Origin of the sequence: Urechidicola vernalis, from assembly GCF_031846385.1 — a bacterium.
Classification (GTDB): Bacteria; Bacteroidota; Bacteroidia; order Flavobacteriales; family Flavobacteriaceae; genus Urechidicola; species Urechidicola vernalis.
The window spans coordinates 1-82,488 of sequence record NZ_JAVRHV010000009.1 but is presented as its reverse complement, the minus strand read 5'-3'; the positions used below and the strand labels follow the sequence as shown (position 1 = coordinate 82,488).

Below are 82,488 nucleotides of genomic sequence, written 5' to 3'. Positions count from 1 at the left end.
CAGATAATGACATAGATGGAGATGGTGTTTGTGGAGATATAGATAATTGTCCAACGACATATAACCTAGGTCAGGAAGATGCTGATAACGATGGAATTGGGGATGTATGTGATGTTGAAGAAGGAGTTAATTCATTTAAATCTGCTGAGGCATCTGCTTTTCCAGTTCCTTCTGATACTTTAGTTAAGATTGAATATAGTTTCTCTTATGATACAACTGTTTCAATTTTAATTGTTGATTATCAAGGTAAAACGGTACATCATGTTTCGGGTCTAAATTATTTGAAAGATACCTCAGGGGTCTATCAGTATGATGTAACTTACTTGTCATCAGGAGTTTATTTTGCAATAATAACCACTTCTAATAGTGATGATAAATTGGAAGTTAAAATATTAAGAGGTACGAACTAATATTAGTTTAATTATTCGCAAATTTTATAGAAGCAATAGGCGACCTTTGGTCGCTTATTGCTTTAAAATATCTCCATAGGAAGTTTTTGATTTGAATTTAATCAATCTTTTATGATTACTTGTTAATTTAAAATTAACAGATCTTATGTTCAAATTCAGGTAAAAATAAGCCCGAAATCTTATAGTTTTCGGGTTTTCTGTTAAAACAATAAATGGGGTTATTTTATTTTAACTAAAATTATTAATTCATGTCAGTATTAATGTAGAAGGATATAACATTAGTCAACATGAGTCTCGACTTTCTAAGTGGTGATAAGTTGTTCTATAATCTTATTTTCTTTACTTGTAAGTTCTGAACCCTTGATGTATCTAAAGAGTTGATGCATTTTGTTTAAATCATCATGAGGAATCATTTCTGATTCAAAATCAATTTCATTTAACATTTTCTCTAACGAATTGATACTTGTTAGGTATTCTGAATTCGGGGGCAAGTTTTCTTTTAAGTCAACTATTCTATTTGTAATCATATTCATGTTGAAGATGTTTTAGATATAAATACAGTCGTAATAGGACAATCAAAGTAGTTTTAGGAAACAATTTAATTTTTTACTAATTACGACCGATTTATAGTGGGGTTTCTAGCTATTACTGTGGAAACTCTATTTATATTATGGTTGTATTTATTCTATTAATGAGATTAAACTCCTAACTTTTTTCGAGAAATTCCCTAAATAGGGTTTTCTTTACTATAACCTTAAAACTTACTAACCTTTATAAAGTTAGGAGGCAAATTTTAAATTGCATTTGTGTAAAAAGTCGGACAAACTAAAATTATACAAATTGCTTTATTAAATTCTGTGTCTTAATCTCGATGCAAAGTTATGCCGCTTCCTTAGACTAAGAAACGACATAGTATGTCGTGAAAATTGATATCCTCAAAGCAACTATTTTTGCCTATATTTACCTTGAAAAATTTACGTATGAAGAAGTTTAATTCGCTTGGAGAGTTATTAGTTGATTATAGAGAATACAATGGTATTTCTCAAAATGAATTTGCCGACAATGTTAATGTAGATGTTAGAACGGTGCAACGTTGGGAAAGAGATGTAACTCTGGTAAAACCTGATAAGGAAGAAGAAATTGTGTTGGCAACATTATTGCCATATCAATTAATTAGAAATTTAAATGCTTCAGTTCCAATTCCAACATTTTATGATTTTTTAATTAGAAAATATTCTTTAACTCCATTAACAAATGAACTGCCTGATGCCGGTTGGTTTAAGGCCCAAATCAATATTAAAACCAATAGGCTTAGAAAAATTGATTTTGATTTTGATATAAAACATATAGTTCATTTTATAGAATCACAACATAACGACAACCATAATGTAAACAAGGAATTAATTAGAGCAGCTATTAAATTGTTGCCTGATTTAAATGTAGTGCTTACAGATGACTCGGGTTATTACGTTGGGCATTCTATTATTTTGCCATTAAAAGAAGAGACTTATTTAAAGTTGAGAAATAGAAAATTGAGAAAGGATGAAATTAGAGTTTCAGATTTAGTGAATCCAAATGATCAAAAAAGACCAATATTCTTCAATTATGATGTTACGGCAGATTGTAATGATAATATCTTTTATATAGTTTGTGATTTTTTAAGATATTTTAGAGATTTTGAGAAGGACTATTTGTTTTGCTCCTATACAGAAAGACCAGATAGTTTAAAATTGACTGAGCAAGTAGGTATTAAAGTGATTTGGGAAGATAAATTACGAATGGAAGAATTAGGAATTGATGTTGCTCCGAGGTTTACTGAGGGTAATTACAAAGAGTTTTTATCAGATTTGATCAGTTAACTTAAATAACAAAACTTAAAAAAAGCATCGCAATTGAAATAATGACTAATAAAATTTTAGATATTTTTATTCTCTTTTCAATGGAATATACTTCCATACGATCCGCTTCACTTAAATGTATTTTTCTCCCCATAGTATTTTTCTTTACCATTTGTAAAAATGGCTCTAAATAAAAGTTAGTCTTTGGGGGAGTGAACTTTTAAATCGTAATTTATAGTATTATTTCTATTCTCCTTTTTTTACAAATGCTTTATTCATTTGTTCATCCATTTCTTTTTTTATGTCTTTCGCTTTTATATAAATTCCTATTTTGCTTCTAATAAAATATAAAATAGCTAATATTATAATTGTGATTGGTAATGAATAAACAAATTCATATTCGTCATAATATTTTGTATCGTCATTAATTACACTGATAAATTGGAAAATATAAACCGAAATTGGTATTGCAATGGCGTGAAACCACCAATGTTTACAAGTTGTAAACCAAATTAATAAAAGAGAAAGAGGAATAAGTTTGGAAAATATGTTATACATAAAATACCTTACACTTTCAAAATAATTACTTGTAAAGGTCAAATTAAAAAACTCGTAAGTTTTTTCATCTGGAAAATTCTTATATAAGTAGAAAGCGTAAGGTATAAATAGCATAAAAGCTATGATCAAACTACCCGTTAGAAGGTGGCTTGAATCTTGCTTTTTCAATTGCTTGCTCTGATTCATTGTCGATGTTTGTGTTATTATTCACCACGAAAGATAGTGAAAAAACAGCTAACATGAGCAATCCGAAAATTAATTTTACTTTTTTCATTTTAGTAAGATTTAAGATTAAAGTAAGTATCAAATATAAGTTTATGGTACTTATTAGCCAAATAAAATCCTATCTAATTTAAAGGGGTTCTTTAATCAGAGTAACTAAAATGCTGTAAAAAGTCAGATTCGTCAACGCCTAAGCGCTAGCTCATGTCTTTTAAATTATTTTTATAATTTTTAATAATCGGAGGCCTTAAAAGCTGAAAATTAACAATTCTAGTCCTAAAAATGTAATGTTTTCAGAATCTAAATTAGAACTGTAAATTACAAATTCTCTCCGTTAAAAGTTGTAATTATAGGGACGCTCTTATGAGTCAAATGTACAAAAGTTTTTATAACTTGCAAATAGTTGTAGTAAATTCTTCTATTTAGTTTATCGAGAATGGAATTAACTGTATATGGTTGATTTTCCATCTCTTGCGAAACCTATAAGTTTAATTCCGAATTCTTTAGCAAAATCTATCGCTAAGGAAGAGCAGCCAGAAACGGCAATAATGGTGTTAATTTTAGCAATAAAGGCCTTGGTAACAATTTCATAAGAAACTCTTCCGCTAACCAATAAAAATTTAGCCTGTTTTAGTTGCTTCTTGTTTTTAAGTTCACCGATCACCTTGTCTACAGCATTGTGTCGACCAATATCTTCTTGGATAGACAATAATTCTAATTCATTATTAAATAAAGAAGCGGCGTGAGAAGCACCGGTCGATGTAAAGGTTTTTTGTTGTTCTTGCATTTTGGTAAGCATTATTGAAATTGAATTCCAGTTAATGTCTTTACCTTTTGCAAGAATAGCACCTGTTGTTTCTAAAGAATCTAAGGTTTGTTTACCACAAACTCCACAAGATGATACAGAAAGTAAGGTTCTTTTATTCAAGTAGCCATTCCCTAAATGATCTTCATTAATAGTTAAATTAATAATAGTAAAGAAATTTGGAGTGTCTTCAACTATTTCCAAGGGAAAGTTCTTATCATCTTTATAAATGTCTTCGGCATAGAGCAGACCACGAATAAGGAATTCATCCTTGCCTGGAGTTCGCATAACAACAGTGTAGGGCTTATTATTGATGTTGATCTGAAGAGGTGCTTCTAAAACAATAGTGTCAAAGATATATCTTGTATTAGCCCCATCAGATTTAACAGCTTCATATTTTTTAGTGGATTTTGACATTTATTCGATTTTTTCAAAATCAACTGCAACGACTTTATATTCTGGAGTCAATGTTTCTTTATCCCCAACACTTCCTGTAATTAGATTGATAAATACCTCAGGTTGATGAAAAGTAGTTCTTAAAACGCCTTTCTTCACATTTTTAGAGAACTTTATCGGAATATTTACGCTTCCACGATCTGAATAGATACGCACTGTTTCAGAATCTTTTATTCCCTTTTTAAGAGCGTCTTTAGGATTTACTTCTAAATAATCTTTATTTAAAATATGTTGATTATCAGTTCTTCTCGTCATTGTTCCTGAATTGTAATGCTCTAATTCTCTACCTGTTGTTAGTATAAACGGAAATTTTTGACCATGACTGACAATCTCTGGAGATTCTTCAAAATCAAAATTATGGAAAGTTCCAATTCCTTTTTTAAATTGACCATTTACATGCAGCATTTGCGTATCGGTTCCATCTTCTTTTATTGGCCATTGAAGTCCGTTTTTTCCAAGTCTATCCCAAGAAAGGCCTTTCATAAACGGAATAACATCTGCAATTTCTTCAATTACCAAAGCGGCATTATATGTAGCGCCAGTTGGTTGTTTATAACCAAGCTTATCCATTATGTCAATAATAATTTGCCCGTCTGGTTTTGAATTTCCAATAGGTTCTACAACCTTGTTTACGCGTTGTACTCTTCGTTCACCGTTGGTAAAGGTTCCATTTTTTTCAAAGTAGGAGGCTGCTGGTAATACGACATCGGCCAGTTCTGTTGTGGCAGTCATAAATAATTCTTGAACTACAATTAGCTCTAACTTTTCGAAAGCTTTAATACTATGATTTGTATTCGGATCTGTCATAATGGTATCTTCTCCCATTATATACAATGCCTTAATTTTGCCATCAATCGCAGCATCTAGCATTTGTGGAATTTTCAATCCTTCCTTTACAGGCATTTTGTCAATTCCATATTTTTCTGCATAATATGTTTGAATTTCAGGCTTGTTTACATCCATGTAACCAGCACCTTGATGTGGTTGCACCCCCATATCTGCTGCACCTTGAACATTATTTTGCCCTCTTAAAGGATTTAAGCCTACACCATTTTTTCCAATATTACCGGTCATCATGGCTATATTAGAAAGTAGCATTACTGTTTTACTTCCTTGAAAATGCTCAGTTACCCCAAGCCCATGAAATTCCATTGCTCTTTCTGCACTTGCATAAGCAATAGCCGCTTGTTTCACATCTTCATTAGAAACTCCGGTCAATTTTTCAAGTTCAGGAATATTTAAATTTGAGACATGCGTTTTAAACTCTTCATATTTCTCCGTATACGACGTAATAAAGTGTTCGTTAACTAGGTTTTCATTTATGATATGATATGCTATCATATTCAACACAGCAACGTTGGTTCCAGGTCTAATTTGCAGGAAATGTGTTGCTAAATTTGCTAATTTTGTTTTTACAGGATCAACAACAATTGAAGTTACTCCCTTCATAAATGCTTGCTTAATTTTGGCACCGGTAACTGGGTGTCCCTTTATCGGGTTTGCCCCAAAAAGAAAAATAGCATCAGTTTGTTTTAAGTCTTCAATAGAATTTGTGGCTGCTCCAGTTCCAAATGCTTGCTGCATTCCGTAAGCTGTAGGGGCATGACAAACACGCGCACAACCATCAATATTATTGGTTCCAACACCTACACGAATCATTTTCTGCATTAAGTAATTTTCCTCATTAGTAGCACGAGAAGACGAGATACCTCCGATACTATCCGGTCCATATTTATTTTTTATATGCAGCATTTTTGAAGCGATAAAATCATAGGCTTCCTCCCAAGTTACTTCTTCAAATTTTCCATTTTTTTTGATTAATGGTTCACGAAGTCTATCTGGATGGTCGTAGAATTGAAAAGCAAAACGCCCTTTTAAACAGGTGTGTCCTTCGTTTACTTCTGCAGTTTCTGGAGCTTGGATTCCTTTTATTTCTCCATCTATTACAGATACGTCTAATTGACAACCTACGCCGCAATACGTACATGTTGTTCTTACGGTTTTATCTGCAAGTAATGTTTTAGTTTCAAACTTATCCGTTAATGCCTCTGTTGGACAAGTCTGGACACATGCGCCACATGATACGCAGGCAGATTCATCAAAAGAGGTATCAAAACCTTTAATAATATTTGTGGCAAACCCACGTCCAGACATTCCAAGAATCATTTCACCTTGAATTTCTTCGCAGGCTCTTACACATCTATAGCAGTTAATACATTGTGCTAAATCAGATTTAATATATGGATGTGCTTTGTCTGTTTCTATATCTAAATGGTTTTCACCTTTTGGGTAGCGCACATCCGGAATTCCGATTTGTGCGATCGTTTCTTGAAACGGTGTTGCCTTTTTGTTTTCTTCAGGAAAAACCTTGTCCGATGGGTAATCCGTTAAAACCAATTCTACAATATTTTTCCGAAGTTTTTTAATTCGGTCCGTATTGTGGTAAATAAAGATACCGTCAGTTACTGGTGTATGGCAAGAAGCCACAGTTCTTGTTGGTCCGTCTTGTTCTCTTGCAATTTCTACAGAGCATACTCTGCAAGAACCAAAATTCTCTAATCTATCATCCTGACACATGGTCGGGATAGCGTTTTTATTCGTTTCAATACGTCTTACAAACTCTAAAATAGTTTCATTTTCGAGAACGGTATAAGCGGTATTATTGATAAAAGCTTTCATTCTAATAAAATATTAAGTTGTAAAATATTGATTTAATTCATCCGAGAAATATTGTAGGGCGTTTTTGATTGGAAGTGGAACTCCACCACCTAGAGCACATAAAGACCCAATTTCTAAGGTTTCTATTAAGTCGTCAAAAAGTTGACGATCTATCTTGTAGTTGTCATTTTGCGCTTTTTGAAGCATTTCCATTCCGCGATGCGATCCAATTCTACATGGGTAGCATTTACCGCAAGATTCATCTGCTGTAAATTCCATTAAATGTTCTAAAAATTGAATCATAGGGAAATCAGTAGGAATAGAAACGACGCTTGCATGTCCTAATAGAAATCCACTAGAACTAAACGATTCAAAATCTAAGGTCAAATCTTTAATTTTTTCTATAGGTAAAATTCCACCGAGTGGTCCACCAATTTGAAACCCTTTCAGAGAGGATTTGTAACCTTGTCCTAATTCTTCAAATACAGTTTGAAGTGATGTTCCCATTTCGACTTCATACATTCCTGGTCTATTAAAGAAACTATCTAACGATACTAATTTTGTTCCCGTAGATTTGTCCGTCCCCAGATTTGAATAGGCATTTCCACCATTTTCCAATATCCAATGTAGGTTTGCAAATGTTTCTACATTACTTAAAACAGTAGGTTTGCCATATAACCCATATTGAGCAGGGTAGGGAGGGCGAACTCTTACCTCCGGTCTTAAGCCTTCAATTGAGTTTAATAAGGCCGTTTCTTCTCCACAAACATACGAGCCTTGTCCTCTAATAATTTTAAACTTGAACGCATAAGGAATATCAAGCATTTTAAATTCTTCAATTGCATCTGCAATGATTCTGATCGAATCTGGGTATTCTCCCCTTATGTATAAAACACCTGTATCTGCACCTGCAATCAATCCAGCCATATACATGCCAAAAAGGACTTTATGCGGTTGGTGTTCCATCAAATACATATCCGAATAGGCTCCTGGATCTCCTTCATCAGCGTTGCATACTATATATTTTTGGATGTTCTCTTCCTTGTAGACAGCATCTAATTTAAACCAAAAAGGAAATCCTGCACCGCCTCTACCTCTAAGATTTGATTTTATTAATTCTTCAATTGCTTCTCTCTTTTTAGGTAGGAAATCAACTGATAAATTATAGAATTCTTGAAGATTTTTAATTTTAGAAGTTAATATGGGCGTGCAATTACTTTCTATATGATACTCGTTTTCTTGATTAATTTCAGAATTTAAAATTTTATTTAAATCAGTGCCTGATCCAATACTGAACGTCTTATCATTGTACATTAAGGCATTATTGCTATGACACCTTCCAACACATGCCGCATGACCGATATGCTCATCTTTAAAATGACTCTTTAATTTTGAAGAAACTTCTGATTGTTTCCCAGCGACCATGCAAGCGGTTCCCGAGCATACATGAATTTTTTTTGCCCTATTTTGTTCTCTTGTAAAGTCGTAAAATGAGGCTGTTCCAAAGATAACGGAGTCGTCTACCATAAATCGTTTGGCTAATTCTTTGAACTCTGATTCTGAAGTCTGTTTGCTAGATAGTTCAGCAATATTTTCGAATAGATTGTCATCTAAGCCTTTTCTTGAGGATAAAGATCTGATATTTTTATTTGCCATAGCGCGGTGATTAACTGCACTAAGTTATAAAATAAAAGAGTATTTAATTCTTAAACGATTAAAGTTTTTCACAAACTAGCACAATGTGTTTTCCATCTAAATTGGTTGTAAAAAACAAATAGTCCTTTCCTCCATCTTTTAATTTCGTTTTTTTTCTAATATCCATTACAGATTGAGGGAAGTTTCTAGTAGTAATATTTGCCTTTCCGGTAGGAATTAATTTTCGTAGTTGCTTTTTATCATATTGGATATTTGCTTTTATTTTAAACCTTCTTCCTGGAAAAGTAATCAAATTCTCTGAAGTGTATAAATGAGAATGTTGATGGAGTTTTGCAATTTGAAACTGATTTGAAACGTTTTGGAAACCACCAGATTTTAGTATGGCAGAATTTGGCTCGAATAAATACGTCAATGGCTGGCTGTAAACTGAATTTGACTCAATACTTAATTCAAAATTAAATGTTTGATTCGATTGTTTCAAAATATTCACAGTTTTTATATTTATTGATTCTGTGTAATCTTTTTCTAATAGAAATAATAATTCTTTTACTTCGTTTTTAACGGCTACAATATGAATCTCCTTAACAAATTCCAATTCATTAATTGCACTTTTTAAATCGAGAATAGGTGAAGTTTTAATTAAAATATTTGATGATTTTTTAAATAATGAAGATAAATTTTCAGGTACATCAGGTAAGCAGTCTTTAAGTAAAAACACCTTGCCCTTGACATCATTTCGTCTAGAAGGATCTATATAAATCCAATCAAATTTATTCGTTGAATTTATAACATATTCGATTCCATTTGTTGAAAAAGTTTCAATGTTTGAAACATCTAGTTGAGCATAATTATGTTTTACAATTTTAGACAAATTTTCGTTTAAGTCACAATGAATAACCGATTCGAATTTTTTAGAAAAGTAATAACAGTCTACACCAAATCCGCCTGTAACATCAACGATTGATTTTCCATTTATCAACTCCGACTTGTATTTGGCAGTCAGTTCTGAAGATGTTTGTTCAATATTTAATTTATTTGGAAAATATATCCCTGAAGCGTTAAACCAAGTAGGTAGTTTAGAACTACATTTTTTTTTCGATTCAATTTGCTCTACAATTTCTTTCGAGCTCACTTTTTCAAAATTTGTTCCTTTAAAGAGTATTTTGGATAAATCTTCGTTTAGGTTTTTTGAAATGTATTCTTGAACAGTCTTATGTAGTATTTGAAGATTCAAAAAGTTAAAATAGGTTTATTCTCTAATTTTTAAATATTTTTTGTCAAAGATTGAACAATCTTATTGTCAGCTAAGAATTCTTTTAGAATCACTTTTAAAACAGTATATGCAGGAACTGCTAAAACCATTCCTACTACTCCAAATAACAACCCACCAATGATAATAATTAAAAATATTTCGAGAGGATGTGATTTTACACTTTTTGAAAAAATTAATGGCTGACTAAAGAAATTGTCTATTAGTTGGGCAAACACATACCATATTAAAACCCAAATAGTGGTTGGTAATATTTCTGTCCTAAAGTCTTGCCCTAAATTACTGGTCATAGTTAGAAATACCATTAGCGCACAAGCAATAAGCGGACCTATATATGGAATTAGGTTAAGCAATGCGCATAAAAACGCAATTACAATGGCATTTTCAATTCCTAATACAGACAAAGAAATAGAATAAATTATAAATAGAATTGAAATTTGAAATACAAGTCCTAAAAAGTATCTCGAAAGTAAATCTTTTATAGTATTTAAAGATTTCTCAACTCGTTTTTCGTTTTTATCCGGAACAATAATTAAAATACTATTATGCATAATCTGGCTGTCCTTTAGAAAAAAGAAAGTAATAAATAACACTGAAAACAATCCGATGCTTAAGGAGCCAGCTGTGCTAATTATGGAATTCAGTAAAACAGGTAACTCTTTAAACTTTGAAACTAAATCAAGGTTCTTAAATTCCTCAATGATATTAATATTGTAGGCTAAGAAATACTCATTTAAATGATATGTTATTTTTTCGGTATCATTCATTAATTCATTGAAATTGAGTAAAGATAAATTGGCTCCTTGTTGAGAAATAAGCGGAATGAACATTCTTATTAATCCACTTAATAAACCAATAAAGAAAATCATTGTTACAACGACAGCCACTGTATTAGGAAACTTTAATTTAGTTCGTAAAAAAATAGTCATTGGTCGGGCAATAAGTGATAGTACTGCTGCAATTATGATATACACAATAACAGATTGAATAGCCCAAAGAAAATAAAGCAGTCCTGAAATACCAACCAAGACAGCAATGGCCTGTAGGATACCTTGTGAGATTGTTTTTGAATTCATACCGTAAATATAAGTTTTTTAAAGTTCGGTAATTCGATGTTGTGTAAATTCTATCAATTCTTTAAAGAAACTATCGAAATCATTTTTAAAATCTTGATAATGTTCTTTTAAATCGTTTATAGCAAGATTCATTTGTGATACACCTTTGGTGCGTCTGTTCATTCCATTTAAAACTTGCTCCATTCCCTCAAAATATTGATAATTATACAACCAATTATATCGTTCTAAATAGGGTAGCATTTCTTTTGTCTTTTCCGGAAGAATCTCATAATTGGTATGCAGTAATTTATAAAAGTTTGAAGAAAAGATGTCTAAAGGGATTGAAGAGAAGTCTAACCAGTTTTTAGCTAAAAAATGGTCATAAAACATATCTATAATTACACCATCATAATGTCTATATCGTTCATGCAATCTACGCTTGCTAATTCTTACAATTTTATGTTGATCGGTAAACGTGTCTATATTCCGGTGAAGAATGATTCCTTTTTGAATTTCTAAAGAGAAGTTTTTATACTTATTTCCTCTAATTGCATCTGCAAAAAAATTACCTAACATAAGGTCATTATTGTTATTTGATAGGTACAAGTGTGCTAGGAAGTTCATTAAGTGAAATTACAAAAAAACCACAACTATTTAGTTGTGGCTCTATTATTTTAAAGTGAATTTTACTTCACAAAACTATTAATTTAACATAACTGGCATTACCAACATCGTAATTTCTTCGCCTTCATCTGCGCCATCTATTGGAGTCAAAATTCCCGCTCTGTTCGGTAAAGACATTTCAATTAAAATCTCATCCGATGTTAAGTTGCTTAACATTTCTGTTAAAAAACGAGAATTAAATCCAATTTGCATATCATCACCTTGATAATCGCAATTTAAGCGTTCATCTGCTTTGTTAGAGTAATCAATATCTTCAGCAGAAATGTTTAATTCCGTTCCTGCCATTTTTAAACGAATCTGATGTGTCGTTTTACTAGAGAAAATAGAAACACGACGGGCAGAATTTAAAAATGAAGCTCTTTCAACAGTTAATTTATTTGGATTTTCTTTTGGAATTACCGCTTCATAGTTCGGGTATTTTCCATCGATTAATCTACATTCCAAAACAACGTTGTCAAAAACAAATTTTGCATTAGAATTATTATATTCAATAGATACATCGCTATCAGTATTGTTTAAAATACCTTTTAATATCGTTAATGGTTTTTTTGGCATTATAAATTCTGCAACTTCATCAGCAACAACATCTGTTCTAGAATATTTCACCAATTTATGTGCATCCGTTGCGACAAAAGTTAAACTTTGCGGACTAAATTGAAAAAAGACACCACTCATTACAGGTCTCAAATCATCGTTTCCTGCAGCAAAAATAGTTTTAGAAATAGCAGTCGCTAAGATACCTCCATTAATTACAGTTTTGCTTGGTGATTCTAAAGCTACGGCTTTCGGAAATTCTTCTCCACTAAAATAAGCCATGTCATACTTTCCTTGACTAGAACTAATTTCAATAGTACTATTGTCTTCAGTTTTAAAAGTTAAAGGTTGATCAGGAAAAGTTTTTAAAGTATCTAATAATAACCTAGATGATACAGCTATAGAACCTTTTGAATCAGATTCAACCTCTATAGAAGCACTCATGGTAGATTCTAAATCCGATGCTGTAATTTTTAATTGGTTCGTGTCTAATTCAAACAAAAAGTTATCTAAAATTGGAAGCGTATTATTACTATTTATAACCCCTCCAAGCACTTGCAGTTGCTTTAATAATTGCGAACTTGATACTATAAATTTCATGTATGTGTTTTTTTAGTAAGAATACAAATATATTCTAAAAATACGTGATATCGAAAAGAACTTATAAACATATTAACAATTTGTATTTAATCATTTTTTGTTGTGAAAATGCGGGTTTCAAAACTATTTTTAGTGATAAATTTAAGTGGTATTGGAGGTGGATTTTAAAAACAATTCAGTCATGCTTTTAATTCGAATCACAAATATATGTTAAGTTTATTTATGCTTTTTGATGAAGTCGATATTATACTTTAGATTTGTTTTTTACTAACACTACTTTTTTATGAATAGAATATTGCTCACTCTTTTCTTATGCATTCCATTTTTTTTATCGGCACAACAACCTCCAAAACCATCTTCTTCAGAGATTTATGAAGATATTAAAAAGTTGAATTTTTTGGGTACTGCATTATATATAGCAGCACATCCAGATGATGAAAATACAACCCTAATTTCGTATTTGGCAAACGATGTAAAGGCAAGAACAGGATACTTATCGTTAACACGAGGAGACGGTGGTCAAAATCTAATTGGTCCAGAAATAAGAGAACTTTTAGGAGTTATTAGAACACAAGAATTATTGCAAGCTAGAAAGACAGATGGTGGAGAGCAATTATTCACACGAGCAAACGACTTCGGTTATTCTAGGCATCCAGATGAGACCTTAGAAATTTGGAATAAAGAAGAAGTTTTAGGTGATGTTGTTTTGGCAATTCGCAAGTTTAGACCCGATGTTATAATAAACAGATTTAGCCATAAACCAGAATCATTTGGAAACACGCACGGGCATCATACGTCTTCTGCAGTTTTAAGTGAATTAGCGTTTGATTTGGCTGGCGATCCTAATAAGTATTCTGAGCAGTTAGTACAAGTAGATGTTTGGCAGCCACGAAGAGAATTCTTTAATACTTCAACTTGGTTTTATGGTGGGCAAGAAGCATTTGACAAAGCGGATAAATCTAATATGGTTGTTTTAGATGTTGGGACCTTTTACCCTTCCAATGGATTGTCAAATACTGAGATTTCTAGTTTAAGCAGAAGTATGCATAAGAGTCAAGGATTTGGAAGTACAGGTTCAAGAGGGGTTAGAAATGAATATTTAGAATTGGTAAAAGGAGATATGCCATTGGACGTAGATAATGTTTTTGATGGAATTGATACTTCTTGGAATCGTGTTGAAGGCGGAGAGGCTATTGGAAATATACTGAAGGAAGTAGAGGATAATTTCGAATTTCGAAACCCTAGTGAAAGTATTAGCAAACTTATAGAAGCATATCGCCTAATTTTGGATTTGGAAGATGATTATTGGAGGACTCAGAAGTCTAAAGAAATTAAGAAAATAATTCAGGCATGTGCGGGGTTATTTTTAGAAATTACAAGTTCTGAGCCTTATGCCACTAGAGGAAGTGAAGTAGATTTTAAAATAGAAGCAATAAATAGGAGTGAAGCGAAAATTACCTTAGGAACAGTTAATATTTTACCACTGTATGTTACCAATTACGATGGGGCCGAATTAATGGAAAATAAGCGTGTTAATATGGAACTTGATGGAGTGTTACTTAATGATATGGAATATACGAGTCCATATTGGTTGCAAGAGCCTGGAACATTGGGGATGTATAAAGTTGTAAATGAAGAATTAATCGGTTTACCAGAAACTCCAAGAACTCTGAAAGCTAATTTTAGTGTAAAGATTGAAGGATTCACATTCGATTTTTTAAAAGAAGTAGTCTATAAATATAACGATCCTGTAAAAGGAGAAGTGTATAGGCCTTTTGAAGTTATCCCTGAATTGTCGGCAAGTTTATCTGAAAAGGTGATGATTTTTCCAAACGAACATGAAAAAGAAATAAACGTAATTGTTAGAGCAAATGAGCCAGGAGTGAAGGGGAAAATTGAGCTCAATATACCAGAGGGATGGAATGTAAGTCCTCAATATTATGCATTGGATATAGCAACTAAAGGTGCGGAACAAAGCGTAACATTCCATATAACACCGTCTAAAGAACAATCTAATGGATTTATCTCTCCATTGATTAGTTATAAAGGTAAAAAGTTTAGTAATGAGTTGGTCGAGATTGATTATGATCATATTCCATTTCAATCGGTTTTAATGCCGTCTAAAAGCAAAGTGGTACGTCTTTCTATCGAGAAAAAAGGACAACTTATAGGCTATATTCAGGGGGCTGGAGATGATATTCCTGCTAGTTTACGACAAGTAGGTTATACGGTAATAGAATTGAATGACAACGAAATTAAAGCCGATAAATTAAAAGATTTTGATGCCATTGTGTTAGGAGTTCGAACTTATAATACAAGTGATAATGCAAAGTTTTATCAGGAAATATTGCATGAATATGTAAACAATGGTGGTACAATGTTGGTGCAATACAACACAAGCCATAGATTGAAAGTGGATAAAGTAGCTCCATTGCCAATTACCTTAAGTAGAGGTAGGGTTACAAATGAAAATTCTGAAGTGCAGATGCTAGCACCAGAGCATGAAGTGATGCAATATCCAAATGTGATTTCAGAGAAAGATTTTGATGGTTGGGTGCAAGAAAGAGGTCTTTATTTTCCTAAAGAATGGAGTGCAGATTATACGGCTATTCTAGGGATGAATGATCTTGGGAAATCTCAAGAAAAAGGAAGTTTATTAGTGGCAAAATACGGAGAGGGACATTTTATATACACAGGGTTAAGTTTCTTTAGAGAGTTGCCAGCAGGAGTTTCCGGAGCCTTTAGATTGTATACAAATTTGCTCTCCATTGGGAAAAATGAAACCGAATTAAATAAAAATAATTAAATTATGTCTGAAGAGAAACCACCAATTTTTAAATCTTGGAATCAGTTATATCTGTTTGTGTTATTATTTCAGATAATACTTGTTATTTTATTCACATTATTTACTAAAAAATACGCCTAATGCATATAGTAGACTGGACTGTTTTAATTGGAATTTTAGTGCTTATTGTTTGGTACGGAATATGGAAAACAAGAAATGTAAGAACAACTGAATCATTTCTTAGAGGAGAGCAAACGTTACCATGGTACACTATTGGTTTATCAGTTATGGCAACTCAAGCCAGTGCCATAACCTTTTTATCAACTCCAGGACAAGCATATGACGATGGAATGCGTTTTGCACAATTCTATTTTGGTTTGCCAATAGCCATGATAATTCTGTGTGTATTTGTATTGCCTAAATTTTACAATCTCAAAGTTTATACGGCTTACGAATATTTAGAAGGGAGATTCGATTTAAAAACGAGATCTCTTACTGCCATGTTATTCTTAATGCAAAGAGGATTAGCAGCGGGTTTAACCATTTTTGCACCATCCATTATATTATCATCAATATTAGGTTGGAATTTAAATGTAACCAATCTTTTGATAGGAGCATTGGTTATTATTTATACCGTATCTGGAGGAACGAATGCTGTAAGTCAAACCCAGAAACAACAAATGATTGTTATATTAAGTGGAATGTTTGTGGCATTTCTTATAATCGTTGCAAAATTTCCGCCGGACATTTCTTTTTCAGATGCCGTTGATATCGCGGGTAATATGGGGAAACTAAATGTGGTAGATTTCGAATTTGATTTATCTAATAGATACAATTTATGGTCGGCTTTATTAGGAGGAACTTTTTTGTTTTTATCTTATTTTGGTACAGATCAATCACAGGTTCAACGTTATTTATCTGGAAAATCATTAACACAAAGCAGATTAGGTTTGTTGTTTAATGGGTTGTTTAAGGTGCCAATGCAATTTGCAATTTTGTTTGTTGGTATCATGATGTTTGTTTTTTATCAATTTAATGATGCTCCACTGCATTTTAACAAAGCAAATGTGGAGGTTGTAAAGAGTTCAGAATACGCAAATGAGTATGCCGAATTAGAGACGGAATTGAATAATTTATCTGATCAGAAAAGAGATGCTATTTATACAGTTGTAGAGAATAAGAAAACAGGAAAAGATAATGTAGAGGCGGTTGCTACAATGAATGAAGCACTGAGTAAAGAGATAGATTTAAGAGATCAGGCTAAAGAATTGGTGAAAAAAGTTTCTGATAATGGAACGATAAAACTCGAAACTGAAGATTCTGATTATGTGTTCATAACATTTGTAACTACACATCTTCCAATTGGCTTAATAGGACTGTTGCTAGCCGTAATTTTCTCAGCAGCGATGTCTTCAACGGCATCAGAATTAAACGCATTAGCTACTACTTCTGTAATTGATATTTATAAAAGATCTTTTGTAAAAGATGGTAGTGATGAACACTATTTAAAAATGTCTAAGTGGTTCACTTTTGGCTGGGGAATTATGGCACTTATTTTTGCAACATTCGCCTCTTTGTTTGACAATTTAATTGAAGCCGTTAATATAATTGGTTCATTGTTTTATGGAACTATTTTAGGGGTGTTTGCCATTGCTTTTTTCTTTAAGAAAATTAGAGGTAACGCTACATTTATAGGAGCGATTTTGGGAGAAGTATGTGTGCTGTTATTGTTTTATTTAAATGAAATCGAAGTGATACAATTAGCATATTTATGGTTGAATTTAATTGGTTGTGCATTAGTTGTTTTAATGGCATTTATGATCCAATCATTATCTAAAAAACCGACTAAGTAAAATTAGAATGTTTAAATGAATGGATTGATTATAAGAAAAGCTGTAATTGATGATTTAGAAACCTTGTTGACTTTTGAGCAAGGTGTTATTTCTTTTGAACGTTCTTTTGATGAAACATTAGATAATGATCCTATTTCTTATTATGACATTGGAAAGATGATTCAATCACCAGAAGTAGAAGTTATGGTTGCAGAAATAAATAATGAATTGGTTGGATCAGGTTATGCAAGAATTGAAGAACCAAAGCCATATTTAAAACATTCTAAATTTGCCTATTTAGGTTTTATGTATGTAAAGCCAGAATTTAGAGGGGAAGGCATTAATAAAATTCTTATAGATAAGTTATTAGAATGGATTTCTTCAATGGGTATTGAAGAAGTACGATTGGATGTTTATTCAGAAAATAGTGGGGCTATAAAGGCATATGAAAAAGCTGGATTTACACCCCTTTTATTAAATATGAGAATGAGTATTTGAGTTGTTTTTTGAAAAGAAATTGTAAAGTAAATTTATTGACACATTTAATATTAATGTAAAAATTAAGATTTTTACCTTATTTTTGGATTAACGATAAAATTTTAGAATTAAAAAAAAAGAGTATGAAGAATTTATTTGTAAAAGGATTAATGTTAGGATGTATGTTTTTGACTTTAGTTTCTTGTAATTCAAACGGTGCTAATTCAAATGTAACAATTGATAAGGAGCAAATAAAAAAAGAAATTCAGGAAAGAGAGAATGAGTTTGCTGAAATTTATAACAGTGGTGAATTGAAGAATATTGGATATTATGCTGAAGATGCAGTAACATTTTATCCAAACATGAAACCAATTAGAAGTATAAAAGAAAGATTAGAGTTTTTAAAGTTAGATGAAGGAAGTATAAATAATACAAGAATCTTATTTACAACTTATGAAGTTTTTCCTTCTAATGATGGTAATCAAGTATTAGAAATTGGTTATTATACTGTTGTAGATTCTACAAACACTGCTATAAATACAGGTAATTACATGAGTCTCTTTGAAAAAAGGGATGGTAAATATGTTTGCCTTAGAGATATGAGTGCATCAGACATGCCATTGGATTAAATAATCTTAAAGAAAAATAAAAAAGAGATGCTGTTTTATTAAAACAGCATCTCTTTTTTATTTTTGATATGAAGATTAACGTCTTCTTCCACCCCCACCTGCTCTAGCTCCAGTTGGTCTAGATACACTAGGGCGAGTCCCCATAGTTCTTCCGGAAGATCTATTATAGTTACTAGGTGAAGTACTTCTATTACTATTCGTAGATCTATTTGTTGTTGATGCTCTGTTTGTCGTAGACGCTCTATTCGAAGTTGTCGCCCTGTTTGAAGTTGTTGCTCTGTTAGATGGACGAGAACCGGACTGTCCAGCGGTTTTGAAATTTCCGTTTTTTATATTGTTATTTACAGTATTTGAAGTGTTTCTTGTCTGTTTATTATAGATATTATAGGTATTTCGATTGTTAATATTGATATTAACGTTATTATGGCCGCCATGATAGCCATGGTGGTGGTGGTAATGATTATGTCTGTAAATTCCAATACTAATTACAGCAATAGGTCTCCAATATGGAGGGTAGTACCCGTAATAATAGGGTGGATAATATGGAACATACGCAGGAGAATATACATATTGTACTATAGGTGCAGATTGGACTACAATAACCTCAGTAGAGGCTTCGACATTAACAGTAACAGGATCTTCACCTACGTATGCAGGATTTGCAGTAATCGATTCTGTCGGTTCGGAACGAGGTTCAATTATGTAATCTTTGCCATAAATTTCCTCATCTCCAATAATCTGTAAGGAAACTTTACCCTCTGAATCTTTTGTTACCGATATTACAGCCACATCTTGCGTTTCTTTTTCACTAATTGGGTCTTGAAGAATAAATAGAAAGTTATCACCGTCTTTTTCGGTTGCAACTTTAATAAAGTCAACTTTACCATCATTATTTAAATCCAAATTAACAATTCCTGCTTTATCATCATTTAAAGCCTTTTCGAAATCTTCTATGGTTTTAGATTTTTGAAATAAATCTAAAACAGCATAGAGGTCAAGGTCATCTCCTGGAAGGCCTAGTAAAGGTTGGTCATTTTCAGTTTGAGAAAATGAAGAAAAACTAAGCAGACTAAACGCTAGTATTATAATTGCTAAAAATTTTGTTCTCATGGTATCTTATTTTATTTCTTGATGATTTGTAATCAAGAATTATTCCATTTTAATATTTAAAATTCTCGTTGTGAGGATGCTTATTATTTTTTACTAATATTAACTTGATGAGGATAAGGAATTTCGATTCCAGCTTTGTCAAGGGCAATTTTACAGTTTTCAATGGCCGCCGCCTTTACCGAATAAAAGGTCTCAGGCGTTACCCATAAAAACACTTTAAAATTAATAGAACTATCGGCTAATTCAGTTATAACCACGGAAGGCGCTGGAGTTGGTAAAAGGCCTTCTATGCCTTCAACAGCAGCAACAAGAACTTCTTTTGTTTGTTTAATATCTGATGCGTAATCAACACCTATTTCTACGTCTAAACGTAAATTCCCTTTTTCACTAATGTTTATAATGTTTCCATTAGATAAAGCGCCATTAGGTATATAAATTGTCTTGTTTCTAAACGTTCTTATTATGGTTGAGAAAATTTGAATATCCTCAACAAATCCTTCTTCCCCTTGTACATCAATATAATCTCCAATTTTAAATGGTCTAAAGAGCATTATAATTACTCCCCCTGCAAGATTACCTAACGCCCCTTGTAAGGCAAATCCAACACCTAAACCAGCAGCTGCTATTAATGCAGCAAATGAAGTTGTTTCTACTCCTAATTTAGAAGCTACAGCAATGAACAACATGATTTTTAGCACCCATCCAGATAAATTATGTGCAAACCTTCTTAAGGTTTCATCTACGCTTCTAGAAACTAAAATCTTATTCATTATTTTTAATATGATTCTAATGGCGTATAAACCAATTATAAGAATTGCGAGCGCTGCAAAAATGTTTACTGCAAAATCAACAATTTTGTCACTGTGTTTTTCAAAAAATCCAACAATTTCAGAATCGGCTATTTGTTCTCCTATTATTTCAGCTGTTTGTTCTAATTTATCTTGCATTATTTTGTTTATTTATTGATTATCTTCTTCTAGTACCCATGCTTCTAGATGGCATCGATCTGTTATATGATGGCCTTGATGTAGGTCTGGTGCTTGGTCTAGTATTTGTGCTTGGCCTTGTATTCGGTCTAGTACTTGGTCTAGAGCTAGGCCTAGAACTAGGATTGTATGATGGTCGAGTAGAAGGTGAAGTTGGCCTAGTTGAAGGCCTTGTTGATGGTCTTGACCCTGGCATTGTACTTGGTCTTGTAGATGGTCTTGTGCTTTTATGAACCCGCTCTCTAGATGACGGTTTCCAACTTGGTGAAACTTTATTTCCTGTGGTGGCCTTGCCGTCTCTTTTATTTTTGGTGTTTGCTCTATTATTAGTATTTGCTCTATTGTTAGTTGTAGCGGCTCTATTGGATAAACCCTGTTTATTGGTTACACCTTTGTTTCTTTTTTGAAATGAATTATCTGGTCTTGTTACAGCCAAATCATTTCTACGGTTATTCACGTTAATATTTACATTGTTATTAATTCTAACATTTGCTCTATTGTACGAATGGCGATGGTGTGCGTAAGTACGCGCATGATATCTGTAGTTATGAATAGCAATGGCCCGCCAAGGTCTGTAATATGGTGGATAGTAACCCCAATAGAAAGGAGAATACCATGGTCTAAAAATTGGACCCCAAAACCAAGTAAAAATAACAGGAGCCGTAACATAAACTGGTTGAACAATATAATTTGTTCCGTACATATATACATCTCCAACTACCTGTACTTGCGTATCTCCCTTAGAATCTTTTTGAACATCGATGGTACAAACATCTTGAAATTGGTCTTTACCAATTACTGCTTGAACCGTAACAACATGGGTGTTTTTATCGGAATTACTAACAACCCTTAAGTAATCTACCTCGCCATCATCATTTAAATCTAAGTTGGATAATTTTTCTTTTGGATCATTTAATTTATTCTCGAAATCTTCCAAATCCTTTGAATCTCCAAAGGCCGCTGCTACTGCTTCTAAGTCCAGATTTTCACTAATATCTTCGCTTGCAGCGGTAACCGTAGTGGTATCTTGAGCGTATATTGTCACTCCTAGAAATAGGAGCAGCAGAAGACTGAGTTTTTTCATAATTTTTTGTTTTATAAAAACAATATTTTTCAATATTTGTTCTTGTTAAAGCAAATATACGTAATTCAGTTATTATTTTTATTTTTCAATAATGAACTATCTACTAGTGAACTTACTATTTAAAAGACCAATTAAGATACTTGTGAAAAGGTAATAATAGCCCCAAGCTGAGGTAAAAATACTACCAATAAGAAAACTTTGAATGACATAAAATGACGGAAAAAGTGTTATTCCGAAAGCGAATCTGAACGTACTTGTGAATTCCAACTCTTTAATAATGGGTTGTACTTTTTTCCATAATAACCAAGGAATAAGACTATTTGCAATGAATAAAATACGAATTATTGAGCTTGATTTATTTTTATATGTAGTTGTATTTGGGTTTAGGCTAAGTGTTTCGATTTTTATATTCGTAGCAATTGGGTCCAGAAAGTCAGCATTATCATTATTTAAAGCATTTACAATTTTATCATAATTATTTAAATCTTCAATATGCGTGGTAAGCACTTTCATTTCATTTCTTACAACTTCTTTGAGTTCATTGGTAGAAGTAAAAATATCATTAGGATTCCAAAATTTCTTAGCATCAATTGGTTTTCCATAATATACCGAGCAAGAAGCAGGATGGTCTAGAATATGATCATAGTTAAGACCTACTGGGACAATTTGAATTTCCATTTCTGGATATATCTCAAAAGTACCAAACAAAATTCGTGTAAATCCTTTACTAAGCACACGAATTCTTCTTGCCAAATTATGTCCTCCTTCTGGAAAAATTAAAATGACATTATTTTTATGTAAAAGATTGATACATTTATTAATAATGGCAATGTTTTTTGGAATTGTATTCCAACCATCTCTTACACGGTAGATTGGAATCATTTGAACGCTGTTAAAAAATCTAATGATTAATTTTCGTTTAAAAACACCTGCACGAGTTAAGAAATGGGTATTTCTACCATTGGTTGTACCAATTATTAAAGGGTCAATCAGTGCATTTTGATGGTTAGAAACAAACATTACAGCACCTTTTTTTGGAATGTTTTCCTTACCTACAACATTGATTTTTTTATAATAAAAGAACAGCCCAATTCGGATATAGTTCTTAACAATTGTTATCCAAAGTTGCTTCATTTAGTTACTTGTTTTTTTACGCCCCCAAAAGGCAGCGAGTACTAGTCCGGAAACGATATCCCAAATTCCCCAAAAGGCAACTAACAGGGCCATGCCACCCAAATCTTCAAAAAAAGCGAATACTAAAACAAGGCCTAAACCTGAATTTTGAATTCCAGTTTCTATAGATAGTGTTTTTTTATTCTTAAAACTGAGACTCATAATTTGCCCAGCATAATAACCTTGAAGTAAACCAATGATATTATGAATTAAAACAATAAATAAAACATAGTGAATATGATTTAAGAAAATATCGATATTTTGAGAAAAGGCGATAACTATTAAAGCAATAAAAACCATTACCGATATTGGTTTTAGAACTTTCATTACTTTTAAGGCTAAGTCCTCTTTCCAGCGTCTAAAAGATATTCCTAAAACAAGCGGTATCCCCAAGATTAGCAATACCAGTTTTACAAGTTTCCAAGAATCTAATTGTACCGATTGTAAAATTTGAGCCGTGGGCTCATGAAGATTACTCCAAAACTGAAAATTTAAAGGTGTCATTACTAGGCAAATGAGTGTAGCAAATGCAGTTAAACTTACCGAAAGGGCCGCGTTTCCTTTCGCCATTTGTGTCATAAAATTAGAAATGTTACCTCCTGGGCAGGCCGCAACTAAAAGCATTCCTAAAGCAATACTTGGTGCTGGGTCAATTATTTTAATAAGTAAAAAAGTGACTGCAGGAAATAATATGAATTGTGATATAACACCGGTTAATACAATTTTAGGACTATGTATAAGTCGTTTAAAGTCATCAATAGTGATTCCTATGGCAACCCCAAACATTATAACAGCTAATGCAATATTAAGTACCCAAAGACCGTCTTCATTAAAGTTTATCCGAATTGCATCGAGGTTTTCATTCATGTAGTGGTTCTTAATTTTGAGTAATATACACCAATTTTAAGAAACGAAGTTGTTTAATTAGAAAAAGCATATTGCACAATATTGGCACCCATTTGTAAGGCTTTTTCTCTAGTGCTCTCGGGATTATTATGTACAGATGCATCTTCCCAACCATCGCTTAAATCAGTTTCAAAGTCATAGAAGCATACTAACCTTCCATCAATAAAAATTCCAAAACCTTGCGCAGGTTTGTTATCATGTTCATGAATTTTAGGTATTCCTTTATCAAAACTATACGATTGATGATAAATAGGGTGGTTGTTGGGTATTTCTTCAAATTCTGCATTTGGAAATACCTTTTTCATTTCTTTTCTGATGTATGGATCCAACCCATAATTATCTGATATATGCAAAAAACCTCCTGATGTTAAATAATTTCGTAGATTTTCTATAGCAAAATCTGAAAAATAAACATTCCCATGCCCAGTCATAAATACCAATGGATAATTAAATAAATCTATGCTTTCTACTTCTACTGAAGTTTGATTGCTGGATATTTTTGTTTGTATATTATTATTACAATATTGAATCAGATTAGGCAGTGCTGTAGGGTTAGAGTACCAATCACCACCGCCGTCATATTTTAAGGTTGCCAATTCTTGCCCAACGGTTGATGAACTAAAAAGTATTGAAAAAATAAGTATAAATCTTTTCATTATTTTTCGTTTAATATCGAAACGCTATGCGCAGCAACTATACCTGCAGTTTCAGTTCTTAATCTACTTGCTCCAAAAGTAACAGGTTCGAAATTTTTGCCTAGTGCTTTTTCAATTTCAGCAATTGAAAAATCACCTTCAGGACCAATTAAAATTGTAATTTTATTTGAGCCTTGTATAACCTGTTTTAGAGTTTTTTTATTCGTTTCTTCACAATGAGCAATGAGCTTATCACCTTCTATTTCCTTAGAAATAAATTCTGAAAATGAAACTACATCATTTAATTTTGGTAATCGAAATTTTAATGATTGTTTCATAGCAGAAATGATTACTTTATCAAATCGCTCTTTTTTAATCACCTTTCTTTCGGAATGTTTACAAATAATTGGTGTGATTTCATCAATGCCAATTTCCGTAGCTTTTTCTAAAAACCACTCGTAGCGATCGTTGTTTTTAGTTGGAGCAATTGCAATATGTAAATAGTAATTCCAAGGTTTTACTCGCTTTTCTGAATTTACAATATCTACAAGACATTTTTTTTCATTGGGAAGTACAATTTCTACAGTAAATAGATCACCTTTTCCATTGGTAATATTTAATTGGTCTCCTGTATTTTTTCTGAGAACCTTCACAATGTGTCTGCTTTCAATTTTATCAAAAGTAAATTGAGCATAATTATTTGAGATATGTTCGCTGTAAAAAAGTTGCATTAACTAATATCTTGTCTATAAGTTCTTCTTCTTTTATGAATTAATGGATTGAAATCTTTCCATAATAAATGGATCGCTTCATTCTCGTCTAACTCAGGTGTTCTTATCAATCGTTTAATTCCTCTTGCTTTACAAGATTTATAAAATTCATCAAAAATTATCGCTGTAACTCCTTTGTTTTGATATTTTTCATTCACCCCTATAAGATAAAAAATAATTTCATCAGATTTTTTTCTAGCCTGTAAAAGATGAAATATTCCAAAGGGATATAACTTTCCTTTTGCTTTTTGCAATGCTCTAGAAAATGAAGGAAGCGTAATAGCGAAAGCAATCATTTTATCATCTTTATCCATCACAAATTTTATAAAATTGGGATCTATTAAATGAATGTATTTCTTCTTGAAATAACTTTTTTCATCTTCAGAAATTGGAACAAATGAGGACAATGTTTTGTAGGTATCATTAAATAAATCAAACATCTCATCTACATAGGGCATTAATTCATCGGTGCTTGTAAATCTTTTTGCAGTTAATTCAAATCGTTGAGAAATTAATTTAGAAAAGCGCGTAAATTTAGTTGGGTCGATATCTTTAAATTCGATGATGCTTTCTAGCCATTGTTTCTCCTTTTTAAAACCTAAAGTTTCTAAATGCGTAACATAATAAGGGTGATTGTACCATGTAATCATAGTGCCCAAATAATCGTATCCTTCTATTAAAACTCCAACTTTGTCAAGATTCGAGAATCCAACAGGGCCTTCAACGAACTCTAAATTATTATTCTTGCCGATTTCATGAACTCTATTTAATAACGCTTTTGAAACTTCTATGTCATCAATAATATCATACCATCCAAAACGCATTTTTGAAATTTTTTGGGTATTTACCTCAGTCCAATTAATTATGGCAGCAACACGACCCACAATCTTACCACTTTTATAAGCGAGTAAAAACTTGACTTCTGCATGTTTAAATACAGGGTTTATGTTTTTATCTAGACTTGCCAGTTCATCATTTATAATCGGCGGCACCCAGTAAGGATGGTTTTTATATAATGAAAAAGGAAATTTAACGAATGCTTTCATTTCCTTTTTAGAACTAACTTCTTTTATCAAAATCATTTATTTTTTCTTTTTAAACAGGCCAAAGAGCCCTCCGTTTTTTTTAGGTTTTCCACCTTGGTTCGATTCAACTAATTCATCTTGATGCATATCTAACCTCCAAGAGGCACCGATACTCGCAATAAACCCAGCCTCATCTGGATTTAAATTTGCTCTAACTGCTGCATCAAATTGTAAATTTCTAGAGTACAAATAAGCAGCTCCAGTTCCAAGTTGAAAATCGTTTCTATATTCGGTAAAATCACCCTGATTTTCGACAAAAATAGACCATAAATCATTCATGGCATAGGTCATCGTTAGAATATATGAGTATACTGAATAATCGGTGGTTATTTTGTCTGCTATTAAGTTTGTTATAAGGTTTAGTCTAGGAGTAAAATCGTTCTGCAAAAGGATGGCTGCTTTAGGACTTATACCACTTTCTTTATAGTCTTCGCTTGATAAATTGGTATTTAGCCCTAGGTAAACCCCAACAGAGGGTATCCACCTGCTTTTGTCGAATTCAGTTCTTTTTTTCCAACTTCTTATTTCTTTAGACTTATCTGCAAATTCCTTTTGGTAAATCATGTATTTAGCACCAACAGTGAACTGGCTTATTCCACTAATTTGAGACGTAGAACTTAAAACATTATTGAATTGAAGGTCGTTTTGCTGATAGGTAAAATTTAAATTAAATTCCAATTGTTCCATAAATTTACCATAACGCAAAAACAAATTCGTTCCCATAGGATTTATTCTTGCAAAGGTTCTATCGGAATCACCTTGTCCATAAAAGAATCCAGTTTCAGCCTGAAATACATCTGTGCCTACTCCATATGGGCTTTCAGAATTACCGGGTCTTTTAGAGTTAATAATATCTGTGTATTGCGCCGAAATTTGTTGCACGGATAGAACAAAGAAAATGACGAAAAAAAAGTTTTTCATAACGAAGGGTTAATTAAAGTCAAATATAAGATTTTATCATTGTAAACGTTTTAAGTTCTATTCAAATTGTTATTTTTGAAATAAATTTTTAGACAATGATGCAGGAGGCAGAAATCACTAGTTTTTTACGAACAATTTTCATTATTGTTATTGTATACTATGGCCTTAAAATGATAGGTAAATATATGGCACCCATTATTTTAAATAGGGCTGCTAAGAAATTTGAAGAGCGCGTAAAAAATCAACAGCAACAGAAGCAACAGCCAAAACAAAATGTTGGTGAAACTGTTATAGATAAGAATCCTAACCAATCCAAATCTTCGAATAATACGGTTGGAGAATATGTTGACTACGAAGAAGTCGATTAATATTAATTAAGCAATTAATTTAAATGAATTTTAAAAAGCTTATTCCCTATGCAGTAGCAATTGTAATTTTTGTTATTGCATCTTTGGCGTATTTCTCTCCGGTTTTGCAAGGAAAGAAAATCCAACAAAGTGATATCACACAATTTATTGGATCTTCTAAAGAAATTGTTGATTATAGAAAACAACATGATGAGGAGCCTTATTGGACAAATACTTCTTTTGGAGGAATGCCGTCATACGTTGTAAGTACGTATTACCCATACGATTTTATTAAAAAACTAGATAGTGTAATTCGGTTTTTACCAAGACCGGCGGACTATTTGTTTCTGTGTTTTGTAGGTTTTTTTGTTTTATTATTGGTGTTAAAAGTAGATTGGAAGTTGGCTATAATCGGAGCGCTCGGATTCGGATTCTCTACTTATTTTATCAGTTTATATGCCGCTGGGCATAACGCAAAAGCACATGCAATTGGTTATATGCCTTTAGTGCTTTCGGGTATTTTATTAGTGTTTCAACGTAAATATTTATGGGGGTTTGTTGTGACCGCCTTAGCCATGTCACTTGAATTAATGGCGAGTCATATTCAGATGACCTATTACTTAATGTTTGCTGTTATTATATTGGGTATAATTCAATTTATAGAAGCATTTAAAAAGAAGGAATTACCTGAGTTTTTTAAAGCAATTGGAATTTTGGTTGTAGCCGTAATTATTGCGGTGGGGACTAACGCTACAAGTTTAATGGCGACCCAAGAATATGCGAAAGAAAGTACACGAAGTCAAAGTGAATTAACTATTAATCCTGATGGATCTGAAAAAGAGAAAACATCGGGCTTATCTACAGAATATATTACTGAATATAGTTACGGACAATGGGAAACATTTAGTTTGTTTATTCCAAGATTTGTTGGTGGTACAAATGGTGAACGCGTTGATGAGAGTCAGTTACGTGAATTTTTACAAGATGCAGTTAATAAAGGATTAAATCCTGGAGATGCAAACTATTTAATGCAGGTGTCTTCAATGTATTGGGGTAAAATGCCATTTGTTGCTGCGCCGTATTACATAGGAGCAATATTCATTTTTCTGTTTGTACTTGGACTATTTTTGGTAAAAGGGAAATATAAGTATTGGTTACTTGCAGCAACTATTTTCTCGATTCTTTTGAGTTGGGGGAAACATTTTGCCTTCTTAACCGATTTCTTTATCAATTATGTGCCACTTTATAACAAATTTAGAGCGGTGGCGTCGATACAAGTTATTGCAGAATTGTGTATTCCATTGCTTGGTATACTTGGAGTAAAAGAATTACTAGCAGATAACTTATCTAAGGAGGAGAAATTAAAAGGATTAAAATTAACGACTTTTATTGTGGTTGGTTTGGCTCTTCTATTTGTGGTTCTAGGAACAAGTTTATTCTCTTTTGTAACTCCAATAGATGAACAGATTGATGCTCAGGTTGCAGGGTTTTTAGATGCCATTGTTGCCGATAGGCAGTCGCTTTTCAACGGCGATGCGATAAGAACGTTAGGTTTTGTTGCCGTGTTGGCTGGGTTAATCTGGATGTTTGTTCAGAATAAAATTAAAGAACTTGTTTTTGTAGCAATATTAGGTGTTCTTATTGTATCGGATTTAGTAAAAGTGGATAAGAGGTATGTAAACGATGCGCATTTTACTTCGGCAAGAAAAGTTAATAAACCATTTAATGCTTCGGCAATTGACAAGGAAATTTTAAAAGATAAGGGAACATATAGGGTTGCTAATTTAAATAGAAACCCGATGGCCGATGGTGTAACACCATATTTTCACAAATCCATTGGAGGCTATCATGCTGCAAAACCTAGACGTTATCAAGAATTGTATGATTTTCATATGGCTAAGGGAAATCAGGAAGTATTTAATATGCTTAATGTAAAGTATTTTATTAGTTCTGATGATTCAGGTAAAGAGATTTTGGAGCAAAGTGATGCTGCAAACGGTAATGCTTGGTTTGTGAATAAAATAGGGTTTGTTGATAATGCCAATGAAGAAATAAAGGCATTAGATAGTCTAAATTCTAGAGAGATTGCAATTGTAAATAGCGCTCAGTTTTCTAATGTCGTAGATGGTAGAGATTTACGTTTTAGTAAAGATTCTTTGGCAACAATTCAATTGACAGACTATAAACCAAACTATTTGAAATACAATTCAAAAAGTAACATGGAAGCCTTCGCGGTATTTTCTGAGATGTATTACAAGAATGGGTGGAATGCATACATTGATGGTAAATTAGTTGAGCATATTAGAACGAATTACATATTGCGTGGTTTGTTTGTTCCTTCAGGAGAACATACTATCGAATTTAAATTTGAACCGACTGTAATTAGAAAAGGGAATACGATTACGTTAATATCATATACACTTTTATTAATAATTCCATTTGGTTGGTTTATGATTGAAAAAAGAAAAAAAAATGTACAAGAAACTACCAAAGAAACGGTATAAGCATACCATAGAATTTCTACAAGAGGTATTGCCAGCACCGGCCACTATTTTAGATTTGGGTGTGAGAAACCCATTTAGTGAAATAATGGAATCTTATGGTTATACCGTGATCAATACAGAAGGAGAAGATCTAGATTTATTGCCTGAAATTGTTAGGAAACATAAAGTAGATGCTGTTACAGCTTTTGAGATTTTTGAACATTTAATTGCCCCGTTTAATGTATTAAGAGAGATAGAAAGTACTAAGATAGTCGCTTCTATTCCTTTGAACTTATGGTTCGCAAAAGCCTATAGATCTAAAACGGATAAATGGGATAGACATTACCATGAATTTGAAGATTGGCAATTCGATTGGTTGTTAGAAAAATCGGGTTGGGAAATTAAGAAAACATTAAAATGGACTAGCCCAATTAATAAAATTGGTATTCGACCAATTTTAAGAAAGTTTACTCCAAGATATTACGCCGTTTATGCTGAAAAAAAATCTGATTGATGAGAATCGGGATGATTTTAGACAAACAGTTTCCACCGGATCCTCGTGTGGAAAATGAGGCGATTTCTTTAATAGAAGCAGGGCATCAAGTATTTTTATTCTGTTTGTCTTATGATAAATATCCGTTGCAAGAAAAAGTTAACGGGATTAATGTTTGTCGGTTTTCCTCTTCTAAATTAGAGTATAAGTTGTCTGCTTTGGCTTATTCTTTTCCATTTTACTCCAAGATAATGGAAAAGAAAATAGGGTATTTCCTAAGCGAGAATAATATCGAAGTTATTCATATTCATGATATTCAAATTGCCCAAGCAGTTTTTAATGCTAATAAGCAATTTCAGTTGCCTACTGTCTTAGATTTACATGAGAACAGACCAGAAATTATGAAGTTTTATCCACATTTAAAGACCTTTCCAGGGAAATATTTGATAAGCCCAAAAGTGTGGAAAAATAAAGAAGAGGTGTTTGTAAATAAAGCGAAAAAGGTGGTTGTCGTAACCAATGAGGCCAGAGAAGAAATCTTAAGTAGAACACATATTGTTTCAAATGATATATGTGTTGTTCCAAATACAGTCCGAAAGGGATTTTTTAAAGCCCCTAAAATTGATGCTAATTTGGTAAAAGAATTTGATAACAAGTTTGTATTGCTTTACATTGGAGATACAGGGGATAGGAGAGGACTTTCTACAGCCATTGCCACTTTGCATAGTTTAAAGAATGATATTCCCGAAATTCTATTGGTAATTGTTGGAGCAAGTACAAACGATTCTAATTTACTGCAACAAGTTAAAGACCTTAGTCTTGAGAATTATGTTGATTTTAGAGGATGGCAGGATGCATCTACCTTTGCTAGTTATATAAGTTCGAGTGCTATTTGCATATCACCTTTGCATCAGAATCGCCATCATGATACAACATATGCAAATAAAATATTTCAGTACATGAGTTTTGGAAAACCTGTTTTAGTGAGCGATGTTAAAGCACAAAAGAATGTTATAGAACATGCAAATGCGGGTTTAATTCATAAAGAAAGAGATAGTGAAGATTTTGCATTGAAAGTAAATGAACTTTATGCAAATGATGGATATAGAATAAAGCTAGGTGAAAACGGCAAATACTTTGTTCAAAACGAATTTTATTGGGAAAAAACTTCGAAAGAATTGATTAAATTGTACTCAGATATAAAATCTTGAAAGTTTTAATTCTTACATATTATTGGCCACCTGCTGGTGGTAGTGGCGTTCAACGTTGGTTGAAGTTTGTTAAGTATCTGAGAGAATTTAACATTGAGCCAGTTGTGTATACGGTTAAAGATCCTAATTATCCGTTATTGGATTTTAGTTTACAAAGCGATATTCCAGAAGGAGTTGAAGTTATTCAGCAACCGATTTGGGAGCCTAATAACTTACTTGGTAAGAAGAAGCAGACAAGTGCAGGTTTTTTAGATAAGAACCCGAGTGTCATTGGTAAAATCATGCAATATATCCGTGCTAATTATTTTATTCCTGATGCGCGTAAATTTTGGATACAACCTTCTGTAAAATATTTATCAACGTATTTAAAAGAAGATCCTGTTGATGTCATCATTTCTACAGGTCCACCACATAGTTTGCATTTAATCGGCATGCAATTAAAAGAAAAATTAGGTGTGAAATGGGTTTCTGATTTTAGAGATCCTTGGACAGATATAGATTACTTTCATCAATTACCGTTAACTCATAAATCGATTCAAAAACACGAAAAACTGGAGCAGAAAGTTTTAGAAAATTCAGATGCTGTTTTGGTTGTTGGAGAAACGATGAAATTAAATTATGATAAATTTAATGACAATATTTATGTTGTAAGCAATGGATATGATTCAGCCGAAATAAAGGGCGAAAACAAACTTGATAAAGAGTTTTCGATCACTCATATTGGTTTAATGAATAACGATAGAAATCCGGAAATACTTTGGGAAGTTTTAAATGAATTAAAGACTGAAGTGAATGGGTTTTCTGAAAATTTAAATATTAAATTGGTAGGAAAGGTTGCGCAAAGTTGTAAGGTAAGTATTTCTGCTAATGCATTAGATGAAAATGTTGAGTTTGCTTCTTACATTCCACATTCTGAAGTGCAAGAAATACAACAATCTTCACAAGTATTGCTTTTGGCAGTAAACAAAGTGCCAAGTGCCAAAGGAATTATAACAGGAAAGATATTTGAATATCTATTGGCAAAACGGCCTATTTTAGCAATTGGTCCAACCGATGGTGATTTGGCGCAAATTCTTGAAAAAACAAAAGCCGGAACTATTATTAATTTTGAAGAAAAGAGATTGTTGAAATCGACTATATTAGATTTGTATACTGCATATAAATCAAATACGTTAACTTGTAATTCAATTGGAGTGGAACAATATCATAGACGAAATTTAACGCAACAATTGAGTACAATACTAAAAGAACTTTGATGAAGAAAATTGTTACTATTTTAGGAGCAAGACCACAATTTGTAAAAGCAGCCGTTTTAAGTAGAGTTATTGCTTCTCATAAGAAAATAGAAGAGGTCATTGTGCATACTGGTCAGCATTACGATAATAATATGAGCGAAGTGTTTTTTACTGAAATGGAAATTCCTAAGCCAAAATATAATTTACAGATTAATGGATTAGGGCATGGTGCAATGACTGGGCAAATGATGGAGAATTTAGAGGAGATTCTATTCTGTGAAAAACCAGATGCAGTTGTGGTTTATGGAGATACCAATTCTACAATTGCTGGGGCACTAACTGCAAAAAAGATGCATATTAAAGTTGTTCATATAGAAGCCGGTTTGCGCTCATTTAACATGGAAATGCCCGAAGAAGTAAATAGAATTCTAACAGATCGAATTTCGGATTTATTGCTTTGCCCAACGGATACAGCAATTGAAAATTTAGATTCTGAAGGCTTTGAAAATCTTCCAATAAATGTTGTGAAATCTGGCGATATTATGAAAGATGCGGTGGATTTTTATAGTAAGACATCTGGAGAAAAATCTAGTATTATATCGGATTTAGAATTGGTTAAGGATAATTTTGTTTTGGCCACAATTCACCGTCAAGAAAACACGGATGACCTTGAAAAATTGAAAGGTATATTCATTGGGCTAGAGGAAATTTCGAAAAAAAAGCAAGTTGTATTACCATTACACCCAAGAACAAGAAAAATATTGAAACAAAACAATTTGAATTTTGATATTAAATTTATTGAACCAGTTGGGTATTTCGATATGTTGGAATTATTGAAGAATTGTAACTTGGTTGTTACCGATAGCGGTGGACTTCAAAAAGAAGCATTTTTTAATAAGAAACATTGCTTAATTGCAAGGGAAGAAACTGAATGGGTAGAACTTGTTTCAAATGGATTTGCTATAATTGTAGGAAGTAATCCTAAAGAGATGAATGTATCTTTTGAGTTGTTCCAGAATGTAAAATCAGATTTTAGTTTAGAACTTTATGGAGATAAAGTTGGCGATAAAATTCATTCAGAAATAATTCAACTTTTAAGCAATTAAGATTTGGGAATTGTATTAAGTCAGTCAATTAGAAATACCTTAATCCTAATTCTAGGATTTACTATTGGTGGCATTAATACCATTTTATTATATACCAAATTTTTGTCCGATGAATACTACGGACTCATTATATTTTTACTTTCTACTTCGGTTTTGCTACTTCCATTATTGGTTTTTGGAATGCAACACTCTGTGGTAAAGTACTTTTCATCGTACAAAACAAAACAAGATCAAGATTCCTTATTAACCTGGTCATTGATTATTCCGTTACTTGTAATTATTCCTCTTGGAATATTTGGTGGATTAGCATATGAAACTATAGCAAAATTTTTATCGGTAAAAAATGAATTGATTAAAGATTATACATACCTCATATTTTTTACAGCCATTTTTATGGGCTATTTCGAAGTCTTTTATTCTTGGGCTAAAGTTCAAATGAATTCTGTTTTTGGAAGTTTTATAAAGGAGATCTTTGTCAGAATTGGTGTTACAGTTTTACTTTTTTGCGTTTATTTTAAGTGGTTGAATCCAGAAGAATTTATCTATGGCGTTGTATCGCTATATTTTGCGCGTATGTTAGTAATGTTGGTTTATGCGCTGTCAATTTATAGGCCAACATTGACATTTACGAAACCAAAAAATTTTGTGGAGATTTTGCGATATTCAATGTACCTGATTTTGGCAGGTTCAGCGGGTTCTATTTTATTAGAGATTGATAAGTTTATGATTCCGCAAGTAGAAGAATTAGCAAATTTGGCATTTTACGGAGTGGCAGTATTTATTGCATCTACAGTTGCGATTCCCAATAGAGCCATGCAGCAAATTACAAATCCTATTACGGCAAAGGATTTGAATGAGAATGAATTGAGAAAAGTAAAAACGTTATACAAACAGAGTTCTATAAATTTACTTGTAGTTGGTGGATTGTTGTTTTTACTAATCAACTTGAACATTAACGATATTTATAAAATTATTGGAGAGGGGCAATATGCAATTGCTATTTCTGTTGTTTTGATAATATCGTGTTCAGAATTATATAAGTTGGCTTTAGGAACAAACGGTGCAATTCTTACGAATTCAAAATACTATAGAATGTTCTTTTATTTTTCATTAGGAATGGCAGGAACGGTAATTGTCTTGAATCATTTTCTAATTCGGCTTTTAGGCATAAATGGAGCTGCTTGGGCAACCTTAATGACAGTTGTTGTTTTTAGTACGATTAAGGTTTTATATTTAAAGCGTAAATTAAAGATGCAGCCTTTTGCTAAAGAAACGATTTATATTATTGCCGTCATAACCGCAATATTTGGAATTTTTTATTTTGTAGACTTTCCGTTTATATCTATTGTAAATATTGGGTTAAAAAGCGCAGTTGTAATTCTATTGTATGTAATTATAGTATATAAGTTGAGAATTTCTAAAGATGTTAATGAATTGATTAATCAGGTGATTAAAAAATAATTTAACGTCTAATAAGACTAAAATGACCTTTACGACTTCTTACTTCACCATTTTTATCAATTAACTGAGCGGAGAACCAATAATCATCTGCAGGTAATTTCACTCCATTATAATAACCATCCCAGCCTTGTTGATTGCTATTCAACTTTGTGATGATTTTTCCGAAACGATCATAAATATAGATGATAGAAGCACTATAAAAATTTTGATCTATTCCTAAAACTTGCCATGTATCATTATGTCCGTCATCATTAGGAGTGAAAAACTTTGGGTATCCAATTACTGATACTTCAATTTCTGAAATACCACACCCATTTTTATCATTAATATAAATAGTGTGTATACCTGGCATAACAAAATCAAAGAATGGTTCGTCTTGGTAAGGACCGTAACTATCGTCTAGCGAATATTCATAATCACCTTTGCCTAAATTTTCGTTCTCAGTGCTAATGGTAATTGTGTTGTTGTCCGAGTCGTCTACAATGGTAATATCGTCGTAATCAATTTTTGCTTGTTCTGAATATACTGCATAAATTTCTTTTGATCTTGAGCAACCAGATCCATTTGTTTTTGTCAATGTAACAGTGTAGGTTCCAGAAGTCGAAATATCGATGCTAGTAGCATTTGAAACAAATGCTCCATTTTCATCAGTCCATTCGTACTCTAAAACTTCAGAAGGGTCATCCTGGTAAACATCTAATGTTATGGTTGAGTTTGGTCCAGATTCACAAATTATTCTTGTTGAATCAACAGAGAATTCAGGTAATTCATCAATAATGAAATCGATGCTGTTTGTTACTGGGCATGTTCTGTTTGCTGGATTTGTAACCACAACATTAATAGTTTGAGGTTCAGTTGTAAAATTACTAGGGAAGGGGCTTGTAATGGCGTTTCCATTAAGGTCAAATAAAGGGTTCATGGCAGCATCGAAATAATTTATTTCCATACCAGATTGGGCGCCAATAGTTGTTTCTAGATTTGAAGTATCAAATTGTGCAAGTAATAAACCGTCGTCTGGATTCGGGTCGCAAATAGGAGAGATTATTACAGTATTATTTATTGGTAATAAATCAACTGTAAATTGAACTGTATTACTATCGGTACATGCACCATTGGGATCGTTAGTACTGTTGTTGGTTAAAGTATAATGGACGGTTTGAGAAACAGTTAAAAAACTATTTGGAAATGGACTGTTGATGCCGGTTCCGATATTGTCGGTTAGAGGATTACCGCTTGCATCGAAATAATTAATTGTAATAGTTGATGGGTCTTGACCGTTTAAGATATCATTTTCTAAAGTAGATGTGTTAAAAAGGAAAACTCCATCTTGGTCATTATCACATTCTTTATATTCATTTATTAGCGTTGCAAACGGCAAAGCTTCTACATTTATTAGATTTGTAAACTCTTGCAAGCCTAAACAGTTATTTCCTAAATCACTTTTAACTCTAACCCATATACTTTGTGCTGTTGGAGCGTTCGTATTTTGATGAGTACTAATGTTTGTAATTTCATTCGTTTCAAGTTCAGCATCAAGTAAACTCTCGAAGAAATGTACAGAAACATTAAATGTGGAAAAAATAGTATTTGAAATGTGATTTTGAATTGGACTTAAATCGAAAGTTGAAATACCGTCTCTAATGTTCGTTCCATCATCACATTTATACATTGGTGCTGGATTGTAGTTTGAAAGTGCGGCACTTGATGGATTAACTTCTAACGAAATGGTTTCTGTTCTATAGCATCCATTTGGATTTTCTATTCGTATCCATACCACCTCAGTTACAAAAGGATTTGTGTTGATGTAACTTGCTGAATTTGTTATTTGATTGATTCCGTTTTTTGCATCAACTAACGAATTGTAAAAGGTAAACGTTAAGTTTTCAGAAATATAATTGGGGTTAATTTCTTCTTTTATACTTGGTAATTCTAAATTAAAGGATGCAATTCCGTCATTGGAAGCATCATCGCATTGCGCGTATAAATTTGGTGTGCTTACATTGGGCAATTCAAAAACTTCTACTTGAAATGATGTATCTGTATAACAACTTGGTTCTAAATTATTTGAAACTATAACATATATTGTTTGTAAGTTTCTAACCGAGTTTTGGAATGAGGTAGGTGTCAATATTTCACTTGCCACAGTAAGGTTTGAATCTGTAAAATAACGAAGGTTAAAATTTGTCGAAGATTGACCGTTTAAAATTTCAGTTTCTTTTTGTGTTAAATCGAAAATGATAATTCCATCCGTATCGTTTCCAACTGAATTGTTATCACATTTTCCTAGATTAGAAATTGAGGAACTGTCGAGTGGAAAAGGGCTCTCAAATACCTGAAGATTGAAAGATGTTGTATCAAAACAAGTGGTGTTTAGTGTGTTCTCAACTCGAGCATAAATAATAGCATTACCACTTTCGTAAGGGCCTGAAATTGGATTTAAATTAAGATCTGCGTCGTTTTGTGAACTATGATAAGTAATAGACATTGTCGGATCAGCATTTATTACTCCATTTTGATTGCTTAAAATAAAAGGCATGGTGCCATTATTATCGTCATCACATAGGATCATATCTGACGGTGTTGCGGCAATAGGAAGTTTAATAACGGATAATTCAATTTCATCGGAATATAAATTACAACTATTGCCAGCTCGGACAAGAAGTACCCGATATTTAGAAGTGTTTAACATTAAAGGACTTGCTCCAATAGTTAGGGTATTCGATTGTACCCCTGAATACAAAGCGTCATTAATTAGAGGTGTCCAATTTATTCCGTCAGTAGTTGTTTCCCATTGATATGAATCCGCTGTTGAAGAATTTATCGTAATAATAGCATTTGACAATTCACAAACTTCAGTATTTATTGGTTGTAATTCAATTAAAATAGGTGCAAAAATTAGATAATCTGCATTTGGTATAGTGTAACCATTGGAAGCACTTGTTACAATACCTTTTGTATTGACTGTTATCGTAACATCTCCTAATAGACCATCGTTATTTACGTCAGAAAAACCTGCTTCAAAAGTGTCAAAACAATTATCACCATCACTATCTAGATCTAGGTAATTGAGTATTGTGTCGGTGTCCGTATCAAGAACTGTATAATTAATAATACCACTATCTGGAGACGTTTCTAAAGAGTCTTCTAAACCGTTAGATCCTACCGTTGTTGCGTTGGAGCCATCAATGACACCGTCAAAATCGGAATCTAAAGCGTTGCCTACAGACTCTTCTATATCATAGATTCCGTCATTGTCACTATCTAAATCCAAATAATCCAAAACTCCATCTGTATCAGAATCAATTGGAATTCCATTTATATCGAATACATCATCTAAACCATTATTATCAATGTCTGTATTGCTTAAATTAAGTAATAAACCTTGGTTTTCAATTAAATCTGTTATGCCATCATTATCGCTATCATAATCTAAACTATCTTCAATTCCATCTGAGTCAGAATCTAGTTTTACACAAGTAGCAGTAATTTTAAAGGCCGCTTGGTTTGTTGAGGTTTCTGAATTATTTATATGTGTATAATTAAATCTATCAATGCTATCTGCTAAAAAAGAAAACGTCCCAGAGCCTATTGGCAACGAAGCGTCTTTTAATTTAAAGCGTATTTCAAAGGATGAGACTTGCGTTACTCCAGTTTCAAAAACACCATCATAATTAGTGTCTACTAATAGTTGATCATCAGGATCTAATAAAGTCACAGTTCTTGTATTTGGCACCTGAATCACAAATTCTTCATCATTAGTTAAAAGTCCTGAACCAAGTGAAGTTGAAGTTGCTTGTTCAAACCTAAGATTTAAATTTTGATTAAAGACTAGGTCATAGTTTAGGCTCGATGTGGGAGTGCCATTTTTACTGGGTATTTCACTTAGAAAACCGCCATCTGTTGCTCCTTTAAACGGAGTAGAAGATGCGTTACCTATAGTTGTAACAGTTCCGGTATAAGTATAGCCACCAATGGGAATGGAACCACCATTAATATTGGATAAGTTGATGTTTTGGTCTCCATTAGATTCCTGACAATTTAATATTCCATCATTGTCATTGTCCATATCAATATTATCTATGATTCCGTCGTTATCTATATCGTCAGGGCAAATACTTACAGGCACTGCTAAAGACTCAAGCGTTAAATTTGAGCAAGTGAGTATGCCTATGAGTTTGTACGTTCCTGATTGAGTTGGGGTGTAATCTACGGTGTTAATTCCGGTTGCTACATACCCAGTTCCATCATCATAATACCATTCAAAACTGTCAAAATTAGCGGCATTTGCTACTGAAAGTGTAATGTTAGGTATGCAAATTCCTAAAGAAACAAAAGCCGCATCAAAATTTATTTCAGGTGGCGTTGGGAATCCAGAATAAAAACTACCTGACGTAGCAAACCCGTTATAGTTGTAATATGCACAATACAATTCATCATCGCTCTGAACAGAAATATTGCCAGACAAACCAGAGACTTTATATGTGATGTAATCTGAATTACCAGTAACACTGCTTGGCCCTACAGAAGCATAACTACTAATGGGGTTATTGTTTATTGTTACTGTTGCTCCTGTTTTTGTAACAATTGATAATCCTCCAGAATAAATCGTATTTCCAATACTTTCTATTTGAGCAATATTGTCTAGGTTTCCTCTAGTTTCGCAACTTAGCGGAGGCACAAAAAACATTCCTTGGTTTGCTTCTCCACTTCCTCCAAGTCCTTGATATGCAAATACAGGTTCTGAAGTTTCTACATACATATTTCCTAAGGAATTGTACTCATTTCCTTCAATAAGATGATAGTCACCCGCATTTAGAGTTATACCGGTAGAAACTCCGTTAATATTTATAGTTGTATTATCGCTATGGGCAACGATTAATACATTTTCCCAATTGTCTGAACCATCTCCGCGCACAAAGATGTATTCGTTCCCAACTTTAGATAAATCAACTATTTGGTCAATCCCATAATCTCTACCTCCGCCATTATGAAAGCTTCCATTCGCAGAGCCGCAATTAACAACAATATTTTTGTCAGAAGTTACAAGGGTTCCAATAAGCCCATCCCGGTTAACAGAATTTTCAGAACTATTTGTTGCTAGAATATAACTTTCACCTTCATTTAGAGTTATCGAAATTGGTGTTGTTCCGGTATAGTTTTTTATTGAAATTCCAGTTGGTAAATCGCTAAAAGATACAACGGTATTATCTTCAGTTGCCATTACCGAAACGAAATTTAAGTAATTAGTTCCAGCATTTTCATTTGTAAAGCTTCCTACTCTAAATGTTGTGCCTAGGGCTGTTAAACCTTTACTGACTAATGCGCCAGCTTGAGCACCTCCGCCGGCTTCCATTCGTACAGAAACGTAGATTACGTCTTCGGCTTCTACTATGTATCCTTTGTTATTGGTAACCGTACTCGTGGTACTTGAGGGCATAAAAAGTTGTGAACTACCATTTCCAATATAAATTTCTTGAGGAGAGGTGTTTGATACAATTCCTGTAATGTGGTTTGTAGCTGGTTCACCAATAGGAATTATAGTATACGTAATGTTAGCTGCACTGGGAGTTGATAAATAAATGTATTGATCTTCTGGATTGGCATTGCCAAATTCAGCACTTGTTAAGGGGGGGATATAATGTGTTTTACTCAATTGTCCATTTACCTGAATAAATGCGACTAAAAAAAAGACAATTGAAAATAGAACTGTAAACCTTGTGCTGGTCATTAAATATTTTTTTCTACAACTATTAAAATGTAATTTAAAACTACAGTTTATAGTTTAATTCTTAAATGTTCTTTTTGTTTCAATTTTTTTGAATTCACTTTGTTGGAAAAAACTAAAAATGAAGTCTAAATAAAATTTAGACAAGTTAACGGAACAAACGTTTAAATATCGAAAAAAAATTAACGCCTTATCATACTGAAATTACCTTTTCGCTCTCTGGTATTACCGTCTTTATCAATAAGTAAAACACCGAACCAATAATCGTCTGAAGGTAATAATTTACCATTATATAAACCATCCCATCCTTCACTTTTAGGATCAATTTTGTCCAAAATTTTACCAAAACGATCGTAAATGTAAATAAGCGATGTTGGGTAAAAATTTTCATTTATTCCTAGTATTTGCCAAGTGTCATTTACACCATCATAGTTTGGTGTGAAGAACTTAGGGAAACCAACAACCGATATTTCTAAACTTGCAATACCGCAATTATTCTTATCTCTAACATATATTGTATGAATACCAGGCGCAACCATTTCAAAGGTAGACTCATCTTGATACGGACCAAATTCGTCATCTAATGAAAATTCATAATCACCTATTCCTAGATTTTCATTTTCGTTATTAATATGAACTGTGTTATTGTCTGAATCGTCAGTAATTGTTACATCTTCATAGGATATTGAGGCAATATTAGATTCTGAAACAGTTACCGTTCTTGCGTCAGAAATACAAGTATTGCCAGACGAAGTTGTATAACTTGCAATAACAGTATACACGCCACTTGAATTCACAATTGCAGTCGGTTCAGTACTAATTAAATCTCCATTGGCATCCGTCCATTCGTAGTTAAATGCTCCGGAAGGATTTAAGGTTTCTAATGTTATCGGAGGTAAATTAAGGCAAACTGTGGCTTCAGTTATAACTTCGAATTGAGGCAAAGGTTCAACGATTAATGTTACATGATGTCCGTTTCCTAAACAATCATTTCCTAATGAACTATCAGCTCTTACCCAAATTTCTTGCATACCTGGACTGTCGATATTTTGATAAGAAGAAGGATCTGTTATTTCATTAATTTCACTCGTTGCATCTGCTTCATTTTGATAGTAGTGAACATCAATATTTACAGGGAAAATAGCTTCAATTTGAGCCGTTACACTGCTAAAATCAAATGTTGCTATGCCATCGTTAGTATCCTGCCCATCATCGCAATTGTAAAATGTTTCTAAAAAAGAAGCAGGAATTGCTGATGGTTTTACTACTAATTCAAATTGAGAAACTCTAAAACACCCGTTTTCATTTTCAACTCGAACCCAAATAGAATTGTCAATGTTTGCAATTTCATTCGTGTAATTTATTGGGTCTATAATTGCATTTGAATTATTTAAAGCGTCAATGTTTGATTCGAAATAACTAAAAACTTCGGTAGTAATGTTTGTAATGATTTCAGTATTAATCTCAGTTAAATTAAAAGTGTTAAATCCATCAAAATCGTCATCACATTGCTCTAGAACAAATGGAGATGGGTTTATAGATGGTAATAAATTTACTTTTAACTTAAATAAATTCTCAGAAAAGCAATTTGAGTCAATTATGTTGGTAACTTTCACATAGATGGTTTGCTCACCATCAGAATCGTTTAAACTTGGATCGTTAAAGTAACTGGTAATATCATCTCCATTAATTGGTGTGGAGTTTTCTGGAATTTGGTTTGAATAAGTATTGTCGGTAAAATAACTTATAGAAAAATCACTTGGATTTTTTCCGTTCAATAGTTCAATTGCTTTCTCAGTTAAATTAAAACGGATTATCCCATCGGAATCTGTTCCGAATGAGGTGTTGTCACATTCAATTATAGGGGCAATGTTAGTTGGGGTTACCATGTCAAATAGCGTAACCGAAACTTCCAATCGATCAAAACTTTCGCAGACACCATCATTTTGAGATGCGTAATAATACTGGCCATCCAAGAGCAAGTCAGAGGCTAATAATAAATTACCACCTGTAGCGGCATCGTACCATAAAATATTGCTTCCTGTAGCTGTTAAGGACGCAATAGTTGGGTTGTCAAATTCACAAAATGTTTGATTTTGATTACCAGTAGGAGCTATTGGTGAGTTTACAGTAACTTCAACAGTTTCTCTTATAGGGTTGGTACAATTATTTGTCGATACCTCTGCGTAAAAATAAGTTGTAGATATAAGTGGTCCTGTCGTAAATGCATTTCCAGTACCTAAACTAACACCGCCAGTAGGAGAGTCAAACCAGTTTATTATACCACCAGATGATGGGGTTGCGTAAATGTCTCCGGTGCCATTATGACAAATAATAGACCCGGATGTTTGTATAATAGTCGGTATTTCATAGATGGTAGCGTAAACGGGAGTTCTTTCTCCAGTCGTACATCCAACAATTGAAGTAGACACATAATAAGTAGTTGTATTTACAATATCAGGTGTGGTAAATATTGTGCCAGTTCCAACCAAATTTCCCCCAGTCGATGCATCATGCCAATGAATTGTTCCGAAATCTGCGGTTGCCTCTAGGTTAAGTATACCATTTCCGCATCTTTCATTAGAAGTTGTAGATGTTATTGTTGGAATTCTTATAGTAGTACTTGCTGAAATATTTAATATAGGGTCGCCTGTTGACCCACCATATTCAACTATATATCCTTTGGGTTGATAATCTCCTGTTGATGCACCTGTATTACTTAAATCGTTCCAGGCTCCTCGTTTACCTATATTAGGGGCAGTGATATGCGCATAATCTTCGTCTCCGGCCTGATTAGGTTCGTTGTAATTCCAATTGGCATAATTTGGAGTAGAGCCATTGGATAGACCGTTCCAAAAAACAGTTCCCGCTTCCGGGCCGGTAACCCATTTCCAAACGCCTTCAGTTTGCGCATCACTTCCGCCAATCCATCCTGCGCCAGAGGCTTGTTCTCCAGATAATTGTGCTTCTTCCGCAGATGTAATGGTTGCTAAATATCCTTTTAAACCAAAGTATGTTCTAGAAGCCGCTTCTGTACGTGCATTAGTCCATGTAATGCCTTGCGAAGGAACAAATTCATAGAAATGATCTGTTAAAGGTAAATAGTTTGCATCTCCTATAGTAATTGAAAAATCACGATCGTTTACAGATTCCGTATTAGTTGTAGAAAACTGAACACCTAAAATGGCAGCAATTAACTCAGGGTATGGAACATCTGCTCCTGAAACTCCGTATAATTTTAACTTTCCAGTTGTATTATTCCATTGTGTGATTATTGTTGGGTGTGTGCCAGTTAAAGTTAAGATGTCATTGTTTTGCTCATAGCCACTAGATATTTGAACATATAAGGCTTCAATTCCTGCATCATCGGGATCGTTGATAATAAATTCAGTTGCAATATTTATAGTCTGACCAGGACAGTACTCTTGATCTCCAGTAGCATATAAATTAGGTGGTATGTTAAGTTGAGCCTTAATAGGAATGCTAAAAAGCCAAATTATTACAAATAGAAAAAAGAAATTAATTTTAGATCCCACACATTAAAATATCTGTGTAAATGTAAAGAATTTTAATCGCAATTTTTTCAATAGAGTGGCATTGACTGTTTATTTTAGAGTTTGATAATTTATCAAGGAAGAAATTAAATAAAATGAATAATTTTAAGAGATAGATTTAACTGTAAATAATTATTATATTTACATCTAACATTGAACCAGCCAAAAAATATTTTATGATTTCAGCGATTGAAATGAATTTGCACAGAGGTGTGAAATTATTAAACTCAATTTCTAACGAACAATACTCCAATACATCAATCGCTCCATATTATTCTAGTATAGGCCGACATATGCGTCACATTTTGGATGTATTTGATTGTGTTTGTGAGGGTTTGCCAAACTTAAAAGTTGATTTAACCGCGCGTAAGAGAAATGAAATTGTAGAATTGGATACTGCAGAAGGAATCATCTATTTTAATCAAATTTTGGAAAAATTAGCAGAATTGAAATCTGCAGATCTTGACCAATTTATAACTGTTATTGATGATCTTGGGCTTGGAAAAGTAGAGCAAACGTATACATTAGGGGGTTTGTTAATTCAGACGCATAGTCATGCCATTCATCATTTTGCTAGTTTAGGGTATATTATTTCACAACTTGGCATTCAGATTCCCGATGAAGATTTTGGTTTTAATCCAACAACTCCAAAAGAAAAGTCTTTAGCGAGTCAATGAATGTAATCTTTTTGTATATCGTTTAAGATTTACTAAGTCTTTTAGAAATGAACTTGTTTTGGTATAAGGGAAATGTAAGATGAAATGATTTGTCTTTGCAATTTTATAAATGGTTTTCCAATGTGTAGCAATGGATTTTACCGCTTTAAAATAGGAGTGAGTCGATGCGTCATAAATATGAGTTGGTTCTGAAATAATACCGTTGATTTCTAAAATTTTATAGTTCTCTCCATTTAATAAATCATCAAATTGGTTGTATTTAATATCAATGCGACCGTAATACCAGCCATCAATTTTTTTATTTAAACTATCAAATGACTCCTCGAGTTCTTTGGATATAAAATCATTTCCATTTATAAATCGAGTCCCTTTACAATGGTTTCCGATGGTGTTTAATATAAATTTTTCTCCATTTTTTAAAATCGAATGTAAAGTATTTCCATGTAATTCTTGTAAAAGATTTAAATACAATCGGGCTCTTTTGTCTTCTGTAATTAACTCTTCAATACTTTTTTTTCCGGTACCTGTAACGGTTAAAAACTCCTTAAAAGTAATGGAAGTTATATGTCCTTTTTGTTCGTCCGGTATTCTATAATAAAAAATGCCACACTCATTTGGAAGATCTATGAATTCTTGAATAATTACTTTTATCGGATATTTAAGAAGATACTGCTCTAATTCTTCTCTTGAATTTATTTTTTTTACGAGAAGACCTCTAAAACCAATATCTGGTTTTGCAATAAGAGGAAAATTTAGGTGCTCTTGTTTTATTTTTTCTAAAACCGTTTCTATTGGTTCTCCTTCGCATATTAGGACAGTTTTTGGTCTTAGACGTTCAGGAATCATTTTAATTGTATCAAATTTAGATTCCATTCCGTTACCTGAATTATAAATCCCAGGGTTTACGGCACTATAAAAAACAGGGCTTTTAGCTTTTACAGCCAAATAGCATGCATAAGGAATATTAGGTAGGTAGAACATGTATGATGGCCAATACTCCCAATGTTTAAGTTTGTATAAAAACGTTTTTCCACTCATTATTTGGCGAACAGGCCTTTTAATATTGTCCTAACTCCAATAAAACCAAGAACGATTGCTACCAAACAAATAATAATACCAATTCCGGTGAAAAGATAATTGCCTTCATTTGCAGCTCTAAAACCAATAGTTAAGACAAATGGTCCAAAAAACATCAGCGGTAAAGTAATTGCTAAATATTTGATTCCAGTTACTATTATTTCTTTTTTATTTGACATTGTAGTTGTTTATTGCGTTACGAACACTTCCGTATTTTAATAGTAATTCATTAGCAATCGAGGCTTCGATTTTTAATTCATCCATTATCATTTCCGTCCCTCTGTTCACTAGTTTTTCATTTGATAGTTGCATATCTACCATTTTATTTCCAACTACTTTTCCTAATTTGATCATTGTTGCAGTAGAAATCATATTTAGAATTAATTTCTGAGCAGTTCCCGCTTTCATGCGAGAACTTCCAGTTACAAATTCAGGACCAACAACACAAACAATCGGAAATTTTGGAACAATTGCTAAAGGACTTCCTTCATTCATTGTTATACTTCCTGTAATAATACCTTCTTTGTTACATTTTTTTAATGTTGATATTACATATGGAGTTGTTCCAGAAGCGGCAATTCCAATAACGACATCATTTTTATTAATGTTTTTTTCATTTAGATCTATCCATCCCTGGGTAGTAGAGTCCTCGGCGTTTTCAACGGCTTTTCTAATCGCTGTATCTCCTCCAGCAATGAGTCCTTGAACGAGTTCATGTGATACGCCAAAAGTAGGTGGACATTCAGAAGCATCTAATATTCCTAAGCGGCCACTAGTACCTGCTCCAATATAAAATAGTCGCCCTCCAATTTTAAGTTTTGAAACAATGATTTCAACTATTTGTTCAATTTGTGGAATTATTTTAGAAACTGCTTGTGGAACGGTAATGTCTTCTTGGTTTATATTGGTTAATAGTTCATTAACCGACATTTTTTCAAGATGATTATAATGTGATGATTGCTCTGTTGTTTTTGTAAAACTCATATTTTCAAAGATAAAAAAAAGCCTCAATTTGCATTGAGGCTTTTTAGTTTATTTAAGTAACGATTAAAAATTATCAATCGTATTATTTAATGTTGCACTAGGTCTCATTGCTGCACTTGCTTTTGAATCACTTGGGAAATAGTACCCTTCTAGTTCAACTTCATTTCCTTGAGTGGCTAACAATTCTTGAGCAATAGTTGCCTCATTCGCTTTTAGGGTTTCAGCTAAAGGTGTAAATATTGCTTTTAATTCCTCATTTTCATTTTGATTTGCTAATGCTTCGGCCCAATACAATGCCATATAAAAATGACTCCCTCTGTTGTCTATCTCATTTACTTTTCTAGACGGAGACTTATCAGTATCTAATAATTTAATAGTGGCTTCATCTAAAGTGTCCGCTAAAATTTGCGCTTTGTCATTTCCGTTCTTTTCAGCAAAATGCTCTAATGAAACGGCCAATGCTAAAAATTCACCTAAAGAATCCCAACGCAAATGATTTTCTTCAACAAATTGTTGAACGTGCTTTGGAGCAGATCCACCCGCACCTGTTTCAAACAAACCACCTCCATTCATTAATGGTACTATTGATAACATTTTTGCACTTGTCCCAACTTCTAAAATAGGGAAGAGGTCAGTGTTGTAATCACGTAATACATTACCTGTAACAGAAATAGTATCTAGACCATCTTTAATTCGATCTAAAGAGAATTCAGTTGCGTCAACAGGAGATAAAATTCTAATATCTAAACCAGTTGTATCATGATTTGGTAAATAGGTGTTTACTTTTTTAATCAATTCAGCATCATGTGCTCTATTTTTATCTAACCAGAAAATAGCTGGAGTATTTGTTGCTCTCGCTCGGTTTACTGCTAGTTTTACCCAATCTTGAATTGGTAAATCTTTAGTTTGACATGCTCTCCAGATATCACCAGCCTCAACATTGTGTTCTAATAAAGTATTTCCTTCTTCATTTACAACTTTAACAACTCCTTCCGTAGCAATTTCAAAAGTTTTATCATGACTTCCGTATTCTTCTGCTTTTTGAGCCATCAAACCTACGTTAGAAACAGATCCCATCGTTGTTGGGTCAAAAGCGCCATGTTTCTTACAAAAATCAATAGTGGATTGATAAACGCCAGCATAAGAACTATCAGGAATGACTGCTTTTGTATCTTGAGATTCTCCATTAGCATTCCACATTTGTCCTGAATTACGAATCATTGCTGGCATAGAGGCATCAATAATTACATCACTTGGTACATGTAAGTTGGTAATTCCCTTGTCAGAATTCACCATTGCTAATGCAGGTCCATTATCAATACACGCTTGTATGTCTGCTTTAATTTCAGCTTCTTTATCTGCAGGTAAATCTCCTAATTGTTTCAAGATATTTCCTAAACCATTGTTTGGATTGGCACCAATTGATGCTAAAGTGTCTCCGTGTTTTTCAAAAACATCTTTGAAAAAAGTTTTTACCACATGACCAAAAATAATAGGGTCTGATACTTTCATCATAGTTGCTTTCATGTGCAATGAAAACAAGATTCCATTTGCTTTTGCATCTGCAATTTCCTTTTCGATAAAAGATACTAAGGCCTTTTTACTCAACGCCGTAGAATCAATAATTTCACCATTTAGTAAAGTAACTTCTGATTTTAAAGTTGTAGTATTTCCTTGGGTGTCTGTATGTAATATACTAACGGTCGTAGTATTTGTAACAGTTGTAGATTTTTCGTTTGAAGCAAAATCGTTTTCACCCATTGTAGCCACATGAGATTGTGAGTCTGAACTCCAAACTCCCATACTATGAGGATTTTTTCTTGCGAACTCCTTAACAGGTTTCGGAGCTCTACGATCCGAGTTTCCTTCACGTAAAACAGGGTTTACTGCACTTCCTAAAACTTTTGCATAACGTCCTTTAATTTCTTTGTCACTATCAGAGTTACCTTCTGGATAAGATGGGATATCGAACCCTTTTGCTTGTAATTCTGCAATTGTAGCATTTAATTGAGGCAATGAAGCACTGATATTTGGCAGTTTAATAATGTTAGCTTCAGCGCTTTTAGCCAATGCACCAAGTTCAGTCAAGGCATCTTCTTGCTTTTGATCTTTACTCAAATTTTCAGGAAAATTTGCTAATATTCTAGAAGCAAGAGAAATATTTTTAGTTTGTACTTCTATGTTTGCAGTTTTTGTAAAACCTTGAACAATTGGCAACCAAGAATGTGTTGCTAATGCAGGAGCTTCATCTGTAATGGTGTAGTTTATGATTGATTTATTGCTCGTCATGTTATGATAAATTTTTGTGGCGAGCAAATTTACGGATTAATCATTAAATTTTTAGTTTGAATTAAGGATTAATTGATTGTTTTATTGATGATGTTTAAAAATTTCAATGTTTTTTTTGTGAGAAGAGCAAAAAACAAAAGCCATAATAAAGGACTGCTCGTTTACTATGGCTTTTTGCTGGAGTCATTCTACAACATATGTGCTACTTTCGTATCACACCTAGAAATTTTTTCATCGTAAACTTTCACCGCTCAAATCCCCAACGATTGTTTATTTCTAAACCCCTCTATAGTGATATACATGAACTTGCTACTTCAATGTCAACCAATCCAAAATAACCTTTTGTTACTTCGTTTCTCCGATTGCTGAATCCCATGCTAAAACTTTGTTGTAACCCTTTAATAAGCATTACTCGTTTTAAGCACTTTTATCCAACAGCCTTCTAAATTCATATATTCTCTAATGGTATGCTAAATACTTTATAGACTATACTTTTACTAAATTTAAAAGACGATGTTCAAGAACATTTAAGAATAACTTTGAATACACTTCTCCGTTATTTCTTGTTACAAATATATAAGATGCGTTAAATAATTTCCAAAAATTCATGTGTTTAGTTCTCAACAAGATATAAACGGGGTTTATTAACAAATGTTTACAAACTAAAAATCCCGATTTGCATTGCAAATCGGGATCTAAACTTTTTGATGTTAGTTTATTATCTTCTAACTTCTTTGATTCTTGCTTTCTTACCTGTAAGTTCTCTAAAGTAATAGATACGTGCTCTTCTTACTTTACCTTGCTTATTCACTTCAATCTTTTGGATCGCTGGTAAGTTAATTGGGAAAATACGCTCAACTCCAACTGTTCCAGACATTTTTCTGATTGTAAAAGTTTCTGAAGAACCAGAACCTTTACGTTGAATTACAGTACCTCTAAAGAACTGTGTACGTTTTTTATCTCCCTCTCTAATTTCGTAATACACTGTTATAGTGTCACCTGCTGAAAACTCAGGAAATTCGTTTTTTGTTACAAACTCGTCTTGTACGAACTTTACTAAATCTGCCATTTTTATTTTTTTATAATGGTTGTAAGAAAACCAACATTCACGATTTTCGTCAGCGGTTGATTTTGCGTGTGCAAATGTAGGGAATTTGTTTTGTTACGCAAAAATAAGTTTTAGTTTTTTTAATCCTTGATTTTAGGCCAATTAACCTATTTTTAGGTTGTTATTAATCCTCTAATAAATCTGGGCGGATATTCTTTGTGTGCTCGTAGGCTTTTTCCGCGCGCCATTCATCTATTTTAGGAAAATTTCCAGACAATAATATTTTGGGAACTTCCATGCCATCGTACACAGCCGGACGTGTATATACAGGTGGACTTAATAAATTATCTTGAAAAGAATCGGTTAAGGCAGAAGTTTCATCTCCAATAACACCAGGGATAAGTCTAATGACCGCATCGCAAACAACAGCTGCCGCTAATTCACCTCCACTTAAAACGTAATCTCCTATAGAAATTTCTTTTGTTACAAACTTATCTCGAACTCGTTGATCCACTCCTTTATAATGGCCGGTAAGAATGATAATGTTCTGTTTTAGAGATAAATTGTTTGCAATGGCCTGATTTAATACTGGTGCATCAGGAGTCATATACAATATCTCGTCATAGGTTCGCTCACTCTGTAACTCTGAAATGCATTTGTCAATTGGTTCAATCATTAGTACCATACCAGCCCCACCACCAAATTGATAGTCGTCTATTTTGCCATATTTATTGATGGCGTATTTGCGTAAATCATGAAAATGAACCTCTACAAGTCCTTTATTAATGGCGCGTTTTAAAATGGAATGTTCAAATGGGCTTTGCAATAGGCCAGGAGAAACGGTAATGATGTCAATTCGCATAGGTGCAAAGATAACTTGTTTAATGCAGTTTGCAAATAAAGAATAGAATTAGAAATTTTAGTTAGATCTATTAAATAAGATTCCAACACTAAAAAACACACGGACTTTATTAATATCATTAACATAGGAAACGTCAAAGTTAACGGGTCCTAAAAGTGAATGATACGCAAAATTGATTCCTGTTGAAAAAATTCCACTTGGATCAGTGGATTCAGACCAATTTCCTTTTGGAGATAATGCATTATCTATATATTCATCAAAATCATTGAATCCAACGGTTGCTAAATTTACATGCGGTGTAAAGTAAAATTTAGAAAAAGGGTTGACTTGAAGCCCTAGATTTAAGCGCATCATTTGACTAAAAAAGAGTTCATCTTCATGGAATCCAGGGAAAGTGTAAGAACTTTTTCTTGGGCTTACTACTGTTCCTCCTATTGAATATGCGCCAGAATAGCCATAAACGGAAAATTCTAAATCATCTTGCTTTAACTCGTCTTGAATAATAAATGCTGCATTGGCTCCAATAATACCTGTGGCCTTTTCAGAAATAAATAGTCGTTTCTCGAAATCAAAATTTATTTTAGTAAAATCGTTTGTAGAGCCTTTAACAATCAAGTCGTCTCCTGGAAAAGGTTCGTCAATATCTACAAATTCCGCATCCACTTCATTAATAACGGAACGATGCAGACCTGCTTTAAAATATGAGCCCGAAGTTGGAAAGAACACAGTATTCATTTTATTGAAGACATAATTAAATCCAAATTCAAAATTATTGAAATTATAATGTCTTAAATTTAAAGTGTTATTATTTATATCTGGATTAATTTTAGGGTCTAAATGACTACTTTCAAAACTTAACTCTAATCCAATATAACTATGATGAGAATTTAAGTTCTTATTTATTTGATTGTTATATTGAAAAAATCTCGAATTCATATCATCCGCAAATTCGCCTTCCAAATAGAATTTTTGATCTAAAAATTCGCCTAAAAATTCAGACCTCCACCACCAGGACTTCTTTTTGCCAAATTGTTTCTGATATTGTAATCTAAATCTGGGTTGTTCGGCAATGTCTACAGTTGCCAATATGCGAGAAGATTTTCCAATTATATTTCTTCCAGTGTAATTGACTAAAAGACCGACCCCTCTATACGTGTCATAATGCAAAGAGCCTTTTATTATATTTTGTGAACGTTCATCACCCGTAAGTTTTAATTCTTTTTTACCGTTATTATTCCCTCCGTCAAAAGTAATTTGGTTAAAGAGGTTTGTTCCCATCCCTTTGTCTATTCCATTTATGATATCTTGTGTAGTATATTTTTCTCCTTCTTTAAGGTCGGTTCTTGCTTTTACAAGATCAAGATTTGCGTCACTTATATTTTGGTAAATAATACTGTCCAAGATTATTTCTTTTTCCGTTTCTGGAAGTTTATGTTTTCTTTGGGGATATGTTTTAAGAGTATTTGCTAATGCCGTTAGTTTATCTAATTGAAGGTTTGTTCCAATTTTTCCTTGAATAAAAATTTCAGGAGCATTCACAAAGTCTCCAGTAGAATAAGTTAGATTGGGCATATGATCGATCAGAATATCACAGTTCGCTCGGTTGTCGTCATTTTTTAAATTACTAGTTAGCATCGCAGCTTGAAATAATTGTGCGGAAATACTTTGAAGTTTTTCTTTTGATTGAAGGCCGCCACCAACATCACTTCCAATAATAAAGTCATATCCCATTTGTTTTGCTACATCCACCGGAAAATTATTCATAACACCTCCATCTACTAATAAGGTGTTTTCGTATGGTACAGGTTGAAATACTGCAGGTATAGACATTGTCGCTCTAATCGCTAAACTAAGAGAGCCTTTGTCTAAAAGAATTTCTTTACCGTTTACAATATCTGTTGTCATTGCTCTATATGGAATCGGGAAATTGTCAAAATCTCTAATGTTATAAACAGGGAATGTATGTAATGAAATAAATTCTCTTAATTTTTGATCTTTTAATAATCCTGAATTCAATTTTGGTTTACCCTTTACTATGTCGAAGTCAATTAAGTGTCTCTTAAATTCACTTTTTTCTTCCATACTAACATCGTTAAGAGAAATGTCTCCACCTAGCAATTCTGTCCAATTTGCATTTTGAGCAATATTAGCTATGCTGTCACCGGAATAACCAGCAGCATAAAAACCTCCAACAACACCTCCCATGCTTGTTCCGATTATAATATCTGGTACTATTCCAAGAGAATCTAATGTTTGTAATAATGGAATGTGTGCAACACCCTTGGCACCACCACCACTTAATACAAGGGCTACTTTTGGTTTTTCATCTTGAGCATGTAGTTGAATGATTGAAAGACAGAAGAGAATAGAAGGAATAAGTAGTAAATATTTTTTCATAATGAACGGGGTTCAATGGGTAGTTTACGAATTGAAATTAAATTTAAATGCTTCTTTACAACAGGCCATTCACTTTTCAAAATAGAAAAGACTACGGTGTCTCTTAATGCTCCGTCTTTGTCCATTCTGTGATTTCGAAGAATTCCATCTTGCTTAGCGCCCAAACGCGCAATAGCATTTCTAGAGTTAGTGTTAAAATAATGAGTTCTAAATTCCACAGCATTGCAATTTAAAACTTCAAAGGCGTGGGTAAGCAACAGGAGTTTGCATTCAGTGTTAACTCCCGTACGCTGGGTAGATTTAGCATACCAAGTGTGTCCTATTTCTAGTCGTAAATGATTTGGTTCTGAATTGCAGAAGCGCGTACTACCAATAATTTTACCATTCGCATCTTTAACAGTAAAAGGAAGCATATGACCGTTGTTTAGGGCAGTTTCTAAATAACTGTCAATATTTTTTTCAGAAGGAACTGAAGTAAACCAAAGATTCCATAGTTCGCCATCTGACGCTGCATTTAGCAACCCGGCTCTATGTGAGAGAGTTAAAGGAACTAATGAAACATTACTTCCTTTTAATGTTATTTGCTCTAGCCAGGAATGCTGCATCTTGCTAATCGTTTTTATGTACATGCACATCCATTTGAGGAAATGGGATGTTTAAGCCTTCATTTTCAAATGTTTTATATACGTTTTCATTCAAAGCAAAGAATACGCCCCAATAATCTTCGGATTTAACCCAGGCTCTTACTGCAAAATTCACAGAACTATCTGCTAAGGCAGATACGCCCACAAAAACCTCGGGATCTTTAAGAACTCGTTTATCATCGTTGCACATTTTAATAAGCACGCTTCTAGCTTTATCCGCATCGTCTCCATATCCAATTCCAACTGTCCAATCAACTCTTCGTAATGCTTCGGTAGAATAATTAACCATAGCTCCAGTAGATAATCCACCGTTAGGAATTATAATTGTTTTGTTATCAGGCGTTTTTAAAATGGTATTGAATATCTGAATTTCGCTAACGGTTCCTTGGTAGCCTTGTGCGTCTATATAATCGCCTGCTTTAAAAGGTTTGAATATTAAAATCATAACACCTCCAGCAAAGTTTTGAAGTGTTCCGGAAAGTGCCATACCTACCGCTAAACCAGCAGCCCCCAAAATTGCAATGAATGAAGTCATTTCGATTCCTAACATTGTAAGTACACTGATAACTAGCATCACCTTTAAAAGCATGCCTATAATGCCTTTTAGAAAAGGAATTAATGAGTTGTCAGTTTTTCCTTTTTCAAGGATTTTTACAAACCTGGAAACTAATTTTTTTATAATCCAACTACCAATAATCCATATGGCAATTGCTCCAATAAGTTTAGGTGTATAAGTTAATACAAGTTCGGTTCCGGCGTCAATTAGTTTATTTAAATCTATCATAGTTGATTTTTTTTTAATTTATACAAAATTATTTATAAAGTTTTGAAAAACATATAATTTAAAAGTGAAATATTATAAAGATGCCTTTATCATTCTATCATTTCCATTAAGGTCTTTTCTAAGTTCAATATTTGTGTATCCTTTTTCTTTTAATAATTGAATTGTTTCTTGCCCCAAGTATTGATTGATTTCGAAAAATAACCCCCCGTTTTCTGAAAGCGAATCTTTCGCTAATTCGGCAATTTTATTATAAAATAATAAAGGGTTTTCGTTATCGACAAATAAGGCTAAATGGGGTTCGTTTTTTAAAACGTTATCTTTTATTTCTTTTTTTTCCAATTCTCTTACATACGGAGGATTGGAGATAATTATATCGAATTTTTGATGAAACGTTTTCGAGGCTAAAATATCTTGTTCAATAAAATTTACATTTGTCTTATTTATTCTCGCGTTTTCCTTGGCTACTGCAAGCGCTTCTGAAGATACATCAATGGCTGTAACATTTGAATTTAATATATTTTTTGCTAATGTTATGGGTATACAGCCAGTTCCAGTGCCGATATCTAATATATTTGCGTTGGAAATTTCAGAATGCGAAATTGATTTAATAATCCAGTCTACCAACTCTTCCGTTTCTGGTCTTGGAATTAAGACATGTTTATTTACGTAAAAAGTCAATCCAAAAAACTCGGTACTACCTAATATGTATTGAATTGGAATTTCAAGTTTAAGTTTTTTTACGATTTTGTGCAATTTTATTGTCTGATCATCGCCAATAGTTGTTGTTGGATTTAAAGCAAAATCAATTCGTTTAAGATTTAAAACATTTTCAATAACTAAAAAGAAAAAACTGTTTATTTCTTCTGGCGGATAAAGACTATTTAATACATTATGGAATTGTTGTTTGAGTTGTTGTAATGTCATTATAAATCTTTTAACATCCACATATTACAGCTAAAATGTCCAGTATTACCCATGGGTTTATCTAAAGATTTAAATCCTGTTTTTTTATAGAGTTTACGAGCGCCAACCATATAGGGTAATGTTTCCAGATAACACTGTTTAAAGCCATATGCTTTGGCTTTTTCTAAACAGGTTTCCATCATAAGACTTCCAATTCCTTTTTCTCTTGCATCCGAATGAAAGTACATTTTCTGAAGTTCGCAAATTGGTTCATCGCTTTCTTGTAATTGCATAACGCCAGCACCTCCGTATAATTTGCCGTTTTTTTCTACAACAAAATAAGTAGCATTTGGAACGTTGTAGGTTTCAAACATATAGTCTAATGCTGTGTCTTCATAAGCAGTGCCAACTTTAGGAACACCGAATTCAATTAATATATCACGAATAACTAAAGCGATTTCTTGATTATCTGAAGGTTTTATTTCTCTGATTTTGAAGTTGTGATTCATCAATTTAAAAGGCTATTTTTGTGAGGTGAAGATACACGAAAAATATATAAAAAGATGTTTGCAACTAGCAAAAAATGGATTGGGTACAACTAGTCCAAATCCAATGGTAGGAGCTGTGATAGTTTATGATGGTAAAATTATAGGTGAAGGCTATACAAGTCCTTATGGCGGCAATCATGCAGAAGTAAACGCTATAAAATCGGTAACAGACAAAAGTCTTTTAAATCGTTCTACTATATATGTAAGTCTAGAACCTTGTGCTCATTATGGAAAAACTCCTCCATGTGCAGATTTAATTGTTGAACACAAAATTCCAGAGGTGGTTGTTGGAGTAGTAGATGACAATAGTTTGGTAAGTGGAGAAGGGGTGAAAAGATTAAGAAATGCAGGGTGTGATGTTTTAGTTGGTATATTGGAAAAAGAGTGTAGAGAGCTTAATAAGCGATTTTTTACATTCCATAATAAAAAGCGTCCTTATATAATTTTAAAATGGGCAGAAACAAAAGATGGATTTATTGATGTGAAGCGAAGTGAAGGTGCAGAAAAACAACCAACTTGGATTTCCAATAAATATGCTCAACAATTAGTGCATAAATGGCGTAGCGAGGAACAAGGGATTATGGTTGGAACTAATACTGTAATTAAGGATAATCCTAGATTAAATGTTAGGTCTTGGGTCGGAAAAAATCCGGTAAGAATAATTTTGGATAATTCTTTAAGAATTCCAAAAGAAGCATACGTTTTTGATGGTATGGTAAAAACGATTTTGTTTACCAGTTCAAGGACTGCTTTTTCAAAAAAAAGAAATAATGTTCAAGTAGCCTTAATAGACTATTCTGAAAATGTGCCACAACAGGTATGTAATGTGTTGTTTAAAAATGAGATTCAATCAATAATTATTGAAGGAGGTGCTTATACATTGCAAAGTTTTATCAATGCGAATCTATGGGATGAAACCCGGATTTTTGTAGGTAATACTATTTTTAAAGAAGGTGTAAAAGCGCCCCAGGTAAATGGAACGGCATTATTTGAAAAGAATGTTGCTGATGATAGTTTCAAAACAATTATTCCTTAATTTTATATGAAGGATACGTACAAAACAATAACACATAATTTTGAAGGCGAAATTTTTAAAGACAGGGGGAGTAAATTTATAGGGCATGTTTTCCCTGTAATTGATGAAGATGAGGTGAAGCTGCATATCCAAGAATTAAAAGTAAAACATCATAAAGCGAGGCATTGGTGTTATGCTTGGCGAATAGGGAAAGAGCAAATAAGATTCAGGGCAAATGATGATGGCGAACCTAGTAATAGTGGTGGTCAACCTATTTTAGGTCAATTAGTTTCTTTTGATGTTACTAATGTTTTGGTGGTTGTTGTTCGTTATTTTGGAGGCACAAAACTAGGTGTTGGAGGCTTGATTAATGCGTATAGAGAAGGAGCCAAATTAGCGTTGGAAGTATCTGATATTGTAAAGCGAACAATTGATATTCATTTCAAATTAACTTTTGAATATGAACATTTAGATAAAGTGATGCGAATAATTAAGGAAAGGCAGTTGGTAATTATTTCACGGAAAATGGAAATGAATTGTGAATATGTGATTTCTGTTCGTAAAAAAGAGGCTGAAGAAATTAAACTAGTTTTTGAAAATTTACGTTGTTTAGAAATTAAAACATTGGATTAATTTTATCTAGTAAAAATTGAGGGCAACGTGTAGGTTTATTTTTTTTCATATCTATAAAAACCAATTTTGTGTATCCTTGGGTTAAAAGTTCATTTTCTTCATTGTAAATTTCAAAATCGAATTCAATTTTTACAGAAGGAATTTTTTTAAGCGTTGTTTTTAAGGTGAGTAAATCATCGTATTTTGCTGGCTTCAAATATTTTATGTTTAAATCTAAAACTGGAAGCATAATTCCACCGTCTTCCATGCTTTTATAAGACACTCCTAAATTACGTAGCCATTCTACGCGACCCATTTCAAAATATTGAGCATAATTACCATAATAAACATAGCTCATTTGATCGGTTTCGCCATATCTGACGCGGATTTGGAGGTTTTGGGTAAGCATAAGGGAGAAATATTTTGGTTGCTTATAATACGCATAAAAAAGTTATGAAACAATAGTAATTTTATTTTTTTATACTAATAATTATTCACACTTTTGTAAGGCTTAAAACTTAGTGGATAAGTCTCTAAATTTTCAGTTACCCAACAACCAAAAAATTCTTAGAATACCAATGACTAAAACTGCCATTTCAGTTTGGAACGAATGTCTGTCTTTTATAAAAGACAATATAAAACCCCAAGCATATAAAACATGGTTTGAACCGATCAAACCGATTAAAATTTCTGGAGATTCTTTAACGATTCAAGTTCCTAGTAAATTTTTTTATGAATGGTTAGAAGAACATTATATTAAGTTATTAAGAGTTGCCTTGGTTAGAGAATTGGGTGCCGATGCCAAATTGATTTATGATGTGCGTATGGAAAATACGTATAGCAGTACAAAGCCGCATACGGTTAAGATTCCAAGTTCTAATAGAAAGCCTTTAAATCCGCAGGGAGTTACGGTTCCATTAGATATTAATAAAAGAGAGTTAAAAAATCCTTTTGTTATTCCTGGGATTCAGAAGGTTAAAATTGAGTCGCAATTAAATCCAAATTATAACTTCAACAGTTTTGTAGAGGGAGATTCTAATAGGTTGGCACGATCGGCAAGTATGGCAGTGGCAAATAAACCTGGAGGAACATCTTTTAATCCTTTACTCATATATGGCGGAGTTGGATTAGGTAAAACACATCTATCTCATGCTATTGGTGTTGAAATAAAAGATAAATACCCAGATAAGACAGTATTGTATATTTCTTCAGAAAGATTTACACAGCAGTTTATTGATTCTGTAAAATCAAATACAAGAAATGATTTTATTCATTTCTATCAGATGATTGATGTATTAATTATTGATGATGTGCAATTCTTGTCAGGTAAAACTGGAACTCAAGATGTATTCTTTCATATATTTAATCATTTACATCAAAACGGTAAACAGGTTATTTTGACTTCCGATAAAGCGCCTGTAGATATGCAGGATATTGAACAGCGCTTGTTGTCTCGATTTAAATGGGGATTGTCTGCTGAGTTGCAAGCTCCTGATTATGAAACACGTGTTTCAATCTTACAAAATAAATTGTTTAGAGATGGTGTAGAGATGCCGGATGAAATAGTGGAGTACATTGCTAAAAACATCAAATCTAATGTGAGAGAATTAGAAGGCGTTTTGGTATCAATGATTGCACAAGCATCATTTAATAGAAAAGAGTTCACGCTTTCTTTAACGAAGCAAATTGTAGATAAATTTGTTAAAAATACAAAGAGAGAAGTATCTATTGATCAAATTCAAAAAGTAGTCTCGAGTTATTTCGATTTGGATGTTGCAACACTTCAGTCCAAAACCAGAAAGAGACATATTGTTCAAGCACGCCAATTGGCGATGTTTTTTGCCAAGCGAATGACCAAGGCTTCTTTAGCAAGTATTGGTTCTCAAATTGGTAAACGAGATCATGCCACTGTATTGCATGCATGTAAGACAGTTGATAATCTTACAGAAACGGACAAACAATTCCGAAAATACGTAGAGGATCTTACTAAGAAATTGACTTACTAAATTCAAGTTCATGACAAAAGTATTAATGGTTTGCTTAGGAAATATCTGCCGCTCTCCATTGGCTGAGGGTATTTTAAAATCAAAAACGTTTTTAAAAGGAATTACCGTCGATTCAGCTGGTACAGGAGATTACCATGTTGGCGGCTTACCAGATAAGCGATCTATTGCTATCGCAAAAAAGAATAATTTAGATATTACAGATCAAAGGGCTAGACAATTTCAGGTTTCTGATTTTGATGAATTTGATATTATCTATGCTATGGATAGTTCTAATTTTAGAAGAATTAATAGACAAGCTAGAACGGATGCGGATAAAGCAAAAGTTAAAATGATATTGAATGAAATTTATCCTGGTGAAAACTTAGACGTTCCAGATCCATACAACGGAGGAGAACATGGTTTTAGGATGGTGTATAAGATGTTAGATGAGGTTTGTGAGCTTGTTGCTGAAAAATTAACGAAAGGATGACAAAAGGAAAGTTGTATTTGATACCAACAACGCTCGGAGATAACGAACCTTTAGAAGTGTTGCCTTATTCGGTTCGATTGGCCATTGAAGAATTAGATCATTTTATTGTTGAAAATCAAAAAACAGCGAGACGCTTTATCAAGCGAATTGTGCCTAAGAAGTCACAACCTTCTTTAGTGTTAAAATCTATCGATAAATATGCCAATATTCTTGAAATTAATACCTACTTAGATGTTTGTGAGCAAGGGATTTCAATTGGCTTATTATCTGAAGCAGGCGTTCCTGCCATTGCAGATCCTGGTGCTGAGGTAGTAAAGTTAGCACATGAAAAAGGAATTCAGGTTGTTCCACTGGTTGGGCCGTCTTCCATTGTTCTTGCAATGATGGCTTCCGGAATGAATGGTCAAAGTTTTACATTTAATGGTTATTTACCAATAGAAGCCGGCGAGCGTAAACGAACTATTAAGCAATTAGAAAAATTATCTTTTGAGAAAGATCAATCTCAAATATTTATTGAAACACCTTATAGAAATGGTAAAATGCTAGATGATTTAAAGTCGGCATTGGGACCTCAGACCAGATTATGTATTGCAGCTGACCTAACATTACCTTCAGAATATATAAGAACACTTCCTATTGTGAAATGGAAAAAAGAAAACCCGGATTTACATAAACGACCGGCAATATTTATTATTCATAAATCATAAAAAAAGCTCAAAACATTATTTTGAGCTTTTTTACTATCCAAAAAAATTAACCAAATTATACGACTGGATTTTTGTCGGCATCTATCCAAGATACATCAAATCCAGAAAATTTTGTCATATAATATTCTATACTAGAACCAAAGGCATCACTTAAATTGTTTCCACCATTACTTCTTAAATATTTTTTCACGTTTCCTGCACCACTCAAATGCGCAGCAGCTAAGATACCAGATTCCGTAATTTCAATACCATTTATTGTTTTACCAACACTTCTCTTAATATCTTTTCTTAAAATATGTTTGTTTAAAGAACAAAGCGCTTTAAATGCCTTTTCTTGAGTTTCAGGATTTTTTAAGAAATTTTCAACATTGTATATTTTTAGCCGCTTTAATGTGCTCTTACCAAATTGATATTTCCCTAAATATCCAAATTTATTTACGATATGATATCTGTTTCTAGATTCTTTAAATCCTACAGCTTCTCTAAATCCTATAAATGAATTCCCAATAAAAGGAACTTCACTAAATTTAATTGATTCTTCTAATGTAAGTACAGTGGAGAACTCATTAGTTCTGTAACAGTTTTCTTTGTTTGCAGGTGCTTTAGTTGCATCACTTCGAAATGCTGATACCAAAACAGTTAAACTAACTAAACCAAATATTAATATTGCCTTTTTCATGATTAATGGTTTTTATATTATTTATATATTGAACCGTTTAATATTTCGGGGCGCAAAATTAACTATAATTATTTAATCTGCATTGAGTAAGTCGTTTATTTTAATTTTGATGAATAAAATTGAATGATCTTCTTTATTCATTGAATTAAATTTAATCAACCCCTTAATTAAATATGGTTCAAAATGTCAATAGATAAAATTGTCCACAACTGCATTAGTTGATTAAATCGATATTGAAATAGCGTCAAAAAAAAATAATAATGTTGTTTCGACTATTTTGTATTCTTGTTGTGGGAACAATTTTACAGGTCAAATATATAGGGTATATTCATGCCAAAAGTTATAAATGAACAAATGAGTCATTATAATTTGTAAATGGTTCATTTTTCATGATAAACCGTATTTTTAGCAGGTGAAAAACTTTAAGTAATTGAAAAACAGCAAAATGAGTTATCTTCGAACTCCTTGTTTATTAAGCCATTGCTGGTATTTAGCCGCATTTATGTTATGCTGTGCCAAGGTTTTAGCAAATTGATGCCGTCCAAAATTGTCAGGATCTGCACACATGTAATAATAGTCATGATTGGCAGGTTTTAATACCGCATCAATGGCTGAAATATCTGGCATCGAAATTGGGCCTGGAGGAAGGCCACGATACTTATACGTGTTATATTTAGAATTGATTTCTAAATCTTTTAATAATACTCTTTTTATTTCGAAATCTTGACCTTTTAATTTTTTTACGGCAAATATAATCGTTGGATCTGCTTGTAAAGGCCATTTGTTATTTAATCTGTTTAAATAGAGTTTGGCAACATCTGGTCTTTCAAATTTTGTTTGTGTCTCTTTTTGAACAATAGAAGCCAGTGTAGTAACTTCTTTAATGCTTAATTTTTGTTTTTTTGCAAGAATTTTACGTTCAGAATTCCAAAATCTATCATATTCTTTAAGCATTTTATCTCTGAATTTATCAGATGAGATGTTCCAATAGACTTCGTAACTATTCGGAATGTACATTCCTAAGGCAGTACTAGCGGTAAAATTATTTACCGAAAGAAATTCTTTATTTAGGAATGAATTTAAAAGTGTTAATGAGTCAGGTTCGATTTGTTCAGCAATTCTTCCTGCTAATTTCTCTAAAGAGTCTTGATTGTTAAAAGAGATTTTTATAGGACTTTGGTTTCCGCTTCTTAAAAGATTAACAAGATCATTATTAGACAAGCCCTTCTTTATTTCGTAACGACCCGCCTTAATAACATTTGGGTAGTTCTTTTTTATGGCAACCCATTTAAATGAATTTTCATTTCTAATAATTGGCGAAAGATCTTTTAGTACAGATTCAAAACTGGCATTCGTTTCAATGTAAACCACCCCATCAATTTTGGTGTTGCCGCCGTATATTTTACTGTAAAAATTATAAATAATGCCCCCGCCTATTAAAAGGAGACCACTTAAAACAATTAGGATAAGTTTTTTCTTATTCATTGATTAGTTGATAAAGTAATTCGTTTTCGAATTTCCCGTTTGTGAAATTCCAATCTTTTTTTGTTCCAGATTTAATGAATCCATTCTTTTCAAATAATTTAATACTGGAAACATTAGAGTCTCCAATATTAGCATATATTTGATGTACATCTAAATTTTGAAATACAAATTTAGAAATTAGAGCGATGGCTTCAGATGCAAACCCTTTATTCCAATATTTTGGGTCTATTAATATACCAGTGCCAACTCTTCTATGTTTTGGTTCAAAATTGAATAAATCAATCATCCCAACCGAATTATCAGTCAGTTTTTCGCAAACCATCAATCTTAACTGCTTGGCTTCGTAGATATCTTGTTGGGCATTGTCGAGATATTGTTGTAATAAGAATTTAGAAAATGGTTTTTGAGTATTACTAACAGCCCAAAAGCGTTCATCATTTTCTAACTGATATAAAAAGGCTAAATCAGAGGGCTCAATAGCTCTTAAATAAATATGTTCACCATGTAACGTTATCATAATTCAAATACCCCTTTAAAGACAAAATTCGCAGCACCTGTTAAGATAACATTTGAATATTGATCATCTGAATTTCTATCGAAGCTGATTGTTAAATCCCCACCTAAGGCTTTAATATTTACACTATTTGAATTAATCTTTCCTTCATAATTGGCTGCTATCGCGGCAGCAGTAACTCCGGTACCACAACTCAATGTTTCGTCTTCTACACCGCGTTCATAGGTCCGAACCTTTAACGTATGTTTATCAATAACCTCTGAAAAATTCACATTCGTTCCTTCAGTAAAATACGGCGCACCATTTCTAATACTTCTACCTTTAGTTTGTACATCAATTGCATCTACATTTTCAACAAATTCTATATGATGCGGAGAGCCTGTATCCAAAAAAACGTGAGATTCGAAATTGTTCACCTTCTCTACATCAATCATTTGTAAACTAACAATTTCATTATTTACAGTTGCATGGTGTAGTCCATCAATTGCGTCAAAAGCCGTTGATTCATCAATAACACCTAATTTGTTTGCAAAGGCCACTAAGCATCTTCCGCCGTTTCCACACATACTACTTTCGTTTCCGTCTGCATTAAAATAGACCATTCTAAAGTCGGTAGAATCTGAATTTTCTAAGAGTATTAGACCATCAGCACCAATACCAAATCTTCTGTCGCAAAGTTGGTTAATAAGTGAGGTGTTTTCTTTAGGAAAATCATTCGTTCGATTGTCAATCATCACAAAATCATTTCCGGTTCCTTGGTATTTGTAAAAATCAATTTTCATCCATACAAAGGTACATTTTTAAAGTGAATGTTCGGTTGTTAAAATTCCGTTAATCTGTTTCTCTATGCACAATAAATTTATAAATTTGAGTGTTATTTTTTGTAAATTAATCTTAGTTATCCATGAAGAAAATTTTAAGTTTAGTCGTAGTGTCGGCTTTAGGAGGTGCACTAACGTTAGGTGCATACAAATTGTTTGAAGAGGAGCCATTGGCTATGAATGAAGTAGCATCAATTCAGAAATTTCAAACAGTCCCCACAAATTTTAATGCAAATTTGAACCCAATAAACACTGTTGACTTTACAATGGCGGCGGAACAAACGTTGACATCTGTAGTGCATGTTAAAAACAAGTCGATTCATAAAACAACGAACCCCATTGAAGAACTATTTTATGGAAGAAGTTCAGGAAGAGAAAGGGTGCAAGTTGGTATTGGTAGCGGAGTAATTGTGTCTTCTGATGGCTATATAATTACGAACAATCATGTTATAGACGGTGCCTCGGAAATAGAAATTACTTTAAACGATAAAAAGACGTACAAGGCAGAATTGATTGGAACAGATGCGACTAATGATATTGCACTTGTAAAAGTAGATGCTCAGAATTTGCCTTATGTAACTTTTGGAGATTCCGATGCAGTTAAAGTAGGTGAATGGGTATTAGCCGTCGGAAATCCTTATAACTTAACAGCAACTGTGACTGCAGGAATAGTAAGTGCAAAAGGAAGAGATTTGCTCGGAAGTGGAAAAACAGATTCTTACTTGCAAACTGATGCGGTTGTGAATTCTGGTAATAGCGGAGGGGCTTTGGTAAATACAAGAGGTGAACTAATTGGTATAAATACTATGATTACTTCAACAACAGGTTCTTATATAGGTTATTCATTTGCAGTTCCTTCTAATATTGCTAAAAAGGTAATCGAAGATATTATGGAGTTTGGGAATGTTCAGAAAGCATTTATTGGTATTAACTATATGGAGTTAAACGGTGAGAACCATAATGAATATGATGTAGATAATACAGAAGGTGTTATAATTACAAATGTGCTACCGGATGGAGGTGCAGCGGCTGCAGGTATATTAGAAGACGATATCATTGTAAAAGCAAATAACGTAAAAGTGGCAACCTTTGCAGATTTGAGTGGCTTTTTAAAAACAAAGAGACCAGATGATGTAGTTGAATTTACGATTATTAGAGATGGGTCTGAAAAGGTTATTCCAGTAAAACTGTATAAGAATATCAGGACCGCTTTTGGTCAATTAGGACTGAGTTTAGAGGAATTAAGTAAATCCGAAGCGAGAGATTTTGATTTAAGTAGCGGTGTAAAAATTAATCAAATTGCAAATAAAGAATTGGTGCGATTAGGATTGAAAGAGGGGCAAGTAATTAAAAGTATAAACGGTTCAAAAATTTTAGATGTAGATGATGCTGAAACGGCCATGAGAAATGCCGCAAGAGAGCAACGAATTGTATTGGAAGTGTTAGATGAAAATGGAGTGACAGAACGGTATATTTTTAATTGATATGACTAGAAGTTTAAAGCTTGAAATCAGTTAAAAACCCAGTAAATTTTACTGGGTTTTTATTTTTCTAAAAATAAACTCGAAAACGTTTTCGGTTTTATATATTTGCAAAAAATTTTTAAACCTTAATTCTTAAAAAATGACAGTAGCAACTTATGAACAAGAGCTTACTTTTCAAACAGATAGAAGGCGTGCTTCTATTGAATTTATTAAGCTTGTAAGTGATTTATGGTATGATGAGACTATTGAGTTAGTCTTATTTAGAAATCAACTTATAGACCGTAATGTTAGTGAAATTTTAAACTTGTTAGAATACGCGTCGGAATTTGTGCAAAAACCAATCTCAATTTTTGATGCTGTAGAACTCGTTAAATCATTGAAACAACTGAATTTGCCGCCATCTAAATTAGATATTGGTAAGCTGGTGTACGAGTATCAAATCGATGCAAATGATTACAATATGTATAAGTTCCTAAGTGTTCAGTTAAAGGATGCTAAAAACACAAATACGATTCAACCTAAAGATGTTGTTTTGTATGGATTCGGAAGAATTGGTCGTTTGGTTGCTAGAGAGTTGATGAGTAAAACTGGAAACGGACAACAATTAAGACTTAGGGCAATTGTTACAAGAGGTCAGATCACAAAATCTGTTTTGGAAAAAAGAGCGTCGCTTTTAAAACATGATTCTATTCATGGCGATTTTTCTGGTATTGTTGGTATTGATGTGAAGAATGACGCATTAATAATTAATGGTACCACTGTTAAAGTTATTTCAGCAAATGCTCCGGAAGATATTGACTATACAAACTATGGTATTAGTGAGGTTTTGGTTATAGATAACACGGGTGTATATAGAGATAATGAGGCTTTAAATAGACATTTGGTCTCTAAAGGTGTTTCAAAAGTATTATTAACTGCTCCAGGAAAGGGAATTGAGAATATCGTTTATGGTGTAAATCATTTAAATGTAAATCCAGATACTACAGATATCGTATCTGCAGCATCTTGTACTACAAATGCAATTTCACCTGTACTAAAAGTAGTAGAAGACAATCTCGGAATTATCTGTGGGCATTTAGAAACAATTCATGCGTATACCAATGACCAGAATTTGGTGGATAATATGCATAGTAAATATAGAAGAGGTAGAGCAGCAGCCTTGAATATGGTAATAACAGAAACAGGTGCTGGTAAGGCAGTTTCCAAGGCTTTGCCATCTTTAGAAGGGAAGTTGACTTCAAATGCTATTCGAGTTCCTGTCCCAAATGGGTCTTTAGTTATTTTAAATCTTCAGTTAGATAAGAAAACAACTGTAAAGAAATTGAATAACTTAATGAAAAAGTATGCTTTAGAAGGTAGCCTTGTAGAGCAATTGAAATACTCTTTGAACAATGAATTAGTATCTTCTGATATTGTTGGTTCATCAGCGCCTGCAATTTTTGATAGCAATGCGACTATTGTAGATGATTCAGGAAAAAATGCAATTTTATATGTTTGGTATGATAATGAATATGGGTATAGTCATCAAGTAATTAGATTGGCAAAGCACATTTCAAAAGTGAAGCGTTTTACTTATTACTAGAGTAAAGACTAAATAAATAGATTAAACCGAGCAGAAATGCTCGGTTTTTTTTATTTTTACTTTTAAAATTGCCTCAAATTTAATTTAATTGTATCCAGATGAATTATAAATATTTAGTACTATTCGTTTTTGTGTTCAGTATTTTTTCTTGCGAAAAAAAAGATGAGCAAAAGCAAATGCCTCCTCAAAATATAAAAGTATATCAAGTTGTGCCTAAGATAGTTCCGATTTATGAAGAATTTGTTGGGCAGATTTATGGAGAAAAAGACATCCCTATTAGAGCGAGAGTCGATGGGTATTTAGAAGATATTCATTTTAACGAGGGTACGAGAGTTAAAAAGGGAGATTTATTATACGAAATTGATTCAGCTCCATTTATTGAGGCTGTTGCGGCTAAAAGAAGTATGGTGGCTCAGGCAGAAACGGTCTTGGTACAAACAGAAAGTGATTTGAATAGAATAAAACCATTGGCGGAAATAGACGCGGTAAGTCAAAGAGAACTAGATATGGCGCAAGCGCAAAGAGATGCTTCCATATCTGCTTTGGATGCCGCAAAAGCCGACTTAAGGATTGCAGAAATTAACTTGAGCTATACTAGAATAATGGCCCCAATTGATGGTATTATTGGGCGCACTCTAGCTAGAGAAGGAGAATTTGTAGGGAAGGACCCTAATCCTGTAATTTTAAATACGGTATCAGATATTGAATCGATAAGAGTTCAGTTTTTTCTTTCAGAAAATGAGTATTTAAGAGCAGCGAGAACGTACGCAACTGAATCGGCTAAAAAAATAGGAGACAGAGATGATATGGTTGAAGTAAAGTTAATTCTTTCTGATGGTTCTTTATATGATCAAATTGGGAGTATTGATTTCATTGATAGAAATGTGGATTCGTCTACCGGAACAATACTATTGCAGGCTACATTTTCAAATCCGAAAAACTTAATACGCCCCGGTCAGTTTGCTAGAGTTAAAATTAAAATAACCGAATTGAATGATGCATTAATTGTTCCACAAAAATGTTTGTCAGAATTGCAAGGTAAGTATTCGGTTTTAGTGGTAAATCCAGAAAATAAAGTCGAAGCAGTACAGGTAGAAACCGGTGAAAATATTCCAGGTTTTACCATTATTACTAAAGGAATAAAGCCTGGTGATAAAATTATTTTAGAAGGTTTACAGAAGGCAAGACCGGGGATGGAGGTAATTCCAGTGGTTACTGATTTTGACTATAAATCAACTAACAATAAATAGTGATGGCTGAAAATAAAGGAAACTTTTTTGTACATAGACCAATTGTGGCTATAGTAATCGCAATTGTAATCGTTATTGTAGGTTCCGTTTCATTAATAGGTTTGCCTATTGAGCAATATCCAAACTTAACACCTCCAATTGTTCAAGTTAGGGCAAATTATACAGGGGCAAATGCTATAAGTGTTGAAGAATCTGTTGCTACTCCGTTAGAACAACAAATTAACGGTGTAGATAACATGATCTACATGAAATCTACAAATGCGAACGATGGTTCAATGGCGATTGATATTTCATTTGATGTTGGAACGGATCCAGACATGAATACGGTATTATCACAAAATAAAGTATCGGCGGCATCGGCAAAATTACCAGCATCAGTTACAAAGTTGGGGGTAACAACTCAAAAATCACTACCAAACATTTTGATGTTGGTGACACTAACTTCTGATGGTAGATATGATCAAGATTTTCTAGGAAACTATGCCCTCATCAATATTAAGGACAAACTGTCGAGAATTAAAGGAATTGGTAGAGTTGATGTATTAGGAGCGTCTGATTATTCTATGCGTATTTGGGTGAAACCAGATAGATTGTCTCAATTAGGATTGACAGTACCCGAAATTATAGCGGCAATTAATGAACAAAATATTATTGTTCCAGGTGGTAAATTTGGAGCGGAGCCTGCGCCTGCCGGAACGCAGTTCACCTATACTGTTCGTTTGCCAGAACGATTTAATTCCGAAGAAGCCTTTGGAGATATTGTGGTTAGAACCCAAAGTGATGGGTCGCAGATTAAATTAAAAGATGTTGCAAGTGTTAGCCTTGGTGTAGAAAGTTACAACATGAAGGCAAGATTGAATGAAAGGACTGGAGGGATTATTGCTTTATACCAAGCACCTGGATCAAATGCAACGGAATTGGCAGGGACGATAAAAGCTGAAATGGAAATCCTTGCACAAGAGTTCCCAGAAAGTATTGAATACAATATCTCATTAGATACCACCAAAGCGATTGATGCGGGAATTAAAGATATTGTAGTTACTCTAATTATTGCATTAATATTGGTAGTATTAGTAGTGTTCATTTTTATTCAAGATTGGCGGGCTACTTTAATTCCAACCTTGGCAATTCCCGTTTCATTAATTGGAGCATTTATATTTTTTCCAGGATTAGGGTTTACCATTAACGTATTGTCTCTGCTCGGATTGGTGTTAGCGATTGGTATTGTGGTTGATGATGCTATTGTGGTAGTTGAAGCAGTTCAAGTAAATATAGCCAAAGGAATGAACGCTAAGGAGGCTACCTTAGATGCTATGCGTAAAGTAACAGCACCTGTAATTGCAACAACTTTAGTGTTGGTCGCAGTATTTATTCCTGTTGCAGGTATGGCCGGTATTACAGGATTACTCTACCAGCAATTTGCAATTACGATTGTTGTATCTGTAATTGTATCTTCGGTAAACGCCTTGACTCTGAGCCCTGCATTGTGTTCGTTATTACTGAAAGAACCGAAACCATATGGAGGTCCTTTAGGTTGGTTTTTTGCTAAATTTAATAAGGGAATGGATAAGACTACCGATTCATATATGAGTTTTACGAATATAGTTGGTAGAAAAATTAAACGATCTATTGTATTTATTTTATTGATGACTTTCGGAGCCGGAATCTTTGGAAGTTTGGTACCTGGAGGCTTTATTCCTGAAGAAGATATGGGATACTTTTTTGTAAATGTGCAATTACCAAATGCAGCATCTATACAACGTTCTGATGTTATTACTAAAGATATTGAGAAAATACTATTAGAAGTTCCTGAAGTTGAATTTGTAACAACCGCAACAGGCTATAGTATTCTATCAGGCGCCATGATTTCAAATACTGGGTTTTTATTTGTTTCAATGAGCGATTGGTCAGATCGTGAAAGGACCGCAGATGAAGTTATTTTAGAAATCAATAAAAGGTTAGCAGTTGGAATAAAAGGGGCACAAGTATTTGCTTTTGGTCCTCCCGCCATTCCTGGTCTTGGGAATGGTTCTGGATTTAGTATGATGCTGCAGGATAGGGTAGGAAATACGCCAGAATATCTTTCGCAAAATTCTATGAAATTTATTCAAGCGGCAAATGCAAGGCCAGAAATTGGACGTGCAAGTACAACTTTTCAGGCTACCGTTCCTCAACGTTTTTTAGATATAGACAAGGAAAAAGCATTAAAATTAGGTGTTAATTTAAATGATTTATATACAACTATAGGTGCATTTATGGGTGGCGCATATGTAAATGATTTTACTAGGTTTGGTAGATTGTACAAAACTTATATCCAAGCAGAACCAGAATATCGAGTAGACGAAACAGGTATTAATAAGTTCTTTATTAAGAATAATAAAGGTAGTATGGTTCCACTTTCTACGGTTGCTACAGTAGAACCTATTTCTGGACCCGATTATACTACAAGATTTAATTTGTATAGGTCAGTTGAAATTACGGGGTCACCAGCCGAAGGTTATACCTCAGATGATGCTCGAAGGGCATTAAAAGAGGTTGCAGCAGAAGTATTACCTACAGATATGGGATATACTTGGAATGCAATGTCGTTCCAAGAAGAAAAGGCTTCAGGATCTTTGGGAGTAATCTTAACTTTTTCATTGGTGTTTGTATTCTTAATTTTAGCTGCACAATATGAAAGTTGGTCATTACCATTCGCTATTTTAATGGGTACACCATTTGCAATATTTGGTGCTTTGTTTGCACTTTGGGCAGGAAGATTAATTAGTCCAACATTCGAAAATAATATATTCGCTCAAGTATCCTTTGTCATGCTTATTGGTATGGCGGCTAAGAACGCCATTTTAATTGTTGAGTTTGCAAATGACGAGTTTAAAAATGGATTGAGTTTATTTGAATCTGCAATGGCTGCTGCAAAATCTAGGTTTAGACCTATATTAATGACCGCTTTTTCATTTATTTTAGGAGTATTTCCATTAGTAATTGCATCAGGTTCTGGTGCGGAGGCAAGAAAAGTAATGGGTATGGCATTATTAGGAGGTATGGCTTTGGCAACCTTTTTAGGAGTCTTTTTATATCCGATGTTATTTATTTTTATAGGAAAAATAGCAGGTTATGAGCGGAAAAGAGAGCGAGAAATGTTAAAACAAAAAGAATTATTGAATAGTTAGATATGAGAAATTATTTATATAAAGTAGCCGTTCTGTTAATTCTTGGTTTAGTAATTCAAGCGTGTTCGGTTGGGCCAAACTATAGAAAACCTGAGCCAATCAATACAGTTAGTTCATTTAGATATGGAGCAGAGCAAACCGATAGTATTATAAATCTAAAATGGTGGGAATTGTTTAATGATCCAATTTTAGATACGCTTGTAGTTAAGGCTTTAGCTAATAATAAGAATGTTCTTATTGCAGCGAGTAGGGTAGAGCAGGCTAGAGAAAATGTAAAGTTTAAAAAAGCAGATAATAAACCTAGCATAAATTATAACGGCGCTGCTAATAGAACAAATATGTTATTGGGCGTTCCTACAAATCCGGCAAGTACATTTTCTGTAACGGGTAATGCGAGTTGGGAAATTGATTTTTGGGGAAAATACAGAAGGTCAAATGAGGCGGCAAAAGCGGACTTATTAAGTTCTTTTTATGGTAAACGTGCAGTTCAAATTGCGGTGATTACTGAAGTTGCAACAAATTATTTCAACTTATTAGATTATAGAACCCAACTAGGAATAGCCCAGAAAACCTATGCAAGTAGAGATAGTATTCTGCAAATTATTCAAGCACGTTTCGATCAAGGGTATACACATGTTATTGATGTAAATCAGGCACAAATTCAGAAAGCAATTGCACAATCGGCAGTTCCTCAATTAAAACGATTTGTTGCATTTACAGAGAATAATCTAAGCGTATTATTAGGCGAATCACCTAAATCTATCGAAACATATGCAAATCTTAAAGAATATGATTTGCCAAAAAAAGTGCCAAATGGAATTCCTTCTGATATATTATTAAGAAGACCAGATGTATTACAAGCGGAACAAAATTACAGATCCCAAAATGCATATATAGGTGTTGCACAAGCTATGCGTTTTCCTTCAATTAGTTTAACCGGATTATTAGGGACAGGGAGTACAGAACTTTCTACTTTATTAGATAATGGTTTAGGATGGGGAATTTCAGCAGGTATTACGGGACCATTGTTTCAGTTTGGGAAAAATGCAAGAAGAGTTGATATAGAAAGAGAAAAAGCGAAGCAATCATTGCTAACCTATGAATATACCGTTTTGACATCATTACAAGATGTAAATAATTCATTGGTGGAAATTGAAACCCTGGTAAATGAGTTGCAGGCTAAAGAAGATAGAATGCGTGCAGCAAATAATGCCAGTTACCTATCTAGTAGAAGATATATTGAAGGGGTTACAAGTTATTTAGAAGTAATTGAAAATCAGCGTCAAGAATTTGATGCGGAATTATCATATTCTGAAAATTTCCAATCTCTGTTAAATGCACATGTTAGTTTATATAAATCATTAGGAGGTGGTTGGATATCACAATCTGAAATAGATAAATATGCACAGCAATTGGCAGACGAGCAAGAAGTTGATGTTTCAACCATAAATAAAGATTCTTTATTCTATAATGGTCAAATAGTTGACTTGGTGCTTAGCAAAGAAGAAGAGCAGGCCAGAAAGGATGCGAAGAAAGCACAAAGAAAGTTAGAGCGTCAACAAAAGAAGGAAGACAGACAAAACAAATAAAAACATGAAACATTTTGTAGTATTAATATGTTGTATTTTAACATTAAGCAGTATGGGACAAGATAAATTACCCTATTACGAAATAACAGAAAACTATGAAGAATATACAGCCGGAACTGTAACAGCTCGAATGTTGGACGGTTTAGGCTTTCGATTTTACTGGGCAACCGAAGGTATAACTGAAAAGGAATTATCTTATAAAGCCAGCGAAGAGGGGAGGACTTATATAGAAACAGTAAGTCATATTCTAGGATTGTCTAGAATTGTAGTGAATAGCGCATTAAAACAACCTAATGATAATGCAATTCAGTACCCTGAATTGTCTTATGTTGAAATGCGAGCGGAAATTTTAAATAACGTTAAAACGGCAAGTGACATTCTAAAAACCGAAACAGATCTAAACGAATTTAATATCGTGTTCAAATCGGAAAAAGGAGATCGCGTAATTCCGTTTTGGAATAATATCAATGGCCCCATTGAAGATGCTGTATGGCATTGTGGTCAGTTAGTCGTCTTACGCAGAGCCGCAGGTAATCCTATGCTTTCAAAACCTAGTTTTTTTAACGGAAAAGTGAGGAATTAGCAGGGGACATTATTAGATTATCTATAGTTTTTTTATTAAAATGAAAAAAAAGTAATATTTTAGCTAAATAACAAAGTTATAATTGAATAGAATAATTAACCCCTTATCTATTTTACTAATAACTTTTTGTGCCTATGGGCAGCAAGAAGAAAATAGACCCCTAAAATCTACAATAACTACTGTGAGTTCTTCAACAGTAGCATTATCTAGTAATAAATATACAGTCCTTCAAAGTATTGGTCAAAGCAGTATTATAGGTACTGTTAAAACTGGTAAAATGGTTGTTCAACAAGGTTTTTTAAATAGTACTAGATATTTTAAATTAAACAATTCAGGAATTGAAAATATTGATGAGAGATTGGAAATTGTTGTTTCTCCAAACCCCTTTGTAGAGTATGTAAAGGTTGATTTTTCGGAAAGCACTGCACATCCTATTCATTTAAAAGTTTTTGATTTAAATGGAAAGGTGTTGAAATATAAAAAATACAGCGCTAGTGATAGTGTTATTATTCCAATGGAAAATATAATCATAGGATCGTATATTTTACATATTGTTAGTGGTGAAGATACTTTTGCAAGAAAAATTTTGAAAGTCAGAGAATAACATGTTAATGAAGAAAGTACAATATATTATAACTTTAGTGTTATTCGTTTTTACGGTAAACACCCATTCACAAGAAATTTTTGTAGGATCTGGCTTTAGTTCGGCTACCTTCTTAGATTATGAAAATAGTGAAGGTGAAAACACGTTAGACGACTCTGGTTTTTCAAAAGTAAAACAACCTTTATTAGAAAGTGGTATTAGGTTTGATCTTTATAAACAGCGCGTAAAGTTTGATCTCGGTTTGCATTATCATAAATACGAAATTAGAACGGCTTTTATTGCTGGTGAAATTCGAATTCCAACAACCTACAATTTATCATATGTTGGAGCAAAAGTTGGATTAAAGGTAGATGTTTTGCGTTGGAAAAACTTTGGACTACAAGGGCATGTGCATTTATTTCACGATTGGCTTGTTTCTGGTACAAATGAATATATGGATCAGCGTGTGGATTTGTACAATGATAATACTATGGATAAAGGATTGATGGGATTCCATAGAGGATTTGGATTAGAATACAAAGTAAATAAGAAAATTGCTTGTTATATCAATTACAATATTGCGACGAGTTTTAAAGAGGCGAATCAAGATTCAAATGAAGGAGAAGCCTATAGTTTAGATGCAAGATCTATTCGTGTAGGGGTATTATTCACTTTAAGTAAAAAGAAGAAGAAAGCCCCTGTTAAGAAAACTGAAACGAAAACAACCACAACAACGACAACTACAACGACAACGGAAGAAGAAGAGGGTACTAAAAATAAAGGAGAAAACGATTAATGAAGATCCTAAAATACATATTGCCCCTTTTATTATTTCTGAGTATGTCTTACACGTATGCACAAACTCCTGGATTTAATTATCAGGCGCTCATTTTAAATAATGAGCCTATTCAGATTCCAGGGACTGATGTAAAAGAAAATCAGGTGCCTTTAGGATTGACCGAAGTAACCTTCCGTTTTGCAATTGAAAATGAATTTAGAACGGAATATATAGAAGAACAAACTGTTACCACAGATGAAAATGGGATGGTGTCTTTAATTGTTGGTGAAGGAAGACCAATTAATACCAGTTTTAGTGATATTATTTGGGATGGAAAACTTAAGTACTTAAATGTTGAAATTAATATTCACAGTTCTAATAATGGCTTTGAGTTTTTAGACAGGCAACGCATACTTTATATTCCACATCCAGCGTCTGTTGGTGGAGGAAGTGGCGGAGTTACTGTTGTAAATACCTTAACGGATTTAACCGATACCTATACCCAAGGAGATTTGGCATGGGTGCAAAATGATGCAACAAATAATGTTCCCGTTTTATATATCTATAACGGAATAGAATGGATTGCGGTAACAAATGATTTGGATCCTACCAACGAATTTGGCTTAATTGCTGTTGCAGATGCGGCAGAAAGAGATTCATTGTTTAGTGCTGCAATTGTTGGTGACCAAGTTTGGAATGAAGCCTGTGAATGTATTGAAGTTTATAATGGAGCGGTTTGGATTTCTGTAGCACCAGAAAACACAACAGTTTCTAACGGACTTACTTTGGATGGTAACAATATAAAATTAGGTGGAGACCTAATAGAACCTACATTTATTAATACAGATTTGGTAAACACCTTGGCCATTACTGGTTTAGAGGATAGTACTTCTTTAAATGATGAACTGCTTGTTTTAGAAGAAAATACCGGTGTGCTAAAGAAAAAGTCAATGTCTAGTTTATATGAGCGAACCGAAATTGTGTTAAATGCGACAGAAGGACAATTGTTATTTCCTACGCCATGGACAATATCCAATATAAATAAATTAGATGTGTATAGAAATGGAGTTCGAATAAGTTTTAGACTGATAAATGCAACAACAATTGAAATAGAACTCGATGCTAGGTGTTACCAAGGCGATCAAATAAGAATAGTACAATTAAATTAGAATTAATCAACCCTAAATAATTAATAAAATGAACACAAGTAAATTAAAATTAAGTAAATTAAAATCAATTAAATTAAACCCAAAGAAAATGAAAAACAATTATTTTAAAAACACAATTAAGTTTGGAATTGCTGCAGTATTAATGATGGCAATTGGAAATGCTAATGCTCAATCATCTTCGGATCAAGCGACAACTGCTTCAGCAGTTAAATTGATTGATAACAAAGGTACGATTAAGTATGTTCAATCTAATAATGGTATCACAACAATAACAAATACTACCTCTGAAAAAACGACTACGACATTTCAGTTAGGAGGAACTTTAGTTGATGATACGAATATTGCAACAGGAACTAATGAGTTTAAGATTACAGTAGACGGTGCTGGAGGAGGTACTTTTGTAATTGATGGGCTTTTACCGGATGCTGAAGGTGCTGCCACAGCATTTGGAGGAACTGGTTATTCTTTATTAGTTCGTGATGAATCAGATGGTCAAGTTAAAAATATTTTAGCAACAGACCTTATCGATGTGGTTTTAGTAGATCATGATTTAGGAGCGGATACTTCTTCAGATATTGCAATCCCTGTTCCAGGAGTTCTAACAACAACAAATATTAGTAGAGTTTCTGTTTATAGAAATGGTGTTAAACTTAGAGAATTTAGTGATTATTCTGTACCTACAGATGGTACTGTAGAAGTAGTTGTAGCAAATATTGGAGGAGAAGGATATAATGGTGATGTCTTTGAAGTTCAATGGATTAAATAATCTAGATTTATAAAATGAATAGTTCCTTTGCAGAAATAAGGAGTATTATAATTTTAACCTGTGCCTTGGTATTCTTTTTGAATGCTAAGGCACAAGAGGTTAATGTTATAGATAATAAAGGAACTATACATACGGTTAGAAATAACCAAGTTACTACTTCTAATACAGCACCTTTAACTCCACTAATGAACGATGTTTGGTTCGATACTACCAATACAACTAATGTTATTGCAAAGACGTGGAATGGAAATGGATGGATAATAGTAGGAGGTGTAAGTACAGATGTAAATAACGCCCTTACAGCAGGTACAGATAGTGGAGCCTACAAAGCACTTAGAATAATGGATGTTTATGACGATGTTGGAGGGCAGAGAGTAAACAATCAATTGGTTAAATTAAATCTTAGTATTGAAAGAACCAATGTTGGTTTTGCCTCTATAACTAGCGATGAAGTTGTAATTCCAGAAGATGGTTATTATAAAGTTGCATATCATGCCACTTTTAGAACAGAGGCCGGAGACGGAACAAGAACCACTGCTCGAGTTGAATTACAGATAGACGGAAATAGAGAGCCTGGTACAGATTCCTATAGTTATCATCGACAAAATAATACTGCCAATAATAGTTCAGGTAATGTAAGCACAAGTACTGCTGGTAGATCTCTAATAAAATTCTTTTCGGAAGGTGAAGCCTTGAGTTTACATGCGGTAAGGTTTGAAGGACCAAATAATAGACAATTTGAAACCCTAGCAGAAGGTACAGGAATAACTGTTCATAAACTTAATTAGTGTATCTTTATACACTGAAAAAGTTAATATTTAAATGCTAATAAAAGACATAAACATTTATTTTTTGAATAGAAGTTTCCTACTTCTATTTTTTATTTTTAATGGATTTTTGAAGGTCAACGCGCAAGAGGTTCGCGTTATAGATAATAAAGGAACGATTAACACGATTAGAAATAACCAAGTCTATAGTTCTGCAACCGCTCCCATAACGCCATTAGAAGGGGATATTTGGTTTAATACTGGAAATAGTACATCTCAAGTATATACTGGAACGGTATGGGTTGAGTTAGAAGATATAGATAATGTAACAAGTAATAATACGGCTCCTTCCTTTCCTGTGTCTGGAGATATTTGGTTCAACACTTCTGTCGTTCCTACTTCTGTTAATGTTTGGGATGGTACTTCCTGGCTTGCGCTTGGAAATAACTTTTGGTCTAGAGATGGAAATGCTGGTTCTAATCCAGCTACAGAATTTTTAGGAACAACAGATACACAAGACTTTGTGTTGAGATCCAATAACATCGAAAAACTTAGGTTATTCGGAACAAAAGGACAAGTATTAATTAATCAAGCTCCGACATTCAATGATCATCCATTAGTTATTAGAGCTAATGGCAATGATATTTTAGCATTTCAAGATGCTAGTGGTAATCCGTTATGGCATTGGAATATTATTGGAAATGGGTTAAATTTTGTAGAAAGTAATATTGCAGATTACAGACTGTTTTTAGAACAAGGTGGAAACGTTGGCATTAATACTGGAAATCCGGATGCTATGCTTGATGTGGATCCAACATCGAACAACGAGGTACCGTTGAGATTAAGACCAAATGCAACAACACCAACAGGTACAAATTCCGGAGAGTTTCATGTAGGAGCTGATGGATTACTATACACCTATGATGCTACTCGAACTAAGTGGTTAAGTGTAGACAGAAATATGGTTGGTTGGGGAAGAAACAGTAATAATACCTCAAACCAATACTTAAGGCAATTCAATGGTGCGTTATCAAGTCAAAACGGTTGGCGCATGATTCGAGATGGCACTATAACTGCAATCACAGTGCAGGGAAATGCGAATCAGAATTATACTATTCACATTAGAAAAAATGATGATACAACAAATATTGCATCGTTAGTTGTTACAAATTCTAGTCAAGGAGCACATGACGTGTCAATTGATGTTGATTTTAACGAAGGTGATTATTTACAGTGCTATTTAGTAGGTACCAGCATCGATTATCCACAAGTATTGGTTGAGATTGCTTGGAGGCAGTAGATTTTATTAGAATAGGGTTTTAACTATAATTTCCGCGGCTTTTTTACTTCCTTTTAGTGATGGATGAAAACCATCCGGTCCATAATAATCAAAGTTCTTAGTTGCATCAAAATGTTGTTTCCATTCTTCTCCAACAGGGCAGAGAAGTGCATTATTTAATTTCGCCGCATCTTTATGGTTTTTAATGACGCCGTCAAAAGTTTGATAGTAGGCCATAGAAGGCCAAACCATAAAATATACCAACTTCGTTTTTGTTCCCTTTATCAGTGCGTTAATTGCAATACCAGATTCTATAAGCAGTTTTTTGCCTTCTGGTTGCGATGAAGGTCCTTGTTGAATTATGATATAATCGTAATTTTTAGCCTTTAATTTTTTTTGAACTGAACCTTCATTTAAATGATCTACAATGGCATAATTTGGTTTTGCCAGTACAGTTGATTTTATTTTTACACCTTTTTTCTTTGCCTCTTTTTTTACCAGTTGAGGTAAGTTATTGGTGTAAGTTAAACTGTTTCCAATAAAAAGTATGGTTGAATTGTTTTGTGCGTCTACCATTGGATTTGAAGAAATGCACAAAAGGATTAGTATGTATTTTAACTTAGTCAATTAATTTTATAATTGATACAGAAGATGTTTCAGAAGTCATATTAACGGTTCCGGCTGCAGCAGCTCTTTTGGCATAGAAAGAGATTTCATCACCAGGGACAACAGATAAAATAAAACCAGAGATATGAACTGAACTTTCCGTATGGCCATTTCCGTTTCTAATATAACCCGATGAAGCAATAGGTCCTACTTCTGTTGTTCCATTTTTTTTAATTCTCATTTGAACAGAAGCCCTATTAACCGCGGCTTCCATGTATAGATTAGCATCAATTATTATTCTACCGGTAAAATGAACCGTTAAAATATTTGATGCAACAGTAAAATATTCATTAGAACTATTTTCTAGATTCCCGGTGTTTCCTATAAATTGGTTATTACCAAAAATAGGGATCAACTGATCAAATACTCCATTTGTACTGTTTAAATTTGTAGTGATATCTGAATTATTACTATGCACTGCTTTTGTTTTAACAGATTCTAACAAATTTGCAATATCAGTGGCATTTGTACCAATTGCGGAATTCTGAGTTGTTTGTTCAGTTTCAATAACCCCAATTGCAGTGTCAAGGACGATAATATCAGCTTCATTACCGCTAATATTAGTTGCATTTGTAGCAATTCCAGAAATATCTTGATCTCCAGTATTAGTTCCAGAAATGTTAGTTATGGCAGTAGTTTGTGCAGCGGAAAAAGCAATTTCACTTAAAGGAACTTTGTTAACTGTTAACTCTTGCCCTAAAAGAGTAATAAAAGACCCCTCACTAGCTCCATTAATTGTTACGTTTCCAGAATTCGTTCCAGATAGGTTTCCAAGATTTGTAACATCAGTAGCATCAATATTTACTGCTTGACTCGCAATGAATGTAGGGTCAGATTCAGAAAAAGATGTTAAATAGCCTTCTGTAGCATGATTACCCCATGAAAATGCCGTATTCCAATTAGAAGAATTATCAGTAGTACCATATGCTTGCCCCCCATTTTGACCAATACTAACTAAATTTCTGCCAGAACCTGGAGAATAACTGGGCATAAACAAGGCACTTCCTATGGTAGTATCTCCATTTATGTTCAATCCATTTACACCAACTGTAGCTCCTCTCACAGAAATGTCATTAGAAGTTGTATTACCTCTTGATGTTACTGAATCAAAGGTATCAGCCTCCGTAAAAGATTGTAAGGCAGTGTCTGCTAAATCTAAACTGGCATTAACTGAGGCGTCTAGTTTGGTTTCGTCAATGCTGCTCGCTAAAATATCGGCAGTAATATCTGTTCCTGTTAAAGTTAAGTCTAATTCCGCAGTATCACTCACCGTAGTACTTTCAGAAGCTTTGGCTGTATTCAAATCAATAGCAGCATCTTGCGCAGTTTGTTCTATTTCAATAGCCCCAATTGCAGTGTCAAGGACTATAATATCGGCTTCATTACCACTAATATTTCCTGTATTAGTTGCAATATTAGTTGTATTTGTAGCGATACCAGAAATATCTTGGTCACCAGTATTTGTTCCAGAAGTATTCGCAATAATAGCGGCTTGTCCGGCAGTAATTCCTGTTTTAGCCGTATTTAGAGCAATGGCAGCATCTTGT

At 33.3% G+C, this 82,488-nt stretch carries 69 protein-coding genes; 31 read left to right on the top strand and 38 right to left on the bottom strand.

Features of this window, described 5'->3' with window-relative positions:
• Positions 1-410, top strand: a 410-nt coding sequence (locus RM519_RS13835; RefSeq protein ID WP_311594425.1) for a T9SS type A sorting domain-containing protein, incomplete at its 5' end; no start/stop codon positions are given.
• A 302-nt stretch (positions 411-712) separates the two neighbouring features.
• On the opposite strand, the gene RM519_RS13830 is transcribed toward RM519_RS13835, so the two are convergent.
• A complete protein-coding gene (locus tag RM519_RS13830) occupies positions 713-943 on the bottom strand; it encodes a hypothetical protein (protein WP_311594424.1) in 231 nt (76 codons plus the stop codon).
• Positions 944-1,390: 447 nt separating this feature from the next.
• Here RM519_RS13830 and RM519_RS13825 point away from each other — a divergent pair, with 447 nt between their 5' ends.
• Positions 1,391-2,269, top strand: coding sequence for a helix-turn-helix domain-containing protein (locus RM519_RS13825; protein WP_311594423.1), 879 nt, complete (start codon positions 1,391-1,393; stop codon positions 2,267-2,269).
• A 225-nt stretch (positions 2,270-2,494) separates the two neighbouring features.
• Here RM519_RS13825 and RM519_RS13820 read toward each other — a convergent pair whose 3' ends face one another.
• The 8 genes from RM519_RS13820 to dnaN all read right to left on the bottom strand — a co-directional run bounded on the left by RM519_RS13820 (position 2,495) and on the right by dnaN (position 12,746).
• On the bottom strand, positions 2,495-2,974 hold the full coding sequence (locus tag RM519_RS13820) for a hypothetical protein (protein ID WP_311594422.1): 480 nt from the start codon (positions 2,972-2,974) through the stop codon (positions 2,495-2,497).
• A gap of 496 nt (positions 2,975-3,470) precedes the next feature.
• Entirely contained in the window at positions 3,471-4,250 is a 780-nt protein-coding gene (fdhD, locus tag RM519_RS13815) for a formate dehydrogenase accessory sulfurtransferase FdhD (RefSeq protein WP_311594421.1), read from the bottom strand.
• Positions 4,251-6,968, bottom strand: a complete 2,718-nt coding sequence (fdhF, locus tag RM519_RS13810; protein ID WP_311594420.1) for a formate dehydrogenase subunit alpha — start codon at positions 6,966-6,968, stop codon at positions 4,251-4,253.
• 12 nt (positions 6,969-6,980) lie between these two features.
• Positions 6,981-8,603: an NADH-ubiquinone oxidoreductase-F iron-sulfur binding region domain-containing protein gene (locus RM519_RS13805; protein WP_311594419.1), complete on the bottom strand. Its 1,623-nt coding sequence runs from the start codon at positions 8,601-8,603 to the stop codon at positions 6,981-6,983.
• Positions 8,604-8,661: 58 nt separating this feature from the next.
• On the bottom strand, positions 8,662-9,735 hold the full coding sequence (locus RM519_RS13800) for a THUMP-like domain-containing protein (RefSeq protein ID WP_311594418.1): 1,074 nt from the start codon (positions 9,733-9,735) through the stop codon (positions 8,662-8,664).
• 131 nt (positions 9,736-9,866) lie between these two features.
• Positions 9,867-10,949: an AI-2E family transporter gene (locus RM519_RS13795; protein ID WP_311594417.1), complete on the bottom strand. Its 1,083-nt coding sequence runs from the start codon at positions 10,947-10,949 to the stop codon at positions 9,867-9,869.
• Positions 10,950-10,967: 18 nt separating this feature from the next.
• A complete protein-coding gene (locus RM519_RS13790) occupies positions 10,968-11,552 on the bottom strand; it encodes an acyl carrier protein phosphodiesterase (RefSeq protein ID WP_432280191.1) in 585 nt (194 codons plus the stop codon).
• Between the two features lie 78 nt (positions 11,553-11,630).
• A complete protein-coding gene (dnaN, locus tag RM519_RS13785; RefSeq protein ID WP_311594415.1) occupies positions 11,631-12,746 on the bottom strand; it encodes a DNA polymerase III subunit beta in 1,116 nt (371 codons plus the stop codon).
• A gap of 283 nt (positions 12,747-13,029) precedes the next feature.
• On the opposite strand from dnaN, the gene RM519_RS13780 reads away from it, so the two are divergent.
• The 4 genes from RM519_RS13780 (at position 13,030) to RM519_RS13765 (ending at position 18,469) form a co-directional block, all read left to right on the top strand.
• Complete coding sequence (locus tag RM519_RS13780; RefSeq protein WP_311594414.1) at positions 13,030-15,552, top strand: PIG-L family deacetylase; 2,523 nt, start codon at positions 13,030-13,032, stop codon at positions 15,550-15,552.
• A gap of 119 nt (positions 15,553-15,671) precedes the next feature.
• A complete protein-coding gene (locus RM519_RS13775; RefSeq protein WP_311594413.1) occupies positions 15,672-17,384 on the top strand; it encodes a sodium:solute symporter family protein in 1,713 nt (570 codons plus the stop codon).
• 15 nt (positions 17,385-17,399) lie between these two features.
• On the top strand, positions 17,400-17,861 hold the full coding sequence (locus tag RM519_RS13770; RefSeq protein ID WP_311594412.1) for a GNAT family N-acetyltransferase: 462 nt from the start codon (positions 17,400-17,402) through the stop codon (positions 17,859-17,861).
• 122 nt (positions 17,862-17,983) lie between these two features.
• The gene (locus RM519_RS13765) at positions 17,984-18,469 is read left to right on the top strand and encodes a YybH family protein (RefSeq protein WP_311594411.1); all 486 of its coding nucleotides are present in this window, start codon (positions 17,984-17,986) and stop codon (positions 18,467-18,469) included.
• A 75-nt stretch (positions 18,470-18,544) separates the two neighbouring features.
• Here RM519_RS13765 and RM519_RS13760 read toward each other — a convergent pair whose 3' ends face one another.
• From RM519_RS13760 to RM519_RS13720, 9 genes are all read right to left on the bottom strand, one after another.
• Entirely contained in the window at positions 18,545-19,579 is a 1,035-nt protein-coding gene (locus RM519_RS13760; RefSeq protein WP_311594410.1) for a hypothetical protein, read from the bottom strand.
• An 83-nt stretch (positions 19,580-19,662) separates the two neighbouring features.
• Positions 19,663-20,526 (bottom strand): mechanosensitive ion channel family protein, encoded by an 864-nt coding sequence (locus tag RM519_RS13755; protein ID WP_311594409.1) that lies wholly within the window; start codon positions 20,524-20,526, stop codon positions 19,663-19,665.
• A gap of 19 nt (positions 20,527-20,545) precedes the next feature.
• The gene (locus tag RM519_RS13750) at positions 20,546-21,649 is read right to left on the bottom strand and encodes a hypothetical protein (RefSeq protein WP_311594408.1); all 1,104 of its coding nucleotides are present in this window, start codon (positions 21,647-21,649) and stop codon (positions 20,546-20,548) included.
• Between the two features lie 96 nt (positions 21,650-21,745).
• The gene (locus RM519_RS13745) at positions 21,746-22,783 is read right to left on the bottom strand and encodes a 1-acyl-sn-glycerol-3-phosphate acyltransferase (RefSeq protein ID WP_311594407.1); all 1,038 of its coding nucleotides are present in this window, start codon (positions 22,781-22,783) and stop codon (positions 21,746-21,748) included.
• Complete coding sequence (locus tag RM519_RS13740) at positions 22,784-23,689, bottom strand: bile acid:sodium symporter family protein (RefSeq protein ID WP_311594406.1); 906 nt, start codon at positions 23,687-23,689, stop codon at positions 22,784-22,786.
• A gap of 53 nt (positions 23,690-23,742) precedes the next feature.
• Positions 23,743-24,384 (bottom strand): DUF4159 domain-containing protein, encoded by a 642-nt coding sequence (locus tag RM519_RS13735; protein WP_311594405.1) that lies wholly within the window; start codon positions 24,382-24,384, stop codon positions 23,743-23,745.
• Positions 24,384-25,094 carry a 16S rRNA (uracil(1498)-N(3))-methyltransferase gene (locus RM519_RS13730; RefSeq protein ID WP_311594404.1) on the bottom strand — a complete coding sequence of 237 codons (711 nt, stop codon included), beginning with the start codon at positions 25,092-25,094 and terminating at the stop codon, positions 24,384-24,386. Before RM519_RS13730 ends, RM519_RS13735 begins: the two co-directional genes overlap by 1 nt.
• Positions 25,094-26,215, bottom strand: a complete 1,122-nt coding sequence (locus RM519_RS13725; protein WP_311594403.1) for a GTP cyclohydrolase — start codon at positions 26,213-26,215, stop codon at positions 25,094-25,096. Before RM519_RS13725 ends, RM519_RS13730 begins: the two co-directional genes overlap by 1 nt.
• The gene (locus RM519_RS13720) at positions 26,216-27,139 is read right to left on the bottom strand and encodes a transporter (RefSeq protein ID WP_311594402.1); all 924 of its coding nucleotides are present in this window, start codon (positions 27,137-27,139) and stop codon (positions 26,216-26,218) included.
• Between the two features lie 95 nt (positions 27,140-27,234).
• Between RM519_RS13720 and RM519_RS13715 the strand changes: the two genes are divergently transcribed.
• Genes RM519_RS13715 through RM519_RS13685 form a run of 7 tightly spaced genes read left to right on the top strand, consistent with a single transcriptional unit; the run spans position 27,235 to position 35,475 of the window.
• Positions 27,235-27,507 (top strand): DUF4834 family protein, encoded by a 273-nt coding sequence (locus RM519_RS13715; protein WP_311594401.1) that lies wholly within the window; start codon positions 27,235-27,237, stop codon positions 27,505-27,507.
• A 23-nt stretch (positions 27,508-27,530) separates the two neighbouring features.
• On the top strand, positions 27,531-29,990 hold the full coding sequence (locus RM519_RS13710; RefSeq protein WP_311594400.1) for a YfhO family protein: 2,460 nt from the start codon (positions 27,531-27,533) through the stop codon (positions 29,988-29,990).
• Positions 29,959-30,483, top strand: coding sequence for a class I SAM-dependent methyltransferase (locus RM519_RS13705; RefSeq protein ID WP_311594399.1), 525 nt, complete (start codon positions 29,959-29,961; stop codon positions 30,481-30,483). Before RM519_RS13710 ends, RM519_RS13705 begins: the two co-directional genes overlap by 32 nt.
• Positions 30,483-31,673, top strand: coding sequence for a glycosyltransferase family 4 protein (locus RM519_RS13700; protein ID WP_311594398.1), 1,191 nt, complete (start codon positions 30,483-30,485; stop codon positions 31,671-31,673). The genes RM519_RS13705 and RM519_RS13700 overlap by 1 nt, the downstream gene beginning before the upstream one ends.
• Entirely contained in the window at positions 31,670-32,929 is a 1,260-nt protein-coding gene (locus RM519_RS13695; protein WP_311594397.1) for a glycosyltransferase family 4 protein, read from the top strand. Before RM519_RS13700 ends, RM519_RS13695 begins: the two co-directional genes overlap by 4 nt.
• The gene (gene wecB / locus RM519_RS13690; RefSeq protein WP_311594396.1) at positions 32,929-34,014 is read left to right on the top strand and encodes a non-hydrolyzing UDP-N-acetylglucosamine 2-epimerase; all 1,086 of its coding nucleotides are present in this window, start codon (positions 32,929-32,931) and stop codon (positions 34,012-34,014) included. Before RM519_RS13695 ends, wecB begins: the two co-directional genes overlap by 1 nt.
• A gap of 3 nt (positions 34,015-34,017) precedes the next feature.
• Positions 34,018-35,475: a lipopolysaccharide biosynthesis protein gene (locus tag RM519_RS13685; protein WP_311594395.1), complete on the top strand. Its 1,458-nt coding sequence runs from the start codon at positions 34,018-34,020 to the stop codon at positions 35,473-35,475.
• Between the two features lies 1 nt (position 35,476).
• Here the strand turns inward: RM519_RS13685 and RM519_RS13680 are convergent, their stop codons facing one another.
• Complete coding sequence (locus RM519_RS13680) at positions 35,477-41,203, bottom strand: T9SS type B sorting domain-containing protein (RefSeq protein ID WP_311594394.1); 5,727 nt, start codon at positions 41,201-41,203, stop codon at positions 35,477-35,479.
• Between the two features lie 179 nt (positions 41,204-41,382).
• Positions 41,383-44,736, bottom strand: a complete 3,354-nt coding sequence (locus tag RM519_RS13675; protein WP_311594393.1) for an Ig-like domain-containing protein — start codon at positions 44,734-44,736, stop codon at positions 41,383-41,385.
• 194 nt (positions 44,737-44,930) lie between these two features.
• On the opposite strand from RM519_RS13675, the gene RM519_RS13670 reads away from it, so the two are divergent.
• Positions 44,931-45,431 (top strand): DinB family protein, encoded by a 501-nt coding sequence (locus RM519_RS13670; RefSeq protein ID WP_311594392.1) that lies wholly within the window; start codon positions 44,931-44,933, stop codon positions 45,429-45,431.
• Here RM519_RS13670 and RM519_RS13665 read toward each other — a convergent pair.
• From RM519_RS13665 to RM519_RS13615, 11 genes are all read right to left on the bottom strand, one after another.
• Positions 45,417-46,469 carry an ATP-grasp domain-containing protein gene (locus tag RM519_RS13665; RefSeq protein ID WP_311594391.1) on the bottom strand — a complete coding sequence of 351 codons (1,053 nt, stop codon included), beginning with the start codon at positions 46,467-46,469 and terminating at the stop codon, positions 45,417-45,419. The genes RM519_RS13670 and RM519_RS13665 overlap by 15 nt on opposite strands.
• The gene (locus RM519_RS13660) at positions 46,469-46,687 is read right to left on the bottom strand and encodes a DUF6095 family protein (RefSeq protein WP_311594390.1); all 219 of its coding nucleotides are present in this window, start codon (positions 46,685-46,687) and stop codon (positions 46,469-46,471) included. Before RM519_RS13660 ends, RM519_RS13665 begins: the two co-directional genes overlap by 1 nt.
• On the bottom strand, positions 46,677-47,492 hold the full coding sequence (gene murQ / locus RM519_RS13655; RefSeq protein WP_311594389.1) for an N-acetylmuramic acid 6-phosphate etherase: 816 nt from the start codon (positions 47,490-47,492) through the stop codon (positions 46,677-46,679). Before murQ ends, RM519_RS13660 begins: the two co-directional genes overlap by 11 nt.
• Before the next feature lie 63 nt (positions 47,493-47,555).
• Positions 47,556-49,781, bottom strand: a complete 2,226-nt coding sequence (locus tag RM519_RS13650; protein ID WP_311594388.1) for an NADP-dependent isocitrate dehydrogenase — start codon at positions 49,779-49,781, stop codon at positions 47,556-47,558.
• A gap of 718 nt (positions 49,782-50,499) precedes the next feature.
• Positions 50,500-50,850, bottom strand: coding sequence for a 50S ribosomal protein L19 (gene rplS / locus RM519_RS13645; RefSeq protein ID WP_311594387.1), 351 nt, complete (start codon positions 50,848-50,850; stop codon positions 50,500-50,502).
• 163 nt (positions 50,851-51,013) lie between these two features.
• Positions 51,014-51,691 (bottom strand): tRNA (guanosine(37)-N1)-methyltransferase TrmD, encoded by a 678-nt coding sequence (gene trmD, locus RM519_RS13640; RefSeq protein ID WP_311594386.1) that lies wholly within the window; start codon positions 51,689-51,691, stop codon positions 51,014-51,016.
• A 57-nt stretch (positions 51,692-51,748) separates the two neighbouring features.
• Positions 51,749-54,088, bottom strand: coding sequence for a patatin-like phospholipase family protein (locus RM519_RS13635; protein WP_311594385.1), 2,340 nt, complete (start codon positions 54,086-54,088; stop codon positions 51,749-51,751).
• On the bottom strand, positions 54,085-54,693 hold the full coding sequence (locus tag RM519_RS13630) for a GNAT family N-acetyltransferase (protein WP_311594384.1): 609 nt from the start codon (positions 54,691-54,693) through the stop codon (positions 54,085-54,087). Before RM519_RS13630 ends, RM519_RS13635 begins: the two co-directional genes overlap by 4 nt.
• A 4-nt stretch (positions 54,694-54,697) precedes the next feature.
• The gene (locus RM519_RS13625) at positions 54,698-55,516 is read right to left on the bottom strand and encodes a mechanosensitive ion channel family protein (protein ID WP_311594383.1); all 819 of its coding nucleotides are present in this window, start codon (positions 55,514-55,516) and stop codon (positions 54,698-54,700) included.
• A gap of 72 nt (positions 55,517-55,588) precedes the next feature.
• Positions 55,589-56,440 carry a peptide chain release factor N(5)-glutamine methyltransferase gene (gene prmC / locus RM519_RS13620; RefSeq protein ID WP_311594382.1) on the bottom strand — a complete coding sequence of 284 codons (852 nt, stop codon included), beginning with the start codon at positions 56,438-56,440 and terminating at the stop codon, positions 55,589-55,591.
• On the bottom strand, positions 56,440-56,928 hold the full coding sequence (locus RM519_RS13615) for a GNAT family N-acetyltransferase (protein WP_311594381.1): 489 nt from the start codon (positions 56,926-56,928) through the stop codon (positions 56,440-56,442). Before RM519_RS13615 ends, prmC begins: the two co-directional genes overlap by 1 nt.
• A 25-nt stretch (positions 56,929-56,953) precedes the next feature.
• Between RM519_RS13615 and ribD the strand changes: the two genes are divergently transcribed.
• Positions 56,954-58,003, top strand: a complete 1,050-nt coding sequence (gene ribD, locus RM519_RS13610) for a bifunctional diaminohydroxyphosphoribosylaminopyrimidine deaminase/5-amino-6-(5-phosphoribosylamino)uracil reductase RibD (protein ID WP_311594380.1) — start codon at positions 56,954-56,956, stop codon at positions 58,001-58,003.
• Between the two features lie 6 nt (positions 58,004-58,009).
• The gene (locus RM519_RS13605; RefSeq protein WP_311594379.1) at positions 58,010-58,615 is read left to right on the top strand and encodes an IMPACT family protein; all 606 of its coding nucleotides are present in this window, start codon (positions 58,010-58,012) and stop codon (positions 58,613-58,615) included.
• On the opposite strand, the gene RM519_RS13600 is transcribed toward RM519_RS13605, so the two are convergent.
• Positions 58,599-59,003 carry an acyl-CoA thioesterase gene (locus RM519_RS13600; RefSeq protein WP_311594378.1) on the bottom strand — a complete coding sequence of 135 codons (405 nt, stop codon included), beginning with the start codon at positions 59,001-59,003 and terminating at the stop codon, positions 58,599-58,601. The genes RM519_RS13605 and RM519_RS13600 overlap by 17 nt on opposite strands.
• Before the next feature lie 169 nt (positions 59,004-59,172).
• Here RM519_RS13600 and dnaA point away from each other — a divergent pair, with 169 nt between their 5' ends.
• The 3 genes from dnaA to RM519_RS13585 are packed head-to-tail and all read left to right on the top strand — an operon-like array spanning position 59,173 to position 61,776.
• Positions 59,173-60,600: a chromosomal replication initiator protein DnaA gene (gene dnaA, locus RM519_RS13595; protein WP_311594377.1), complete on the top strand. Its 1,428-nt coding sequence runs from the start codon at positions 59,173-59,175 to the stop codon at positions 60,598-60,600.
• A 10-nt stretch (positions 60,601-60,610) separates the two neighbouring features.
• Positions 60,611-61,069: a low molecular weight protein-tyrosine-phosphatase gene (locus RM519_RS13590; protein WP_311594376.1), complete on the top strand. Its 459-nt coding sequence runs from the start codon at positions 60,611-60,613 to the stop codon at positions 61,067-61,069.
• Positions 61,066-61,776, top strand: coding sequence for an SAM-dependent methyltransferase (locus RM519_RS13585; RefSeq protein WP_311594375.1), 711 nt, complete (start codon positions 61,066-61,068; stop codon positions 61,774-61,776). The genes RM519_RS13590 and RM519_RS13585 overlap by 4 nt, the downstream gene beginning before the upstream one ends.
• A 55-nt stretch (positions 61,777-61,831) precedes the next feature.
• Here the strand turns inward: RM519_RS13585 and RM519_RS13580 are convergent, their stop codons facing one another.
• The 4 genes from RM519_RS13580 to dapF form a co-directional block, all read right to left on the bottom strand.
• The gene (locus RM519_RS13580) at positions 61,832-62,455 is read right to left on the bottom strand and encodes a peptidoglycan-binding protein LysM (protein ID WP_311594374.1); all 624 of its coding nucleotides are present in this window, start codon (positions 62,453-62,455) and stop codon (positions 61,832-61,834) included.
• Between the two features lie 450 nt (positions 62,456-62,905).
• Positions 62,906-63,940: an endolytic transglycosylase MltG gene (gene mltG, locus RM519_RS13575; RefSeq protein ID WP_311594373.1), complete on the bottom strand. Its 1,035-nt coding sequence runs from the start codon at positions 63,938-63,940 to the stop codon at positions 62,906-62,908.
• Positions 63,933-64,457, bottom strand: coding sequence for a GNAT family N-acetyltransferase (locus tag RM519_RS13570; protein WP_311594372.1), 525 nt, complete (start codon positions 64,455-64,457; stop codon positions 63,933-63,935). Before RM519_RS13570 ends, mltG begins: the two co-directional genes overlap by 8 nt.
• Positions 64,454-65,236: a diaminopimelate epimerase gene (dapF, locus tag RM519_RS13565; protein WP_311594371.1), complete on the bottom strand. Its 783-nt coding sequence runs from the start codon at positions 65,234-65,236 to the stop codon at positions 64,454-64,456. Before dapF ends, RM519_RS13570 begins: the two co-directional genes overlap by 4 nt.
• A 122-nt stretch (positions 65,237-65,358) precedes the next feature.
• Between dapF and RM519_RS13560 the strand changes: the two genes are divergently transcribed.
• From RM519_RS13560 to RM519_RS13505, 12 genes are all read left to right on the top strand, one after another.
• Positions 65,359-66,759: a trypsin-like peptidase domain-containing protein gene (locus RM519_RS13560; protein WP_311594370.1), complete on the top strand. Its 1,401-nt coding sequence runs from the start codon at positions 65,359-65,361 to the stop codon at positions 66,757-66,759.
• 139 nt (positions 66,760-66,898) lie between these two features.
• Positions 66,899-68,341, top strand: coding sequence for a glyceraldehyde-3-phosphate dehydrogenase (locus RM519_RS13555; RefSeq protein ID WP_311594369.1), 1,443 nt, complete (start codon positions 66,899-66,901; stop codon positions 68,339-68,341).
• Positions 68,342-68,439: 98 nt separating this feature from the next.
• Positions 68,440-69,591 (top strand): efflux RND transporter periplasmic adaptor subunit, encoded by a 1,152-nt coding sequence (locus RM519_RS13550; protein ID WP_311594368.1) that lies wholly within the window; start codon positions 68,440-68,442, stop codon positions 69,589-69,591.
• Positions 69,592-69,593: 2 nt separating this feature from the next.
• On the top strand, positions 69,594-72,761 hold the full coding sequence (locus RM519_RS13545) for an efflux RND transporter permease subunit (RefSeq protein WP_311594367.1): 3,168 nt from the start codon (positions 69,594-69,596) through the stop codon (positions 72,759-72,761).
• A 2-nt stretch (positions 72,762-72,763) separates the two neighbouring features.
• Positions 72,764-74,350: an efflux transporter outer membrane subunit gene (locus tag RM519_RS13540; protein ID WP_311594366.1), complete on the top strand. Its 1,587-nt coding sequence runs from the start codon at positions 72,764-72,766 to the stop codon at positions 74,348-74,350.
• A gap of 4 nt (positions 74,351-74,354) precedes the next feature.
• Positions 74,355-74,933, top strand: a complete 579-nt coding sequence (locus RM519_RS13535; RefSeq protein ID WP_311594365.1) for a DinB family protein — start codon at positions 74,355-74,357, stop codon at positions 74,931-74,933.
• 82 nt (positions 74,934-75,015) lie between these two features.
• Entirely contained in the window at positions 75,016-75,537 is a 522-nt protein-coding gene (locus tag RM519_RS13530) for a T9SS type A sorting domain-containing protein (RefSeq protein WP_311594364.1), read from the top strand.
• A gap of 7 nt (positions 75,538-75,544) precedes the next feature.
• The gene (locus tag RM519_RS13525) at positions 75,545-76,312 is read left to right on the top strand and encodes an outer membrane beta-barrel protein (RefSeq protein WP_311594363.1); all 768 of its coding nucleotides are present in this window, start codon (positions 75,545-75,547) and stop codon (positions 76,310-76,312) included.
• 44 nt (positions 76,313-76,356) lie between these two features.
• The gene (locus tag RM519_RS13520) at positions 76,357-77,463 is read left to right on the top strand and encodes a hypothetical protein (RefSeq protein WP_311594362.1); all 1,107 of its coding nucleotides are present in this window, start codon (positions 76,357-76,359) and stop codon (positions 77,461-77,463) included.
• Between the two features lie 88 nt (positions 77,464-77,551).
• Positions 77,552-78,229, top strand: a complete 678-nt coding sequence (locus RM519_RS13515; RefSeq protein ID WP_311594360.1) for a hypothetical protein — start codon at positions 77,552-77,554, stop codon at positions 78,227-78,229.
• Positions 78,230-78,243: 14 nt separating this feature from the next.
• Positions 78,244-79,017 (top strand): hypothetical protein, encoded by a 774-nt coding sequence (locus RM519_RS13510; RefSeq protein WP_311594359.1) that lies wholly within the window; start codon positions 78,244-78,246, stop codon positions 79,015-79,017.
• 64 nt (positions 79,018-79,081) lie between these two features.
• Positions 79,082-80,296, top strand: coding sequence for a hypothetical protein (locus RM519_RS13505; protein WP_311594358.1), 1,215 nt, complete (start codon positions 79,082-79,084; stop codon positions 80,294-80,296).
• 6 nt (positions 80,297-80,302) lie between these two features.
• On the opposite strand, the gene RM519_RS13500 is transcribed toward RM519_RS13505, so the two are convergent.
• Together RM519_RS13500 and RM519_RS13495 are read right to left on the bottom strand one after the other, a co-directional pair.
• The gene (locus tag RM519_RS13500) at positions 80,303-80,851 is read right to left on the bottom strand and encodes an SGNH/GDSL hydrolase family protein (RefSeq protein ID WP_311594357.1); all 549 of its coding nucleotides are present in this window, start codon (positions 80,849-80,851) and stop codon (positions 80,303-80,305) included.
• A 43-nt stretch (positions 80,852-80,894) separates the two neighbouring features.
• A partial coding sequence (locus RM519_RS13495; protein ID WP_311594356.1) for a hypothetical protein occupies positions 80,895-82,488 on the bottom strand: 1,594 nt, incomplete at its 5' end.

Coding starts and splice junctions, on each gene's coding strand:
- RM519_RS13535 (WP_311594365.1), top strand. CDS start 74,355: ATGAAACATTTTGTAGTATTAATATGTTGTATTTTAACATTAAGCAGT.
- RM519_RS13705 (WP_311594399.1), top strand. CDS start 29,959: ATGTACAAGAAACTACCAAAGAAACGGTATAAGCATACCATAGAATTT.
- RM519_RS13780 (WP_311594414.1), top strand. CDS start 13,030: ATGAATAGAATATTGCTCACTCTTTTCTTATGCATTCCATTTTTTTTA.
- RM519_RS13635 (WP_311594385.1), bottom strand. CDS start 54,088: ATGAAAAAATATTTACTACTTATTCCTTCTATTCTCTTCTGTCTTTCA.
- rplS (WP_311594387.1), bottom strand. CDS start 50,850: ATGGCAGATTTAGTAAAGTTCGTACAAGACGAGTTTGTAACAAAAAAC.
- RM519_RS13545 (WP_311594367.1), top strand. CDS start 69,594: ATGGCTGAAAATAAAGGAAACTTTTTTGTACATAGACCAATTGTGGCT.
- RM519_RS13710 (WP_311594400.1), top strand. CDS start 27,531: ATGAATTTTAAAAAGCTTATTCCCTATGCAGTAGCAATTGTAATTTTT.
- RM519_RS13590 (WP_311594376.1), top strand. CDS start 60,611: ATGACAAAAGTATTAATGGTTTGCTTAGGAAATATCTGCCGCTCTCCA.
- RM519_RS13605 (WP_311594379.1), top strand. CDS start 58,010: ATGAAGGATACGTACAAAACAATAACACATAATTTTGAAGGCGAAATT.
- RM519_RS13795 (WP_311594417.1), bottom strand. CDS start 10,949: ATGAATTCAAAAACAATCTCACAAGGTATCCTACAGGCCATTGCTGTC.
- RM519_RS13520 (WP_311594362.1), top strand. CDS start 76,357: ATGTCTTACACGTATGCACAAACTCCTGGATTTAATTATCAGGCGCTC.
- mltG (WP_311594373.1), bottom strand. CDS start 63,940: ATGAATAAGAAAAAACTTATCCTAATTGTTTTAAGTGGTCTCCTTTTA.
- RM519_RS13775 (WP_311594413.1), top strand. CDS start 15,672: ATGCATATAGTAGACTGGACTGTTTTAATTGGAATTTTAGTGCTTATT.
- RM519_RS13735 (WP_311594405.1), bottom strand. CDS start 24,384: ATGAAAAGATTTATACTTATTTTTTCAATACTTTTTAGTTCATCAACC.
- RM519_RS13525 (WP_311594363.1), top strand. CDS start 75,545: ATGAAGAAAGTACAATATATTATAACTTTAGTGTTATTCGTTTTTACG.
- RM519_RS13830 (WP_311594424.1), bottom strand. CDS start 943: ATGAATATGATTACAAATAGAATAGTTGACTTAAAAGAAAACTTGCCC.
- RM519_RS13680 (WP_311594394.1), bottom strand. CDS start 41,203: ATGACCAGCACAAGGTTTACAGTTCTATTTTCAATTGTCTTTTTTTTA.
- RM519_RS13580 (WP_311594374.1), bottom strand. CDS start 62,455: ATGAAAAAGGCAATATTAATATTTGGTTTAGTTAGTTTAACTGTTTTG.
- RM519_RS13550 (WP_311594368.1), top strand. CDS start 68,440: ATGAATTATAAATATTTAGTACTATTCGTTTTTGTGTTCAGTATTTTT.
- RM519_RS13585 (WP_311594375.1), top strand. CDS start 61,066: ATGACAAAAGGAAAGTTGTATTTGATACCAACAACGCTCGGAGATAAC.
- RM519_RS13540 (WP_311594366.1), top strand. CDS start 72,764: ATGAGAAATTATTTATATAAAGTAGCCGTTCTGTTAATTCTTGGTTTA.
- RM519_RS13750 (WP_311594408.1), bottom strand. CDS start 21,649: ATGAAAAAACTCAGTCTTCTGCTGCTCCTATTTCTAGGAGTGACAATA.
- wecB (WP_311594396.1), top strand. CDS start 32,929: ATGAAGAAAATTGTTACTATTTTAGGAGCAAGACCACAATTTGTAAAA.
- RM519_RS13805 (WP_311594419.1), bottom strand. CDS start 8,603: ATGGCAAATAAAAATATCAGATCTTTATCCTCAAGAAAAGGCTTAGAT.
- RM519_RS13730 (WP_311594404.1), bottom strand. CDS start 25,094: ATGCAACTTTTTTACAGCGAACATATCTCAAATAATTATGCTCAATTT.
- RM519_RS13700 (WP_311594398.1), top strand. CDS start 30,483: ATGAGAATCGGGATGATTTTAGACAAACAGTTTCCACCGGATCCTCGT.
- fdhF (WP_311594420.1), bottom strand. CDS start 6,968: ATGAAAGCTTTTATCAATAATACCGCTTATACCGTTCTCGAAAATGAA.
- RM519_RS13770 (WP_311594412.1), top strand. CDS start 17,400: ATGAATGGATTGATTATAAGAAAAGCTGTAATTGATGATTTAGAAACC.
- murQ (WP_311594389.1), bottom strand. CDS start 47,492: ATGAGTTTTACAAAAACAACAGAGCAATCATCACATTATAATCATCTT.
- RM519_RS13560 (WP_311594370.1), top strand. CDS start 65,359: ATGAAGAAAATTTTAAGTTTAGTCGTAGTGTCGGCTTTAGGAGGTGCA.
- RM519_RS13515 (WP_311594360.1), top strand. CDS start 77,552: ATGAAAAACAATTATTTTAAAAACACAATTAAGTTTGGAATTGCTGCA.
- RM519_RS13755 (WP_311594409.1), bottom strand. CDS start 20,526: ATGCAAGATAAATTAGAACAAACAGCTGAAATAATAGGAGAACAAATA.
- RM519_RS13630 (WP_311594384.1), bottom strand. CDS start 54,693: ATGCAGCATTCCTGGCTAGAGCAAATAACATTAAAAGGAAGTAATGTT.
- RM519_RS13790 (WP_432280191.1), bottom strand. CDS start 11,552: ATGAACTTCCTAGCACACTTGTACCTATCAAATAACAATAATGACCTT.
- RM519_RS13615 (WP_311594381.1), bottom strand. CDS start 56,928: ATGAATCACAACTTCAAAATCAGAGAAATAAAACCTTCAGATAATCAA.
- RM519_RS13625 (WP_311594383.1), bottom strand. CDS start 55,516: ATGATAGATTTAAATAAACTAATTGACGCCGGAACCGAACTTGTATTA.
- RM519_RS13765 (WP_311594411.1), top strand. CDS start 17,984: ATGAAGAATTTATTTGTAAAAGGATTAATGTTAGGATGTATGTTTTTG.
- RM519_RS13825 (WP_311594423.1), top strand. CDS start 1,391: ATGAAGAAGTTTAATTCGCTTGGAGAGTTATTAGTTGATTATAGAGAA.
- RM519_RS13660 (WP_311594390.1), bottom strand. CDS start 46,687: ATGTCAAATAAAAAAGAAATAATAGTAACTGGAATCAAATATTTAGCA.
- RM519_RS13510 (WP_311594359.1), top strand. CDS start 78,244: ATGAATAGTTCCTTTGCAGAAATAAGGAGTATTATAATTTTAACCTGT.
- RM519_RS13715 (WP_311594401.1), top strand. CDS start 27,235: ATGATGCAGGAGGCAGAAATCACTAGTTTTTTACGAACAATTTTCATT.
- dapF (WP_311594371.1), bottom strand. CDS start 65,236: ATGAAAATTGATTTTTACAAATACCAAGGAACCGGAAATGATTTTGTG.
- RM519_RS13600 (WP_311594378.1), bottom strand. CDS start 59,003: ATGCTTACCCAAAACCTCCAAATCCGCGTCAGATATGGCGAAACCGAT.
- RM519_RS13670 (WP_311594392.1), top strand. CDS start 44,931: ATGATTTCAGCGATTGAAATGAATTTGCACAGAGGTGTGAAATTATTA.
- RM519_RS13650 (WP_311594388.1), bottom strand. CDS start 49,781: ATGACGAGCAATAAATCAATCATAAACTACACCATTACAGATGAAGCT.
- RM519_RS13555 (WP_311594369.1), top strand. CDS start 66,899: ATGACAGTAGCAACTTATGAACAAGAGCTTACTTTTCAAACAGATAGA.
- RM519_RS13500 (WP_311594357.1), bottom strand. CDS start 80,851: ATGGTAGACGCACAAAACAATTCAACCATACTTTTTATTGGAAACAGT.
- fdhD (WP_311594421.1), bottom strand. CDS start 4,250: ATGTCAAAATCCACTAAAAAATATGAAGCTGTTAAATCTGATGGGGCT.
- trmD (WP_311594386.1), bottom strand. CDS start 51,691: ATGCGAATTGACATCATTACCGTTTCTCCTGGCCTATTGCAAAGCCCA.
- RM519_RS13720 (WP_311594402.1), bottom strand. CDS start 27,139: ATGAAAAACTTTTTTTTCGTCATTTTCTTTGTTCTATCCGTGCAACAA.
- RM519_RS13745 (WP_311594407.1), bottom strand. CDS start 22,783: ATGAAGCAACTTTGGATAACAATTGTTAAGAACTATATCCGAATTGGG.
- RM519_RS13740 (WP_311594406.1), bottom strand. CDS start 23,689: ATGAATGAAAACCTCGATGCAATTCGGATAAACTTTAATGAAGACGGT.
- RM519_RS13725 (WP_311594403.1), bottom strand. CDS start 26,215: ATGATTTTGATAAAAGAAGTTAGTTCTAAAAAGGAAATGAAAGCATTC.
- RM519_RS13570 (WP_311594372.1), bottom strand. CDS start 64,457: ATGATAACGTTACATGGTGAACATATTTATTTAAGAGCTATTGAGCCC.
- prmC (WP_311594382.1), bottom strand. CDS start 56,440: ATGACATTACAACAACTCAAACAACAATTCCATAATGTATTAAATAGT.
- dnaA (WP_311594377.1), top strand. CDS start 59,173: ATGACTAAAACTGCCATTTCAGTTTGGAACGAATGTCTGTCTTTTATA.
- dnaN (WP_311594415.1), bottom strand. CDS start 12,746: ATGAAATTTATAGTATCAAGTTCGCAATTATTAAAGCAACTGCAAGTG.
- RM519_RS13665 (WP_311594391.1), bottom strand. CDS start 46,469: ATGAGTGGAAAAACGTTTTTATACAAACTTAAACATTGGGAGTATTGG.
- RM519_RS13760 (WP_311594410.1), bottom strand. CDS start 19,579: ATGAGAACAAAATTTTTAGCAATTATAATACTAGCGTTTAGTCTGCTT.